This window comes from Autumnicola musiva, assembly GCF_031846585.1.
GTDB classification, from domain to species: Bacteria; Bacteroidota; Bacteroidia; order Flavobacteriales; family Flavobacteriaceae; genus Autumnicola; species Autumnicola musiva.
Genome location: NZ_JAVRHK010000002.1, coordinates 57,672 through 173,014 on the forward strand (window position 1 = coordinate 57,672; position 115,343 = coordinate 173,014).

General features: G+C 38.4%; 121 protein-coding genes and 1 tRNA gene (2 of these 122 cut by a window edge). 66 read left to right on the plus strand and 56 right to left on the minus strand.

What is annotated here, in order from left to right:
* The 3 genes from RM539_RS02595 to miaB all read right to left on the minus strand — a co-directional run.
* Positions 1-86: the 5' end (the start) of an LptE family protein gene (locus RM539_RS02595; RefSeq protein WP_311501940.1), read on the minus strand. Its footprint begins 418 nt before the window's first position; 86 of the gene's 504 nt are visible here — the first part of the coding sequence; its start codon is at positions 84-86; the stop codon falls past the left edge of the window.
* Positions 87-156: 70 nt separating this feature from the next.
* Entirely contained in the window at positions 157-1,422 is a 1,266-nt protein-coding gene (locus RM539_RS02600; RefSeq protein ID WP_311501941.1) for a sigma-54 interaction domain-containing protein, read from the minus strand.
* 60 nt (positions 1,423-1,482) lie between these two features.
* A complete protein-coding gene (gene miaB / locus RM539_RS02605) occupies positions 1,483-2,928 on the minus strand; it encodes a tRNA (N6-isopentenyl adenosine(37)-C2)-methylthiotransferase MiaB (protein WP_311501942.1) in 1,446 nt (481 codons plus the stop codon).
* Between the two features lie 136 nt (positions 2,929-3,064).
* Between miaB and RM539_RS02610 the strand changes: the two genes are divergently transcribed.
* The 8 genes from RM539_RS02610 to RM539_RS02645 all read left to right on the plus strand — a co-directional run bounded on the left by RM539_RS02610 (position 3,065) and on the right by RM539_RS02645 (position 14,010).
* A complete protein-coding gene (locus tag RM539_RS02610; protein ID WP_311501943.1) occupies positions 3,065-4,309 on the plus strand; it encodes an LVIVD repeat-containing protein in 1,245 nt (414 codons plus the stop codon).
* A 154-nt stretch (positions 4,310-4,463) separates the two neighbouring features.
* Positions 4,464-6,989 (plus strand): type I DNA topoisomerase, encoded by a 2,526-nt coding sequence (gene topA / locus RM539_RS02615; RefSeq protein WP_311501944.1) that lies wholly within the window; start codon positions 4,464-4,466, stop codon positions 6,987-6,989.
* A gap of 9 nt (positions 6,990-6,998) precedes the next feature.
* Positions 6,999-8,159: a formimidoylglutamase gene (locus RM539_RS02620; RefSeq protein ID WP_311501945.1), complete on the plus strand. Its 1,161-nt coding sequence runs from the start codon at positions 6,999-7,001 to the stop codon at positions 8,157-8,159.
* Positions 8,160-8,272: 113 nt separating this feature from the next.
* Complete coding sequence (gene porK / locus RM539_RS02625; RefSeq protein ID WP_311501946.1) at positions 8,273-9,637, plus strand: T9SS ring complex lipoprotein PorK/GldK; 1,365 nt, start codon at positions 8,273-8,275, stop codon at positions 9,635-9,637.
* Between the two features lie 61 nt (positions 9,638-9,698).
* Positions 9,699-10,361, plus strand: coding sequence for a type IX secretion system motor protein PorL/GldL (gene porL, locus RM539_RS02630; RefSeq protein WP_311501947.1), 663 nt, complete (start codon positions 9,699-9,701; stop codon positions 10,359-10,361).
* Between the two features lie 53 nt (positions 10,362-10,414).
* Positions 10,415-11,959 (plus strand): type IX secretion system motor protein PorM/GldM, encoded by a 1,545-nt coding sequence (gene porM, locus RM539_RS02635; RefSeq protein WP_311501948.1) that lies wholly within the window; start codon positions 10,415-10,417, stop codon positions 11,957-11,959.
* Positions 11,960-11,973: 14 nt separating this feature from the next.
* Complete coding sequence (porN, locus tag RM539_RS02640; RefSeq protein WP_311501949.1) at positions 11,974-12,867, plus strand: type IX secretion system ring subunit PorN/GldN; 894 nt, start codon at positions 11,974-11,976, stop codon at positions 12,865-12,867.
* 84 nt (positions 12,868-12,951) lie between these two features.
* Positions 12,952-14,010, plus strand: a complete 1,059-nt coding sequence (locus RM539_RS02645) for an NAD(P)/FAD-dependent oxidoreductase (RefSeq protein WP_311501950.1) — start codon at positions 12,952-12,954, stop codon at positions 14,008-14,010.
* Here RM539_RS02645 and RM539_RS02650 read toward each other — a convergent pair.
* Positions 14,007-14,393 (minus strand): DUF983 domain-containing protein, encoded by a 387-nt coding sequence (locus tag RM539_RS02650; protein WP_311501951.1) that lies wholly within the window; start codon positions 14,391-14,393, stop codon positions 14,007-14,009. The genes RM539_RS02645 and RM539_RS02650 overlap by 4 nt on opposite strands.
* Before the next feature lie 140 nt (positions 14,394-14,533).
* Between RM539_RS02650 and RM539_RS02655 the strand changes: the two genes are divergently transcribed.
* The 12 genes from RM539_RS02655 to RM539_RS02710 all read left to right on the plus strand — a co-directional run bounded on the left by RM539_RS02655 (position 14,534) and on the right by RM539_RS02710 (position 23,418).
* A complete protein-coding gene (locus RM539_RS02655; RefSeq protein WP_311501952.1) occupies positions 14,534-16,453 on the plus strand; it encodes an ABC-F family ATP-binding cassette domain-containing protein in 1,920 nt (639 codons plus the stop codon).
* A gap of 45 nt (positions 16,454-16,498) precedes the next feature.
* Positions 16,499-16,681 carry a CPXCG motif-containing cysteine-rich protein gene (locus RM539_RS02660; RefSeq protein ID WP_311501953.1) on the plus strand — a complete coding sequence of 61 codons (183 nt, stop codon included), beginning with the start codon at positions 16,499-16,501 and terminating at the stop codon, positions 16,679-16,681.
* A gap of 61 nt (positions 16,682-16,742) precedes the next feature.
* Entirely contained in the window at positions 16,743-17,096 is a 354-nt protein-coding gene (locus tag RM539_RS02665; protein WP_311501954.1) for a SpoIIAA family protein, read from the plus strand.
* A gap of 56 nt (positions 17,097-17,152) precedes the next feature.
* A tRNA-Met gene (locus tag RM539_RS02670) sits at positions 17,153-17,225 on the plus strand.
* Between the two features lie 369 nt (positions 17,226-17,594).
* Complete coding sequence (locus tag RM539_RS02675; RefSeq protein ID WP_311501955.1) at positions 17,595-18,431, plus strand: DUF932 domain-containing protein; 837 nt, start codon at positions 17,595-17,597, stop codon at positions 18,429-18,431.
* Positions 18,409-18,660: a hypothetical protein gene (locus RM539_RS02680; protein WP_311486040.1), complete on the plus strand. Its 252-nt coding sequence runs from the start codon at positions 18,409-18,411 to the stop codon at positions 18,658-18,660. The genes RM539_RS02675 and RM539_RS02680 overlap by 23 nt, the downstream gene beginning before the upstream one ends.
* Before the next feature lie 141 nt (positions 18,661-18,801).
* Positions 18,802-19,047 carry a hypothetical protein gene (locus tag RM539_RS02685; RefSeq protein WP_311501956.1) on the plus strand — a complete coding sequence of 82 codons (246 nt, stop codon included), beginning with the start codon at positions 18,802-18,804 and terminating at the stop codon, positions 19,045-19,047.
* A 43-nt stretch (positions 19,048-19,090) separates the two neighbouring features.
* Positions 19,091-19,441, plus strand: a complete 351-nt coding sequence (locus RM539_RS02690) for a single-stranded DNA-binding protein (RefSeq protein ID WP_026914619.1) — start codon at positions 19,091-19,093, stop codon at positions 19,439-19,441.
* A gap of 74 nt (positions 19,442-19,515) precedes the next feature.
* On the plus strand, positions 19,516-19,965 hold the full coding sequence (locus tag RM539_RS02695; RefSeq protein WP_026914618.1) for a JAB domain-containing protein: 450 nt from the start codon (positions 19,516-19,518) through the stop codon (positions 19,963-19,965).
* Between the two features lie 443 nt (positions 19,966-20,408).
* Positions 20,409-20,789: a BfmA/BtgA family mobilization protein gene (locus tag RM539_RS02700; protein ID WP_311501957.1), complete on the plus strand. Its 381-nt coding sequence runs from the start codon at positions 20,409-20,411 to the stop codon at positions 20,787-20,789.
* A gap of 11 nt (positions 20,790-20,800) precedes the next feature.
* Positions 20,801-21,832, plus strand: a complete 1,032-nt coding sequence (gene mobB, locus RM539_RS02705) for a MobB family relaxase (RefSeq protein WP_311501958.1) — start codon at positions 20,801-20,803, stop codon at positions 21,830-21,832.
* 5 nt (positions 21,833-21,837) lie between these two features.
* Positions 21,838-23,418: a type IV secretory system conjugative DNA transfer family protein gene (locus RM539_RS02710; RefSeq protein ID WP_311501959.1), complete on the plus strand. Its 1,581-nt coding sequence runs from the start codon at positions 21,838-21,840 to the stop codon at positions 23,416-23,418.
* Between the two features lies 1 nt (position 23,419).
* On the opposite strand, the gene RM539_RS02715 is transcribed toward RM539_RS02710, so the two are convergent.
* A complete protein-coding gene (locus RM539_RS02715; protein ID WP_176619459.1) occupies positions 23,420-26,275 on the minus strand; it encodes a TrlF family AAA-like ATPase in 2,856 nt (951 codons plus the stop codon).
* Positions 26,276-26,633: 358 nt separating this feature from the next.
* On the opposite strand from RM539_RS02715, the gene RM539_RS02720 reads away from it, so the two are divergent.
* Positions 26,634-26,777 (plus strand): hypothetical protein, encoded by a 144-nt coding sequence (locus RM539_RS02720; RefSeq protein ID WP_229418428.1) that lies wholly within the window; start codon positions 26,634-26,636, stop codon positions 26,775-26,777.
* Positions 26,778-26,786: 9 nt separating this feature from the next.
* On the opposite strand, the gene RM539_RS02725 is transcribed toward RM539_RS02720, so the two are convergent.
* Genes RM539_RS02725 through RM539_RS02755 form a run of 7 tightly spaced genes read right to left on the minus strand, consistent with a single transcriptional unit; the run spans position 26,787 to position 33,391 of the window.
* Positions 26,787-27,158, minus strand: a complete 372-nt coding sequence (locus RM539_RS02725; protein ID WP_176619458.1) for a hypothetical protein — start codon at positions 27,156-27,158, stop codon at positions 26,787-26,789.
* Positions 27,159-27,165: 7 nt separating this feature from the next.
* Entirely contained in the window at positions 27,166-28,023 is an 858-nt protein-coding gene (locus tag RM539_RS02730) for a DUF4138 domain-containing protein (protein WP_176619457.1), read from the minus strand.
* The gene (gene traM, locus RM539_RS02735) at positions 28,020-28,949 is read right to left on the minus strand and encodes a conjugative transposon protein TraM (RefSeq protein WP_311501961.1); all 930 of its coding nucleotides are present in this window, start codon (positions 28,947-28,949) and stop codon (positions 28,020-28,022) included. Before traM ends, RM539_RS02730 begins: the two co-directional genes overlap by 4 nt.
* A complete protein-coding gene (locus RM539_RS02740; RefSeq protein WP_176619455.1) occupies positions 28,930-29,553 on the minus strand; it encodes a conjugal transfer protein TraK in 624 nt (207 codons plus the stop codon). Before RM539_RS02740 ends, traM begins: the two co-directional genes overlap by 20 nt.
* Positions 29,554-29,564: 11 nt before the next feature.
* Positions 29,565-30,407 (minus strand): hypothetical protein, encoded by an 843-nt coding sequence (locus RM539_RS02745; RefSeq protein WP_311501962.1) that lies wholly within the window; start codon positions 30,405-30,407, stop codon positions 29,565-29,567.
* Between the two features lies 1 nt (position 30,408).
* Positions 30,409-30,984: a conjugal transfer protein gene (locus tag RM539_RS02750; protein ID WP_176619453.1), complete on the minus strand. Its 576-nt coding sequence runs from the start codon at positions 30,982-30,984 to the stop codon at positions 30,409-30,411.
* A 4-nt stretch (positions 30,985-30,988) separates the two neighbouring features.
* A complete protein-coding gene (locus tag RM539_RS02755; protein WP_311501963.1) occupies positions 30,989-33,391 on the minus strand; it encodes a TraG family conjugative transposon ATPase in 2,403 nt (800 codons plus the stop codon).
* A 131-nt stretch (positions 33,392-33,522) separates the two neighbouring features.
* On the opposite strand from RM539_RS02755, the gene RM539_RS02760 reads away from it, so the two are divergent.
* The gene (locus tag RM539_RS02760; RefSeq protein WP_311501964.1) at positions 33,523-33,645 is read left to right on the plus strand and encodes a hypothetical protein; all 123 of its coding nucleotides are present in this window, start codon (positions 33,523-33,525) and stop codon (positions 33,643-33,645) included.
* A 19-nt stretch (positions 33,646-33,664) separates the two neighbouring features.
* On the opposite strand, the gene RM539_RS02765 is transcribed toward RM539_RS02760, so the two are convergent.
* The gene (locus tag RM539_RS02765; protein WP_311501965.1) at positions 33,665-33,952 is read right to left on the minus strand and encodes a hypothetical protein; all 288 of its coding nucleotides are present in this window, start codon (positions 33,950-33,952) and stop codon (positions 33,665-33,667) included.
* A 189-nt stretch (positions 33,953-34,141) separates the two neighbouring features.
* Here RM539_RS02765 and RM539_RS02770 point away from each other — a divergent pair, with 189 nt between their 5' ends.
* From RM539_RS02770 to RM539_RS02825, 12 genes are all read left to right on the plus strand, one after another.
* Positions 34,142-34,783 (plus strand): N-acetylmuramoyl-L-alanine amidase family protein, encoded by a 642-nt coding sequence (locus tag RM539_RS02770; protein WP_311501966.1) that lies wholly within the window; start codon positions 34,142-34,144, stop codon positions 34,781-34,783.
* 211 nt (positions 34,784-34,994) lie between these two features.
* Positions 34,995-35,366 carry an ArsR/SmtB family transcription factor gene (locus tag RM539_RS02775; RefSeq protein WP_311501967.1) on the plus strand — a complete coding sequence of 124 codons (372 nt, stop codon included), beginning with the start codon at positions 34,995-34,997 and terminating at the stop codon, positions 35,364-35,366.
* Between the two features lie 12 nt (positions 35,367-35,378).
* Positions 35,379-36,002 (plus strand): mercuric transport protein MerTP, encoded by a 624-nt coding sequence (merTP, locus tag RM539_RS02780; protein WP_311501968.1) that lies wholly within the window; start codon positions 35,379-35,381, stop codon positions 36,000-36,002.
* Entirely contained in the window at positions 36,003-37,349 is a 1,347-nt protein-coding gene (locus RM539_RS02785; protein ID WP_034892196.1) for a dihydrolipoyl dehydrogenase family protein, read from the plus strand. It begins immediately after the preceding gene.
* Between the two features lie 13 nt (positions 37,350-37,362).
* Positions 37,363-37,569 carry a GDCCVxC domain-containing (seleno)protein gene (locus RM539_RS02790; protein ID WP_075325753.1) on the plus strand — a complete coding sequence of 69 codons (207 nt, stop codon included), beginning with the start codon at positions 37,363-37,365 and terminating at the stop codon, positions 37,567-37,569.
* A gap of 62 nt (positions 37,570-37,631) precedes the next feature.
* Complete coding sequence (locus tag RM539_RS02795) at positions 37,632-38,006, plus strand: metal-sensitive transcriptional regulator (protein ID WP_311501969.1); 375 nt, start codon at positions 37,632-37,634, stop codon at positions 38,004-38,006.
* Positions 38,007-38,163: 157 nt separating this feature from the next.
* A complete protein-coding gene (locus RM539_RS02800) occupies positions 38,164-38,436 on the plus strand; it encodes a thioredoxin family protein (RefSeq protein WP_311501970.1) in 273 nt (90 codons plus the stop codon).
* A gap of 232 nt (positions 38,437-38,668) precedes the next feature.
* A complete protein-coding gene (locus RM539_RS20205; RefSeq protein WP_465250183.1) occupies positions 38,669-38,974 on the plus strand; it encodes a four-helix bundle copper-binding protein in 306 nt (101 codons plus the stop codon).
* Positions 38,975-39,161: 187 nt separating this feature from the next.
* Positions 39,162-39,560: a hypothetical protein gene (locus tag RM539_RS02810; protein ID WP_037314326.1), complete on the plus strand. Its 399-nt coding sequence runs from the start codon at positions 39,162-39,164 to the stop codon at positions 39,558-39,560.
* A gap of 10 nt (positions 39,561-39,570) precedes the next feature.
* On the plus strand, positions 39,571-40,410 hold the full coding sequence (locus RM539_RS02815; RefSeq protein WP_311501972.1) for a hypothetical protein: 840 nt from the start codon (positions 39,571-39,573) through the stop codon (positions 40,408-40,410).
* Between the two features lie 125 nt (positions 40,411-40,535).
* Positions 40,536-41,021 (plus strand): heavy-metal-associated domain-containing protein, encoded by a 486-nt coding sequence (locus RM539_RS02820; protein WP_311501973.1) that lies wholly within the window; start codon positions 40,536-40,538, stop codon positions 41,019-41,021.
* Between the two features lie 32 nt (positions 41,022-41,053).
* Positions 41,054-41,863 (plus strand): NHL repeat-containing protein, encoded by an 810-nt coding sequence (locus RM539_RS02825; RefSeq protein ID WP_311485795.1) that lies wholly within the window; start codon positions 41,054-41,056, stop codon positions 41,861-41,863.
* A gap of 182 nt (positions 41,864-42,045) precedes the next feature.
* Here RM539_RS02825 and RM539_RS02830 read toward each other — a convergent pair whose 3' ends face one another.
* The 27 genes from RM539_RS02830 to RM539_RS02960 all read right to left on the minus strand — a co-directional run bounded on the left by RM539_RS02830 (position 42,046) and on the right by RM539_RS02960 (position 63,102).
* Positions 42,046-42,708, minus strand: a complete 663-nt coding sequence (locus RM539_RS02830; RefSeq protein WP_311501974.1) for an ATPase — start codon at positions 42,706-42,708, stop codon at positions 42,046-42,048.
* Entirely contained in the window at positions 42,692-43,444 is a 753-nt protein-coding gene (locus tag RM539_RS02835; RefSeq protein WP_311486021.1) for a hypothetical protein, read from the minus strand. The genes RM539_RS02830 and RM539_RS02835 overlap by 17 nt, the downstream gene beginning before the upstream one ends.
* Positions 43,445-43,447: 3 nt before the next feature.
* Positions 43,448-43,732, minus strand: coding sequence for a helix-turn-helix domain-containing protein (locus RM539_RS02840; protein WP_026914596.1), 285 nt, complete (start codon positions 43,730-43,732; stop codon positions 43,448-43,450).
* Between the two features lie 276 nt (positions 43,733-44,008).
* The gene (locus RM539_RS02845; RefSeq protein WP_311484443.1) at positions 44,009-45,004 is read right to left on the minus strand and encodes an ATP-binding protein; all 996 of its coding nucleotides are present in this window, start codon (positions 45,002-45,004) and stop codon (positions 44,009-44,011) included.
* Between the two features lie 50 nt (positions 45,005-45,054).
* Positions 45,055-46,293 carry an MFS transporter gene (locus tag RM539_RS02850; protein ID WP_311501975.1) on the minus strand — a complete coding sequence of 413 codons (1,239 nt, stop codon included), beginning with the start codon at positions 46,291-46,293 and terminating at the stop codon, positions 45,055-45,057.
* Positions 46,293-48,455, minus strand: a complete 2,163-nt coding sequence (locus RM539_RS02855; protein ID WP_414706143.1) for a copper-translocating P-type ATPase — start codon at positions 48,453-48,455, stop codon at positions 46,293-46,295. The genes RM539_RS02850 and RM539_RS02855 overlap by 1 nt, the downstream gene beginning before the upstream one ends.
* Positions 48,456-48,466: 11 nt before the next feature.
* Complete coding sequence (locus RM539_RS02860) at positions 48,467-49,198, minus strand: PPK2 family polyphosphate kinase (RefSeq protein WP_208225798.1); 732 nt, start codon at positions 49,196-49,198, stop codon at positions 48,467-48,469.
* A 10-nt stretch (positions 49,199-49,208) separates the two neighbouring features.
* On the minus strand, positions 49,209-49,502 hold the full coding sequence (locus RM539_RS02865; protein ID WP_208225797.1) for a phosphoribosylpyrophosphate synthetase: 294 nt from the start codon (positions 49,500-49,502) through the stop codon (positions 49,209-49,211).
* A gap of 6 nt (positions 49,503-49,508) precedes the next feature.
* On the minus strand, positions 49,509-50,087 hold the full coding sequence (locus RM539_RS02870) for a hypothetical protein (protein ID WP_432264607.1): 579 nt from the start codon (positions 50,085-50,087) through the stop codon (positions 49,509-49,511).
* A 153-nt stretch (positions 50,088-50,240) separates the two neighbouring features.
* Complete coding sequence (locus RM539_RS02875; protein ID WP_127844260.1) at positions 50,241-50,783, minus strand: AAA family ATPase; 543 nt, start codon at positions 50,781-50,783, stop codon at positions 50,241-50,243.
* Positions 50,784-50,801: 18 nt separating this feature from the next.
* Positions 50,802-52,175 (minus strand): MBL fold metallo-hydrolase RNA specificity domain-containing protein, encoded by a 1,374-nt coding sequence (locus RM539_RS02880; RefSeq protein ID WP_208225796.1) that lies wholly within the window; start codon positions 52,173-52,175, stop codon positions 50,802-50,804.
* A gap of 15 nt (positions 52,176-52,190) precedes the next feature.
* Positions 52,191-52,445: a hypothetical protein gene (locus RM539_RS02885; protein ID WP_286761826.1), complete on the minus strand. Its 255-nt coding sequence runs from the start codon at positions 52,443-52,445 to the stop codon at positions 52,191-52,193.
* A gap of 36 nt (positions 52,446-52,481) precedes the next feature.
* A complete protein-coding gene (locus RM539_RS02890) occupies positions 52,482-53,324 on the minus strand; it encodes an ATP cone domain-containing protein (protein WP_208225794.1) in 843 nt (280 codons plus the stop codon).
* Between the two features lie 2 nt (positions 53,325-53,326).
* Positions 53,327-54,157: a universal stress protein gene (locus RM539_RS02895; RefSeq protein WP_075327068.1), complete on the minus strand. Its 831-nt coding sequence runs from the start codon at positions 54,155-54,157 to the stop codon at positions 53,327-53,329.
* A 32-nt stretch (positions 54,158-54,189) separates the two neighbouring features.
* A complete protein-coding gene (locus RM539_RS02900) occupies positions 54,190-55,251 on the minus strand; it encodes a class I fructose-bisphosphate aldolase (protein ID WP_093302924.1) in 1,062 nt (353 codons plus the stop codon).
* 11 nt (positions 55,252-55,262) lie between these two features.
* Positions 55,263-56,276: a type II glyceraldehyde-3-phosphate dehydrogenase gene (locus tag RM539_RS02905; RefSeq protein ID WP_208225793.1), complete on the minus strand. Its 1,014-nt coding sequence runs from the start codon at positions 56,274-56,276 to the stop codon at positions 55,263-55,265.
* Positions 56,276-56,515, minus strand: a complete 240-nt coding sequence (locus tag RM539_RS02910) for a hypothetical protein (RefSeq protein ID WP_286761825.1) — start codon at positions 56,513-56,515, stop codon at positions 56,276-56,278. The genes RM539_RS02905 and RM539_RS02910 overlap by 1 nt, the downstream gene beginning before the upstream one ends.
* Before the next feature lie 22 nt (positions 56,516-56,537).
* Entirely contained in the window at positions 56,538-57,893 is a 1,356-nt protein-coding gene (locus tag RM539_RS02915; protein WP_286761824.1) for an APC family permease, read from the minus strand.
* 7 nt (positions 57,894-57,900) lie between these two features.
* Complete coding sequence (locus tag RM539_RS02920; protein WP_208225790.1) at positions 57,901-59,256, minus strand: NAD(P)/FAD-dependent oxidoreductase; 1,356 nt, start codon at positions 59,254-59,256, stop codon at positions 57,901-57,903.
* Complete coding sequence (locus RM539_RS02925) at positions 59,253-59,714, minus strand: universal stress protein (protein ID WP_075327984.1); 462 nt, start codon at positions 59,712-59,714, stop codon at positions 59,253-59,255. The genes RM539_RS02920 and RM539_RS02925 overlap by 4 nt, the downstream gene beginning before the upstream one ends.
* Positions 59,715-59,846: 132 nt before the next feature.
* The gene (locus tag RM539_RS02930) at positions 59,847-60,665 is read right to left on the minus strand and encodes an AlbA family DNA-binding domain-containing protein (RefSeq protein ID WP_037314446.1); all 819 of its coding nucleotides are present in this window, start codon (positions 60,663-60,665) and stop codon (positions 59,847-59,849) included.
* Between the two features lie 94 nt (positions 60,666-60,759).
* Positions 60,760-61,035: a DUF5676 family membrane protein gene (locus RM539_RS02935; protein ID WP_027884440.1), complete on the minus strand. Its 276-nt coding sequence runs from the start codon at positions 61,033-61,035 to the stop codon at positions 60,760-60,762.
* Positions 61,036-61,047: 12 nt separating this feature from the next.
* Positions 61,048-61,272, minus strand: coding sequence for an SHOCT domain-containing protein (locus tag RM539_RS02940; protein ID WP_027884439.1), 225 nt, complete (start codon positions 61,270-61,272; stop codon positions 61,048-61,050).
* 22 nt (positions 61,273-61,294) lie between these two features.
* Entirely contained in the window at positions 61,295-61,507 is a 213-nt protein-coding gene (locus RM539_RS02945; protein WP_027884438.1) for a heavy-metal-associated domain-containing protein, read from the minus strand.
* 10 nt (positions 61,508-61,517) lie between these two features.
* Entirely contained in the window at positions 61,518-61,745 is a 228-nt protein-coding gene (locus RM539_RS02950; protein WP_034892122.1) for a hypothetical protein, read from the minus strand.
* Positions 61,746-61,927: 182 nt separating this feature from the next.
* On the minus strand, positions 61,928-62,509 hold the full coding sequence (locus RM539_RS02955; protein WP_034892125.1) for a helix-turn-helix domain-containing protein: 582 nt from the start codon (positions 62,507-62,509) through the stop codon (positions 61,928-61,930).
* A gap of 176 nt (positions 62,510-62,685) precedes the next feature.
* Positions 62,686-63,102: an HYC_CC_PP family protein gene (locus RM539_RS02960; RefSeq protein ID WP_027884435.1), complete on the minus strand. Its 417-nt coding sequence runs from the start codon at positions 63,100-63,102 to the stop codon at positions 62,686-62,688.
* Positions 63,103-63,338: 236 nt separating this feature from the next.
* On the opposite strand from RM539_RS02960, the gene RM539_RS02965 reads away from it, so the two are divergent.
* The 29 genes from RM539_RS02965 to RM539_RS03105 all read left to right on the plus strand — a co-directional run bounded on the left by RM539_RS02965 (position 63,339) and on the right by RM539_RS03105 (position 92,198).
* Positions 63,339-63,755 (plus strand): HYC_CC_PP family protein, encoded by a 417-nt coding sequence (locus RM539_RS02965; protein WP_311501977.1) that lies wholly within the window; start codon positions 63,339-63,341, stop codon positions 63,753-63,755.
* A gap of 135 nt (positions 63,756-63,890) precedes the next feature.
* On the plus strand, positions 63,891-67,673 hold the full coding sequence (locus RM539_RS02970; protein ID WP_311501978.1) for an efflux RND transporter permease subunit: 3,783 nt from the start codon (positions 63,891-63,893) through the stop codon (positions 67,671-67,673).
* Positions 67,674-67,689: 16 nt separating this feature from the next.
* Positions 67,690-68,946, plus strand: a complete 1,257-nt coding sequence (locus RM539_RS02975) for a TolC family protein (RefSeq protein ID WP_083634238.1) — start codon at positions 67,690-67,692, stop codon at positions 68,944-68,946.
* A gap of 25 nt (positions 68,947-68,971) precedes the next feature.
* Positions 68,972-70,801: an efflux RND transporter periplasmic adaptor subunit gene (locus tag RM539_RS02980; RefSeq protein WP_311501979.1), complete on the plus strand. Its 1,830-nt coding sequence runs from the start codon at positions 68,972-68,974 to the stop codon at positions 70,799-70,801.
* A 43-nt stretch (positions 70,802-70,844) separates the two neighbouring features.
* Positions 70,845-71,357: a DUF3347 domain-containing protein gene (locus RM539_RS02985; protein WP_034892138.1), complete on the plus strand. Its 513-nt coding sequence runs from the start codon at positions 70,845-70,847 to the stop codon at positions 71,355-71,357.
* A 73-nt stretch (positions 71,358-71,430) separates the two neighbouring features.
* Positions 71,431-71,877, plus strand: coding sequence for a hypothetical protein (locus RM539_RS02990; RefSeq protein ID WP_037314436.1), 447 nt, complete (start codon positions 71,431-71,433; stop codon positions 71,875-71,877).
* Positions 71,878-71,914: 37 nt separating this feature from the next.
* Positions 71,915-72,247 carry a P-II family nitrogen regulator gene (locus tag RM539_RS02995; RefSeq protein WP_225572107.1) on the plus strand — a complete coding sequence of 111 codons (333 nt, stop codon included), beginning with the start codon at positions 71,915-71,917 and terminating at the stop codon, positions 72,245-72,247.
* Between the two features lie 124 nt (positions 72,248-72,371).
* Positions 72,372-72,959 (plus strand): DUF3347 domain-containing protein, encoded by a 588-nt coding sequence (locus tag RM539_RS03000; protein ID WP_034894378.1) that lies wholly within the window; start codon positions 72,372-72,374, stop codon positions 72,957-72,959.
* On the plus strand, positions 72,960-73,412 hold the full coding sequence (locus tag RM539_RS03005; RefSeq protein ID WP_311501980.1) for a heme-binding domain-containing protein: 453 nt from the start codon (positions 72,960-72,962) through the stop codon (positions 73,410-73,412).
* A gap of 307 nt (positions 73,413-73,719) precedes the next feature.
* Positions 73,720-74,262: a helix-turn-helix domain-containing protein gene (locus RM539_RS03010; protein WP_081891369.1), complete on the plus strand. Its 543-nt coding sequence runs from the start codon at positions 73,720-73,722 to the stop codon at positions 74,260-74,262.
* 77 nt (positions 74,263-74,339) lie between these two features.
* Positions 74,340-74,888: a DUF3347 domain-containing protein gene (locus RM539_RS03015; RefSeq protein WP_051931245.1), complete on the plus strand. Its 549-nt coding sequence runs from the start codon at positions 74,340-74,342 to the stop codon at positions 74,886-74,888.
* Between the two features lie 28 nt (positions 74,889-74,916).
* Complete coding sequence (locus RM539_RS03020; protein WP_075327061.1) at positions 74,917-75,408, plus strand: DUF305 domain-containing protein; 492 nt, start codon at positions 74,917-74,919, stop codon at positions 75,406-75,408.
* Positions 75,409-75,555: 147 nt separating this feature from the next.
* On the plus strand, positions 75,556-77,970 hold the full coding sequence (locus RM539_RS03025) for a multicopper oxidase domain-containing protein (RefSeq protein WP_075327060.1): 2,415 nt from the start codon (positions 75,556-75,558) through the stop codon (positions 77,968-77,970).
* Between the two features lie 5 nt (positions 77,971-77,975).
* Positions 77,976-79,292, plus strand: coding sequence for an APC family permease (locus RM539_RS03030; protein ID WP_057481171.1), 1,317 nt, complete (start codon positions 77,976-77,978; stop codon positions 79,290-79,292).
* A gap of 106 nt (positions 79,293-79,398) precedes the next feature.
* Positions 79,399-81,081, plus strand: a complete 1,683-nt coding sequence (locus RM539_RS03035; protein WP_093302944.1) for a multicopper oxidase family protein — start codon at positions 79,399-79,401, stop codon at positions 81,079-81,081.
* Positions 81,082-81,150: 69 nt separating this feature from the next.
* Positions 81,151-81,723 carry a serine acetyltransferase domain-containing protein gene (locus tag RM539_RS03040; protein ID WP_075327058.1) on the plus strand — a complete coding sequence of 191 codons (573 nt, stop codon included), beginning with the start codon at positions 81,151-81,153 and terminating at the stop codon, positions 81,721-81,723.
* A 48-nt stretch (positions 81,724-81,771) separates the two neighbouring features.
* A complete protein-coding gene (locus RM539_RS03045) occupies positions 81,772-82,158 on the plus strand; it encodes a DUF302 domain-containing protein (protein ID WP_037314420.1) in 387 nt (128 codons plus the stop codon).
* A gap of 15 nt (positions 82,159-82,173) precedes the next feature.
* Complete coding sequence (locus tag RM539_RS03050) at positions 82,174-82,347, plus strand: hypothetical protein (protein WP_156101175.1); 174 nt, start codon at positions 82,174-82,176, stop codon at positions 82,345-82,347.
* A gap of 401 nt (positions 82,348-82,748) precedes the next feature.
* Positions 82,749-83,435: a DUF2231 domain-containing protein gene (locus tag RM539_RS03055; RefSeq protein WP_075327981.1), complete on the plus strand. Its 687-nt coding sequence runs from the start codon at positions 82,749-82,751 to the stop codon at positions 83,433-83,435.
* A gap of 9 nt (positions 83,436-83,444) precedes the next feature.
* Positions 83,445-84,941 (plus strand): FMN-binding glutamate synthase family protein, encoded by a 1,497-nt coding sequence (locus RM539_RS03060; RefSeq protein ID WP_037314417.1) that lies wholly within the window; start codon positions 83,445-83,447, stop codon positions 84,939-84,941.
* Positions 84,942-85,043: 102 nt separating this feature from the next.
* Positions 85,044-85,751 (plus strand): PepSY domain-containing protein, encoded by a 708-nt coding sequence (locus tag RM539_RS03065; protein WP_057481174.1) that lies wholly within the window; start codon positions 85,044-85,046, stop codon positions 85,749-85,751.
* A 37-nt stretch (positions 85,752-85,788) separates the two neighbouring features.
* Positions 85,789-86,361: a DUF3347 domain-containing protein gene (locus tag RM539_RS03070; protein ID WP_051931246.1), complete on the plus strand. Its 573-nt coding sequence runs from the start codon at positions 85,789-85,791 to the stop codon at positions 86,359-86,361.
* Between the two features lie 340 nt (positions 86,362-86,701).
* On the plus strand, positions 86,702-86,980 hold the full coding sequence (locus RM539_RS03075) for a helix-turn-helix domain-containing protein (protein ID WP_051931248.1): 279 nt from the start codon (positions 86,702-86,704) through the stop codon (positions 86,978-86,980).
* Positions 86,981-87,058: 78 nt separating this feature from the next.
* Entirely contained in the window at positions 87,059-88,066 is a 1,008-nt protein-coding gene (locus RM539_RS03080; protein WP_051931249.1) for a potassium channel family protein, read from the plus strand.
* 113 nt (positions 88,067-88,179) lie between these two features.
* Positions 88,180-88,500: a four-helix bundle copper-binding protein gene (locus RM539_RS03085; RefSeq protein ID WP_034892172.1), complete on the plus strand. Its 321-nt coding sequence runs from the start codon at positions 88,180-88,182 to the stop codon at positions 88,498-88,500.
* Positions 88,501-88,835: 335 nt separating this feature from the next.
* Complete coding sequence (locus RM539_RS03090; RefSeq protein ID WP_197051650.1) at positions 88,836-89,000, plus strand: hypothetical protein; 165 nt, start codon at positions 88,836-88,838, stop codon at positions 88,998-89,000.
* Positions 89,001-89,024: 24 nt separating this feature from the next.
* Positions 89,025-89,591, plus strand: a complete 567-nt coding sequence (locus RM539_RS03095) for a helix-turn-helix domain-containing protein (RefSeq protein ID WP_311501981.1) — start codon at positions 89,025-89,027, stop codon at positions 89,589-89,591.
* 109 nt (positions 89,592-89,700) lie between these two features.
* Positions 89,701-91,962 carry a heavy metal translocating P-type ATPase gene (locus tag RM539_RS03100; protein ID WP_311501982.1) on the plus strand — a complete coding sequence of 754 codons (2,262 nt, stop codon included), beginning with the start codon at positions 89,701-89,703 and terminating at the stop codon, positions 91,960-91,962.
* 23 nt (positions 91,963-91,985) lie between these two features.
* The gene (locus tag RM539_RS03105) at positions 91,986-92,198 is read left to right on the plus strand and encodes a heavy-metal-associated domain-containing protein (protein WP_072875669.1); all 213 of its coding nucleotides are present in this window, start codon (positions 91,986-91,988) and stop codon (positions 92,196-92,198) included.
* 91 nt (positions 92,199-92,289) lie between these two features.
* Here the strand turns inward: RM539_RS03105 and RM539_RS03110 are convergent, their stop codons facing one another.
* From RM539_RS03110 to RM539_RS03180, 15 genes are all read right to left on the minus strand, one after another.
* The gene (locus tag RM539_RS03110; protein WP_245812524.1) at positions 92,290-92,616 is read right to left on the minus strand and encodes a hypothetical protein; all 327 of its coding nucleotides are present in this window, start codon (positions 92,614-92,616) and stop codon (positions 92,290-92,292) included.
* Between the two features lie 12 nt (positions 92,617-92,628).
* Positions 92,629-93,189: a hypothetical protein gene (locus tag RM539_RS03115; RefSeq protein ID WP_311501983.1), complete on the minus strand. Its 561-nt coding sequence runs from the start codon at positions 93,187-93,189 to the stop codon at positions 92,629-92,631.
* A gap of 161 nt (positions 93,190-93,350) precedes the next feature.
* Complete coding sequence (locus RM539_RS03120) at positions 93,351-94,187, minus strand: RteC domain-containing protein (protein ID WP_311501984.1); 837 nt, start codon at positions 94,185-94,187, stop codon at positions 93,351-93,353.
* Between the two features lie 209 nt (positions 94,188-94,396).
* Entirely contained in the window at positions 94,397-95,248 is an 852-nt protein-coding gene (locus RM539_RS03125) for a response regulator transcription factor (RefSeq protein ID WP_311485314.1), read from the minus strand.
* A gap of 65 nt (positions 95,249-95,313) precedes the next feature.
* The gene (locus RM539_RS03130; protein ID WP_176619446.1) at positions 95,314-95,799 is read right to left on the minus strand and encodes an asparaginase domain-containing protein; all 486 of its coding nucleotides are present in this window, start codon (positions 95,797-95,799) and stop codon (positions 95,314-95,316) included.
* Between the two features lie 81 nt (positions 95,800-95,880).
* Positions 95,881-97,848 carry a heavy metal translocating P-type ATPase gene (locus RM539_RS03135; RefSeq protein WP_311485321.1) on the minus strand — a complete coding sequence of 656 codons (1,968 nt, stop codon included), beginning with the start codon at positions 97,846-97,848 and terminating at the stop codon, positions 95,881-95,883.
* A 1-nt stretch (position 97,849) separates the two neighbouring features.
* Entirely contained in the window at positions 97,850-98,206 is a 357-nt protein-coding gene (locus RM539_RS03140) for a SpoIIAA family protein (protein WP_311485315.1), read from the minus strand.
* A 56-nt stretch (positions 98,207-98,262) separates the two neighbouring features.
* Positions 98,263-98,676 (minus strand): Fur family transcriptional regulator, encoded by a 414-nt coding sequence (locus RM539_RS03145; RefSeq protein WP_026914590.1) that lies wholly within the window; start codon positions 98,674-98,676, stop codon positions 98,263-98,265.
* A complete protein-coding gene (locus RM539_RS03150; RefSeq protein ID WP_311485316.1) occupies positions 98,669-99,310 on the minus strand; it encodes a cation efflux transmembrane domain-containing protein in 642 nt (213 codons plus the stop codon). Before RM539_RS03150 ends, RM539_RS03145 begins: the two co-directional genes overlap by 8 nt.
* A 6-nt stretch (positions 99,311-99,316) precedes the next feature.
* Positions 99,317-100,513, minus strand: a complete 1,197-nt coding sequence (locus tag RM539_RS03155; protein ID WP_311485317.1) for an efflux RND transporter periplasmic adaptor subunit — start codon at positions 100,511-100,513, stop codon at positions 99,317-99,319.
* Between the two features lie 5 nt (positions 100,514-100,518).
* Positions 100,519-104,940 (minus strand): CusA/CzcA family heavy metal efflux RND transporter, encoded by a 4,422-nt coding sequence (locus RM539_RS03160; RefSeq protein WP_311501985.1) that lies wholly within the window; start codon positions 104,938-104,940, stop codon positions 100,519-100,521.
* Between the two features lie 101 nt (positions 104,941-105,041).
* Positions 105,042-105,365, minus strand: coding sequence for a DUF6660 family protein (locus RM539_RS03165; protein ID WP_311485319.1), 324 nt, complete (start codon positions 105,363-105,365; stop codon positions 105,042-105,044).
* A 52-nt stretch (positions 105,366-105,417) separates the two neighbouring features.
* On the minus strand, positions 105,418-106,623 hold the full coding sequence (locus tag RM539_RS03170) for a phage integrase SAM-like domain-containing protein (protein WP_311485320.1): 1,206 nt from the start codon (positions 106,621-106,623) through the stop codon (positions 105,418-105,420).
* Between the two features lie 475 nt (positions 106,624-107,098).
* Entirely contained in the window at positions 107,099-107,866 is a 768-nt protein-coding gene (locus RM539_RS03175; RefSeq protein WP_311501986.1) for an XRE family transcriptional regulator, read from the minus strand.
* A 135-nt stretch (positions 107,867-108,001) separates the two neighbouring features.
* Positions 108,002-109,144 (minus strand): sensor histidine kinase, encoded by a 1,143-nt coding sequence (locus RM539_RS03180; RefSeq protein WP_311501987.1) that lies wholly within the window; start codon positions 109,142-109,144, stop codon positions 108,002-108,004.
* Positions 109,145-109,489: 345 nt separating this feature from the next.
* Here RM539_RS03180 and RM539_RS03185 point away from each other — a divergent pair, with 345 nt between their 5' ends.
* Positions 109,490-110,131: a DUF4403 family protein gene (locus RM539_RS03185; RefSeq protein WP_311501988.1), complete on the plus strand. Its 642-nt coding sequence runs from the start codon at positions 109,490-109,492 to the stop codon at positions 110,129-110,131.
* Between the two features lie 92 nt (positions 110,132-110,223).
* Here RM539_RS03185 and RM539_RS03190 read toward each other — a convergent pair whose 3' ends face one another.
* Complete coding sequence (locus RM539_RS03190; RefSeq protein WP_311501989.1) at positions 110,224-112,641, minus strand: glycoside hydrolase family 31 protein; 2,418 nt, start codon at positions 112,639-112,641, stop codon at positions 110,224-110,226.
* A gap of 296 nt (positions 112,642-112,937) precedes the next feature.
* On the opposite strand from RM539_RS03190, the gene RM539_RS03195 reads away from it, so the two are divergent.
* Positions 112,938-113,390, plus strand: coding sequence for an RNA methyltransferase (locus RM539_RS03195; RefSeq protein WP_311501990.1), 453 nt, complete (start codon positions 112,938-112,940; stop codon positions 113,388-113,390).
* Between the two features lie 72 nt (positions 113,391-113,462).
* Positions 113,463-115,343 carry the 5' portion of a M1 family metallopeptidase gene (locus RM539_RS03200; protein WP_311501991.1) on the plus strand. Its footprint extends 66 nt past the window's final position, so the window shows 1,881 of its 1,947 coding nt (coding positions 1-1,881); it begins with the start codon at positions 113,463-113,465; the stop codon falls past the right edge of the window.

The following is a 115,343-nucleotide window of genomic DNA, read 5'->3' on the forward strand; positions in this document are numbered from 1 at the left end:
ATATCGGCTCCTGTAAAGGAGTAAATTCCGCAGGATTGCAGTGTAAGCAAAAGAGTAGAGCAAAGAATTATGAGTGTTTTTTTCATAAGTTTTAAAGCCGTAAGCATTATTTTCAAAACATTTTTTAAGCAGAATCGTATGTGTTTAACTTTGAACTTATAAATTATATTGTTTGATTTTGCGGTAAAGGGTTCTTTCGCTTATTCCCAGTTCTTCTGCCGCGGCTTTGCGCTTGCCTCCATGGCGCTCAAGTGACTTTTTGATAAGTTCCAGTTCTTTATCCTGAAGGGAGAGTGTTTCTTCCTCTTCAATCTCTTCGGCAAAATAATATTTGTCTTTAGTCTCCTGAAGGTCGGATTGCGGACTTTTTTGCGGAATTTGTAAAACTTCCATTCTCTCTTCTTCCAACTCTTCAGCATCTACATCGGTACCATCATCACCGTAAATTTTTTGGATAAGGCATTCATTTTCATCCTGCACTTTCTGCGAATCACCATCTTCCATTAATTTAAGTGTGAGTTTTTTCAGGTCGTTCAGGTCATTTTTCATATCAAAAAGTACCTTGTAAAGAATTTCCCTTTCATTGCTGAAATCGCCTTCTTTTCTTTTTTCAGAAATAATCGCGGGCAGGTTGCTGCCAATATCGGGCAGGTATTGTTTTAAATTTTCAGCGGTAATGCTGCGCTCCTGTTCCAATACTGAAATTTGCTCTGCAACATTGCGTAGCTGACGTATGTTACCGCCCCAGCGATATTTTTGAAGCAATGCCACCGCGTCATCTTCAAGCCTAATGGTAGGCATTTTGTACTTCAGGGCGAAATCTGAAGCAAATTTTCTGAACAGCAAATGAATATCTCCTTTTCTTTCTCGCAGGGGAGGAAGATTGATCTCCACCGTACTCAGGCGGTAATAAAGATCTTCCCGGAATTTCTCCTTTTTAATAGATTCGAACATATTGATGTTGGTTGCAGCAACAATCCGAACATTCGTTTTTTGAACTTTGGAAGAACCTACCTTTATAAATTCACCGTTTTCCAGCACCCTTAAAAGTCTTACCTGGGTAGGTAACGGTAGCTCTCCAACTTCATCAAGAAAAATAGTGCCGCCATCGGCCACTTCAAAATAACCGCTGCGGGTTTGAGTGGCACCGGTAAAAGCACCTTTTTCATGTCCAAAAAGTTCACTGTCAATAGTACCTTCGGGAATCGCCCCGCAGTTCACCGCAATGTATTTATTGTGTTTTCTATGAGAAAGGGCGTGTATGATCTTTGGAACACTTTCTTTTCCCACCCCGCTCTCGCCCGTAACCAGTACCGAAATATCTGTTGGGGCAACCTGTATGGCCTTTTCTACGGAGCGGTTAAGTTTAGGGTCATCTCCAATGATGCCAAACCGTTGTTTAATTGCTTGTACTGATTCCATTTAAAGTTCGCAGTATTGAGTATTTAGTAATCAGTATCTATTAACTGAAACATCTAATTATTAATAATTATCACTGTATCCAACGGCTACACCAATTAAAGTTGCGCTGGTGCAGTCTTCAAATTTCACATTTACAAAATCCCCTATTTTATAATTCTCCTTCGGAAAAACAGCCACCGTATTTTGTGATGTCCTGCCGCTCCAATGTGCATCAGATTTTTTGGATTCTTTTTCAATTAAAACCTCTGCCGTTTTTCCCAGGTATTTTTTTGTATTATACCTGCTATGCTCCTGCTGAAGGTTTACAATTTGTGTGAGCCTTCTTTTCTTAATGTCTTCAGGAACGTCATCCTTAAATTTTCGTTCGGCCATTGTTCCGGGCCTTTCAGAATAAGCAAACATAAACCCAAAGCCATATTTTACATACTCCATAAGGGAAAGTGTATCCTGGTGGTCTTCTTCAGTTTCAGTAGGAAACCCGGTGATGATATCATGAGAAATTCCGCAATCGGGAATAAGCTTTTTAATGTTATCAATCATTTCAAAATATTCCTGGCGCGTATGCAGACGATTCATTTTTTTCAAAATACGATCACTGCCGCTCTGTACCGGCAGGTGAATATATTTGCAAATATTGCGGTGTTTAGCCATGGCTTCAATTACATCCATCGTCATGTCCTGAGGATTGGAAGTGGAGAAGCGGATTCTCATTTTAGGCTGAGCTTCAGCAACAAGTTTAAGTAAGCTGGCAAAATTCACTGCAGTGGCCTTTTGCATTTCCGAAGCGTTTTTATAATCTTTTTTGAGTCCGCCACCGTACCATAAATAACTATCTACATTCTGGCCCAGCAAAGTGATTTCTTTATAGCCTTTTGCAGCAAGATCATTCACCTCTTCCACAATACTCTGCGGATCCCGACTTCGCTCCCTGCCACGGGTGAAAGGCACCACGCAAAAAGTACACATATTATCACAACCCCGGGTTATGGAAACAAAAGCTGAAACACCATTACTTTGTAACCGCACGGGAGAGATATCACCATAGGTTTCTTCTTTGGAAAGAATAACATTCATAGCATTGCGGCCTTCTTCCACCTCATTGATGAGATTTGGTAAATCTTTATAAGCATCGGGGCCTACAACCAAATCCACAATTTTTTCCTCCTCAAGGAATTTGCTTTTCAGGCGCTCGGCCATACAACCCAGAACCCCCACCTTCATATTGGGATTTATCCTTTTTACAGCATTGTACTTTTCCAAACGTTTCCGTACAGTCTGTTCTGCTTTATCCCTGATAGAACAGGTGTTTACCAGCACTAAATCTGCTTCTTCAAGATTTTGAGTGGTGTTAAAACCTTCTTTATATAAAATGGAAGCTACAATTTCGCTGTCACTAAAATTCATCTGGCAACCGTAGCTTTCTATAAACAGCTTGCGGTTGTTGGATGCCTTTGGCTCCATAACCAGCGTATTTCCCTGTTGTTTTTCGTCTAATATCTTCTCCATAATTCAGTAATGCCTTTGCGGTATTTTGACGGGCAAAGATAAGGCTAAACAAATTTATGACAAAGTGACAGTGATTTTTTTCAGGAGTTTGCGCAACCTTTTTTAGTATTAAACATCTAATAAGAAATCGGTCATCATGAAAAAACGAACATTTATCCCTTTTCTACCCTTGTTCTTTCTTTTGTTCAATGCTTGCGAAAAACAGGAAACTACGGAAGAATCTTACGAAGTAGCTGTGCCCATCACTCAGCCCATTGCCAAATTTCGGGCTTCAGTAAAAATCCAGGAACCAAAAGCAATAGCCGAAGCAGGGAAAATTTATTCTTACGGGGATTATGTTTTTGTAAACGATAAATATGAGGGAATACATATAATTGACAACCGGGATCATTATGCGCCTGAGAAAATAGCCTATCTTAAAATCCCCAAGAATGTGGATATTGCTGTGAAAGATGATATGCTGTATGCTGATAGTGGGATGGATCTGGTAGTGTTTGATATATCAGATATCAATAGTATTACCCAAATTGAAAGGCTTGAAAATGTTTTTCCCAATACCAATTATATAGTTCCTGCAGGGGCAGCATTTGTAGATAATGAGAAATTTGATCCTGAAAAAGAAGTGATTGTAGGTTACATTATGGAAAGCAGAAAAATTGAAATGACTGATAATAATGATGATCTTGTTTGGTTTGATTCTGTAGCGGAAGCAAATTACTCCGGTGGAGGTTCGGGAACCGGTGGTTCCCTGGCCAGGTTTAAAATTGTTTCAGACTATCTGTATGCCGTGGACCAGCAGAACATTATGGTCTTTGATATATCGTCACTTAACGATCCTCAAAAGATTACCGAAGAATATGTTGGCTGGGATATTGAAACCATCTTCAATGAAAATGATCATTTGTTCCTTGGCAGTACCACGGGCATGTACATATATAGTATAGAAAATCCGGAAAAACCTGCTCTTGTTTCCAGGGTTCAGCATGTAATGGGGTGTGATCCTGTGGTGGTGAAGGATGATATTGCCTATGTTACCATAAGAGGCGGGAATTTTTGCGGACAGCAGGATAGCCAGCTGGTCTTAATAGATGTATCAGATAAAGCCAATCCTGAGACGCTGAGTACCTATTTTATGGAGAATCCATACGGGCTGGGAGCAAAAGGCGATAAATTATTTGTGTGCGACGGTAGCGCCGGACTTAAAATTTATGATCTAACCAATACCCCCGATCTGATTTTGGCAGATCATTTCCAGGACATCAACACCTATGACGTAATCCCCCTGGATGATGTTCTGCTGATGGTCGGGGATAACATTCTTCACCAGTATAATTACAAAAACAACAAGGTGAACCTGATAAGTTCCTTTAGTTTAAATTAAATTTTTTCCTTGTTTGGTTTTTTGAAGGCCCGCTGTTAAAGCGGGCTTTTTAATATTTATCCTTTGGTCAGGAACATTTTAAAAGGGAATATCAATTAGAATTATCAGGTTAAAAAAAAATTGATATACTTTTGTACCATTAAAGTAAAGATTTATGGCAAAGAATTTAGTGATTGTGGAGTCTCCTGCGAAGGCCAAAACCATAGAGAAATTTCTTGGAAAAGAATATAAGGTAGCTTCCAGTTTTGGACATATCGCAGATTTACCTACAAAAGAACTTGGGGTGGATACCAGCGGGGATTTTACGCCTAAATATATAGTTTCAAAGGATAAAAAGGATGTTGTGCGAAAGCTGAAAGGGCTGGCCAAAGGTGCTAACACTGTATGGCTTGCCAGTGATGAGGACCGGGAAGGAGAGGCGATTGCGTGGCACCTGGCTGAAGAGCTTAAACTTGAAAAAGAAAAGACAAAACGAATTGTATTTCACGAAATCACCAAATCGGCGATTTTAAGAGCGATTGAAAATCCGCGTGGAATAAATTATAATCTTGTAAATGCCCAACAGGCCCGGAGGGTGCTGGACCGGCTTGTAGGATATGAATTATCTCCTGTTCTATGGAGAAAGGTTAAAGGCGGACTTTCTGCCGGAAGGGTGCAAAGTGTTGCTGTTAGGTTAATAGTGGAACGGGAACGGGAGATCCAGAGTTTCAATGCTGAAGCCTCCTATAGAATAGATGCTGAATTTGCAACGGAAGAGGGAAAAACATTTAAAGCAAGAATTCCAAAGAATTTTGGAACAAAAGAAGAAGCACAGGAATTCCTGCAGCAAAATTTAGGTGCTAATTTTAAAGTAGCCGGGTTATCCACAAAACCGGCTAAAAAATCCCCTGCACCACCTTTTACAACGTCAACACTTCAACAGGAAGCCTCCAGGAAATTGTACTTTTCGGTTAGCAAAACTATGACTATGGCCCAGCGGCTTTATGAAGCTGGTCATATAACTTATATGAGGACTGATAGTGTGAACCTTTCTGATGATGCACGAAAAGGGGCGAAGCAGGAAATCCTAAAGGCGTATGGTGAAAAATATGCCAAAACCCGGCAGTTTAAAGGAAAGAGTAAAGGAGCACAGGAAGCTCACGAGGCGATTCGTCCCACCAGTTTTGAAAATCATAGTGTTAATGCCGACAGGGATCAGCAAAGGTTATATGAATTAATTTGGAAACGTGCCATTGCTTCTCAAATGAGTGAAGCTCAACTGGAGCGCACTAACGTTAAGATTGAAGCTGATAAGCACGATAAACAATTTACCGCAAATGGGGAAGTATTGAAGTTTGATGGTTTCCTGAAAGTCTATCTGGAGGGATCAGATGAGGAAGATGAAGAGCAAAGCGGAATGTTACCTGCTTTAAAAGAAAATGAAGCGCTGCAGAATTTATTTATTTCAGCAACAGAAAGATTTACACGCCCACCTTACAGATATACTGAAGCATCACTGGTTAAAAAACTGGAAGAACTGGGCATAGGAAGACCATCAACTTATGCACCTACTATTTCTACCGTTCAAAACAGGAAATATATCGAGAAAGGTTCCGTAGACGGTAGCGAGCGGGAGTATGCGCAGCTTGTCCTGGAAAAAGATAAAGTTTCAGAGAAAACTTTAAGCGAAACCGTTGGTAGCGATAAGGGTAAACTGGTGCCTACTGCAACGGGAATGGTAGTGAATGATTTCCTGGTAAATCATTTCTCAAATATTCTGGACTATAATTTTACCGCTAAAGTAGAGCAGAATTTTGATGATATTGCCGAAGGAAATGAGGAATGGACGCATATGATGAAGGATTTCTATAAAGATTTTCATCCACATGTGCAGGACGTGGCTAAAAATGCCGATCGTGAAGTAGGAGAACGTATTCTGGGAGAAGATCCGGAAACCGGCAAACCGGTAAGTGTAAGATTGGGGAAATTCGGGCCTATGGTGCAGATTGGCTCTGTGGAAGATGATGAGAAGCCGAAATTTGCCAGTCTCAGTCCTGATCAAACTCTGGATTCTATTACTTATGAAGAGGCGATGGACCTTTTTCAGCTTCCGAAGAAATTAGGAGAATATAAAGGAGAGAATGTTGAAGTGAATAACGGGCGGTATGGTCCCTATGTACGATTCGGAAAAAAATATGTCTCACTGGAAAAAGGAGAAGACCCTTTAAATGTGGAATTTGACAGGGCGATGGAACTTATAAAAGCAAAAGAAAAAGCCGATGCTCCCATATATGAATATGAAGGGCTTCCGGTACAGAAAGGGGTCGGAAGATTTGGGCCATATCTTAAGTGGAACAATATTTTTATAAATGTAAACAAGAAGTACGATTTTGATAATCTTTCCGTAGATGATATTGAAACCCTTATTGAAGACAAGAAGAAGAAAGAGCGGGAAAAGGTAATTCACAATTGGGAAGATGAAGGAATTCGTGTGGAGAAAGCCCGCTGGGGAAGATCTAACGTGATTAAAGGGAAAACTAAAGTAGAGTTGCCTAAAACGGTAGATGCACAAAAACTTACCTTGGAAGAGGTGAAGGATATTCTGGAGAAAAATACCAAAAAGAAGAAACCTGCCAAGAAAAAAGCACCGGCTAAAAAGAAGAAGGCCACATCAAAGAAAAAAACCACCAAAAAGAAATAAGGATAGCCTATGGATTTTGATTTTTTAAATCCTGTAAATGAAAATTTACTGGATGAAATTTCAAATTTAGATAAACAATCATTCGGAGCTAATATTAAAATACATACAGCAGAAGCCGGGCTGCCGGAAATGGATAATATTCAGGTGGCAATTATTGGAGTAAAGGAAAACAGAAGATCGGTTAAAAGAGGCGAGCTGCTTAATTTTGATAAATTACGTTCTGCTTTGTATAGCCTTTTCCCGGGAAACTGGCACATAAATATTGCAGATCTTGGGGATATTGAAAAAGGTGCAGAAGTAGAAGATACTTACTTTGCTCTTCAAAGCCTTGTAGCCCAGCTGGTGAAAAAGGATGTTATTCCGGTTATTCTGGGGGGAAGCCAGGATCTTATCTATGCCCAGTATCGTGCATATGATACTCTCGATCAAATGGTGAATTTGGTCAATATTGATAGCAAATTTGATCTTGGAGATGCCGATAATCCGATTTCTAACGAATCTTTTGTAGGAAAAATCGTAATAAATCAACCATATAATCTTTTTAATTATTCCTGTGTGGGGTATCAAACCTATTTCAATTCGCAGGATGAAATAGAGCTTATGGAACGGCTTTTTTTTGATGCTTACCGCCTGGGGGAAATCAGTTCAGATATTGCACAAATTGAGCCTGTTATGCGTGATGCCAATCTGGTTGGCATAGATCTTGGTGCACTCAATGCCGCTGCATTTGGAGAAGGATTGCACGCTTCTCCAAATGGCTTTGACGGGAAAGAAATTTGTGCCCTGGCAAGATATTCGGGTATTAGTGATAAGGTGTCATCTTTTGGAATTTTTGAATACGATTCCCGAAGTGGGGCTGCAGGAAATATGCTTATTGCCCAGGTGATCTGGTATTTTATTGAAGGTGTAAATTACAGAACCAATGAAAATACTCTTTCTGCCAAAAAAGAATTTATCAGGTACCAGGTTCCTGTAGATGATGATATACTGGTGTTCTTTAAGAGCCCGGTAAGTGGCCGCTGGTGGATAGAAATACCTTATTTGGCAAATGTAGATACTAAATTAAAAAGACACACGTTATTACCTTGCAGTGAAGAAGATTACCTGGAAGCATGTAACCAGGTTATTCCCGAAAGATGGTATAAAGCCAAGAGAAAAAACGAAGTTTAAAAAATTTTCAGACAAAATTCTATTTACTGTATTTTTATCGAAAATATTGTTTTTTATAAAATATTTAGATAGGTTTACCGCCGTAAATCGAATGTCTTAACCTAGGAAAAATTATGAAAAAATTTATTGCGCTAATTGCTGTTCTGGCCTTAATTGTTGGGTGTGGTCGTAGTGATCGGGGACAGTTAGTAGGTGCGACAGGTAAAAAGTGGAATCCGGAAAAGCCGTATGGTATGACATTGATTCCGGGAGGGGCTTTTGTTATGGGTAAAGCTGATGATGATATTGCTGACCAAAGGAATGCTCCACCAAAGACTGTTACTGTTCGTTCTTTTTATATGGATGAAACTGAAATTAACAATGCTGAATATAGGCAGTTTGTGGAGTATGTGAAAGATTCTATAATCAGGGTTCGGTTGGCTATAATGGCAGAAATGGAAGGTGCCGTGCCTGGTGATGGGGGTATAGGTGAATTTGCCTTTGCAGATGCCGATCCTGAAAACATGACGCCATATGAAGAATACATGCTGAATGCATACGGCCAGGGTGGTCCCAGTGATACTTATGAAAACAGAAGACTTAATAAAGATGTTGAGCTTTATACAGAACCTGAAGATTATCCCGATATCTATTATGCTGAAGTGATGGACTCTATGTATATACCTTTAGAAGAAGTGTACAATGGCCAGCGTACCATAGATGTAAAGAAATTGAAATTTAAGTATTCCTGGATGGACATTCAGGCTGCTGCCCGCTCCAATGAAAACCGCAGTAATTTTGTTAATACCGAGGAAATATCAATCTATCCGGATACTACCGTATGGATTAAAGATTTTAATTATTCCTATAATGAGCCAATGCATAATGACTATTTCTGGCATAGTGCATTTGATGATTATCCGGTAGTGGGAGTTTCCTGGAAACAGGCGCGTGCATTTGCACAATGGCGTACCATGTATCATAATCAGTTCCGGCAGTCAAAAGATCTTGAAAATGTTTCTACATACCGTCTTCCCACAGAAGCTGAATGGGAATACGCTGCCCGGGGTGGCCTTGAAGGAGCTACCTACCCATGGGGTGGTCCCTATGCAAAAAATGACCGTGGATGTTTTATGGCTAATTTCAAACCACTTCGGGGAGATTATGCAGCAGATCAGGCACTTTATACAGTAGAAGCAAAATCTTACGAACCCAATGATTACGGCTTGTACAATATGGCTGGAAACGTGGCAGAATGGGTATTTTCTTCTTATGATCCTGTTTCTTATGAATATATGTCTACCATGAACCCTACGGTAAACAATCCTGAAGATATGCGTAAAGTTGTTCGGGGAGGATCCTGGAAGGATGTGGCATACTTCCTTCAGGTAAGTTCCAGGGATTATGAATATGCAGATTCTGCAAGAAGTTACATCGGTTTCAGAACTGTACAGGATTATTTAGGTACAGACGTAACTTTGAACCAGTCCAATAGATAGAACCTTAAATTTACTTAACAATAAACCCCTATTTCTAGAAATCTAATCTTATTAAATAATTATGGCAAAATCAAGATCTACAAAGAAATTAACTAACATGGTGTACGGTTTGGGTGCATCTGTAGTAATATTAGGTGCGCTTTTTAAAATTATGCACTGGCCATTCGCAAATCCCATGCTAATCGCCGGCCTTGTGGTAGAGGCTTTCGTATTTGCATTTTCTGCTTTTGAATCTGTTGATGATGAACTGGATTGGTCTCTGGTTTATCCGGAATTGGCCGGTGGTCCTGCTTCCAACAGGCACAACGCAACTGTTATTGAAGAAAATAAGGAAACAGAAGGACAATTGTCTAAAAAGCTGGACAACATGCTTAAAGAGGCTAAAATTGATGCAAATCTTATGAGCAGCCTTGGAGAAAGCATTCGCAATTTTGAAGGAGCAGCCAAAGGTATTGCGCCAACTGTAGATGCTATGGCTTCACAGAAAAAATATAGTGAAGAACTTGGTGTTGCGGCTTCCCAAATGGAAACGCTTAATAATATTTATAAAGCACAGGTTGAATCTGCCTCGCGCCAGGCCGAAATTAATGAAGCAGTGGCTGAGAATGCCGGCAGGTTAAAAGACCAAATGGATGCTTTAACCTCTAACCTTTCCTCTTTAAACAATGTTTATGGTGGAATGTTGACTGCTATGAACGGAAAAACCGCCAGGGTTACAAGCTAGTGAAAGGAATTAGCTCATAACCAAATCTATATACTAAACAAACTACTTAAATAATGGCGTCCGGAAAACAATCACCAAGGCAAAAGATGATCAACCTGATGTATCTGGTTTTCATCGCGATGATGGCCTTGAATATGTCAAAAGAGGTGTTAACCGCTTTTGGTTTGATGAATGAAAAATTAAATGAAACACAGGCTTCTTATTCACAGCGTAATGAAGCCTTAATGGCAGGACTTTCTAATAAAGTTGAAGAACAGCCTGCTAAATATACTTCTATTAAGGAAGATGCTGAAAGAATAAGTGAACTATCAGGCAACCTTAACTCCTATATAGCAGATCTGAAATCTCAGTTAAACACTTCGGTAGATGATGCTACAGATTATGAAACAATGGACAAATCCAACACTCTGGATGAAATGTTCTTTCAAAGTGGTGTGGTTTCCCCTAAGGGCGAAGAATTTCTAAATCAAATTGAAGCCTATAGGGACGGTGTTGCTGAAATTCTGCAGGGTGAATATCCTCAGATAGCGAATGAAGTAAATATTCAGCAGGAATTTGCCACTGGAGAGGTGACTACAAGAGAGAATGTTACAATGCCTTGGTTATATTACCATTATCAGGGATATCCTCTAATTGCCTCTATTACCAAATTAACCCAAATGCAAGCTGATGTTGAGAGTACCGAAAGTGCAATACTTTCTTCCATGCTTTCAGGTCAGTTGGAAAGTGAAGTATCGCTTACCAACTATCAGGCAATTGTAATTCCGGATAAAACTGCGTTTTTCAGTGGTGAGAACTTTACGGGAAGGGTGGTTCTTGGAAGGGTGGACAATACTCTTCAGTTTGAGAACGTTATAATTAACGGAAACGAAGTGGAAAGTACCGATGCAGGACAGGTAATGCTTGATTTTCCTGCAGGAAATGTAGGAGAAAAAGAAATTACCGGTGAACTTCAGTTTCAGGAGGGGGATTCTTTGGTAAGGATTCCTGTTACCAGTTCTTATGCTGTAATCCCCAAACCAAATTCTGCGGTTATTTCAGCAGACAAAATGAATGTGGTTTACCGCGGTGTGCAGAACCCAATGACAATTTCAATCCCCGGAGTGTCTAATGTTACTGCCAATGCCCCCGGACTTAGATCTACAAGCGGTACAGGAAATTACGTAATGGATGTAACTACGCTTCAGGCGAGGGAGGTTACCATTAATGTAAGTGGAGAACTGCCGGGTGGAGAAAGGGTCTCTGATAGTAAAACTTTCAGGGTAAAAGATATTCCTAGACCTGTGGGAACTATTCGTGGAGAGGACGGTTCAGTTTCTATGCAACGTAACAGTCTTGAAATTGCAAATATAGGTGCTAATTTGCCCGATTTTGATTTTGACCTTGACCTGAATGTTACAGGTTTTAGTTTCAAAGTTCCGGGACAGCCAACTATAAGGATTAATGGTAATAAATTAGATGATAGGGCTAAATCTGCTTTACGAAGGGCAGGAAGAGGAGAATCTGTTCAAATTTTTGATATTCAGGCACAATTAGCCGGTAATTCAGGTTATAAGCTTAAGCAGGTAGCTCCTGTATTTATTGAGCTTACTAATTAAAAAATAATACAACAATGAGCTGGAGAAGATTTTTGGTTTTTAGTTTCGCAATAGGTCTAACTGGTGCAACTTACGGGCAGGCAAACATTTTGAATGCAGACAGCCCGGAGGAAATTGGCATGAAGAGCGAAGCTAAAAAATTGGTGGAGATGAATGATAAGCCGTTGGAATATGGATATGTTGGGGACCGTGATGTTCTTTGGTCTAAGAATGTTTGGGAAATTATAGATCTTGATGAGAGAGTGAATTTCCCTTATTATTACCCGATAGATACTAACAATATCGGTAACAACAGGAGATCTTTATATGATGTTCTGGTAAGCAGTATCAAAAACGGGAAAATTAAAAATATCTATGCCGATTCATATTTTAATGAGAAGAGAACTCTTAATGATATCCGGGCCACACTATCTAAAATTGATACTACAGATTTAGGTATTGAACAGTATAATGCCGGAGAAGAGGTAGACCAGCAGTTTATAGATAGGCGTGACCTTGGTTCTGCCGATATTGCTGAATATCATATCCGCGGAATGTGGTACTTTGATAAAATGCAGGGAGAATTGAGATATCGCCTGTTGGGAATTGCTCCCGTAGCTCCCGATGTGAATTTTATCGATTCAGGTCAGACAGATTTGGTGGAGCTGTTTTGGGTATTCTATCCCGACGCCAGGGAAGTCCTTCATGAAGCGAAAGCTTTTAACGGGGCTAATACAGCTATGAGTTTATCTTTTGATCATCTTTTAAATTCCAGGCGTTTTGACGGGTTGATTTACAAGGAAGATAACGTGCAGGGTGATCGTGAAGTGGATGAGTATATCTCTGAAAATGCTTTTATGCAGTTATTGGAATCTCAGCGAATCGAAGAACAAATTCGCAATTTTGAACAGGATATGTGGAATTATTAAAACTAATTCTTCAGTAAAATTTTTAAGCGTCCTTCGGGGCGCTTTTCTTTTTTTCTGCAGGAGCGGTTTCCTTAAATTTGTTTTATGGTAGATTATATTGTTGTTGGACTGGGATTAAGTGGCCTTGCAGTCACCTCTCATCTTGCTGGGAGGGGAAAGAGCTTTCTTGTTTATGAAGATTCCTCTCAAAATTCTTCTCTGGTTGCTGGTGGAATATTTAACCCGGTGATTCTTAAACGTTTTACCCTGGCCTGGAACGCAGGTGAGCAGTTAAAAAAGGCTATTCCCTTCTATCAGCAATTTGAAAAAAAATATAATCGTCAATTTGTCAATTTTTGGGATATATATCGCAGGTTCCATTCTGCCGAAGAACAAAACAACTGGTTTGCTGCAGCTGATAAGCCCGGGCTGGAAAAATTTTTGGATACAAATCTCATTAAGCAGCTCAACTCTAATATTTCCGCAGATTTTTCCTTCGGAAGAGTCAGGTATACAGGAAATATAGAAACGGAAGCCTTGCTGGAAAATTACCGTAGGGATCTCGGGAATGCAGGCCATCTAAAAAGCGAACGCTTTACTTATAACCAACTGGAAATTTCAGAAGATTACTTCAGCTATAAAGGCTTAAAAGCTAAACGCATAATTTTTTGCGAAGGTTATGGAATTAAGAAAAATCCTTTCTTCAGTTATCTTCCGTTAAGAGGAAATAAAGGGGAATATATAATTATTAGGGCAGAAGGGCTTCAGCTGGATAAAGCGGTAAAATCTTCAGTTTTTCTTATGCCACTTGGAAACGATCTTTATAAAGTTGGTGCGACTTATAACAATATGGATAAAACCCAATCTCCTACTAGAGAAGCAAGGGAGAAACTTACGGCAGAAGTAGAGAAGTTTATCAATTGCAAATATAAAATTATAGAACAGGTAGCCGGAATACGTCCAGCCACGGCAGATAGGAAACCATTGGTGGGTAAGCATCCTGAAATAAATAATATGTTTTGCTGCAATGGTTTTGGAAGCCGCGGCGTCCTAATTGCTCCAACAGCTTCAGGAGAGTTAATTGATTATATAGAAGGGAATGCTGAAATTTCACCTGAAATGGACCTGCAACGGTTTAACAGAAAACATTATAAAAAGAATTAAGATTTTCCTGCTTCTTTTTTATAGCTGAAGAAAAAGTTAATCCAGATATTTCTGGACAACCTCATGATCACAGGCATAAATAAAATCAGCGTGCCTACAATGGCAAAAAATGAAGTTAACGGGGTTGAATTCAGAAACACATAAGAAACAACAAAAGCGGCAACCGAAAAGGCCACGCCCACGGCGTAGCTCACATACATGGCACCATAAAAAAAGGAAGGTTCAATTTTATATTTTGTCCTGCAGTTAGAGCAGCGCTCATGCATTTCGAAAATTTTTCCCATTTTATAGGGATTAGGTTCCTTATACATACTCTCCTCATGGCATACCGGGCAGGTTCCTGTTAAAATGCTGTAAAGCTTGGTTCCTTTTAAAAATTTCATCTTGGGAATTTAGTAGTGAATCAGCCAGCATTAAATTTTGCTCCGGCCTTATGTTATTGAAAAAAGGCATTTTAGTGCCACTGTATCATTTTTTTTGCATGACAAATTTAAGCATCTTTGCAAAAATTTAATCAAATTTCATGCTTAACATACACAATCTTTCTGTCTCCTTTAATGGAGAATATCTTTTTGAAGAAATCACTTTTAGGCTTGGTGCCGGAGACCGGGTTGGGCTCATTGGAAAAAACGGAGCCGGGAAGTCTACTATGTTGCGGATAATTTCAGGGGAACAGGAATATGATACCGGAAGTATTGCCAAAGACAAGGAGCTGAAGATTGGCTTCTTAAAACAAGACATAGATTTTGTAAAAGGTCGTACTGTAATCCAGGAGGCACAACAGGCTTTTGAAGAAATCAAAAAAATGGAGAAGCAGATAGATGGTATTAATGAACAACTTGCCACCCGTACCGATTATGAAAGTGAAAGTTATACGCAGCTTATTCAGGATTTAAGCGAACTTACGCATCAGTATGAAATAATTGGTGGCTATAACTATGAAGGAGAGACTGAAAAAGTTTTGCTGGGACTTGGTTTTAAGAGGGAGGATTTTAGTAAACTTACCGATACATTTTCTGGAGGCTGGAGAATGAGGATAGAACTTGCCAAACTATTGCTTCAGAGCAATGATATTCTGCTTCTGGATGAGCCCACCAACCACCTGGATATTGAAAGTATTATTTGGCTGGAATCTTTTCTGAACAATTATCCCGGCTGTGTAATTCTTGTTTCACACGATAAAATGTTCCTGGATAACGTATCTAACAGGACTATAGAAATAAGCCTTGGTAAAATTTATGATTTCAAGAAGCCGTATTCTGAATTCATGGAATTACGGGAGGAGCTTAGGGAGCAACAACTGGCTGCGCAAAAAAATCAGCAGAAGGAAATTGAGCAAACAGAAAAGCTAATCGATAAATTCCGTGCAAAAGCTTCAAAGGCTTCTATGGCACAATCTCTTATAAAAAAATTAGATAAAATTAACCGGATTGAAGTTGATGAGGATGATAATGCGGTAATGAATATAAGTTTTCCAATTTCAATACAACCCGGGAAAGTAGTGGTAGAGGCGGGGCATGTTGGAAAATCTTATGGCGATAAACAGGTGCTGGAAGATATAAACCTGCTCATAGAGCGCGGTAGCAAAATTGCTTTTGTAGGGCAGAACGGTCAGGGCAAAACCACCTTAGCCAAAATTATTATAGATGAAATTCCACACAAAGGGGAGCTGAAGTTGGGACATAATGTGCAGGTAGGTTATTTTGCTCAAAATCAGGCAGATTATCTAGATGGAGAGAAGACTGTTCATGATATTATGGTAGACTCGGCTAACGAGAAAAACCGTAGTAAAGTCAGGGATATGCTGGGTTCGTTTTTATTCCGTGGAGATGAAGTGGATAAAAAAGTTAAAGTGTTATCCGGGGGAGAGCGTAACCGTCTTGCCCTTTGCAAACTTATGTTACAGCCTTTTAATGTGCTGGTAATGGATGAGCCTACGAACCACCTGGATATTAAATCTAAAAACGTCCTGAAAGAGGCATTGAGGAAATTTGAAGGTACTTTGATTTTGGTTTCTCACGACAGGGATTTTCTGCAGGGTTTAACTTCCAGAGTTTATGAGTTTAAGAACCACAATGTAAAGGAGTATCTTGGGGATATAGATTATTATCTGGAACAAAGGCAGTTTGAAGACATGCGTGCAGTAGAAAAACGGGAAAAACAAAAGACCCATGCTGAGGAGAGGAAGGAAGAGCCTGCAAAGCAGTCTTATGAAGATCAGAAAAAAATGAAATCACTTAACAACAGGTTGAGTAAGGCCGAAGCGAAAATCACGAAGCTGGAGAAGGATTTAAAGGAGAAAGACATTGAGTTGGCTACGAATTATGAAGATACCATGGCAAAACCCGATTTTCTGAAAAAATACAATCAGAAGAAAACTGAATTGGAAAAGTCAATGAAAGAATGGGAATCTATCCAGCAGGATTTAGATAAAATGAGTTGACCTTCTGAAGTAAAAATTAAGCACCTCTCCCATTAAATTATAGTTATGGAGGAAAAATTTTTTCAATGTCCTTATTGTTGGATGGAAATTTCTGTACTTCTGGATCCTTCCGTAGGAAATCAGAAATATATTGAAGATTGTGAAAACTGTTGTAATCCTATTGAATTCAGTGTTGCTTTCGAAAATGGGATTTTAACGAACTTTAATGTATCTAATATAGAACAGTAGACCTCTTTTATCTTCTTCAAGCATATAAAATGCTTAAATTTGAAAGGAAAACACATAAATAATGCTGGACACCTTTAGTTTTGCCGATCATATCGTTGGAGTTATTATTGATTCCCACCTGGATAAAGATACTACCGAGTCTTTGCAGCAAAAATTGCTGGAAAAATTAAAAAAGCATCAAAGGGTAAATCTTTTTGTTGAAGTACAAAAAGAAAGCGAGATCTCCGCAGATGCCTTTATAAAGAACATGCAATTTAACTTCAAGCATATTGGGGAATTTCACAAAATTGCCATTGTAAGTGATATAAACTGGTTGAAAGGAGCAATGTCTTTAAAAGATATAGTTGTAGAAGCCAATATTGAAACTTTTCCACATAAGGACAGGCTAAAAGCGTTGAATTGGATTTCGGAATAAATTTCTTAAAAAGTTTTTGCAAACTCAAATTCTATTGTATATTTGCCATCCAATATCGCGGGATAGAGCAGTAGGTAGCTCGTCGGGCTCATAACCCGAAGGTCACTGGTTCGAGTCCAGTTCCCGCTACTAGAAAAGACAAGGCTTCACAGAAATGTGAAGCCTTTTTTTATGGTGTGGGTACAACATAGGTACAACATTTTAGTGTTTTGATAGTCACATTCTTATTGAAGTTAATTACCTCTTTTTGTGTTTAAATCCTATGAATTCTTAGGTAAAATAATATATTTCAATAAGCAGCAAACTTATTCTTCGTTAGAGGGTTTTATTATAATACAATATCCACGCAAGGTAAACTCGTAAAATACACCCATCAAAAGACTACAGCATAAAGCCATCGCGCCATCCTACACTTATTTATTCCGTTTCCTTTTGAGCTGAGATTTTAGCTTCCGTTTGGGTTATGCTCAAATATTGTTTAATCTAAATTCAAAAGCTATGTATTTACAAAATTTGCAACAGGATGAAATCTTTGTTCCATCAGAAATGAAATCCTTAAAAAGTCTGACCCAGATGGAATCCCGACGAGGGCTTGAAAATGCCATTATATCAAACGGCAAAATCGTCAATGTGGTATCGAATAGCTACGGACACATTCCGAATCAACTATTCTTCAAGAAAGCTGAAGAAATGCTGACCGATGCACAACTGAATTTCCACAAACGCACCATCAATAAAAACGACAGGTCGTTTATTACTGACTTTATTATCGATGACAAAAGCCAGTTTACAGTCAAAAATGATGAGGACTTGATACTACCGATGCTTCGGTTTAAAAATTCTTATGATGGAAGTGAGAAGACCTCTGGCCACTTCGGGTTTTATAGAGAGGTTTGTTCAAATGGTCTGCACGTTTCACAAGTGGAAATTGAGTTTTCCATCAAGCACAGTAAGAACAATACTCACCTAATTATGCCGAGGCTAAAAAATCTGTTCGATAAATTTCTGACTAATGAATTCTATACCATTACCAAGAATTTCGACAAGATGAAGGAATTTAAAATCATCGACATACAGGAATTTGTGAAGGCGATTCTCCACAGAACAAAATTGTTTAGATACGAATGTAGCGACAAGAATAGCGGCCCATCAAAAAAGTCTCGTGAAGTCATCGAAATCTTAAACTACGAAGCATTGTTGCTCAATGAAGAACCAAATCTTTGGTTGGGCTACAATGCATTCAATTCAGTACTACACAACGTCCTAAAGAAAAGCTTTGGCCAACAAGAACGGTTGGATAAAAAGCTGTTTGATGAAGTCTATGCTATGGCATAAAATAAATAAAGGTTTATCCAGTACCTCAAACTGGATGGCTAAGTATATAACAGACGGTTACACCCAAACCCACTCAGCACATTCCCCTGCATTTCGCGAAAAGCTTCATTACGGGCAAAGAGCTTCACTAGAAAGGTCTTGGACACAATCCCCAATTTCAGCTTTCCATTCCGTTAACCCTTCCCGCTATGCAGGGAAGGAACACTACATTCCCGAGCCGAAATCGTGAAGTAAGTCCGCTAAATAGAATTCCATTTATTCATTTGATGCTACTTCCTATGTTTTAATATTTCACAAACGCCTTTAGAATTACTCCCGCACCCTCACTGTCCCTCCCTTTTTTTAATAGCAAAATACCAACATTCGGAAGTTGAACGCACTGCATAAGCCAGTCGTACCTCCTTTTTATAAGTCCTTATCAATTCCAAATATTGAAAATGTATCAGCAACAAAAAAAGGAAACAGCGAGGGCGCTATAGGAAGTAAATCTAAAATGAATCTTATGAAATCTTATAAAAACATTCAAAAGGAAGTCGCACCAAAAAAAACAAAAAAGGAAAACGCTCCAGATATAATAAGTAAATTATTTAAGAAAATAATAAAGCAAACTATCTGAAAGGTTCAGGTGGCATAATTAGTAATCTTTAAATCTTTTAATCATGAGTACTTTAAAAAATCACGTACAGTTAATTGGAAATGTTGGACAGGATCCACAAATCACGAACCTCGAAAGCGGTAAAAAAGTTGCCCGTTTTTCACTCGCCACTAATGAGTTTTATAAAAATGAAAAAGGCGAAAAAATACAGAATACCGAATGGCACACTATCGTGGCCTGGGGAAAAACTGCAGAAATTATTGAAAAATATGCCGGAAAGGGTAAAGAGATTGGAGTAGCTGGAAAACTTAAATCCCGTAGCTATGAGGATAAAGATGGAGTAAAACGGTATGTAACCGAAGTAGAAGCCAACGAAATTCTTTTACTAGGTGTAAAAAATGGCGATAGCCAGTAATAATAAAATAAGAGGGCGGGTACTTGTTCACGGTAACGCCCTCTTTTAATTATCAACCCTTTAAAAAGTCAATAATGAAAACTAAAGTTAATGAAATCTCAATAAAATATCAGGGAAATTTTAAAATCTCTCAGGCTCCTAAAATTACTTCTTCGTTAAGTGCATCCGAACTATTATTTAGTGAGTGGAATAAAGATCAGATAGGACTGCAAGAATGCTTTAAAGTTATGCTTCTTAATAATGCCAATAAGGTTAAAGGAATCTATGAAGTTTCTACGGGTGGAATTACCGGCACATTAGTAGATTTGAGAATTCTTTTTGCGGTAGTTCTAAAGAGTTTGACTACCTCTGTTATTTTAGCACATAATCATCCCAGCGGAACTTTAAGACCGAGTGAAGCAGATAAAAGGCTTACGGAGAAAATTAAAAATGCTGCTGTGTTATTTGATATCAAAGTCCTAGATCATTTAATTATTACTCCAGACGGTAATTACTTCTCTTTTGCAGATGAGGGACTGTTATAATAGAACTTCCTTATAAATTCTAAAAAGATCTGATTTTTCAGGTCTTTTTTATGGAATCTATTTTTCACTGAAATTCCAAAAAATTGTATCTTTAAAAAGCTGAAATTCAGCAGATATAATTTTTATAGCTATCCTAATTTTGACTTTCGCTGATAGCTGTATCCATCTATAATTTACAATTTGGAATTATTCGAATTCCGAAAAAAACAATTTGTGTATAAGCAAATTGTATGAAATTTTGTCCGCTGTGCGGACGAAAATGGAATAGCAAGAGGGTAACACGCTGAGCGATGTTACGGATTCCATTTACGCTTTAATCATCTGATTATTAGTATTTTATAATCAGTCGATATTTTAAAGTTTCTACAATTTGCGTCAAACAGCTTGAAATAGCCTGTAAACAGGGGTGGATTTACGTCAAATCTTTAAAAAAGCGAAAGAAAATGGATTCATTCATTACAATTAGGTTTAAACGGAAAACTGCCAAACGTTTTCAAGAATTTTCGAAAACACACTTCAAGTCACATACTGAAGCAATGTCAACTATTCTCGATTTTTTCTTCTATAACGAAATATCGCCAAAAGAAAAATTAGGTCCAACGGGACGAACAATTGAAGCAAAACTTTCAAAAAGAATTAATGCAGTTATCGCCATAATGCGAGACGTGGAAAAGACACAAACAAAACCCACGGTAGCGATGATTCAATCCCTTTTTGAAACAGAAGAACCTACAAAAAAACCGCTGATTGTAGAGAAGAAATATGTCGAAGAAAAAAAGGAAGTACGCTTTCGCGAAAAGCAAAACCCAAGTAACCAACTTTAATTTTTTGAACCATGTACATCACAATAACACCTCAAAAGTTGGGTACTAATTATTCACAAAGTTCAGCTGATTTTGTGGGCTATTTAGAGAAAGAAAACGAGGGTTTAGAACAGCAAGATATGGAACACTTTTTCAATCAATATGGCGATGAAATTTCCGCTGAAGAAGTGGTAAAAGAAATCGATGGCAACACCGCAAAATTGAAAAATAAGGAACCCAAGTTTTATTCGATTACGGTCAGTCCGTCAAAGTACGAATTGCGAAAACTTCAGAACAATAGCCAAGATTTAAAAACCTACACGCGTGAGTTGATGAAGGATTATGTTGCCAGTTTCAATCGAGAAATTCACGGAAGACCGATAACCATAGATGATATAAAATACTTCGCTAAAATTGAACATCAACGAACCTTTAAAGGAACAGATTTTCAGATTAAAGAGAATCAACCTTACGCTTCAAAAATTCTTCAGCTAAAAACTGAAATCCGAAATGTTCAAGAAGGAAGAGTTGAAGGAAATTTTAAAAGTATGAAAAGGGAAGTAGCAAAATTGGAACGCCAAGCACCGCATCAACAAAACGGAAAACGGATTATCCAGGGAATGCGAAAAGATGGATACCAAAGTCATATCCATATCATCGTTAGCAGAAAGGATGCTTCAAATTCGGTTAGTCTTTCTCCAGGAAGCAAACACAAAGCTTCGGAAGTGGAAATGCACGGTAAAAAGGTAAAGCGCGGTTTTGATAGAGATACCTTTTTCGCTAAAGCGGAAAAAACGTTTGACAAGACTTTTGACTATAAACGCAACTTTGCAGAAACCTATAAAGCCCGAAAGGATTTTGTAAAGAATCCTAATCTATACTTCGCCGCCTTGATGAAGTTGCCAGCCAATGAAAAAGCATTGGCTTTCAAAATGATCACAAAAACGGGATTGCCCATAGTGCCAAGTATTCCAATTAGTCAAGCACAAATTGCACTTCGGGTTTTTAAGCAATTAAGACGTGGTGTAGAAGTGGCCATTAAATCAAGTTCAATAGGGATCTAATTGATATGGAGATAGACAATCTTATATCGGTACTTTCAATTATTGGTTTATCCAGTATGGTTTTCTATGCGATGTTTCGGGTTAGCAAGTATGCGTTTCTTTTGAATATCGCAATACTTTTATTTCTCATTTTCTTTATTTCTGAAGTGAATGAATTAGTATCAATATTGCTGTATCTAGCGTGTCCTCTAATGCTAATTAATATAGGGTTCTATGTCTTTCTACACAAAACTGAAACCGTGCAGAATAGCGATAGAAAATATCAAGTCAATTTTGCTACGACCAAAGGAAATTTCAAACTGGATAATATCAAGAGGGGCGCGTCCATAATAGGTTCTGCCGGAAGTGGAAAGACAGAAAGCGTGGTATACGGATTTTTAAAACATTTCCGGAATGAGGGCTTTTGCGGAATCATTCATGATTACAAGGATTTTGAACTGACTGAAATGGCGTACCCACTTTTTAAAGATAACGATATCCCGTTCAAGATCATTTCCTTCGATAAAATCATCCACCGGGTAAATCCTATTGCGCCATGCTATTTAGAGAACGAGGAAAGCGTAAATGAGGTGTCAAGGGTATTAATTGAAAATCTTCTGGAACAAAGGGAAAGCGGAACTACCGGAACAACAAAATTCTTTAACGATGCTGCCGAAGGTTTGATTGGTGGTTTGATTTGGAAGCTGAAAACCGACTATTCCAACTACTGTACGCTACCACATTTGATAGCGATTTATCAATTATTGGACACGGATAGCCTTATTCAGTTTTTGGAGACCAACACCATATCGAGGGCAATGGCAGATGCATTTATTAGTGGTAAGGATTCTGATAGGCAGACCGCTGGTGTAAAAAGCACCTTGGCCAATGCGCTGAAACGAATTAGTACACAGCGCATATTTATGGCATTATCCGCAGACGAAGTGCCACTAAATATTAATAGCGAGGATAATCCAGCAATCATTTCAGTAGTAAATAATCCAAAATATGAAACATCCTATTCGCCTGTTGTTGCAACCATTATTCACACCATTACCAAGCAAATGAGCGTACGCGCTCAGAGACCGTCTTTTTTATTGATGGAAGAAGCACCTACCATCCGATTACTGAATATGCACCGCATTCCGGCAACACTTAGAAGTTATGATATTGCTACTGTTTATGTAATGCAGGACAAAATTCAGAATGATATGATGTATGGCGATAAGGCAAGCAAAGCGATTTTGAGCAACCTATCCTACCAGTTCTTCGGAAAGGTCAATGACCCAGATACGGCTAAATATTACGAGCGTTTTTTTGAAATCATTAAAGACCCGACGAAAAGTATCAGTCGTGGCCATAATCTCGATTTTGATACTCGTATTACGACTGGCGAAAAAGAAATCCCAAAGATTAGAGCAGATGTGTTCTTTAGATTGAAACAAGGCGAGTTTATTACCTATGCCGATGGTAAGGATAAGAAAGTGCAGTTTAAATTAGCCCGAATTCAACGGCAGCTTCCTAAAGAATCCAAGCAATTTTCTCAGGCGGATTTAGCGGCTAATTTTGAACGGATTTATGATGAGGCGAGGTCAATATTTGGATAAATCAAAAGCCATACTTATCCTTTCTTAGCCTAAATGCCTTTTCACCACCTTCCATAACTGACGTAATTTCGTTCTTTATTTCTTTCGCATCAATAGCACCTTCTGCTTTAATAACACCCCTTGTTTGTGAGCTGGCATCCTTATAATCACAGCAGATAACTAATTCAGCATCACCATTAACTACTAAATTGGCATTATGGCTTGTGAAGACTAATTGTCTTTTCTTTTTTGCGTTCCAAATATTTCGGATTATCGAATCGATAGCTCGATTATCAATGTCGTCTTCTGGCTGGTCAAGTAACAAGGGCATTCCCGGTTGATTAAGTAGAACTGTAAGAAGTGCAGTAGCTTGTTGTCCAGCAGAAGCATCTCGAAAAGGAATTTCATCGCCGAGCTCATTATTGGTTGTATAAAAAAATTCCGGATTGAATTCCAATTCGGTTGCTGTTAATTGCAACCAATCATCGGTTGAAATTTTAGAATGAATTTTTAGTTTATGGTCTTCGGTAAAACCTGTTGAATCTAAAATTGGCGTTAAAGGTAAATCTTCTGGATTATCTTCGTCCAGCTTAAATTCAGCTAATAGTCTTAGTTCTTCGGAAACGGATATGAATTCAGAAATGGGGTCTGCTTTACTGCGAACATTTTCCAATAGTGCATCTATTCGTTCTTCTCTAATCCTAGTCCCTTCAAGTATTGAACGCAATTTTTCCTTGAAATTCGCAAGATTAATGTTCTTCGTAACTACTGCTTTTATAAGGTTGTTTGACAAATCCGTAAAATTTGTTGCTTGATCATTCAAGACACCAACTTTTTCTATATGCAGGTTTTTCCATTCTTCCTTATAGGTGTTATAATCATTCTCAGGATTTCCAAGCTCTTTAATCACAGATTTTCTTTCAGCAACTAAACTATTTATCTCGGCCAGACGGTTTTCAAGTTTTTTTATGTTCGATAATTGCTCTTGACTAGATTGGGACTTACCCTTGGCTGTTTCATATTCAGAATTAAACAAGGTTTCCTTATTTTCCCATTCTTCTACAATTTCATTGTAAGCCTTCAGTCCACTTTCGCTAAAAACATCCTTCAATATTTGAACAGCATCGTTGATGTTCTTAAATTTTGTTTTGATTTCGGTATCGAGCTTACTTATTAAATCCTTATTTTCAACATCATCAAGGAAAGGTTCTATAGGCTCTGGGTACAACTTCAAAAGTTTAATAAGTTCGTCTGTTTTGGAATCAAAAAGAGTCAGTTCAGATTCAGTATTCTCTATTATTGTTTTTTCTAACTCAAATCTTGATTTCTTATCAATCGTTTTTTGATCAACTTCTGAAATACCTTTCAACGATTCCCGAATACCCTTTACCTGTCCTTTTATAGAACTTCCTTCAATATTAAAATTGGCTATCTCGTTCTGTACTTTTTTCTTGCGAACCAATTGGTTATAGGAATTTTTTAGTTTTAGATTCGTTTCATCTAAATTGTATGAGATCCGCTCTAAGCTACTTTTTATAGGTTGCTCAATGAATCGCTTAAGCTCTTCTGTTTTTACACCTACATCGCTTAGCTGTTTCTGACTGTATGATTGGATAGGCAGCACCTTACGGATATCCTCTTCACTAACTTTTTGAAATTCGTTATCCCCGATTTTCAAAAGTATTTCTCTGCTTGCAGAATTTCTTTTAACGATATGGCGTACATCGTTTTTGACCATCGTTATTCGCACCTCACCACTAACAGCGGTCAATGTTTTCCTGATCAGGGTGTCTCTTCGATTCTGAATAATATCCAGCTCTTCGTAATTACCAATTTTTACTGTTTGGTCGCACAGTCCCCATCTGATGTATTCTAATATGGTTGATTTACCCGTTCCTCTTCCACCGATTAATGCGTTATACTGCTGGTTAAATTTGATATTAAAACTTCCTAAAAATTTTGAGTTTGTAACATCGATTGCTTCAATAAATATTTGTGGCATTTCTGGTTCGGCCTGGGATATTCTGGATTCTTTGGCCAAACACGCTTGCCTAATCGCCTCTGCGGTAGGTTCAGCCCATTTTACCCAAGTAGAATATTTTCCAAATTCACGTCCGTCTTCATACCTATTATCGGATGTAGAGACAAGGCCTATACTTTTATTACCGTAATTAACATCGCCACCATTAATTTTATTCTGATATCCCGATTCTTGCGAAATTTCTTTATCAACATAACCACCAACACAGGGCATTTTAATGTAATGCTCTTGGAAGCCTTGGCGTATTATTGAATGTTGACCACCTTTACCAACATTAGGTAGAACAATATATCTACCCTTGCAATAGTTTACTTCATCTAAAACTTTGTGAAGCTGAGATAGGTTATTGATTACCTCTTGGGAAATTCTTTGGGTTTGAACTGTCTGCCTATCGAATTTATCTGTAGGTTGTATACCGATAAAATTAAGAACAGAATTAAGATGTGTATCTTCGAAATCAGCGTCAAAAATAATTATAACTTGACTGGCTGGATTGGAAAGGCTGAGTTCAATACCTGGAAAGACTGTAACCATTTTTTCTGGTTCGCCCATCAATTCGTGTATTTCGTTCTGCTCTTTGGCAACTTTTCTTAAATGCTGGACAAAGACCACGTCGTGATGGTCAGTCATTGCGATGGCATTGATTCCAGAGTTACTTATTTTATCCAAGTATTCTTTACAAAATTGTTCTCGATTGTCTTCGATTTCCTGTTTTTCGATTTGTGATAAATTTGCTATTTGCTCAGCGTTTACACCAAAACGAGCACCTGTCCAATTAATGTCTCTTGGGCTGTGTACTTGAAAATCACATCTATAAAATTTTGCGCCTTTGTCCATAAAGTGTTTGATTTTTACAACCGCCAAAGTTAATTAACATTTTGAGTATTTTAACATTTCAATCCAGTTTAGTTTTTACAATCATGTTCTTATATTCGGAATAACTGTAGTCTTTTTGCAACCGTATGCATCTATCCTCACAATTTAATATCATTATCTTTACTGTCCGATTTTATTAAAACAATGACCGAAACAAACCGCATAGAATACAAACGAGAACTATCCGATGGACTTGAAAAGAGGTAATTGCATTTCTGAATTATCGTGAAGGTGGCATTATCTAGATCGGTATTGATAAGGAAGAGAACACTTTCGGTTTGGCTGATGCGACGGTGACCAGTTAAAAATTAAAGACAGGTTGAAGAACAATATTTGTCCTTCAGCTTTGGCTATTAATGAATTTGCCGTTGGTAAGCACATTACAGCTATCAAAAATAAAGGTTTTTTAGTCCGTCACGGTGATACAAGAGGCTCTTGGGAAATCAACCTCGATGAAAAATAGAAAACTCTATTAAAAAGGCGCTTTATCCTTTGAACCTCTTGCGGTAGCCAGCCATTTGCCTTCCTGTTTAACCAGTTTAAAAACACCAGGCGTTTTATCATAAGCTGTGGTATATTTTACCCAAGCCACGTTCCCCATAATCGTATCCTGCAAAACAGTAAAGTTGGAATCATCCTTTACCGTAGCATTAAACATATTTATAGTATTCATATAGTTAGAATATGCCTGTGGTGTTGAGTTAGCCTTTAAAGTTTCTTCATCTTTTTCATAAAAGCTTTCAATAACAATTTGGGCTGTGGCACTTGGCCCCGAGATTTTAGTTTCAGAATCAGCACAAGAAAGTAACAGCGCTATGAGCGAGAAAACAACAAATTTTTTCATATCAGTATTAATTTGGGTTATTAATATACCTATGCGATAGTTTCATTTTTATATTTCGTTCGCCATTCTTTTCATTCAATTCCAAAATTGCCCTCCGGTCATCAGATAATGAAAATTTGGATAATACATAAACAAAGCGAGCCGTTTCATTTTCCATAATCTTGGACGGCAGATTATGTTTATATATCGGTTCTTGATAGAGCCGTTGCAATGATTTTCTTTTTCCTTTTTGTCGAGTTTCAACTGATAGGTTCAAGAAATTCAAATCGTAATCCATTGTAGAAGTATTTTCAATCTCGATAACGAAATAGAGTTCATCCTTATCAAAAACAATGTTCTCTACGGTCAAGATAATACCTTCATTTCGTTTCTTGATACGTCCTATACGCTGTTTTCTATTGAGAAGATATGAGCAGAATTTTTGGTAATAATAGGTGCTGTTATCTACAAATTCTTCAGATGATTTTACAAGAATCGAATCCTTTAAAATCGGCCTTTCATTACCGATACTTTTGGATAACGGAATGAAATAATTGAGCTTAGAAAGCTGTTTTTTATACCTTACAATATACGAAAAAATCGAACCATTTCTATTGACTACCAGTAGATTACTTTCCTTCCCCGGCTTCGCTTGAAGAAGGCCAAAATACTGTTCTTCTTCACGATTGTAAGTAAATACAAAATTGTCAGAACCGGTTATGCCTTGGCGGATAGGTTCTGGGAAGAATAGCGCAACATTCTTGGTGTCGTTGGCATAAATAGTGTCAAGAGGTATGGGTTGCTGTTGTGCTGTAGCCTGTGCCAAGCAAAGTCGAGGTGCGAAAGTGTAAACAAATCCAATTAATATTAAGATAAAAGTTTTCATAGTTTAGGCTTTAGAATTAATCTATAGTTATTTAATACGGTTACTTTAACATTGCGATTGTTTCGTCTTAGGACTTTTGAGACACCGCCTACTTGCGGAATGGCAGGTATGTTAATGTCACCAATAATATCGTCCAAAACTTCGGTGGTGGCTTCTGCCCTGAAATTGTTCTGTACGTAGATGCCCTCGCTACCATCTGATAAATCAAAAGCCTTGAGTTTAGTAGGGTGGTGCTGTATGTTTTCAATTTCAATGAGCGCTCGGTTGGGTTGAAAGCTGATAAATCCAAAAACAGGTGTGTTCTTAGGCATTTCTTTACCACTTATGGTAGCAACTTTGGTAAGGCGCATTCGTAATCTGGTATTCGCTTTTACTACTTGATCGCCATCTACAACCACATAAATAGTTTCATCTGTATTGCCGATGATTGAAACTTCATTGAGTTTGGGCGCAGCAGCAAAGAACAATTGATGTTCCAATCCCAGTTCTTTCGCTTGGATTTTTTGTTCTCGTTTTACTTCTACAGAATCTATCTTTGAAACCGCTTTGCGAACAGTTCTTTTGTGTCCCAAGTTTTGGTATCGCTTTTCTGAATATTGGATCTTACCAGCTTCATATATGCTATCTACGATACGCTCTTTTTCGCGATCTGGAAGATCTGGGTCGTAAAATCCCAAGGAATCAATCAGTTTTTCATCATAAATGCTGGGCGCATTATTTTCACGTACTTTCTTCAAGTCGTTAATCGCATCCAGTTTGGAATCATACTCTTTTTGATCTTCTTCTAAATCTGGAACTAATGTTTGCTTAAGGTTTTCAGTTTCACTTTCATCATCGCCCATTACCATTACGGAATAAGAAATGATGAATATGACAATCACGGCCAATACTGCTGCAAATACTATTTTATTCTTTTCTACTTTCATCGTTTAGTTTTTTTAAGGTGTTCTCGAAATAGTTGGTAATTAATAATCCGTGCGGATTGTTGGGGAAGTTTCTGTCAACCGTAATCAAGTTTCCGGTGGAAATCAACTCATAGGTGTCGATGATTGAACCTCTATTGATTTCAAAAATGGTGGTTGTTATAAAACTATACGAGCCATTATTTTCAGATAGTCGTGAATCGATGCTCAGTACTTTTTGAACCAAGGAATACTGAAGCAACCTGTTGTAAACACCATCCGCTTTTTTCTGGCGGTAGAGATTGTCCACGGAACTATTGCCCAACCACAATGCCTTTTCCAAATTGCGTTCATAATTACTCGCATCTATGTTATAGAAGTAGTTATGGAACAGATCCAAATGTGCTAAAGCTTCAACCCGAAAATTTTCCTTTTGGGTTACGAGCTTCAGCGGAATTATACTGCCATCGGTATTGATAGCAAAGGCACTATTAAGGGCTTTTTGATTGGTGTTGAATACCATCCAAACCGAAAATGTGCTGGATAGTAAGGCGCAGACAACTACTGCCAAAACGATAAACCGATTCAATTTTAGGACGCTGTAAATGTTCTTGTAAGGTGTTTTCATTCTGAAAATATTTAGTTGGTAAATAGTCTTAGCGTAAATGACGTGGCACGTTTATATAGGGTGAATTTCAAGAAAACAATAAAACCTACTGATCCCAACTGAACCACAGGTGCAAAAAAGCCCTGGCCAACCTCTGTTCCAAAAAGGTTGACCCAAAAATTGGTGTTGATTTCCGTATATATGGCATTGATAAATATATTGACCAGAAAGAAAGCTGGCACCAGCATAAACACCGCTGCATATAGTTTGAAGAACGTATAGGCGAGCGAACGAAACTTTTCAAAAACTGCAAGACTAATGACCAAAGGAAAAAATGCTTGCATTATTCCTAAAAGGAAGAAGCGCTCTGCTAAGAATAGCGGGTAGATGAACAAATCCAATATCCAAAGTAGGGTAGTTAAGATAAATGCCAATATTTTAAAACCGTATAAAGGTGTAACCAGGGCTTCATATAAAAGTGTCATCGCTGAACTTGCGGCATCAAACAAACTTACTTCTTCCTCTAATGGAATATCCTGCATTTGCAAAGGCAATAATGCTGGTGCTGTTCCTCGATATTGTTCTTCAATGGCGACTAAAATGCCATCAAAAAATCCCAATACCTGAGTTGAGAATATGACCAAGATGACAATGGTAAAATTCTTGACCAATTCACCAGGACTCAATCCCCAAGTGTAACCGTCCTTCTCTGCAATTCCTTCGTTATATTTTTTAAGGATGTTGACCAAAAAGAACAAGACAGCGAGCGTTTTCATTCCCGCAATTGTGTATTGCGAAAAATTGCTGGCTTGTATGGTCTGGAAAATGGTATCGATATATTCCAAACCAATTCCTAAGAGAATGGTCGCGTTCATTTTAATAGAATGTTTCTCGGTTATTGACTTTATCTTGCATCTTTCTGAAAGAAATAATGTCTCGATAGCGTTTTGTTTTTGTAGTTATGTTGGAAACCATCTGCTTTGATTCCAGCTCCTTTGCTTTTAAAATTTCAGCACGTTCTGCATCGCTCATTTTGAGATAATCGCTGGACAGGACTTCATCAATAAAATCTACCGTCTCCAATGAGTTTTGAACAATAGCATCAAAAGATTTTACAACCCTTGAAACTTCCTCTGGTTTGATGTAGGGCGAGTTGAGTATGTCCAGTACATCGTTCTGCATTACGGTGATAAGGCGCTGATTGTTCTGTCCAATTTCCTCAACTGCTCTAAGCTGTTGTACCACACTTGATACTTTCTCAATGCTCTCCTTTGCATCTTTTAAGAACTTTACAGACTTAATCATTTGAGCTGTCTGTTTACCTGATTCTACAAGTTGTTTTACCAAGCTGATAAAATTGGTATTGTCATAAGTGGGCATTCCCTGACACGCAGCGCGTGCGGGTAATAAAAAGATGAATACCGTTGCGATAATTAAGATTTTTGTCTTCATAATATTATGTTTTAGATGCGAATTGAATTATTGCCTTTTGCATATCCTGATGCTCTTTGTAGAGCTTCATTATTTCCTCATTTTCTTGTCCATCGGTCAAGTAAGCTGCATATACTTCCTTCGGAACTTCCAGACGGAAGATGTTACTTTCCCTGCCAATTTTGATAAACATTTCGGTGTACTTCCGTGGACCGGAAAGATTGTTCTTAATTGATTTTAATTGGTTCAAATCGTGGCTGGATAGATTGAGCCGTTTGACCAATTCGTCATAGCCTTTTTCATTGTTCAGGCTATAAATGACCTGCGTGTTTTCAAGAATACTCGCTGAAGTTGAATTTTTCGGAAGCTGATTAATGGATTGAAGAATGATACCGATAGCTCCGTTCTGTTTTCGTATTGCTTGGTAGTAGAATTCGACACTTTCCAGTACATTCTCAAACTTTAATTGTTTCGCAAACTCATCAAAGAGGATAATGCCTTTTTCCGCTCTATTCTTCCAGATGGTTCTTTGGATAGCTGACTTAATCAGTTTCAACATTACGGACAGTATTTCCTTATTGTCCTTGACTTCATCCAGTTCAAAAACAATCAAACGCTTGTCCTCAATTTTATAGGTCTGGTCTTCGCTCACTTCAAAAAGGAAGCTATATAGACCATCGCCGACATATTCTGACATTACGTGCAAGAAGCTCGTCACATTAAAATAATCGGGATGGATTTTTAGGGTGCTCAGAAGATCTTCCTGATTTCTTTCTATAAAGCTGTAAAAACCATCCAGTGAATGATTTTCTGAAGTACTATCGTAATAATAACGCAGTATTTTTTTGACCGATACTGATTGTGCCTTTGTAACCTTTAAGTCTGAAGCAAACAGTTCAAAGAGGAAGACGGACAAATCTTCCAAACGTTCTGGTGTAAGGTCATTAGTGTGGCTAATGTAAAATGGATTGATACCAAGGTTCTTTCCACTTTCGTAGCGAAGCACCGTATATTTATCAGGATAGAGCTTTGCAAACTTGGTATAAGAGCCACCCAAGTCGATAATGACCAGGCGAACGCCACTTTCAAAATATTGGCGTAGAATGTTATTTGCCAGAAAAGATTTGCCCTCACCAGTTGGTGCAAAAATGGCAAAGTTTCGTGCCTTTATTCTTTTCTTCTTTTCGTCCCAAACATCCTTTAAAACAGGAATGTTATACTCACGGTCATTGAAAATGATTCCGGTGTTATCACTTTTGTAATTAGTGTTATTGATAAAAAGACAAAGCGCGTGTTTTAAGTCAGTTACATATAAATCGTTATTTGAAAAATTCGACGAAAAACAACAGTAACTATTTAGAATATAGTTTTTACGTTCTTCGCCTCTTGGGTAATACGGGATGATATCCAGTTCCTTAAATTCAGTCTTGATTTTTGAAGTTATCTTGTCGAGCTCTTTGGCTTCTTTTGCCCAATAGACAATATTGAGATGACCACGAATAATTCGGGCATTATCATCAGCATTGATTTGGTCAAGGATGTGTTGGATTTTACCAAGCACCACTTTATTTTGTGAACCAAAGTTTGAACTTTTATTTAGTTCCTCAACCTTCTTATCGAGCAGCTTGCGCCATTTTTGTTTGTCATCCAAATAAATAATTTGATTGACAATGTGATTCTCGTTAAGCGTAAGCCCTAAGCCATCAATAAACCCTTGATGAAATACAAAATCGTCAGAAGTGAATTTCTCATTGGTTTTGCTACTCTGTACACTTTCGCCAAAGCACAGTTCGCTGTTGATGGCCAGGGCATCAAAATGGTTTTCGCCAATATTGACGCTTTTCTTATCAAGTAAAATATCGGTGTCGTAGCCTTCATTGAAGCCATTAAAGTATGCACTTGTTAGTTGCCGAATATCTTCCGCTTTAAGCGAAACAAAATCCATCTTTCGGCTGTTATTGATAAAAGAAACTGAATCACTTACCGAGTTCGTGAAGCTCTTGATATTATCATCCAGTTCCTGTACGATTCCTTTTGAAACTTTCCTGAAGGGATTGACATATTTCGGATTATTGAGTGCCTTGTTTTTGGTCAAGATGAAGAACAAATAACAGTTGTGCTCAATATGCCCACGACCTTTAAAATGCTCGTGAGTAGCCTTTTCCAGAAAGGTTGAATTCGGAAGTTGTTCTGAAGTATATGATTTCTTGAGGTAGATATCCTGCTTGTGAACCACAGTACCAACTGGCAATGATTTCAAAGCCTGAAACCAAGCACCGTGCATATCCTCAAAATCCTTTTCAGAAAGAGAGTATATTTCCGGTAGATTCCCTTTATAGCATAGGACAACGTTACCATTGTTGGCAAATACGATATTGTCTTGAATATCTGCGATGGGTTGATATGCTGAAATGTTAATCTTGTTCATAATCAAAGCCTGAGGTTTTTTTGTTACTCAATATTTTTGGGAAAGCATTTGTCATTTGAAAAATTTGTGGATTGTGTGTAATCCATGTCAGCACCACAAATAAGGAAGTATTGAGTACCAATACTCCTATTATGATCGCAAAGCTGAAAGAGAAAATGATGATGAGCAACGAAGCCAAAATGGAAACCATCATCAAGGCAAACAGGGAAATGGACAGTCCAAAAATGACAGCCCGTTTCCGAATGTTTTTATAGACTTCGAACCGCTTCATCTTTAAACTACGATTCCTATTAAGTATGTGAAGATGCCGACTACTGCACCTGCAATTAGTACAAAGACCAGTATTCTTGTTATCCCTTTTTTGAGGTCCGCATTTTCGCCGAAGAAATGTCCAGCATTAAATAGGAAGCCAACCAAGAAGATAACACCCAATAAAATCGGAAAGATAGTCCTGATGGTATCGCCAACATCGTTAACGGAATTTTCTATGCCACCAATTTGAGCAAAAAGGGAAGTGGTTAAGAGCGAAAGAATGGACGCTAAATAGTGTGATTTTTTCATAACGGAAAAATTTAGATTTTAAGTTCATTTTTCATTATTAGAATTTACATATATTTGATTGTAAATAACTGAAAATCAAATAATTGTGAATAAAATATTCTTTGGTATTGTTTGAATTTCATTGTTATTATTTGACATCAAATTCTATGAAGTTTGATATGGAAGTTGTTGATAACCCGAAAATTGGAAATGAAAAATCTGCTCAAAAACGTCAGTTTTACAATTTTACTCATGAAAATGTGCTTCATTTTTGGACAGGAAATCGATGTTCAAAAGAGAATTGTAATTGATGTTGGACACGGTGGAAAAGATGCTGGGGCAATGGGCATAAATGGCATCCAAGAAAAGTATGTGGTTTTGTCGATTGCTAAAGAGATTTTAAGGTTGAATAATGATTTGGATCAACCTTTAGATATTTATTTAACCAGGTATAGTGATACGCTTATTTCGTTATCGGATAGAACCAAACTGACTAAAGCCTTAAATGCTGATTTATTTCTGTCCTTGCATTGCAATCACTCTAATAATCCAGCTGCGAGAGGAATAGAGGTTTATGTGGCTAAGGCTGTGTCTAAATACTCAGATGATGCTATTTGGTTTGCTTTTCAACTGCAAGATGATCTAAATAAGAGTTTGGGGTTGGAGAGTAGAGGTGTGAAGTTTGCGAATTTTCAGGTGTTGCGGGGAACTATAGATTATTGTCCTGCTGTTTTGATCGAATTGGGTTTCTTGTCCAATCACGATGAGGGCAACTTTATTTCAGAGAACAACAACATTGAACGCATCGCACTATCGATATTATCATCCATTCAAAAATCAATAAAATTATGAAAGATATTTTTTTAGAGTTAACGAAGAGCTTGAAGGAGATTGTACTACAGTTTGTTTCAGAAGTGATTTTATTGTACAAATCCTTTAGAAGTTAGATTACCTAAGTTTATTATTTACACATTATAAAAAACAATTTATCTAATAGTATATTTAAGTATTTGCTTAAATAATATAATAGTGATATATTTGTTGCTACTTTAAATCAAAAAAGATGAGCTTGGAAATTACTTGTACACGGAACGAAGCAGACAAGAAGCAAATATCGAGATGTAAGGAAACCATAGAGAATTCTTCGGACAGCTTTAAAGTAATAAGCAAAATTCTGGCTCTCGCTGGAAGCGAGGTAAGACTTAAAGTACTATTCCTTTTGAACATAGAAAATGAACTGTGCCCTTGTGATATTGCGGACATTCTTGAAATGAGTGTTCCCGCCGTGTCCCAGCATATCCGAAAAATGAAGGATGCAGGAATTATTACATCGAGACGTGAAGGGCAAACATTGTATTATTCGCTGGTAAAGAGTGAAGACAATGTTTTGAATGGAATTTTCAATTTAATTTCGACAAGAAAGAAAACAGCTTAGAAAGTTTATATTATGGCACCGAATAAGACTTCAAACACCGCGGCCTATACCGGCATTTTTACCGCAGTTGCAGCATCAATATGTTGTATAACCCCTGTTTTGGCATTAATTGCCGGAACAAGTGGAATTGCATCGACCTTTTCATGGGTCGAGCCATTTAGGCCCTATCTTATCGGCTTGACCATTATTGTTTTGGTCTTTGCATGGTATCCGAAACTTCAATCGAAAACCCAGGAAGAAAAGGATTGTGCCTGCGACGAGGAAGCAAAACCATCTTTTTGGCAGTCCAAAAATTTTCTGTTCATAGTTACAGTATTTGCCGGATTGATGCTGGCTTTCCCTTATTATTCCAATATATTTTATGCACAGCCCAGCAAGGATATAGTGTATGTTTCTCAATCAAACATAATAAAGCACACCTTTGAAGTTGAGGGAATGACCTGCGCAGGATGTGAAGCCCACGTAGAAAGTGAGGTAAATAATCTGGATGGTATTTTATCAGTCAAGGCGAGTTACGCAAATACTAATACCGTAGTGGAATATGATAAAACTAAAGTTGATTTGGTCGCAATTCGAGAAGCAATAAATAAAACTGGTTATAAAGCAATCGATACAGAAAATAAAGAAGAGAAGTAGATGAAAAAATATGATGTATTTGTAATAGGTTCCGGGATGTCAGGTATGACCGTTGCTAATAAATGTGCCTCCAAAGGCCTTAAGGTTGGCATTACCGATGAACTTCCCTACGGTGGAACCTGTGCCCTAAGAGGCTGTGATCCTAAAAAGGTGATTATAGGAGCAACTGAAGTACGTGATTTTGCCCAAAGACTTAAAGGAAATGGAATAGATACCGTGCCTGAAGTCAATTGGGAAGATATTATGGCTTTTAAGCAATCTTTTGTGGATGCCATGCCTCCTAAAATTGAAAAAGGATATAAGAATAAAGACATAGATACCTATCACACTTCAGCTAAATTTTTATCTGATAACACCTTGCAGGTAGGAGATGAAGTTATTGAAGCTGATAAATTCCTGATCGCAACCGGAGCAAAACCACGGGTATTGGATTTTGAAGGTGGAAATTTGGCACTTTCAAGTACAGATTTCCTTAATTTGGAGGAATTGCCCAGCTCACTGCTCTTTATCGGTGGTGGCTACATTGCCTTTGAATTTGCCCATATCGCTGCGCGGGCCGGTGCCGATGTAACCATATTACATCGTGGTGATCATCCATTGGAAAACTTTGATCGTGACATTGTTAAACATCTTGTGCATGCAACCCGAAAGCTAGGAATTAAACTGGTTTTGGAAACCGAAGTTTCTAAAATTGAAAAGAAAGAAGACCATTACGTAGTAACAGGAAAATCAAATGGAAAAGAGGTCAATTATAGGACTGACTCTGTCTTTAACTCAGCCGGTCGTCCTCCCGCTATCTTTGATTTAGATTTGGAAAAAGCTGGCATCTCTTTTTCAAAAAAAGGAATTACGGTAAACGAATACCTTCAAAGTACCTCTAACCCTAATATTTATGCAGCGGGAGATTCGGCAGATTCAAGAGGATTACCCCTTACACCTGTTGCAGTAATGGAAGGGCATATTGTGGCATCAAATATCATCAACGGGAACAAGAAAAAAGTCAATTATCCCCCAATGCCTTCTGTAGTTTTTACTTTGCCTACCCTGGCATCAGTAGGATTAACCGAAGCAGAAGCCAAATCAAAACAGATAGAATATCAGGTCAATTATAACCATGCGGAAAGCTGGTTCAATGCAAAAAGACTGAATGTTAAGGAATATGCCTATAAAACCATCATTAATAAAGAAAATCAGACTATTCTTGGCGCACATCTAATAGGCCCTAACGCGGAAGAAACCATCAATTTATTCGCCATGGCGATAAAGACCAAAATGAAAATTAATGAGTTAAGGACGATGATATTTACGTATCCAACTCTGTCATCAGATATCCCTCATATGCTTTAAAAATAAATAGATTATGGAAATAGAACTAGTTTCTACCATTACATGTCCTGGTTGCGGACACACAAAAGAAGAGGAAATGCCCACAACAGCCTGTCAGTTTTTTTACCAATGTGATAATTGCAAGCATTTATTAAAACCAAAAGAAGGTGATTGCTGTGTTTATTGTTCTTATGGTAATGTTGCCTGTCCACCCATTCAGGAAGGAACAAATTGCTGCTAAAAATTTAAAATACTTTTGGTGACCTCCCCCACTCCAGATGTATCTTGCTGAAAATTAAAAGTATGATTCCTAGAGATCTAAGTAAAGATATAAAAACTCGCTTGCAGAGCATCAGCGGCCAGCTTAACGGACTTATAAAAATGCTGGATGAAAATAAAGATCCAGAAAAGATTCTGATCCAGTTCAAAGCGGCGCAAAAAGGGCTTGATAAGGCGCATTTTCTTCTTTTAGATGAAGTGTACCGCAAAGCGCTGGCGATCACAATTTCAGAAACTGTGGAAGCCTGTCCCGGTAATTGCGGTAATGAAGAGCGAATTGAATTTATTCGCAAACAATTTCCCGACCTTGAGCTTAACAGCCTTACCGATAAAATGAAGGAGATTGATGAACTTAAACGAAGGCTGGAATCTTACATTTCCGAAAATAAATCAGAGTAAAACATTCAAAAATTTTCCATTTAATTTTAATACTAATAAAAATCTGTCGTAAAAAAGCAGGTTTTTTTATTTGGAGACCACCCCGGTTCCGCTCTTATCTTTGGATTGTTCTTTAATAAGAAGGATAAAACTGATTGTTAATTTAAATTCAAAAAAAATGAAAAGACAAATAGAAATATTTACGGCAAATTGTCCGGTTTGTGATCCGGTTGTAAAAATGGTGAAAGAGTTGTCCTGCGATAGTTGCGAGATTACCACCTATAACCTGGTGGAACAATGTGAGGATAAGACCTGTATAGACAAAGTGCAGGAGTACGGTGTAAAGAGAATTCCCTCGGTGGCGGTTGATGGAAAATTGCTTGAGTGCTGTACAAACAATGGTATAAGCAAAGAAAAACTTATCGAAGCAGGAATAGGAAAAGCCAGTTAGCAAAACCATCGTACTGAAATTAAAATCTGAAACTTTTTATGGCAGCCAAAAATGGCTGCCTTTCTTTTTAATCAAATTAAAATGTTAAATCTTTATTAATCGGCTTGCCTACCCCCCGGGCTATGAGTTGATATTTGAAAAGAGGTTCGGCTCTTAATCTTTTATTTCTGATTTCCGAGCAAATCAGGAAGTAACTAAAACCATTTAAATTATGAAACCATTAAGTTCAGAAATGCAAAAATGTATCGATGATTGCAACGCCTGCATTACTGCGGCGAGAATTTGCCTTGACCAACATTTGGGGGAACCCGACATGAAACAATGCCACAAATTTTGTCTGGATTGTATTGCTTTATGCAGTGCGTGCGTCCAGCTATTAGCCAGCCAGTCTGATTACTCAAAACGTGTTTGCGGAATTTGTGCCGACTTATGTAAAGCCTGTGCTGATGAATGTGCAAAGTTTGACAGTGAAGTTTGCCAGCAATGCGCAGAAAAATGTCGAACCTGTGCCGAAAGCTGTAAAGAAATGGCAGCTTAAAAAAAATGTTAAATTTTTTTTTAAAGGAGCGGCTAAAAAGTTGCTCCTTTTTTATAAATGGGATTATAAAGTAGGGAAAAATACCATCCAGTCTCTCATCCACAACCACCTATAAAAAAGCCTCTAGAAGTTTGGATACCACCCGGGCTTCCGGTGTACATTTAATCCCTTGTTTAAAAAAATAAAGATGTTTGCCAAAATAAAAGAAGATTTTGTAAGTATAGGATCGCTATTCACCTCCGTTTCCACACTCTTATGTTGCGCGTTACCATCATTATTGGTAGCTCTGGGAATGGGAGCTGTGGTGGCCGGCCTGGCTTCAGATATTCCCTGGTTGTTTAGCCTGAGCCGCTATAAAAGCTGGACTTTTTTGATTGCCGGGGTAATGATTGGCTTTAACTTTTGGCTTTTCTACGGAAGAAAACGGCAGCAGAGTTGTGAAATAGACGAAGACGGAAATGAAACGGCCTGTGATACAGCAGCTAAATGGAGCAAAGGGATCTTGTGGTTTTCCTTTGTGTTATATCTCTTTGGACTTTTTGCAGCCTATTTACTTTTTCCCATTCAAAAATTTTTAGAATTATAATATAATTAAAATGAAGACATATTTTTTGATTCTGGGTATAGGATTATTGACGTTGTATCAAGTAGAAGCCCAAGGACATGGCCCTATTTTTGGTTTGCAGACGCCCACTCTGGCGAAAGGCGGTATAAACATGAACGCTGCCGGAATGAGTATAGCGACCGAAGACGATGCCTCTTATATGCTTCGGTATACATTTTTCTATGGCATTACGGAAGATTTACAGGTTACCCTTACCACTCCTACTGTGATTGAGCGTTTGGAAAATGCTCCACGAACCCGTGGAAATAGTATGATGCCTTCCAATGGAGATATCGAGGCTGCTTTGTGGTATCGTTTTTTTTCAAATGCTTTTGGGGTAGGAAAGAGGTTTGAATCCACAGCTATTTTAGGTGTATCTGCCCCTACTGAGGATGTTCGCGGACAGGTGAATGTAGGGAACTCTATCCATGGGGCCATTTCTACGGGATATGCCTCACGTACCTGGTACGCCTGGTTAGGTGGCGGTTACCAATATTATTTTGAAAAGGACAACCAGCAATTAGGCGATTTACCCTATGCAAGCATGGTGATAGGTTATCGTCCCGATGTTTTTATGGGGGATTATCCTAAACCCGATTGGCGGGTTTTTCTTGAATCATTAGCCGAGTTTCCGGGAGACAATAAATATACCGGTCAACAAAATTTTACAGACGAACGTAGCAAAAAAGTATTAGTGGGACCTTCCTTCTTAGGACTTTACGGGGCTTGGGGTATTTCTTTTGGAGCGCTGTTTCCAGTGGTACAGGATTTAAGCCCGGAGGCTGTCAAAGAAAACTATCGGGTATCCCTTAATCTAAGTTATTGGTTATAATAAATAAATTTAAAAAATAAAGAATGAAACCAGCATGATGCTGGACACGAAAAATAGGGAACACACAGAGGAATGATTAAAACCTGTAGTCGTTTGCCCAATTTAAAATCTAAAAATATAAACAGATGAAAAGCATAGCATTAATAATTGTAGTTATGGTAGTTGGAAGTTTTAGTTCCAATGCCCAGATTCAGAAAGTAGATCAGGAAGTGTTTGGGATGGACTGCGCCCCATGTGCCTATGGGTTGGAACGTGGTCTAAAAAAAATGGATGGCCTGGAGAGTGTAAAAGTGAGTCTTAATGATGGAAAAGCTTACCTGAATTTGGCAAATAATAACAATTTGAGCCTTAAGCAGATTCAGGAAGAAGTAAAAAAGAACGGGTTTTCAGCGAAAAATGCCGAAATTGTTATAAAAGGTACTCTCGTTGAGCAGGATGGCAATTATGCAATTCGAACCGGGAAAGAAACTTTTACGATAGCTGAAGCAACTTCTACTAACTTATATTCCGAATTAAAGCCCGGGGTGGTAAAAGTGAAAGGGATTGTAAAGGATGAAGAAGACGGGGAGCTTAGCACTAAATGGGAAATTAAGCTTACTGAAATCCTTTAAGCTTTATGCAGTAATCTTTAAAGCGGGAAAAGATGAATAGGTTTATATTGATTTTAGTTTTCACCTTATTGCTCATAAGCTGTAAGCAGGAAAATGTAAAATGGACCTTTGAAGAGAAAATAAAACTTCCCGAAAAAGTACGTCCACTTTCGTTAGCGAAAACTGGCGACGACATCTGGTTTTCGGATCCTGAACAGTTCAGGTTATTGAAAATAGACCCCAGCGGAAATAAAATAAATTCGATTGTGGGCATTAAACGCCCTATGAATATTGATTTCGACAAGGGAAAGCTGTATGTACCCGAATTTTTAACAGATACAATTTGGGTTTTCGAGGACGGGAAAAAGTCCGCACTGTTCCTAAATGCCGAACCGCAAGCACCCGCCGGACTCAATGCAAAGGGCGACACAATCGCGATTGCTGACTTTTATAACCATAGGATTATTTTACAAATAAAAGAACAGGTGAGTTATATAGGAAAGGAGGGGCACAACAAAGGAGAACTGTATTATCCGATAGATGTAAAAATCAAGGGTGATAAAGTCTTTGTTGCCGATGCCTATAATAATAGGGTACAGGTATTCAACATTGACGGAAAAATATTGGAAATTATCGGAGAAGAAGATGGATTCAACGTAGCTTCTGGTATAGCTTTAAGTGAAAATGGCTTTGCTGTGACTGACCAAGAAAACAGCAGGGTATTGATTTATGATTTCAATGGAGAATTAGAGCAAATTCTTACCGATGATATCAATTATCCTACGGATGCACTATTCGATAAAAATAAATTATACATCACAAATTTTAAGGAGAATTCCATAGCGGTTTACAAAATGAGGTGATTTGATAAAAATAGTGGGGGTATAAAGTATGGTTTGAAAGCTTTAAACTTTTAGAGCCAGTTGAATTTCAAATAATTCCTCAACCAGATATTGATTATTGCTGTGCCTTTTGCACTTACGGTACAGTGAGCAGTCCACCAATTCAAGAGAGTACAAATGTTGTTTGAAATTATAGTTAAAGTTCATTTCCTCTTATCCCCAGCCCCTTTATCAAAAGCAATCAAATTAAACAATTCGCGCATTCTACTACGGACACGATTGCCATAACGTTCTTCCAGTTCCTCGGCATTTAGGTTGGTAGTGCTGTGAGTTTTGATTTTATGCTTTGTTTGGAGGTAAAGTTCATACCGCGATAAAAGTACTTCGCCCATCACATTCAGATCCTTACCGTAAAACCTTCCTAACGGTTCTACACCAAGATCGTCAAAACAGAAGAATTTCGTGTTTCCATAATCCTCGATAGTCTTAAAACCAAGATGGTTAAAACTGAACGTCACATTTCGGCAAGGGATCATTTCGTAAGGACGTTGCAAGGGCACTAAATGCCGTAAAAGTTTCATTAAGCTGGTTTTACCACAACCTACAGGACCAGAAAGTAGAATACCTTTGTCAATATCAATCTCAAATTTTTCACAGTTGTCTTTGTCCTTGATGAAGTAGGAACAGAGCTTCAACAAAATATCTTTATCCTCATCGTAAATCCTGAACTTGTCGCCAAAGAGCAATTTGCCCTTGGCATTCAAGTAAATCAAGATTTTTGGGAAATCGTAGAGAACACTTTTACCATCAAATTTTCCGAGCGAATATTGCACGCCGCCTTCGGTTATTTTAGAGGGGTTGTCCATAATCTTTGGTTTTACTGGTTTTGAGATTGTCTCGATTTTGGGACGCTCCCGCTTTGTTTGGTGTGTTTTTTTTGTCAAACAATTCGGTCCTATCCATCCAGTTTTTGGCTAAGGCATGCCAATCCCTGATTGTTTTTCCATCGCTTGTTTTCCAATGGGTTGCTTCATAATGCGCAAAGAATTTTTTTCCTTCATCAGCATTAAAATATTTTTCAACAAAAAAATCTAAAACGGCCTGCCTGCCCTTTGGCTTTTTATTAATATTTACCTGTTTGTTATTGTTTATATTAGATACCAGTGCTTGTCCACTCACGGGACGGTGCGGGTACACAGCTTGTTCGTTGTTGGGATGGTGCTGGTACACTACTGGTTCTCGTGTGGGATGGTACCGTTCCGCAAGTTGTTCCAATTCGGGATCATACTGTCCCATATTCGGTTCATCAGTTGTCCCTATAATGGACATCTTGATTTTACTTCCTTTGTAAGGATTGTTGGACGGAAAATAGGAAAGATAATCCCACAAATCGAGGTCGGTCACGCACCGATGGTACGTCGATTTTGAACCGATCTTGGCCACCCGCATCAAATCGCGACGGTTTACATAAAATTCATTGGCAAAGCGGCTGCTATTCCATTCTTGGAACAACGCCATATAAAGGCTGATATGGGTAGGGTTTAGGCGGTCATCAAAATAGAACTTCTCAAAAGCCGCATTAAGTTGCTTTATATAGTTCATAGCTTAAGAATTTAGACCGTGATGCACTCGGTTCCCATCCATCACTTTTTGAATTTCCTCGGTATCGTAATAGATAATTCCACCTACTTTTGTGTACGGCAATGTACCATTGATACGAAGGTTTTGCAAAGTGCCAGGGCTTACCTGAAGCAAATCCATAACCTCGGAAGATTTGAGGTATTTTTTGAGTTTCCCTTTGGATTGGCGGGTAAGTAATTCTCTAATGTCCTCGAGCAATTCCATTTTGAATTCTCGAAGGTCGTCTGTGGTAATAATACTTGTCGGCATAATAGAACGGTTTTAATGGAAAGGGACTATCTGGATTTATGCTTTTAATTGATAGTCCCTGACCTGATTTGACTTTCGTTCTACAAATTTGAATAGGTTTATTGGATATTATTCCCCAGTATGACCGTAGTACGGTCAAAATTTAACTTCTTGAAATTTGATGGATGTTGTGGTGTTTTAATGGTGTAATCGGTAAGTAACAATGCGCAGAAAATGGTAAATAAGAGTGCACAGTTTTTGGCAACAAGAGTGCACAGGTTTTGTAAATATAATCGGTTATTTTTTATGTTCAAAAAAAGTTTTTCTATTCTCCATTCTGTAGCTTTTTCCAGATAGGTTCATTACGTCGCATCGGTAGAGTAATCTGTCAAGTAAAGCCGTAGCTAGAACTTCATCATCCAGCATTTTAGCCCAGTCCGCAGCCATTTTATTGGTGGTAATAATAAAGCAGGTGTTTTCATATAATTGATTGATAAAATTAAATAAAGCTACTGCCTGGCTTTTTTCCACCGGGAAGAGCATAATATCATCTATAACAATGAGATCGGCCTTTGAGAGTCGCTTGTAATCAGCTGTAGCGGTTCGGGTCATATCTCTCATTTTCAGCATATTTACTATATCTTCCATCGTTCTAAAATAAGCCTTGTATCCTTTGTCAATGGCATCGCTGCAAAGACCGGAAGCAAGTAAAGTTTTGCCCACACCCGATGGCCCCATCAGCATAATATTATAACCCTGGTCCAGCCAGTTTAGTTCCCTTAGCTGATTCAAGCGGGTCTCTGAGATGCCATTGTTGAAGGTATGATTGTACAGGTTTTTAGTAACATTTTTCCAATGAAAAACTTTACCATTCATTGCGATATAAACATCAGGCTTGATTAGTTGTAAAGCGCTAATAGCAAACCCTAAATTGAATGGAGCATCTGTCTTGGGTTTAGTTCCTAAAATGAAAGACCCTACTAAAACTATGGTTTTGCTTAGATTATGCTTTCCTAAAAATGCTGCGGTATCTTCCATAGTAAAAGTCCCATGGGTAATTAAAATGTTTTGCGCATTGGAGGTTTTTATTCTTTCAAGCAAAAACTTTCTGTCTTCATCTGTTATGAACCGGCTATCTTTTGCAAATACCTTTTCGATAATATAGGGAAAGGAAATATTGGCTGACTGAAGAAATTCTCTAATCAATACTTTGTCTTTCTCGAGTTCAGCATTTTCTTTTTCCGTATAATCAAAGCCTTCAATGGTTCCTCCTGTTGTAATAATATGTATCATAATTTAATAAATTTAGTGGGCTGTATAAGTTCTTGGAATTCTCTTAATTATCAATAAGTGATTTTTGAGTATTTGTCATTGGAAGATTTATAAAAATAAAGTAATCCAATAAAGGTAATTATAATGATGCCGGCTATAATGAAGGGATAATAAAACCCACCGGCAATGAGCCAGGTTCCGATGATCGGGCCTAAAATCTGTCCGACACTGTTTGCCGAGGTCTGTACAGAAATATTACTGCCCGCCTTTTCTTTTGAAAGTAAGGAAACGGCTGAAAGTAGGTTAGGGGTTACAATTGCTCCACCAGTGGCGAATGTTACAATCAGTACATAGACATAAATTTCATTGCCGAAAAAAGGAAATGCGATTAGTGAAATGCCTGAAATCAACAATCCGGCTCCAATTTGTTGTTTTGCTGTCAATATTTTCTCTCCATAGGTCGCAAATACAGGTTGTAATACCGCCATTACTATCCCACAGACCATAAAACCAATTCCTATCTGATTACTTGAAAATAGCAACTGATTTTTTCCATAAATTGAAAAAACCGTTTCAAAGAGGGTCACTACAAACTGCATAACAAAAGAGAGCAGTAATAGGACAATAAAGAACCTACTAAAACTAAAATTTAATTTTTGTTTTCCTGAAACAAACCTGCTAACCGGTTTTGTATTCCTAAACGATTTAATCAAAATAACCAATACAGTAAAACCTAAAAGTGCAACCAAAATAAAAGGAACTGAGAACCGGTCCAGATGTAATATCCAAAACGAATATTTAAAGTGTAGGTTAGTTTGGGATAGAAAACTGCCTAAAACAGGTCCAAAAATAACCCCTGAACTTATCGCTACCCCAGACCAAGCCATAATTTTAGTCCTATGTTTTTTAGAAGTGATATCACTGAGAAATGCGTTACTGACAGGAATAACAGCCGAAGTGAATATACCTCCGAGAATACGCGCTATATAGAGCATTGTAAGGGAGGTTGCCAATCCAGTAAGCAGTTGCATTACTATAAACCCAATTAATCCAACAACGATAATGGGCTTACGCCCGTATTTATCGGATAACCTCCCCCAAAGTATAACGAAAAGAAGCTGAAAGAAGGGGTAGATACTCGTTAATAAACCAATATGAAAATTGATCGAATTAGTATCGAGGTTAGCTCCTAAAGCAAGCCTTTCGGTATAGTATGGAAGGATTGGCAATAAAATACCATAACCAAGCATTACCATAAATAAACTCAGCAGGACCAAAAAGATCCTGCCGAGCTTGCTTTTTTTAATCATTATTTTTTTCCGATTTTCTTTTTCAATAATTGAGCATTAATGGCCACTATGATGGTACTCAAACTCATAAGTACAGCTCCAACGGCTGGACCTAAAACAAAACCGGTAGAATAAAGCACTCCGGCAGCCAACGGAATGGCAATAACGTTATACCCCGTCGCCCAAATAAGGTTCTGGATCATTTTATTGTATGTAGCCTTACCGAACAAAATCAAGTTAGCAATATCTTGTGGGTTGCTGTTTACCAAAATAATATCCGCAGTTTCAGCGGCTACGTCTGTGCCAGAACCTACTGCAATACCTACATTGGCTTGAGCCAGAGCCGGTGCATCGTTCACGCCGTCTCCTGTCATTGCCACAAACTCTCCCTTACTTTCCAATTCTTTTACTATTTCCACTTTTTGATGTGGCAAAACTTCGGCGTAGTATCCATCCAAGCCGAGTTTATCGCTAACAGCTTTGGCAGTTCTTTCATTATCACCGGTAGCCATTAAAACTTTTATATTATTCTTTTTAAAGACTTTTATAGCCTCGGCAGATTCTGGTCTTATTTCATCGGCAAGTGCAATATATCCTGCCAGTTTTCCATCAATCAAGACAAAGACGACAGTTTCAGCGGCGTCACTATAGGCATCTTCGGGAATAGTTATTTTTTCATCCCTTAAATAACCAGGACTAACCACTTTTATTTGCTTTCCTTCTACATTTGCTTCCACACCTTTACCCGTAATCGCATTAAAGTTTTCTGGATTTGGGATAGCAACTTTATCTTCTTTTATCTTTTTAATTATTCCAACGGCAATAGGGTGTTCCGAGCTTTGCTCCAAAGCACTCGCCAACCGTAATATTTCCTCTTTCGAAAATTTTTCATTTACAGATTCAATTCTTGTAACCCCAAAATCTCCCTTAGTAAGCGTTCCCGTCTTATCAAATAATAAGGCCGATATTTTTCGGGACTCTTCAAAAGCGGTCCTGTTGCGAATCAACAACCCGTTCTGAGCAGATACAGCTGTTGAAATAGCAACTACTAACGGAATCGCAAGACCTAAAGCGTGCGGACATGCAATAATCATTACGGTTACCATTCTTTCCAATGCATAAACAAATGGAAAGCCCAATATGAGCCAAACCGCTAATGTTCCAAATCCAATTCCCAATGCAACGTAAGTCAACCATTTTGCAGCCCTGTCAGAGAGGTTTTGCATTTTTGATTTAGACTTTTGTGCTTCCTCGACCATAGTGATGACCTTGTTGAGATAGCTGTCCTTTCCGGTATGCTCTACTTTTACTTTTAAACTGCCATTACCGTTTACCGAACCTCCAATTACTTTATCTTTTTTATCTTTTTTTACCGGTTTAGATTCTCCGGTAAGCATGGATTCATTTAGATAACTAGAACCTTCTACTATAATACCATCAGCGGGAACTTTTTCCCCTGGTTTTACAAGTATTACGTCATCTTTCAGTAAATCTTCCAGAGGAATATCTTCAATAGTGTCTCCTTTAACACGATGTGCCTCGGCAGGCATCATGCTTACTAACAGCTGCAAGGCCTTAGAGGCGCCTAGAACGCTTTTCATCTCTATCCAATGACCTACAAGCATAATAGCAATAAGCGTAGCCAGTTCCCAGAAAAAATCGACACCTTCTAAACCAAACACCGTTGCCGAACTATAAAAGTACGCCACGGTAATGGCCATAGAAATAAGGGTCATCATTCCCGGTGCACCTTTTTTAACCTCGGACCAGAATCCGGTAATAAATGGCCAGCCGCCATAGAAATATACTACCGAAGAAAGAGCGAATAAAATGTACTGGTTTCCAGGAAGCAAAAACTCATACCCAATAAAATCTTGTATCATAGGGGAGATGATCAGGATGGGAATGGTCAAGATTAAAGTTACCCAAAACCGTTTTCTAAAATCGGCAATCATCATTTTATGATGGTCGTGCCCGTGTTCTCCGTGCCCTGGATTGTGGCCAGAATGGTCTCCACTGCCGTGGTTCATCTTACTATGATCCATAGCCTTTTCGTGGCCGTGCTTTGTTTTTTCGATATGATGGTCTTTTATCTCTTCTTCTTTTTTTTCTGCTTCTATCTTTGTGGAATCTTTCCCTTTGCTTTTATGGCCGTGATTTTTATGGTCTTTGTGATTTTCCATGATTTCTATTTTTAAGTATTAGGATATTTTAGGTTTAGTTTTTTTAAATGCTCCGTAATTATATTGGCAACGCTAAAGTTGCGGTGCCAACGTTTATCTGCGGGTATAATATGCCAGGAAGGTTCATCGCAGTCATTTAATAACATATTGTAGCCAGCTCTATAAGCCTCCCATTTTTTAGCTGCTTTTTTATCATTGGCACTATATTTCCAACGTTTATGAGGTTTTAAAAGTCGTTCTTTTATACGCTGTTTTTGTTCTTCTTTCGAGATATGGAGAAAAAATTTTAGTACATGAATGTTACTCAGTTTAAAATGCTGTTCAAGATGCTTTATGAGTTTACAACGGTGTGCGAGAATCTCTTCTGGAAGGGAATTGTTGAGCCTTGGCATCATTATATCTTCGTAATACGAACGGTTAAAAATTTGAATCATACCCTTTGGTGGAATATGGGGGTAAACACGCCATAAAAAGTCGTGCTTCAACTCTTCCTCGGTCGGTTTTTTAAACGATTTAACCTGAACGCCCTGCGGATTCATACTGCTAAGGGCATGACGAATGGTGCCGTCTTTGCCGGAAGTATCCATGCCCTGTAGGATAATAAGCAAACCAAAACGCCCATCGGCATAAAACATATTCTGAAGTTCAAAAAATTCTTTGCGAAGCTGTGCCAGATTTTTCTTTGCCTCGCCTTTTGAAATCGTTTGGGGTGGTTTGGTTGAAATTTTATCTAAATTTATCATTTTCAAGATTTTATCTTAATTTTTTTCGCATTGCTTCCGTTAGGTTTTCAGCATAGACACCGTAAGCATCTACCAAAAGACCCTTAATGCCGTTTTTAGAAGATATAGCATATAAAATACTATTATCATCGGTACTGCTCATTCCTTCAAAGCGATAGGTTTTATCTACTTTAAAATCTTCTGGCCGGATCTCAATTTTCAGGGAAGGACATTCTAAGCACTCTGGTTTTAAATTGAAATCATAAGGATAGTCGTTTGCTTGTAAGTCATTTATGGCTTCTGAAAGTGTATCGTAATTTGTCATCTGTCTTTATTTATAGTTCATTGTAAAATAGCTCTTATCCTCTTCTGTAAATTCCTGAAAGGTCAATAAACCTTTTTCATTTAATTTTTCGATAACGGTATAATTGAGTTGCTTAATGCGAATTCCCCAGGCATAGGCTTTAATATTAATTTTTGATTTTATAGTGTTTTTCCCATCCTCTAATTTTCGGTCATAAATTTTTATGATGCTTTTGGAACCAAAAAAGTTTAACAAGCCCGAGTCAAAACTCATTTCCAATTTAATATCTTTCAAGTTTTGTAAATCGTAGAGCTTTTTAAAATTTTCAGAAATGGTATTAATTTCGGTTTCTTTTGATTTTGGCTTGGAAAACGGAAAAGCCATTATCATTACATTGGCGTCATCTGGCTCACAACGGTAGGTAGTAGTGTATTTATCGGTTGATTGTTTGTTTTTGTCAAACAATTCTGTAACTACCTTTATTTCATAATATCCATTTTCCTTTATTGTTTCTCCAGCTTCAAAAGTTTGTTTATTGAGAAAATCACCTTCTTTATCAAAATTTTTTCGCACTACATCCCTGCCTGAAATCTGCCCGATAAGCATTTCGTTTTGAGCATTTATACCTGTACAGCCCAAAATAAAATAGAACAATGCTGCCGTGAACATCATAGCTGTGCTATATGTTGTAGGATATTTTCTATTGAATTTTCTAAACATTTTCTTTATAAATTACATTTAGATACTTGATCGTGTATGCTATTCTATGTTTTTTAAAATAAATTCTACCCGTTCAGTTGGTGGCAAAACTGGAACAGAAACAATTGGAAATCCCAAGGAAGTGTAAACATCTATTATTAATTGGTGTATTTTCTTTTGAGCCTCTTCATCCTCAGTACGGGCATAATCTTTGGTGAATGGTAATCGGTCTAAAATGAATATTTTTTTATAGGAAGTGTTTTTAACTGCGGTGAGCAGCTTCTCATCATAATCAAGCTTTAAAAATTGATAGTATGCCATAGCATCTGGAATGGCCCTATCTAAGAAAACCAAGTCTTGGGGCAATATGGAAGCTTCTTGTTCTATTTGCATATCCAAGACCCCTATTTGAAATTTCTTACGATTACTTCTTAATTCTTCAACCGTTTGACCTTCAGTACGCATGGTGTCTATATAGTGCCTTGCATGCTCAATGGTTGTTTTATAACCTCTCTCAGCCAGCATATTAATTACAGTGGTTTTTCCAGTACTAGGTCCGCCGGTAATCACTTGCCAGTTCGTGCTTGCTTTTTTGGTTTGCATTTTTATATGATTAACAAATTATACATTTTCTATACTATATAGCTGTGGGATTTCCGAATCCCATTGATAAGTTTCTTTAATTCCTTTCTGCAATGCTTCCGCACTTTCTTTTTCACCGTGTACTATGAAAATGCGCTCTGGCGTATTTTTTATTTTGCCCATCCATTCTATAAGTTCTTTATGGTCTGCGTGTGCCGAAAGCCCTTCAATTTCTGCAACTTCCATATGAAACGGCACCCATTTTCCGTACACTTTCAATTCCTTATCACCTTCCAATAATTTTCTTCCCCGAGTACCTTCGGCCTGATAACCCACAAAGAGCAAAGTGTTGTTTGAATTTTGTGCTTGGGTTTCGAGATAGTTGAGCATTCTTCCGCCAGTAAGCATTCCGCTTCCTGCAATCACAATTTTTGGTTTGTTATCGGTTCGTAATTCCATAGTTTCCCGATAACTGCTTACGACCGTAAAATGTGAACACATTTCATCACATTCATTCTCATCTAGTCTGTGCCAGTCCCTTGTGCGATGAAACAATTCCAATACACTAGCGCCCATTGGGCTGTCCATTATCATTCGTACTTTTGGGATTTTCTTCTCTTTCAATAATTTCCAAAAAATCACCATCATCAGTTGGGCGCGTTCTACCGAAAAACTTGGAATAAAAAGACTTCCACCTCTATTGATAGTGTCATTGACCAATTTTTCAATCTGCGGAAGTGCTTCTACTTCATCTGGATGAAACCTTCCACCATAGGTTGATTCTATAAATAGTACATTGGCTTTTTTCGGTTTTAACGGTGGATATAATAGTAAATCGTTAGTTCTACCAATATCTCCTGAAAACACAAAACGTTTCCCGTATACATCCAACTCAATGTAAGTGGCACCCAGAATGTGCCCGTTGTATTGGAAACGAACTCTGATACCGTCAAACAATGGAATCCATTGTGCTTGTGGAATACCTTTAAAATGCGGAATGGTTTTTTCTACATCCTTCAAATCGTAAAGTGGTTCGGCAGGACTGTGTTTGGAATAGCCTTCTTTGTTGGCACGTTCTGCTTCCTGTTCCTGAATTTTAGCGCTATCGTTCAAGATGATCGTGGCGATGTCTAATGTGGGATTGGTACCATAGATAGGCCCATTGAATCCTTGCTTGACTAATCGAGGCAGATAGCCCGTGTGGTCTAAATGACCGTGGGTAAGCAAGACCATATCAATTTCCGAAACTTTCACTGGTGGATAGTCCCAGTTTTTAAGGCGTAATTCCTTTAGCCCTTGAAAAAGTCCGCAGTCTATGAGTATTTTTATATCTCCTGTATCCACTAAATATTTTGAGCCGGTTACGGTTCCTGCTGCTCCCAAAAAGTGGATGTTTATTTTATTGGTTTTCATCTTTATAGTATTTTTTTAGTGTCCACCACAGCAGGAAGATGTGTTTCCTTTACCTTGGTTAGATTTGCTCAATTCCACTATTTCTTTATATAGATTACGGGAATCCTTTTTGATAAAAAGAGCCAATTTCTTTATGGATTTAGGTTCAAAGTGTACCATTTCCAGTAATATCTCAAGGGCTTCTTCAAGTAGTTTAGAATCATCTTCCAATGCTTGGTAAAATGGCTCTAAATCGATACTGTCCTTTTCTTTCAGTTCATCTGTTTTCATTTCTTCTATTTTTAAATTAAAAATTTAAATAGTGCTTTAATGAATTCTACATAGTTCTCTTGAATCCTCAAGAATCTTTTTGTGTCTTGATTTTGGCACTCCTACTTGTTCTAAAATTTTTGGTGTTTCGTGAAGCTCTTTGCAGAGCACGATTCCTTTCTCCAATAATTTCATTTTCTCGGCTTTGGTCAGCGTTGTTAAAGCAGTTAAGGGGTGCAAGCCGGACTTGTCTATCCTGTTTTTTAAACCATCGCCCCTTGGGTAATCCCAGCTTGTCAATAATAGCCCAACGCATTTACCATATTGTATAGCATCACTTGTAAATCGGGTGTTGGTATATAAACCTCCTTTGTGAATTTTAGCTTCGTGACCTTTTTGGCGCTCCCATTGTTTTTCTACGTCCAAAAATCTTGAATGGATATAAAGGGGCACTTTAACATTGCAAACCCGCCCTTGATCACTATGGTATTTACATTCAATCATATAATGTTCGTTATCCTGTTGGGCTATCACATCTGTTTCGTGCTGCACGCAATTGCCCTGCACAATCACACCCACCTGTGTTACAAACCCCTCGTGCGTTAATAGTTTGCTCACAAACCTTTCAAATGGAAAGCCCGTTGGGCCCAGCTCCATCAAAGCTTTTTTGAGTTTGTACTTTGAAGCACTTACCCTCGATCTTAATTTTAGCATCTTGAAAGCCAATTGATAGATTTTCTTAGTGGTCATTCCTTCTTCAATCTGCTCTTGCACCTCCTGTGCTATATCTTGAATAAGATCCTCATCTGCCTGTGAACGTCGCAGAGAATTGATGAGTTTGTTTATATCAAAAGCTTCGTACTCGCCGGAATATTTTTTTATTAGGACTGGTTTATTCATTGTTATACCTTAATGGTCATTACCGGCAATTCGGAATGATTGGTTACGCCCTCGGCGATACTTTTGGAGAACAGGCTTAAAAAACCTGTACGGCCACTAGTACACATTGCTATTAAATCGGCATCTTTATATTTCAAAAAATTGTTTATACCTGTTTCTACATCAGGTTCATTATATACATTCATTGAAAAGTTATCCAAATCGGGGAATTTCTTCAAGAATTCCTTGATGGGGTCCAAACCCTGTTCTATACTGTTAAAATCAGTTTGGGTATTAACCCTCAATAAATGAAGATGTGCACCGCACTTTTCCGCAATAGAAATAACCTGCTTAAATGCTTCGCTCACATCTTCCAGAAAATCTGAAACAAAAACAATATTATTAAAAGGAAAAGTTACTTTTTCATCCTTAACCACAATTACAGGGACATCGGCTTTTCTTACAATTTTCTCTACATTGCTTCCCAGTAATTCGCGCACTCCACCTCGGGTGCCGCTGCTTCCTGTAACAATAAAGTCGTGGTGAAAATGACCGGAGTGTTTAAGTATATTTGCCTGTCCGCCATCAAACTCAAGGAACGTCCTGCATTCAAGCTCTTGTTGTTCTGCTTTTTTTTCCAGTGCTCTCAAGGAGGCTTTTGCACTTCCTATTTCTTTTACTGTTTCTGGATATCTTTTTTCTTTTTCCTTATCTAGCTCAACCCAGTTTACGGGGGTGTTAATTAAGTGAAAAAAATGAATTTCTGAATTGTAAAGCTTTGCCATTTCAATTCCGAGTTCCTCTGCTTTCTTGCAGTTTTCTGAAAAGTTTGTAGGTACGAGTATGTTTTTCATGATTTATTGGTTTTAAATTGTTTTCGTTATAATTAAGCTATGGTTATACTATCTTCCAGATATACCTGTTGGACGGAGTGCAGTAACTCAATCCCTCTAATAAAAGGCTTTTGAAATGCTTTTCGACCCATAATCAATCCAGAGCCGCCAGCTCTTTTATTGATTAATGCTGTTGTTACCGCTTCGGTCAAATCTGATTCACCTTTAGAGCCACCGCCGGAATTGATCAATCCTATTTTGCCCATATAGCAATTGGCGACTTGTAATCGACAAAGGTCAATGGGATGTTCTGTGGTAAGGGTTTTATACATTTCATCATCATATTTTCCAAACCCAATTTCCTTAAATCCAAAATTGTTTGTAGGTAATTTTTGTTTGATGATATCTGCCTGTATCGTTACGCCGATATGATTAGCTTGTCCGGTAACGTCGGCGGCAGCGTGATAATCTTTCTTTTCGGTTTTAAAATTTTCATTGCGGGTATAGCACCATAAAATGGTAGCCATTCCTAAACTATGGGCTTCTTCAAAAGCTTCGGCTATTTCCTTTAGCTGTCTATTACTTTCTTCAGAACCAAAATAAATGGTGGCACCCACAGCAACGGCTCCCATATTCCAAGCTGATTTTACTTTTCCGAATAGTGTTTGGTCATATTTGTTTGGGTAGGTAAGCAGTTCATTGTGGTTAATCTTCACGATAAACGGAATTTTATGGGCATATTTTCGTGCGTTTAATCCTAAAACCCCAAAGGTGGAAGCCACTCCATTACATCCTGCTTCTATTGCCAATTTTATAATATTCTCCGGGTCAAAATAATCCGGGTTTTTATAGAATGAAAAAGCAGCACTGTGCTCAATACCCTGGTCTACGGGAAGGATGCTCAAATAGCCTGTACCGCCAAGGTTTCCGTGGTTATACAATTGCGAAAGACTTCGCAGTACCTGTGGATTTCTGTTACTTTGAACAAATACCTTATCTATGTTTGCTTTACTGGGGGTTTGCAGTTCATCCTTTGTTATTTTTTCACAAACGTGTTCCAAATAGAAGTCTGCCTTTTCTCCTAAAAGTCCTATTATGTTTTTGCTTATTTTCATCTCGATAGTGTTTAATGGATTCCTAAACTTTCATTTGTTTTGGCGATGGATTTAGCCCCATCTGTTTCAATTCCGGTTAATGCCCTAATAGCATCAATTGTTTCCGGAATTACAATAGCTTGATTATCGACTACATAAGCATAGAAAAGTTCATCGCCATGTACTTTTAGCATATCTTCCCATAGGGCTACTTCGTACATATCGCCCCAAGGCCTTCCCATATCCAAGAACATTTCTTTTATGGTATTGTTGGAAACCAAACCTTGGTCATATTGAATCAATTTGATACGGCTGGACGTTTTAAAAGCATTAAGCACTTCTTCTTTAGAGGCTTGTTTTTTTAACTTCACGTTCCAGTAGTGTAAATGGCTTAAGGTTTGGGGTACCTTTATTGCGGTAGTAATAACATCCAAATCAGGATCTACACTTTTGGCGTCTGGTCCTTGATGGCTCGGAATATCCTTTTCGGGAACCATTGTGTTCATAATCCCGCCTAAATGACTTTCCCAAGGATCTGTAGCTCTTCTCAAGAGTGTCCCTCTGGCATAATCCAATAGATCAGCTTTTTTTAATGCTGTTAAGGTTCTTAAAATAGAGGTGGTGTTGCAGGAAACAACCCTCGTGGCATCTATATTTATAGCCGATTTGTAATTATTTTCGGCACTAAAGGAATGGCCTGTGGTTTCGTGTTTTTCGCCTCCCTGTAAAATAAATTTGATATTTTGTTCTTTATAAATCGCAACATTTTGAACCGCAATTTTTTTAGGGGTACAGTCCACTACAAGGTCTGATTTTTCTAAAAGCTCCTGCATATTGCCTTTTACTGAAATTCCTTCGGACTTCATTTTATCGGCCGCTTCTTGAGTGGCTGCATAAATATCATATTCTTTTCTTACCGCGTTTTGAATGCGCCAGTCGCTAATAACATCACACACGCCTAAAAGTTTCATATCGTCTTGTAGATTGATGGCATCTGCCACTCTTTTTCCAATGACTCCGTATCCTATAACCGCTATACTTTTCATTATTTCTTAACTTTAAGGGTTATCGTTTTTTGGTTATTCTGTAATAGGATTGTCGTTACTATAATCCCTATACTCACTAAGGTCCATAGGATCGCCAGCTTTAGGGTAAAGAGGAAGCCACCGCTTTGAAACAAAGCTTCATCAATGCTCAAAAAGACAAGTACTGGTAGCGGTACCATTGCTATCCCGCTTATCAACTTTTTGTTTTTCATTTTTGTTGTTCTTTTTGTCTGTTCCATAATTTTTAGTATTAAATAGTAATTACATTTTTTCTTTTGCAGGTTTGTTGTCGTCCATCCCCATAGGCATATTTCCTTCACTATCAGTATGGGAAATCATAAAAAGTCGTTCGGCAAGAAGGATGAGTATTATACCGATGGCCGCCACAATTAGCACCAACGGATCGTTCAGGTATTTTATATAGATAAAGGCAGTAAGCACCCCAATATCCAGTATGATAGCGATCAAGGGGATGATTGGTTGAAATTCAACTTCTTTTCTAAGATGTCTGAAAAGCCCCCAATGAATCGCGATATCCATTATGAGGTAAAAAATGGCTCCAATAGAAGCAATTCTTGTTAAATTGAACAGGGCAGTCAGTAAAATGGCAAGTGAAACTGTAAATATGAGCGCCGGATTTTTAAAATTCCCCATCCCTTTTAAGGAAGGCACCTGTTTCATATTACTCAACATCGCCAACAGGCGTGATGATGAAAACACACTGGCAATAACGCCAGATACTGTGGCAATTATAGCAATACCAATAGTAAACCAGGAGCCCCATTCGCCAAAAACAGGTCTTGCTGCGGCCGCAAGGGCATAATCTTTTGCCGCAATAACTTCAGGAATGCTTAAACCTCCGGCAACAGCCAAAGCCAGTGCTACATAGATGAGCGTACAGATAAGAATAGAAATAATAATAGATCGTCCCAGGTTTTTATGTGGGTTTTTAATATCCCCGCCCTGGTTGGTGATAGTAGTAAAGCCTTTGTAAGCGAGGATAGATAAGGCCAAAGCAGCCACAAAGGCGAATCCTTGCGGTAATGTCTCGGTATTTTCGGGAATATAGTTTCCGGTGATATCGGCAAAACCTGAAATTGCTAAGCCGGCAATGGCCAATATTGCTATTCCCACTACCTTTATAATAGCGGTAAATGTTGCGGTGACCCCAATAACCTTATTGCCCAGGATGTTCACTATATAGGCAACAACAATTAGCCCAACACCCAGGGTAGAGGCATAACCTGCATAAGACTCGGGAAATAGCCTAAGTGTATAAGCTCCAAAAGTGCCGGCCACCAGACTTTCGGAAACTACCATAGAGACATACATCAACAATGAAAAAACACCGGTTGTAGTTCCTGGCCCGTAGGATTTACTTAAAAATTTTACGACACCTCCAGAGGAAGGAAAAGCGTTTGAAAACTTTACATAAGAATACGAACTAAAACCTACCACAATAGCTCCCGCAATAAATGCTATTGGAAATAGATCTCCCACTAATTCAGCTATTTGACCCATTAGGACAAATATGCCAGCACCAATCATTACGCCTGTACCAAGGGATATGGAACCTATTAGGGAAAGCTTATCTTTATTCTCTCTGTTATTCTTCATTTTTAAATTATTTTCCCCTGTTTTTAATCGAAGATTTCGGATTAAAATTTCTAATAATCAGTCGGTTGCTCTTTTCATAAGTGAAATAACTAACCGCCCAATTAAAACCAACCATCAATCTATTTCTAAATCCGCTTATGGACATCAAGTGTACTATGGACCATAGTAACCAGGCGAAATAGCCAGCAAACTTCATTTTTCCCAAGTCGGCTACTGCTTTACGTTTTCCTACGGTTGCCAAAGAACCCTTGTCTTTATATTCGAAAGGTTTTGGTGCCTCGTTCTTAATGATTTTTAATAGTGAATCACCCAACCATTTACCTTGCTGAATAGCTGTCTGTGCTACTTGTGGATGCCCTTTTGGTGTATCTTTAGTAATTATAGCCGCTATATCGCCTATGGCAAAAAAGTTTTCGTAACCTTCTACCATTAAAAATGAGCCAGTTTTTATACGGTTGCCCTTGACCACGTGTTTTTCATCAATACCTTTTGGGAATTGTCCTTTTACGCCAGCCGTCCAGATAAGATTTTTAGCCAAAATGGTCTTACCACTTTTGGTAGTGACTTCGTTGCCGTCATAATTGCTTACAGCTTCATTTAATAATACCTTTACATTCAAATCCTCTAAATATTTGAGGGTTTTCGATGATGCCTTGTCTGACATTGTGCCTAACAACTCATCAATGGCTTCTATTAGATAAATATTCATAATGGAAGAAGGGTACTCTGGGTAATCTTTGGGAAGGATGTATTTGCAAAACTCTGCCAAAGCTCCTGCCATTTCTACGCCTGCTGGACCACCACCTACTATTACAAAATTTGTCAGCGCGTCGCGTTCTTTATCATCACAAGTAATAGCTGCCTGTTCCAAATTTTGCAACATCATATGACGGATGTTGAGGGAATCGCGAATATCCTTCATCCCCAAACTATTTTCGGCCACAGAATCCATCCCAAAGAAATTGGTGGTCGTGCCAGTAGCCAACACTAAATAGTCATAAGAAACACTTCCCTTATTGGTCAATATAGTATTTGAATCAGGTTGAATTTCCTCAACTTCAGCCAAACGAAAGAAAACATTTTTATAGCCATTGATTTGTTTTCTGAATGGAAATACAATACTGTCAGGCTCCAGGGCACTCGTTGCCACTTGATATAATAAAGGCTGAAACTGATGGAAGTTATTTTTATCGAGTAAAACCACTTGAACTTCTTTGTGTTTCAGTTTCTCAACCAATGCCAAACCTGCAAATCCTCCACCAACGATAACCACACGAGGTAATTTAGTATCGGGAAGACATATCTCATCTGTTATCTTACAGGTGGATTCCAACGTAATGCTATGTGTTTGCTTTTCTTTCATTTTTTATTTCTATCTCTTGCAATCAGTACTGAACATTTGGCATTTGTGGTTAAATATTGGGATACTGAGCCCAATACTAAGCGAGAAAAAGCACCGTGACCCTGAGAGCCTACTACAATTAAATCTGCACCCCAATTTTCTGCTTTTTCATTAATAGTACTTTTGGGCAGTCCGCTAACAACACTTGTGGTTATGGTAAGTGCCTTGTTTTCGGCCTTGATTTTATCGGAAGCTTCTGAAACGATTTTGTTTCCCAATTTTTGAGCGTTACTTTTAATTTCTTCTATGTAATTTCCTATCTTGCCGCCCATAGTATGCAATCCCAGACCGGTTGTTTTAGGAAGTTCATAAACATTTATAATATGAATTTCACTATTTGAGGATAAAGTCATTTTCTTAAGCTCGTTAATGGCTACTTCACTAAAATCTGAACCATCTATGGCCAATACAATTTTCATTTTTTTCGTCTTTTTAATCTCTGATTTCGGGTTTAATTCCACTAATTCTGTCCGAATTAGATTTACATGTCAAGCCAAAGAATTTAGTAATCGAATCATTTTGGATATTTCATTTCCAACCTCTCTTATAAACTAGTTGTATTGCATAAGCTTAAGCTTTTTGGTTTTTAAATAATCCACTGTTTCTTTTACCGATAGTGGATACGTAGCATTTCCTGTGCGTACATAAAAAGTGGTGTTTCCTTCATCACTCACATAAACCGGTTCGTTGGAAGGTTCGATATCCACCACGCACACATCTTTCTCATCAATACTGTAGAACGAAATATGGTTGCTGAAACAAGCCTCGTGACCCAATTGTGTAGAGATAATCCTGAACACCGCACGTTCATACCCATCCATGTTTTTATGCTTTAGGGTTTTATAATCTTTTTCCAATCCCAGAACATTTCCGTCGTCATCAACACCAATTATAAGTTTTCCACCCTTGGCATTCATAAAGCCCACAATGGTTTTGGCAATGACCAACTCCAGTTCCCGATTGGTTGTTTTACGGTAATAATCATAGCGTATGGAAGATTTGAATTCCACCCGTTCATTTTCACCGGCCTGGATTAATTCTTCAATATCACGAACAAGCAGCCGCTGTTGTGTGCCAATAATTTCATTTTTCTTTTTCAGGTTTATCCAGAATAAACCTGAAACTATCCCCAAGAATCCTCCCAATAAAGTTAAGAGTCCGCCCATGCCCCGCATATTGAAACTGAAAGATTCCAAAAAACGTTCTTCTAAGACTTGCTGAAACAAGGGGAAAGAGAAGGGCGTATCACTGAACTCAAACCAGTAGATTACCATTGTAAAAGGGTGTACCAGGAAATAAAAAATACCTGCCCCAATAAATAAATGAGTCAAAATGATCTTAATATTTTTATAAGTATTACTGTTTATCATTTTTAGCGGTTTATGAATCTTTGATATAATTATGTTCTAAATTCAAGAGGGCCTTATCTAAACTTTCGATTAAACAATCCTATTTAATGCAAAATCATCTGTTTTTTATTTGGGCATTATAAAATGCCGCAATACACGCTCCAATCAACCAGCCTAAAATGAAGCTTTGCACAATACCAAAAAATGCTTCTAATAGTGGCACGTCCATTCTTATAATATTACTGGTGTCCAGACCGTGTAAAAGGCTGTTGAAAAATATAATCGTTCCTTCCTGTCCTGCTGTAGCCATCACGATCATACAGCCCAAATAAATTAAGGATACTGTTAGACCGAGGGCAAAACCGAATTTTTTTACATTTAATCGATACATAATTTATATGTTTTAAGATTGGTTATCTGATTTTAATAATTTTTTGGATTCTTCAAATTCCTCCTTTGAAATTTCGCCCTTGGCAAACCTGTTTTTTAGGATGTCCAATGGCTTTTCTTTTTTTGGTTTTTGGTATGGGATATCAGTTGGGATAAAGAAAATCCAAATGATAAACGCCATCCAAATAATCCACCATATCAGGTGCATACCTCCGAAACTTCCGTCGTGAAAAAACATAATTTTTGATTTTAAGTTACTTTTATAGTTTTTCAATTGTGTAACCCTCAAGGTTGCTGAGTTGTTTTTGTAATTCATCTACTGAAAGCGTTTCCTTCATAGTGATGATTGTAGCTCCTTTTGGTGCCAGAAAAATTTCTGCCTTTTCAATCTTTGGATGTTCTTCCAATGTCTTTTTGACCCTGCTAATGCAGCCGCCGCAACTAATACCATTAATTTGAAATTTTCGTTTCATAACATAAATTTTAGTGATGTTGTCCTTCTTTTTTTTTATCCTTCTTTTTTAAGTTCTCATTGGACAATCCGTGCGTATGGCTCCCGTGCCGCATGGGCATTAACAAGTGTACTGCGAACATTATTATAATAAATGCAAAAAGCCAGGTGCCACCACCAATTCCAATAGATGGTGCTAAAAAGATGAGTAAAAGCGGCAGTCCACAACCGAGGACCATCCATAACCAGTGATTTTTCATTGTTTTTTATTTTAATTAATGTTTATTCCTCGCCTTTTTAAGACCTGAACTGGCTTATGTTGTAATTGGGGGATTATCAACACAAGCCTTAGGGAGTTCAGGCTTTAGGGTTTTTAATATTATAATTAACACGAAAGCTATCTGTTTTTATGCTACTTCATCTGCATAACTTTCGTTGTTATTTATATAATTTCATCATAGAAATTTCGTTTCCATTTTTCTGTGTTTTTATAGTCGCTCATACTCATTCCCACAATCTCTTTAAACTGTCTTGATAAATGGTTAATGCTACTATAATCCAGCATATATGCCACATCTGAAAAAGAATATTGTTTTAATTGAATAAGTTCTTTTACTTTTTCAATTTTCAGTTTTATAAAGTATTTTTCAATGGTGGTGTTTTCATTTTTAGAAAACAGCCTGCTCAGTATTTTATAATCCCTGTTGAGCGTAGAAGACAAATGTTCTGAAGTATTTGTTTTCAAATGAAGTGGTAACTGAGTAAGCAGTTGGATTAGAATGATTTTTACTTTTTCAACCAGCATTTCCCCTTCACTTTGTACTATTTCAAAATCATTGGAATGAAGTACTTTGGTAACTTTATACGTAACCTCCGTGTTGGTGTTTTTTGAAGATTCAACCAATAGTTTACCTAATTCCAAAGAGAGTACGGTTATTCCCATCTCTTCCAGTTCTTGCGTTATTACTTTTAGACAACGGCTACATACCATATTCTTTATCCAGAATTCTTTCTGTAAATCCATAGTATTAATTATTTATTCTTAGAATGGTATTTATTCTAATAGATTATAAATTTCTGTTTTTCAAATAGTTGAAAGTGTGGTATGCTCAGGATAGAGCGCACCAGTTGTTAGCCTTTGCGTAGTACAGGCCAACATATAAGGTAGGTTGTTTGAAAAAGAACCTACCTAGGATGAAATCAAATTAAATATACCTCGTGGAGTACTTGAAAATCTTTCGGTATGAGGGGTGGGTCATAATCCCTAAAAGGGATTATATTTTGTTCCAACCCTTCGAATAGATTTACGTAAGTGTAAAAAAATGTGTGTAGGAAAATCAGTTTATGATTTTCCATCTCAAATGAAGCTTTTTGAAAGTTATCGCCACTTTCTTTAACTATAGATTTATTAGCACAGCAACCTTTTTTTTCGAACGAACATTTTTTTGAAGGATTGGTCTGAGCCTTCACCGCATTATCACAAACCTGAGCTTTATTTAAAACCGCCATATCCACGAGTTTATCACAGCAGAAATGCATATTCACAGTAAAAGACGATGAAGCAAACATTACTGCAAGTACCAATGAAACAGCTATTATTTTATTAAAGCTTTGCATAATACGAATATAAAAAAAATTAACAAATGTTAACTAATTTTTAATAATGAATTTTTTAGAACTTATTTTTGCCGAACATACTGCAAAAAAGAAAATAAAATATGATATTTATCATATTTTTAGAAGTTTGATTCTTTTATTTTTGTCGAAAATAGTATAGGAAGTAAAAGTTTAACATAACGAAAAGAATTATTAATGTTTTTATATTTCGTTGTTTTATATATATTTGCAATCTTATGAAATCGTTTTTCCATAAAATATTATCTGTAGCCTTGGCGAGTTTGGTATTTGTTACCACTATGTCGTTTACTGTAGATATGCATTATTGTGGAGATTCATTGGTTGATTTTGCTTTATTTCATAATGCTCAAACCTGTGGTATGGAAAATCAATCATCCCAAAAAAGTTGTGAAGCAGGTTTTTCGGAAAAATCTTGCTGTTCAGATTCACAAATAGTGAATGACGGTCAAGATGATTTAAAAACATCTTACACCAATTTAAGCTTTGAGCATCAAGCCTTTGTTGCTACTTTCTTTTATACTTATATTAATCTTTTTGATGGACTGGATAAGAACATTGTTCCATTTAGAGATTATACACCTCCTTATCTTGTAAGGAACGTACAAAAACTACACGAAACTTATTTAATTTGATTTTAAACAGTTTCCGATAATTATCGGAAAGATTTGCTCTATGGTTACTTCCATCTTGGGCTTACTTTGTTGTGTTTAATTTTCTGATATTATCAGAAAGTTATTCAATGTATAACTGTTTAATTATCAATAAAGATGCTAAATAAAGGCATAAAATTTCTTATAGAAAACAAACTAGTAGCAATTATCCTCCTAGTCCTTTTTGTAGGCTGGGGCGTGGTAAATGCCCCTTTTAATTGGGAAACCGGTTTAATTCCGCGCGATCCCGTGGCGGTAGATGCCATCCCCGATATTGGCGAGAATCAACAAATTGTCTTTACCAAATGGGAGGGGAAATCCCCCCAGGATATAGAAGACCAGATTACCTATCCCCTTACTACTTCGCTCCTGGGAATTCCCGGTGTGAAAACCATCCGGAGTTCCTCTATGTTTGGGTTTTCCAGTATTTATATCATTTTTGAAGAGGATATTGAGTTCTACTGGAGCCGTAGCCGGATTTTGGAAAAACTCAATTCCCTGCCGGCAAACCTGCTTCCCGAAGGTGTAAACCCTGCCCTGGGTCCCGATGCTACCGGGCTGGGCCAGGTTTTTTGGTACACCTTAGAAGGACGTGACAAAGATGGCAATGTTACCGGGGGCTGGGATTTGCACGAACTGCGAAGCATTCAGGATTATTATGTGAAATATGGACTTTCCGGTGCCAGCGGGGTTTCCGAAGTTGCATCCATAGGTGGCTATGTGCAGGAATATCAGGTAGATGTGGATCCCGAACTGATGCGTCAATACGATATTTCCCTGGCACAGGTGGTAAAGGCCGTAAAGGAAACCAACCGTGATATTGGTGCACAAACCTTGGAAATAAATCAGGCCGAATATTTGGTACGTGGGCTGGGCTACGTTCAGGAAATAGAAGATATTGAAAATGCCGTGGTAACTTCAGAAGAATTTACCAGTATCAAAATAAGCGACATTGCCAAAGTAAACCTGGGTCCGGAAACCCGCCGTGGTATCCTGGACAAAGAAGGTGCCGAGGTGGTTGGCGGAGTGGTTGTGGCTCGTTATGGCGCAAATCCGCTGGAAGTAATCAATAATGTAAAGGATAAAATAAATGAACTTAGCCCCGGCCTGCCCACCAAGGTGCTGGAAGATGGTCGCGAGTCGCAGGTAACTATTGTTCCATTTTACGATCGTACGCAACTGATTCAGGAAACCCTGGGCACGCTTAATGAAGCCCTTACATTGGAAATCCTGATTACGGTACTCGTAATTATCGTTATGGTTTTTAACCTACGGGCCTCCATCCTCATTTCCGGTTTATTGCCAGTAGCGGTTTTAATGGTCTTTATCTCGATGAAGTTCTTTAATGTCGATGCCAATATCGTGGCCCTTTCCGGTATTGCCATTGCTATTGGGACCATGGTGGATGTGGGCGTGATCTTATCTGAAAATATCATCCGGCATCTCGATCAGGACAAAGAACGGAAATATTTGACCACGAATGAAATCGTGTACAATGCTACTGCCGAGGTTTCCGGGGCAATTATGACGGCCGTGCTTACCACCATTATCAGTTTCCTTCCCGTCTTTACTATGGTGGGGGCAGAGGGGAAACTGTTCCGCCCACTGGCATTTACCAAGACCATGGCACTGGTGGCTTCCCTAGTGGTTGCGCTTTTCCTTATTCCGCCATTTGCCGCATCTTTCTTTAAGAAACGGACCCGGCGTACTTCCGCGGGCTGGGTAATACAGGGGATTCTGATAATTGCAGGGCTTACCGCTATTGTTTTTGGATATTTCATCGGTATTGTCCTAATTGCTTTTGGCGTAACCGGAATACTGCTTCTTAAAAAGAAAATTAGTTCCAAAAGATCAAATGTTATCAATATAGCTATTTCGGCTTTCGCCATAGTGCTACTTTTAGCCGAGTATTGGCGTCCGTTGGGTCTGGAAAAAAGTGTTTTCTGGAATTTTATTGTGGTAGGGATTATATCCTTTGGTTTGCTGGGTGTTTTTGCCCTGTTCCAAAAATTTTATACCCGCATCCTCAATTGGGCCTTGCGCAATAAGTTGTTGTTCTTGTCGGTGCCCACCGTTTTGGTTATTCTCGGTTTTATGATTATGCGCAACATTGGGCAGGAATTTATGCCCTCACTCAATGAAGGCTCCTTCTTGTTGATGCCCACTTCGCTGCCCCATGCAGGTGTAGAGGAGAACAAGCGGGTCTTGCAGCAGCTGGATATGGCCGTGGCCGCTATCCCGGAAATTAAGACGGTAGTGGGCAAGGCAGGTCGTACAGAGTCGGCCCTGGACCCTGCACCTATATCCATGTATGAAAATACAATCCAATACAAACCTGAATATATGCTGAATGAACACGGCGAACGCCAGCGCTACCAGGTAAATGAAGACGGTTTATTTATGTTAAAAAATGGCAAATTGGCAATAAACCCAAGTTTAGAGGTGGACGAAGATGCAGCTGGCAGTTATAATGACAGCGAAATCGTGGAATTCCACCGCGTAAAAAACAAACAGCTCATTCCAGATGATGACGGGGAATATTACCGTAACTGGCGCCCCGAAATAGAGTCGCCAGATGATATCTGGAACGAGATCACCGCCGCCACCAAGCTGCCGGGGGTAACCTCGGCGCCCAAGCTCCAGCCCATCGAGACACGGCTGGTAATGCTTCAAACGGGGATGCGCGCACCTATGGGAATCAAAGTGCAGGGGCAAAACCTTCGACAAATAGAAGATTTTGGACTCCAACTGGAAGACCTGTTAAAGCAAGTGGAAGGTGTAAAAGACGAAGCCGTTTTTGCCGACCGTATTGTTGGAAAACCTTACCTGCTTCTTGATATCAAGCGTGAACGTTTGGCTCGTTATGGTATTAGCATAGAAGAAGTTCAGCAACTTTTGGAGGTTGCTGTGGGAGGAAAACGCCTAAGTCAAACGGTTGAAGGACGCGAACGCTACGGTGTACGCGTGCGCTACCCAAGGGAATTGCGGGACAGCCCGGAAGATATGGGCAATATCTATGTTCCGGTTGAGGGCGGCTCGCCGGTGCCGTTAGATGAGTTGGTAGATATCCGTTACGAGCAGGGGCCGCAGATAATAAAAAGTGAAGATACCTTCCTTATTGGCTATGTGCTTTTTGATAAACAGGATGGTTTTGCTGAAGTGGATGTAGTAGAAAATGCCCAGGCCCTTATTCAGGATAAAATCGATAACGGGGAGCTCAGGGTGCCCAAAGGTCTCAGCTATAAATTCACGGGGACTTACGAAAACCAGATTCGCGCTGAAAAAACGCTGAGTGTTGTGGTGCCACTGGCACTGATGATTATCTTTTTGATCCTGTACTTTCAGTTTCAAAAAGTTTCTACCTCGCTTATGATCTTTAGTGGGATCCTCGTGGCTTTTTCTGGCGGGTTTATCCTTATTTGGCTCTATGGCCAGGGTTGGTTCCTGAATTTCGACTTTTTTGGCGAAAACCTTCGGCATATGTTTCAGATAAAAACCATAAACCTGAGTGTGGCGGTATGGGTAGGCTTTATCGCCCTCTTTGGTATCGCTACTGATGATGGCGTGGTAATGGGTACCTACCTTACCCAAACTTTTGACCGGAACGAGCCCAAGAGCCGAAAGGAAATCCGTAAATCGGTGGTGGAAGCAGGGTCCAAGCGTGTTCGCCCCGCCTTGATGACCACGGCTACAACAATCCTGGCACTCCTGCCCGTACTGACGTCTTCGGGGCGTGGCAGCGATATTATGATCCCTATGGCCATCCCCGCGGTTGGAGGTATGTCTATAGCATTAATCACATTGTTTGTAGTGCCGGTGTTATTTAGTTGGAGAAAAGAAGCCGGCATAAAAACCCTGGAGACGGCGAATAATGACAAGAGAATTGAAAATAGAAAATAGAAGAAAGCCTTTTACTATGAAATCAAAAGATATTTTAATAATAAAATTGAATAGAAGAAGCGGAATGCTAGCGGTGATTGTCTCTCTTTTCTTTTTTCTTACAGGAACAGCCCAGCAGCTCCAGCCTTACCTTACCCAGGCTTTGGAAAATAACCCGAAGATACAGGCGTTTGAACTGCGTTATGAAACGGCCCGGGAGAGGATTGAAGAAGTTGGGGTACTCCCGGAAACCCAGTTCAGCGTAGGCTATTTTGCCAGCGAACCAGAGACCCGAACGGGCCCACAGCAGTACAAACTATCGGTGCAACAAATGATTCCGTGGTTTGGGACTATCACGGCAAGGGAGAATTATGCATCAAGCCTTGCCGATGCCCAATATGTGGAAATCGCCACGGCCCAGAGGCAACTGCTGCTAAATGTGGCCGAAAATTATTACAGGCTTTATGCCATTAGGGCAAAGCAACGCGTATTGGAACAAAACATAGACCTGCTGGAAGCCTATGAGGAGCTTGCGCTTACTTCCCTGGAGGTAAACCAAGCCTCGTCCGTAGATGTGCTTCGCCTGCAAATGCGGCAAAACCAGCTACGGGAACGTTTGGAAAACTTCGATGAAGAATTTAAAGCCGAACAAGCCGCTTTCAATACCCTACTCAATGCCGAACGTGGTGCTACGGTAAAGGTGTACGATTCGCTGGCAGTGCCACAGGAAGACCCGGTGCAGTTGCCAGAAGTGCCTCAAGTGCACCCAGAGTTGTTGCGTTTTGACAAGCTATATGAATCGGTAGGAGAAGCAGAAAAAATGAATCGAAAGGAAGCGTTGCCAGACCTGGGTTTTGGTCTGGATTACGTTTCGGTAGGCGAAGCCACTGCGATGGAAGCCCCGGATAGTGGGAAAGATATCCTGATGCCGATGGTCTCGATCACGATTCCAATTTTCGGCAATAAATATAAATCGGTTACCCGACAAAATGAACTGAAGCAACGTGAGCTAAATGCACAGCGGGAGAACCGGCATAACGAATTGGTGTCGCGCCTGGAAACGGCTCTTAGCAATAGGGCAGAGGCACGCATAAGCTACCGTACCCAGCTGCTCAACATCGAGCAAGCCAATGATGCCGAAGAGATACTCATGCGGAATTACGAAACCGGCACCATAGATTTTAACGATGTGCTGGACGTTCAGGAGTTACAGCTAAATTTTCAGTTGAACCTGATAGAAGCGGTAAAAAACTATTACCAGGCCAGTGCAAACATCAATTATTTAAGTGAATAATTCAGAATAAATTAAAACAAAAACGATGAAAAAATATATCATTTACACCGGGTTACTGTTAGGAGGACTGCTTCTGGGCTATCTGTTTTTTGGTGGCAATTCGTCTGAAAATAACGTCGAAACAGCCACTACAGAAGAACATAATCACGAGGAGGAAAACCAGCTGTGGACCTGCTCTATGCACCCGCAAATTATGCAGCCCGAGCCGGGTGATTGCCCCATTTGCGGGATGGACCTTATCCCTGCCGAGAGTGGCGGCGGCGAGGTTGGGCCGCAACAAATAGAAATGTCTGAAACCGCCCTGGCTCTGGCCAATATCCACACCGTGGAGATCGGCGATAGCCTCTTAGGGGATCACGACCTGGTGCTCTCCGGGAAGATCGTGGAGAACGAAGAGGTGAAAAGTGTGCAGGCTTCTTATTTTGGCGGCAGGATAGAAAAACTTTATATAAATTACACCGGGGAGGAAGTACGCCGCGGGCAGGTGTTGGCCACTATTTATTCCCCAGAGCTGGTCTCTGCCCAGCAGGAATTGCTTACCGCTGCGGGGATGAAGGACTCTCAGTCCCGGTTATACGAATCTGTACGCCGAAAATTGAAATTATGGAAACTCAGCGATAAGCAAATTCAGGAAATTGAAGTTTCGGGGGAGGTAAAAGAATATTTTCCTATTTACGCCACGGTTTCAGGTACGGTGACTGAAAAACTGGTGGAAGAAGGCGATTACGTTAAACAAGGGCAACCCCTTTTCGAGATAGCCAATTTAAGTAGCGTATGGGCGCAATTTGATGCTTACGAAAACCAGATCGCCCAACTAGAGGAAGGTCAACAACTAAAGATTACAGTAAATGCACGTCCCGGCAAAGAGTATGAAGTGCCCATTACTTTCATTGAACCACTGCTTAATACCGCAACACGTACGATAACTGTGCGTGCAGTCCTGCCAAATAATGAAGGCCGCTTAAAGCCCGGGATGTTCGTACGTGGGAGAGTGGCACCGGCTCATAAAGAAAATACAGATAATACAGAACCCCAGCTTATTACAGTGCCAAAATCGGCAGTGATGTGGACCGGGGAACGTTCGCTGGTTTACGTACAACCCAATCCGGACAGGCCTGTCTTTGAAATGAGGGAAGTGAGCCTGGGGGCCGCCGCGGGTGGTAATTATGCGGTTACAGATGGCTTGAGTACCGGAGAGCGCATTGTGGTAAACGGTGCCTTTACCGTAGATGCTGCCGCACAACTCCAGGGCAAAAAGTCTATGATGAACAAGGACGGAGGCAAGACATCTACCGGTCACGAGGGCCACGCCGGTATGGACATGGCAGGTAGCGAGGGTAATGCCAATATGGAAACGGCAGGAACCGGCAACGTTGACCATACCGAAATGCAGGAACGCATCGTGGTACCTGAAGAGTTCACCAACCAGCTAAATGGCGTTTTTGATCAATATTTGAAGTTGAAAAACGCCCTGGTGGAAGATGAGGCCAAAACCGCCCAAGCAACTGCAAATAAAGTACTGGAAGCAATGAACAAGATAGATATGAGTCTTTTAGAGGATCGTGAAGCTCACGACCACTGGATGCTGATTTCAAAAGAAGTAATTGGTGCTGCGGAAAAAATAACGGAGAGTGAAGATATTTCTACTCAGCGGGATCATTTTAAACACCTGTCTGCCCATTTGAGCAAAGCGATGCAACTTTTTGGAGTGGGACAGACCGTTTATAAGCAATTTTGCCCTATGGCAGATGACAATGCGGGAGCCTACTGGCTCAGCCGTTCAGAAGAGATCAAAAACCCTTATTACGGTAGCGCAATGTTAACCTGCGGCGAAATTGTGGAAACTATAAACTAAAGCAGGGAAGAACAAATTTTTATAACCTTTAAAACCTATTAAGATGAAAAGAACAATGATGATGCTCCTTCTAACTTTGTTAAGCATGGGAGTTTATGCACAACACGACCACGACAATATGGCTGGTCATGGTGAAGAAATGCAAATGTCGCCTAAGTTCAAAGACAAAGATCTGGGCGCTGCTTATGAACATTACCTATTGGTAAAGGACGCTTTAGTGGCTTCCAATGATGCAAAGGCCGCCAAGCATTCGATGAAACTCGAGAAAACTTTGGCAAAAGTGGAAAATGCTGAGACGGCTCGCAAAGAAGCTTCGCAAATGGCCGGTGCCACTTCTCTGGAAGACCAACGTGACAATTTTAATGCTCTTAGCGATGCAATGTTGAAACTGGTTAAAAATGGGAAGCTTGCCAAAGGTGAAATTTACCTGGAATATTGCCCTATGGCAAACTCTAATAAAGGCGGCTATTGGCTTTCCAATGAAAAGGCGATCAAGAACCCATATATGGGCCAAAAAATGCTGAAATGTGGTAGTGTAAAAGAAACTATCAATTAATAAAGTCCTGCAAGGTATGGATAGACTCTTTTTTATAGGTCTATCCATTTTGCAGGCACAAAATTAGATTGAAATGAAAAATACATTCAAAGTTCTAACAGCGGTATTTCTTCTGGCCGTGGTTTTTGGTGCTTGTAACTCCTCTGGGGAGCAGCAAAAACAAAAAAAGCAAGACAAACTGGCTACAGAAATTAGTACAAGTACCGCCAATAAACAAACCTTTTCTTTAGATTTTCAGATAGGAGACAAGTTGCCTAATGACCTGGTATGTATGGTAAACGATGCCTATATGGCCAAACCGCAAATCCCGGTTCCGGTAAACGGGAAAACCTATTATGGTTGCTGCGAGATGTGCGTGGGCACCTTGAACAACGAAGAATCTGCAAGGATGGCCACCGATCCCCAAACAGGGGAAAGAGTGGATAAAACCGAAGCCTTTATTGTACTGCTTGACGCGAATGGCCGGGTTGGCTATTTTAATTCAGAAGCGAATTACACAGCTTACACAAAAAAGAGCTAAGCATAACAAAACTTATTTCAACTTAAATTTAGAAGATATGAATGAGATCAAAGCCTTTATCAGACCCGAAAGACTTAGTGAAGTGACCATGAATCTGCGGGAAGAAAACTTTTGTTGTTTTACCGTATTTCAAGGCGAGGGGGTTGGAGATTACACTGATTCCAAAACCGCTTCCCCCAGTTTGAATTTTCAATTTATGCACAGCAAAGTCATTAAAATGGAGATAGTGTGCGAAAAAGAGGATGTAGATAAAATTGTAAATATTATAAAAGTAAGTGCCCGTACTGGCAAAAGCGGGGACGGGCTCATCTATGTAAGCGACGTGGAACAGCGTATAAAAATAAGGACTGGGGAAAAGGAAAGCCGGTAAGTGCTTTTTTTGTTTCCGGTCGAACAACCAAGTAAAATACTAAGTTCCGGGCTGTGTTTTATGGCATCCGGAAAATTTAATTAATTGCAGTAACAGAAATATCAACCTTTTAAAAACAAGAAAAATGAAAACAGTAAAAGTAAGTTTGGGAGTGATGGCTATGGCATTTGCCGTAATAAGCACTTCTTGCAAGAACAACGAGAAAAACAGCAATACAACTATTGAAGACGCGGCGACCGAGCGCGCTGTCCCGATGGAAGAAAACAGGATGGAAAGCAGCAATGCTGCCCAAACCGATGCCAGCCTGACCACATACTTGGAGCTTAAAAATGCCTTGGTAAATGACGATCAGGAGGCCGCGGCCAAAGCCGGGGAAAAAATGGTGGGACAGTTAAAGACCTTTAAAACGGAAAACTACGAACAGAACGACCAACAAGAACTGCAAGATATCATAGAAGACGCCACTGAGCATGCCGAACACATTGCGGAAAGCCCCATAGGCCACCAGCGAGAGCATTTCGACATTTTGAGCAAGGACATGATAGACCTGATTGACATTGTCGGAACCAGCCAAAAGTTGTACCAAGCTTATTGCCCGATGTACAATAATAACAAAGGTGCACAGTGGTTGAGTGTAACCAAAGAAATCAAAAATCCCTATTATGGAAGTAAAATGATGGATTGCGGAGAGGTGCAAAGAGAAATTAACTAAATGAAGACAATCAAAATCATTGCACTGGTTTTTTTAGTTGTGTTGGTGGGCATCCAGTTTGTGCCCACCAATCGCAACCAAAGTGAAGTGGTGCCAAAATCAGATTTTATGCTGGTGAACAATGTCCCGAAAGACGTACAGGATAAATTAAAGGTTTCCTGTTATGATTGCCATAGCAACAATACTGAATATCCCTGGTATAACAGGATACAACCAGTGGCCTGGTTTCTGGAAAATCACATCAGGGAAGGAAAATCTGAACTAAATTTTAATGAATGGGGCGAGCTTTCTGATAGAAGAAAAAACAGTAAGTTAAGGTCTATTATAAGCCAGATTGAGGATGATGAAATGCCGCTGGATTCCTACACTTTTATCCATTGGGATGCTAAATTTTCAGAATTGGAGAAAAAGGAAATCATAAAATATATGACCCAGCTTAAAAATAGTTTATAGGGGATTTTTAAAATAAACAATATCATATCCCAAAAAAGGAAAGGAATTTTTTCATTGATTGGTTAGTTAATCTTTTTCTTTTGAGAGTATGATGTTAAAGTCCTGTGAGGGAAGGGTATTCTTAAATTTAATTAGTTTATAAAGCCTCTTCCCTTGACAGGCACAAAAACCAAAAAATGAAATATTGTTAGACTACTGGGAAAAACATGGGCGTGGTAGCTTAAATAAATGCTTAGGGTATGATAAAAAATAAATTTTTAAAAAACATTACCAAAAAATTATCGTGGTAGAGGTCTTTGTTAAAAATATGGTCTGTAACCGGTGTATAAAAGTAATTAAAAACGAGTTACTTGAAGCCGGGGTGGAAGTAACAAAAGTAGAACTAGGCCGGGTAGTTTATAAAAGCAAAAATATAGCTCGTGATTCTAAAAAGTTAGAAAAGGTCCTCGATGAAAATGGTTTTGAAATATTGGAGGGATCCGATAAAATTTTAGTCGAGAAGGTAAAACAAAGTCTTATACGGCTTTTGGAAAACCTTCCCCTGCAAAAATCAGGGACTTTATCCCGCTACTTATCCAAAGAAACCAAAATTGATTATTCGAGGTTGAGTCGGATTTTTTCCTATACCGAAAACATAACGGTAGAAAAGTATTTTATAAAGCTGAAAATTGAAAAAGTAAAAGAGCTCATTCAGTCCAAACAATATAATTTTACCCAGATTAGTCAGCTATTGGATTATACTAATGTAAATTATCTTTCCCGGCAATTTAAAGCAGAAACAGGGATGAATTTATCTGAATATAAGGAACTTAATAAAAATTTTAGAAATTCTTTAGACCAAATTTTATAGATGTTTAACCAAATTATGACAATAAATCCTTTTTCTTACCATTAATTTTAAAAATCAAATTTAAAACCAGTCAAGATATGAAAAATAGATTTTTAAGTTTTAGTGTGTTTTTATTTAGTGTAATTGTATTTACTTCCTGCCTTGATAACAAAGCAAAACAATCGGTAGGAATAGACACCCCTGAAGAGGTTAAAAAAGCCGAAGGGAAAACAGCAGATATCGCCGATCAGGATTTTATAGATGGAATGACGGGAAAAATATGGCATAACTACCTGGAAATAAAAATAGCATTGACCAATGCTGATGCAGGCCAGGTACAGGATGCGTCTCAAAGTATGGTAGCCTCTTTTTCAGAAGAAAGAGCAGAACTGAAAGCTATTGCACAACAATTATCTGAAACCAGCGAGCTGGAAAAACAAAGGGAATTATTCGCAGCATTCACAGAAAAAGCAGGGCCTATGTTTGAAGATGCACTTTCTGGCGGTACGATCTATAAAAAGTTCTGTCCTATGGCTTTCAATAACGAGGGCGCATACTGGTATGCCGATATCGAAGAAATAAACAATCCATATTTTGGCGATAAGATGCCCAATTGTGGTTCCGTAAAAAAGACAATTAAAAAGTAAAAACCAACCTAACCAAAACCAAAAAATAATGAATTCAGAAGCAAAAAACCACCATAAAACTGGTGGTAGCAATTACGGTAGATTTTTTCTAATGCTCGGGTTATCTTTTATAGCCATGTACATTACCATGTACCTGAATACCTACGAATTTGATCATGTTTATTTCAGCTTGACCCGTTTTTATATGACCTGTTTGGGGATAGCGGCAATGGCGGTAATTATGTTGTCGTTGATGTTGAAAATGTATAAAAATAAGAAGAAGAATATAGCAATTTACGTGGGTAGCCTGGTGCTGTTTGTCTCTGCTTTAGGTTTAGTACGAGCACAACGACCTATTATTGGCGACGTTTTATATATGAAGGCAATGATTCCCCACCATTCGATTGCGATTTTAACTAGTAAGCGGGCAGATATTAAAGATCCTGAAACCAAGAAACTGGCCGAAGAAATAATTGAGGCCCAGAAACGCGAAATTGCCCAGATGAAGAAGATCATTTATCGTTTGGAGAACGAGGAATAATATTAAGCGAGACCCCACAGGTTTTGAAAACCTGTGGGGTCTTCTTTAAATAATCAATGTAGAATATTTTCAACAGGATCGATCTTTTTAGCCTTGTTAAAGCCTTACTAATGAAACCTAAAATATTTAGGCATTAAAATATCAAGAATGAAAAATAATTTTTTTTTAATATTAACTTTGTGTTCAATGATGATTTCCTATGGCCAACGGCACATGGAAAAATCTGTTGAAGGAAATATAAATAATTTACCGGTACACGAATATAACCTGACCATAGACCAGGAAAAGGTTACTAAAGCCGAAGGCAAAGAGGTCATGGGGATGACCATTAACGGGGGAATCCCCGGCCCGACCCTGGAATTTACCGAAGGCGAATATGCGGTGATCTATGTTGAAAATAAAATGGATGTGGAAACTTCCATTCACTGGCATGGGATGATTTTGCCAAATTTCTTTGATGGTGTCCCTTATTTAACCACGCCACCCATTAAACCGGGCGAAACCTTTAAATATGAATTTGAGATCAAACAACATGGTACATACTGGTACCATTCCCATACCATGTTACAGGAACAAAGTGGGGTATATGGCTCTCTGCTAATCAATCCAAGAGAAAAAACATTGGAGTATGACAAAGACCTGGTGCTGGTACTTTCAGACTGGACCAATGAAAAGCCAAAAGATGTGCTTAGGTTTTTAAAAAGGGGCACAGAATGGTACAATATTAAAAAAGGAACAGCTACTCCCCTAAATCAGGTGATCAAGCGTGGAGCTTTGGGCGCACAAATTGATTTTTGGAGACAACGGATGGAAGGTGCCGATATTGCTGATATTTACTATCCTGCATTTTTAATAAATGGTGAGGAGAAAATAGAATATCCCGAATTCAAGCCTGGGGAAAAAGTTAGAATGAGAATTATTAATGGAGCTGCCTCTACTTCTTTCTGGATGACCTTTGGAGGTAATATGCCTACGCTGGTTTCTGCTGATGGTGTAGATGTAGTGCCGGTGGAGAAAAATAAAACCTTTATTGCAGTAGCAGAAACCTATGATTTTATTGTCACCATACCCGATGATGGCAAAATGGAATTTAAAATTACTGCACAGGATGGTTCTGGGACAGCTTCAGCTTTTCTAGGCACCGGTAGGATACTTCCCGCCCCTAATGTGCCCAGGCCCGATAAAATTGGGATGATGCAAAAAATGGCAAAAATGGATATGAAAATGGGGGCACCAGCCCTTAAATTCAATCCAAAAAATGTTGATCCCTATGAAATGATGGATAAGTGGGGAATGCAAATGGATGAGATGGACATGGAAGCGATGAACCATGGCGATATGAATATGAAAAAAGAGGGAGATATGCAGGCCATGGACCACTCTAAAATGGATCATTCCAAAATGGACATGAAGAAGGACTCCACAATGGCCAATAAGGACCATAGTGTGAAGATGAAAAAGGACTCTATGAAAATGGCCGGTGGCGGGAAAAAAACCATGCAGATGGATAAGATGAAAGGAATGGAGCAAGGAAAAATGCCGGGTATGGATATGTTTTCAGAATATAACTATGATTACCTGGAATCTAAAAATCCTACAACACATCCCGAAGATGCGCCTGTAAAGGAAATCCTGCTGAATTTAACCGGAAATATGGCCCGCTATGTTTGGAGCTTAAACGGGGTGCCCCTGGCCGAAACCGATAAAATAAAAATTGAAGGTGATGGGGTTACCAGGATCACCTTTAACAACCTTACCATGATGCACCACCCTATGCATCTACATGGGCATTTTTTCAGGGTAATTAATAAAAACGGAGAACATTCCCCTTTGAAACATACCGTCAATGTCCCGCCCATGCAAAAAGTGACTATCGAGTTTTATGGGAATGAATATGGCGATTGGTTCCTGCATTGCCACATCCTTTATCATTTGGATTCCGGAATGGCGAGAGTGGTAAGTTATGACACTAAAAGGGACGAACGTATGAAGCCTTTCCCATTGAGTAACCTAGTAAGGGAAACCAATAAATTTTATACCTGGGGAATGTTGGATGCCGCCTCACACATGACAACATTAAATGTGGTAAGTTCCAATATAAGGAATCAATTTAACGTTTTGGCAGAATACGGCTGGAACGAAAATATTGAAGCAGAATTCACCTATGAATATTACCTCTATGACTGGGTACGTTTGTTTGCCGGTGTGAATATGGAGAATGAAATGAAGGATAGTATGGAAGAACTCAGTACCACCGCCATTGGAGGTATTAGGTATTTTACTCCCTATATGTTTGCTTTAGACCTTCGTGTAGATAATAAATTGAGGCCCCAAATTAGCCTTGCCCGGGAAGTTATGATCTTCCCTCGACTTGTTTTATTCGGGGAATATGAATTCCAGGCAGATTTTGGCTGGGTCAATGATCTTGAACCAGGAAAAGATTTTGAAGATGAGCAAGTATGGAGCGCCGGGCTGGAATATTTTCTTGGTAAGAACTTTTCATTAATGGGAAGTTACGACAATAGATTTGGCGCCGGAGGTGGATTATCATTACGATTCTAAACAATATGGGAAATTATAAAGAAAACAGTCTAAGCCTGGTGGGTGCAATATCAATGGGAACCAATGTTATGATTGGTGCAGGGATCTTTGCGCTTCTTGGTCAAGTGGCAGAACTTTCTGGTGAGTATTTTCCAATAGCTTTTATTGTGGGTGGAATTATATCAGGATTTAGTGCTTATTCCTATAACAAGATGTCTAATGCGTATCCATCTGCAGGAGGTATCGCCATGTATTTGGAGAAAGCTTATGGAAAGGGACTTGTAACTGCTTTTGCAGCTTTACTGATGACGTTCTCTATGATTATTAATGAAAGTCTGGTGGCCAGGACCTTTGGTAGTTATACGTTGCAATTGTTCGATGCGCCAAAAGACAGTTATCTCATTCCCGTTTTAGGGGTGGGCCTACTCATTTTTGCCTTTGTAATTAATATTGCAGGCAATAAGGTAATAGGGAAATCCTCCCTTGCCATGGCGATCCTCAAAACCGGTGGGTTATTGATCTTTGCCGGAGGAGCTATCTATGCCTCGGGTTTTGTAGTATCAGATTTAGTACCTTCAGGAGGTACCGGCGGGGAAAGGGGAGTAATGGAGTACCTTGGAGCACTGGCTTTATCTATCCTTGCCTATAAGGGTTTTACTACTATAACCAATAGTGGTGGTGAAATTGTGAAACCACACAAAAACGTGAGCAGGACCATTATCATTTCATTGCTCATTTGCGGGCTAACCTATTTACTCGTTTCGTGGGGGGTGATTTCCAACTTGAGTATTCCTGAAATCATTGAGGCCAAAGATTATAGTCTAGCTGAAGCTTCCAGGCCATTATTTGGTCAATTTGGTTTATGGTTTACCGTGGCTATTGCTATTATCGCCACTATTTCTGGAGTAATTGCCAGTGTTTTTGCAGTTTCAAGAATGACTGCTATGTTAACTGACATGAAGTTGATACCTCACAGTCACTTTGGTATGAAAGGGAGTATACAAAAGCATATGCTGGTGTATATTATAGTAATTGCCATTGTGCTTACTATCTTTTTCGACCTTTCCAGGATAGCCTCCCTTGGCGCAATATATTATTTGGTGATGGATATTATTATTCATTGGGGAGTGCTTACCAAAATGAGAAAGGACATAGAGGCCAAAGCGGGGATCGTAATAAGCGCAATAATTCTGGATGTGGTAGTTCTGGGTTCCTTCGTTTATATTAAAATAGAACGTGATCCCACCCTAATTTGGATAGCATTTGGTTCTATGTTGCTCATATTTTTAGGTGAAAAATGGTTTCTAAATCGAAAACCTCCAGAAAAAGGGGCGGTAGATTAGCTGTTAAGCAGCCTACGACTTTTAAGTTGTCTAAGTATCTAAAATTTAAGCGGGGCTTTAACCTTCCTTGTGCTGAAATTTTACGAATGCAATTCAAAATAATATAATGATGAAAAAAAACGTAAACAGAAGAAATTTTATACAAACTGCAAGCCTGGCAGCAGCAGGTTTCTATGTAATGCCTTTTTTTGCCTCCTGTAAATCGGATACCTCCACCCGGCATCCTGAGACCGTAAATAAAATGAACAAGGATTTTATTGCCGATTTAGATCTACAACTTACCGCATTACCTTCCCAGACCAACATCTATCCAGACAGTAGTACCAAAACATATTCCTATAGAGCATCTATTATAAAAGGTAGTGAAGATAATTTACAAAATATAGAGGGTAGCTATTTAGGACCTGTTATTCGGGTAAAGAAAGGGGATAAGGTTAGGGTGAGGTATGAAAACCAGATTCCGGCCGAATCTATTGTACACTGGCATGGCCTGCACGTGTCTCACGAGAATGATGGCCACCCAGAGCATGTAATAAGTGAAGGAGAAACCTATTATTATGAATTTGAAGTGATGAACAGGGCTGGAACGTATTGGTTCCACCCACATCCGCATAAACATACAGGGGAACAGGTATATAAGGGACTGGCAGGATTGTTTATCGTATCTGATAAAGAAGAAGAAAAATTAAATTTACCCCAGGGTGAATATGATATTCCTGTGGTAATCCAGGACAGGACTTTTAATGATAATAAGCAGCTCCAATACCTAGGCGATGGTCAGATGGATCGAATGCAGGGTTTTTTAGGTGAGCAAATATTGATCAATGGTAAAATTGATAATACCCTGAACCTGGGCGCAAACGGGAAATATCGTTTAAGGCTCTTAAACGGTTCCAATTCCCGTGCCTATAAATTGGCATGGGATAACGGCGAAGCGATAACCGTATTGGGTGTAGATGGAGGTCTGCTTAAAGCGCCAAAAAGAATGTCTTATTTAATGCTAGGGCCGGCTCAGCGGGTAGATGTATGGTTGGATTTATCTCAACAGTCAGAAAATAGTCGTATTAAACTGGTCCATTTACCTATCCCACTGGACATGATGGGTGGTGGCATGATGAATGGCGGGATGATGGGAAATAGCAGTAGCAATCACTTGCCTTATGACACTCAGTTTGATATTCTGGAAATAAATGTGGGGGCTTTCGCAGAAAACAAAGATGCTCAATTACCTGGTGAGCTCAGTTCTTTCAATACATTGGCGGCCACAGATGCCATCAATAAAGACAATCCCAGGACTTTCACCTTCGCTATGGGCGGAATGATGGAATGGACCATTAACGGTCGCACCTATAATGGCACCGAAGTAGCCGAAGAAGAGACCGTGAAATTAGATACTACCGAAATTTGGCGTATCAATAATGGAAACCAGTTTTCTTCAGATCCTGATGATGACAGCGGAATGATGGGCGGCGGAATGCATGGCAACGGCGGAATGATGGGCGGTCAGGGAGGCATGGGAAATATGATGCAAATGCCACATCCTGTTCATATCCACCAATTACAATTCAACATCTTAAACCGAGACGCTGATAAGGTAGATGATAAGCTTTGGGAAGCAACCAAAGACGGTTTTATCAACGAAGGCTGGCAGGACAGTGTTTATCTTTTACCAGGAATGCAAATGGATTTGATCATGCGATTTGAAGACTATAAAGGATTGTTTCTATACCATTGCCATAATCTGGAGCATGAGGATATGGGCATGATGAGAAACTTTAAAATAGTGTAGAAAGAACAGGATAAGAGAATTAAAAAAAACTGAACGATGAAATTTTTATTAACTCTAAAACAAAGTAAAATGAAAACAATTGTAAAAACCTTAATGATTATAGTAGCAGTAGGAACATTGATAAGTTGTAAATCAACATTTAACGCTTCTGAAGCAATGGATGTTCCAGACAATCGAAACGCTGTTTACCAGGAAATTATTTCGAACCCAAACCAATTCAATGAATTTATTGATCTGGCACAACAAGACGAAGGGGCAAGAAAACTCATGATGCAAAGCCATATGCAAATGATGGAATCTGGCAAGATGAAAGCCATGATGCAAAAGAACCCGGGGATGAAAGAAAAGATGAAATCCCACATGGAGAAAATGATGGATGATCCTGAAATGAAAGAAAAAATGCATAAGATGATGCAGGAGAGACTGGACAGGAATCCAGAAATGAAGAAAAAGATGAAAGAGAAAATGATGAAAGATCCGGCTATGAAAGAAGCAATGATGGAAGAGATGCATTCCAAGATGAAATCTAATCCCGAAATGGCCGAGAAGATGATGGATAAAATGATCCAGTTTTTGCATGAGAATCCTGAGCTTATGGAAAAGATGAAAGCCAAAATGAAGGCACATCAGGAAAAGATGTAAATTTTAAATGCAGTCAAAAAAATTGTAAAACGCATTAAATAAAAAATCATGGACTATTATTTTAACAAAAGCCTTAAAGGAAATTTCGAAGAGGTAATCGTTAAAGTTACCGAGGAATTGGAAAAAGAAGGTTTTGGGGTATTAACAGAGATCAACGTTACTGAAACTTTGAAGAAAAAGCTGGATGTGGATTTTAGAAACTATCGCATTCTTGGAGCCTGTAACGCGCCTTACGCTTATAAAGCTCTAAAAACGGAAGACAAGATTGGGGCTATGCTGCCCTGCAATGTGATTGTACAGGAAAAAGAGGCAGGAGAGATAGAAGTAGCGGTGGTAAATCCCATTGCTTCCATGCAGGCGGTGGAAGATGATGCGCTAGGCAAAGTGGCTAAAGAGATCAAGGTAAAACTTCAAAAAGTTATTTCGAACCTTTAATTAAATAATTGAACAATGAAAAAATTCAGAATTTTACTGTTAGTCTTATTTGTGGGAACTTTTAACCTTACCATGATTTCCTGTAGGGAAACCACCGAAGATGACCACGGCGATATGGAAATGGAACAGGGAGGGATGGAAGGTGACGATATGGAAATGGACCATAATGAGTCTATGGATCATGATTAGAATCTGGGATTAAAGTTTAAAGGAAATGGAGGGATCGTTGTTTATGATAATTAGTTGAAGTCTTAATTTCCCTCCTTTTTCTTTTTTCATTGTAGAATTCCAAACCATATAGCGATATGGCAGATATTTAAGATACCCGGTATGGATTTTAAATTTATTTTTCGAGTTATCAATTTAAGTTCCATTTTAAATCACCAGAATAATGCGGGTACTTCTAAATAATTTAAGATGTTTGGGCCTAATGAATTTACCATTAAGACATATTTACATTATACTCTGCCACCAATCCACGAATATTTTCTACAATTTATTGGTGGATTCGTGGCTCCTTTGCGCATTTTTGGGCAGATTAAGAATATTCTATGCTTCCGGTAATTAACTTTATAACTCCATTTATTTTTATGAAAAATTTTGTCTTTATATTCTTTTTAATGATGTTGCCATTATTACTCCCGGCGCAAGACGATCATAATCATTCTCCATTAGGTCAGGAACAGGGATTAGACCCCGATACTATAACCACAAATATAGCTACAGAAAATACCAGGCAGGATCCGGCTTTAGGATCAGAAGATAGTTTCAGGGAAGTTAAGGCGGCGCTTGATGATTTTCCAAATCTTCATCCTTTGGTGGTTCATTTTCCCATTGTTTTGCTTTTACTGGGGGCATTTTTGCAGCTAATTCAGATTTTTACTCTGAAAAGGAATCTGGATTGGATAATCCTTTTAACCGTAGGCGGAGGGTTTATCGGTGCCTATATAGCCGGGGTGTATGCCCATCCCCATACCCAGGATTTAACTGAAATGGCCAAAAAAGTATTAGAACAGCATGATAAATTTGCCGAATGGACCATTTATTCCAGCGCAGTTGCTGCTACCTTAAAATTGATCAGCTTATTTTTATTGAAGAAGAACCGGGTTTTTGAAATTTTTGTATTCCTAATTCTTGCTTTTTCAGCATATTCTGTTGCAGAAGCAGGACATTATGGTTCCCAGCTGGTATATATAGAAGGAGTGGGCCCTCAGGGCGAATATCTTGAAACTGAAAAAACAGATGGAAATAGCAAAGGCGAAGGACACTCGCATTAAATTGGATTTATGAGAATTTTTTTTTTAATAGGTTCTTCAGTATCCGCGGTAGGACTTATATTAATTATATTGTGGCGGCCGCATCTATGGTGGATAGCGATTTTATTGCTTCCTATTTATATATTGGGCTTTAAAGATTATTTTCAAAAAGCAGACAATATTCAGCGTAATTATCCTTTATTTGGTAGGCTTACCAATTTATTAGAAGAACAACGTCACGTTTTGCAAGAAGCTTTGTTTCTCAACCGCGCCGAAGGTATGCCCTTCAATTGGATCCAAAAGGAAATTGTATATAAGCGGGCCGCAAATGCAAACATGAATCAGCCATTTGGCACCCAGTTATCTTATGAGAGTACTGGCCGTGAATGGTTTTTGCATTCTACATTTCCCTCAAAGGAATTTCGCGATAATTTTCGTATTAATATTGGAGGTCCAAATTGTACTAAGCCCTACAGTTCAAGTATTTTGAATTTAGGGGCAATGAGTTATGGCTCTATTAGTAAAAATGCTACCCTGGCTTTTAATGGAGGGGCTAAAATAGCGGGATTTGCACAAAACACTGGTGAAGGGGGGCTTACACCTTATCATCAAAAATACGGGGCAGATCTAATCTTTCAATTTGGCACCGGATATTTTGGATGCCGAAATGCTGAAGGGAATTTTGATGCTGAAAAGTTCACTGAAATAGCCCAGAATGATCTCGTAAAAATGATCGAGATTAAAATCTCACAAGGAGCTAAGCCAGGTTTTGGTGCTATACTTCCTGCCAGTAAAAATACCAGGGAGATTTCAGAATATAGGGATATTGAAGCACATACAGAGATTCATTCCCCGGCGCACCACAGTGCTTTCAGTAACCCTAACGAGTTGCTTAAATTTATCAAAGAATTACGTGATCTTTCCTCTGCAAAACCTATAGGGATTAAACTCTGTATTGGTTTAAAACTCGAATTTGATGAGATGATTGAAATATTTTCGAAAAATAAAGAAAATAATTTTCCAGATTTTATTGCGGTAGATGGAGCAGAAGGTGGTTCTGGGGCTGCAAGCATGGATGGATTACATTGGGGCGGAACACCTTTAATTGAGGCGCTCCACTTTGTGGATATAACTTTAAAAAAATATAATCTGCGCAAACATATTAAGGTTATAGCTGCGGGAAAAATAATTTCTTCTTTCGATATTTATAAAGCATTAGCCGTTGGGGCCGATGCTTGTTACAGTGCCAGGGGTATGATGTTTGCCCTGGGGTGTGTCCAATCTTTAAAATGCAATTTAAATACCTGCCCTACCGGAATAACCACTATGGATTCAAAGCGGGTAAAGGCTTTGGTAGTTGAGGATAAGAAACACAAAGTGGCTAATTATCATAAAAACACCATTCAGGGTTTAAAGGAATTGTTACTATCAATGGGTATCTCAGATAGAAATGGAATAAACAAAACCAGTATTGTAAGAAAAATTAGTGAGTCGGATAGTAAATCCTATAGTGAACTTTATAAGTGATCTTTAATGACTAAAAGTAAATTTGTAATGGATTACGTAGGTAAACGTAAACATAATTGCAAACGTAAAAAGAATAATCTAATATATGGAAGTTAATTAGAAATGGTGAAGAGAAAAACAGCGATGAAAATTCGTAAAGCCCATCGATATCTGGGAATCTTTATAGGCATTCAGTTCTTGATGTGGACTATTAGCGGGATGTATTTTAGCTGGACCGATATCGATGAAATTCACGGAGATCACTTTAAAAAATTGCCTCCTGAAACTTCAAATTTTGAAAATCTTGCCGGTATTTCCACGCTCATTCCAGAAATGAAAATTCATAGTATTAGTTTAAAAGAAGTTTCGGGAATGCCTTACTATTTTGTAAACAACGAAAAACTGGTACACGCACAAGATGGCAAAGTTATCGATGAAATTTCAGAAGAAGATGCCAAGAATATTGCGCAACGATATGTAAAAGATGATTTTAAAATAATTTCAGTAGAAAAAATCAACAAAGTCGGGGATCATCATGAATACCGTAGTGGATCTTTTCCGGCTTATGTTATTAATTATGCCCAACCTAAAAACCTAAAAGCCTATGTGGGTGCTACCGATGCAAGTTTTAAAACGGTACGTTATCGCGACTGGCGTTGGTTCGATTTTCTTTGGATGACCCATACCATGGATTACGAAGGAAGGGACGATTTTAATAACCTTATACTACGTATTTTTTCTCTTATGGGCCTTATAACGGTCTTGAGCGGTTTTTTACTCTGGTATATTTCATCACCATCAATAAGAAAATTTCAAAAAAAATTCAAATAAACCTAATTTTGAACATTAATAGCGATAAAATCGGAAAATGAAAAAAATAATTAGAAGCATAACAGTTTTAAGTCTCATTGCTGGAAGTTTAGCGATATTCTCCTGTAAAAATGACCAAAACACAAAGGATGCCCCAAAGCCTATGCAAAATGAAATGCACCAGCCAAACATTGATGAAAATGCTGAAGCAAAAGGCTATGAGGATGAAGGATTGCAAGCAGAATTTAAGGATGAAAAAACTGCTGATCTCTATGACCTGTATGTAGCTATTAAAGACGCATTTGTAAATACCAATTCCCAAGCCGCTAGTGCAAAAGCAGCAGAACTTGCGGAAACGGCAACCAATAAGAAGGGTATAGTGGCTATTGCAAATGAAATTGCAGAAAGCGGTAATATAAATAAGCAGCGGGAAGCTTTTTCTAAACTTACAGAAGCTATGGAACCTGTTTTAAGGAATGCATTAGCCTCTGGAGAAATCTATAAGCAATACTGCCCCATGGCTTTTGAAGGAAAAGGAGACTATTGGTATTCAAATTCAAAAGATATTTTTAATCCATATTACGGAAATAAAATGTTGAAATGTGGTAGAGTTCAAGAAACAATCAAATAAGCGTAAGAATAACTTGCTTGGTTTTCGCACCTTGTAGGTTGTTCAAAAGTTTTTGGGTCAAAGTAAATAAAGGGTGCATAAATAAACGTGGTGTGCTAGAGGTGCTTATAGTGGTAAAAGAAATTTTTAATAATTTGAATATTCCTTTTTCCGTGGTAAACCTTTGTGAGGCCATTATAGAAAGGAAGCTCTCTGCTGTTGAGAAAGAGCAACTATAAACAGAATTTGAAAAATTAGGGTTCGAGATCATTGAAAGCCGTAATGAAAAATTAATTAGATAAAATCCTTAATTACTAAAAAGGTTTATTCAAAAGACACCGCAAACGATAAATTTTCAACTATGCCTAGCTCGCACCTGCACTTCGATTATAGACATATAACCCACATCTTTACAGATAGGGAGGGACAGAGTATTCAGCAGCTTTACATCTCGGTTCGAATTGAACGCGTAAAAGAACTTTTAAATTACGATGATTGGAGTATCGCGATGATTGCAGATAACCTTGGATATTCCACAGCCGCCTATCTTTCAACTTCATTTAAAAAGGCAACTGGGCTTTCCCCTTCAGGTTATAGGAAGTTACAAGTAAAAGACCGGAAAAGTATAAATATGGTCTAAGTTTCCCTTGGTATGGAAGTTTAACAGGGTTAGCTTGTTCAAGGGGCTACTTAGGTCAAATAAAATAAAGCATAAAATATGAACATTCTTTCAATCTTAGGCATAATTATTTATCTATTAATTGTGTTAGATGTTATTCAAACAACTCTTTCCTTGCAGGGTGGGGGGTGGTTAACCAGCCGGTTTTCCCATTTTTTCTGGAAAGGATTTTTAAATATTTCTGGCAAAGACGGAAGCTCAAAATTTTTAAGTCATGCAGGTTATATCCTGCTTATTGCAATTGTAATAATTTGGGTCTTTGCCCTGTGGAGTAGTATGGTGTTGATTTTATATTCCAATCCTGGATCAATAATTCAAAGTTCCACCAAGACCACCGCAGGATTATGGGAGGTAATATATTATAGCGGTTTTACCCTCTCCACTCTGGGCGTTGGTGATTTTATAGCGGCAGGAAATTATTGGAGGCTACTAACCACTATTTATTCCTTTACAGGTCTTATTCTTCTTACTATGTCGGTAACTTATTTTATTCCCGTTCTTTCAGCAGTTATAGACCAACAAAAATTGGGGATAAAACTTAGTACCTTAGGAAGCACACCGCAAGAAATTGTACTTAATTCCTGGAATAAAAAAGACTTTTCAAGACTGACGAATAAAATTGATGATATATCCGACTCTATTATTAAATACAGCCAGCATCATAGAACATATCCGGTTATTCATTATTTCCACAACCCAAATCAAAGTAACAATGTAGTTTTGCAACTGGCGCGCCTATACGAGGCATTAGTTATCCTTACCCATAAAATAAAAAAGGAAAAACAGCCCCCCTTAGAAGATATTCGGCCTTTGATTGTAGCTTTTGAAAATTATTTTAAAATTATATCTGAAGTTACCCATATCAATATTAAAGAAAAAAATACTGCAAAAATTTCGGTTGCAATTTTGCAGGAACACGGCTTGGTGTCTACCACTATAGAACAAAAAGATATAGAAGAAAAATTTATGAAAAAACGTAGATTTTTCAAGACCTTATTATTGCAGGATGGCTGGAAATGGACACAATTAGAAGAAAAAAAGCCTTAAAATTTTAAGGACTTTGTTAAATACCTTTAAAATTGAAAGATCTTAGCATAATTTTAAAACCCACTTTGGTTTTTAGTTTATAATTTCGACATAAACCATTAAAAATCAATATTATGAGAAATGAAAAATTAATTAATGCACTTGGAAATTGTATTAACCATTGCAATTATTGTGCTGATGCCTGTCTTGATGAAGACAATGTAAAGATGATGAAAGATTGCATTAGAATTGACAGGGTATGTGCTGAAGCCTGTGCTGCTTTAAATCAAATTTTAGCCACGAGTTATAGCGATGTGAATGCCCTGGTTGAATATTGTAAAAAGGTATGTCAGGATTGTGCAGATGAATGCGATAAGCATGATCATCAACACTGCAAGGATTGTGCGCAGGCTTGTAGAGAATGTGTAGAAGCTTGTGAAGCTTATCTGGCTTAATTGTAACTGGGACCCGGTTTAGGCCGGGTTTTTATTTACGATTTAGCAGGCTATGTTAGTTTTTGAACCTATTTGAAAACTACCTCAATGTTTTTGAGGTCGCAACTGGTCAATTGCCAGTTTGATGCTCTTAATCTATAATATTTTGTGCTTTCGCAGTCCTTAAAAACTACTCTTTCCTTTCACTTTCATATATGCGTTTAAAGTAATTTCAGGGCGGTTTTTTGCCTGAGGTTACTTAATAAAATTAGGACGATCATATCTTTTGATTCTTAGCTAATTATAAGAAATAACTCTTAACTGGACAATTTTACCAATCATATAAATATAATATAATGAGTGCAAATAGAAGAGATAGAAGAAAAAATAAAAACCGGAAAAAGACAAAATACAAGAAAGATACTATTTCTAAAAAAGATAAAATTTATGGTATTCTTGCTTTGGTTATTTTATTTTTCGCAGCCTTATTTGCTGCTATTTCTGTTGCTTTTATGGCTTAAAAGTATATATTTAAAACCTAAATTATGACCAATATTCTTTATATTAAAAATATGGTATGTCCACGCTGTATAAGTTCAGTCGCGTTTATCTTAGATAAGTTGAAACTATCTTATGGTGTCATCACACTGGGTGAAGTATATTTGGAAGAAGAATTAGAGGAATATACAAAAAAACTTTTGAAAGAAGAACTTCGGAATTCTGGTTTTAGTCTAATAAACGATCGAAAAAGTCAACTTATCGAAAAGATGAAAACATTGGTTGTAGATAAAATCCATCATTCCAATGAGGTGCTCGATATAAAATGGCCAGAATTTATAAGTGAAAAATTACATCTTGACTATAAGTACCTTAGTTCTTTATTTTCTGCTGTAGAGAGTATTACTTTTGAGCAGTATATCATCAATCAAAAAATAGAACGCATTAAAGGACTTGTGATTTATAATGAATTAAATTTAAGCGAAATTGCATTTCAAATGAACTATAGCAGTGTTGCCTATTTAAGTAACCAATTCAAAAAGGTTACTGGAATGACACCTACACAATTCAAGAACTCCACTATCATAAATCGAAGGAATTTAGATGATATATAGGATTATTTCACGAATCTGAAAATTTTACAAATCATTCGGCTCATTATACAATACTTCTAGCTTGTTATATGACTAAATTTGTTTTGAACAAAACCAAACAGTCTTTACTATGGAAGCCTTAAATGTATTCGAACCCAAGAAAGAAAAGAAAACAGACAAGGGAACAAAAAAATCATTTCCGGTTACTGGAATGACCTGTGCCGCCTGTGCCGGGAGTGTAGAATCCATACTTTCCCATACCGACGGTGTGAACAATGCCACCGTGAATTTTGCAAGCAATTCGGTGTTGGTCGATTACGATGAAAATATTTCCGAAGAAAAATTACAGCAAGCACTAGAAGAGGTGGGTTATGACCTTATTATCGATACGGAAGACCCAGCGGAAGCACAACAGAAACTTCAGCAAAAGCACTATCTGGATATTAAAAACCGCACCATTTGGTCGGCCATTTTAACGCTGCCCATTTTTATTCTGGGAATGTTCTTTATGGATTGGGAACCCGGAAAATGGATATCGTTGGTGTTGACCGTTCCTGTTTTATTTTGGTTCGGGCGTAGCTTCTTTATCAATGCCTTCAAACAGGCCAAGTACGGAAAGGCCAATATGGACACGTTGGTAGCGTTAAGTACGGGAATCGCCTTTCTATTTAGTGTGTTCAACACGCTATTTCCTCAATTCTGGCTGAGTCGTGGTATCGAACCTCACGTCTATTACGAAGCAGCAACTGTTATCATTACCTTTATTTCCCTTGGGAAATTATTGGAGGAAAAAGCAAAATCGAACACTTCTTCAGCGATTAAAAAACTGATGGGGTTGCAGCCCAAAACGCTTAAAATAATTGAAAATGGGGAAGAAAAGGAAATTCCGATTTCCGAAGTCCAAGTGGGTCAGACCATCTTGGTACGTCCCGGAGAAAAAATACCGGTAGATGGCGAAGTATCAAAAGGCAGTTCGTATGTAGATGAAAGTATGATTACGGGCGAACCTGTCCCTGTCCAAAAATCCAAAGCGGAAAAAGTATTTGCCGGTACCGTCAATCAAAAAGGAAGTTTTCAATTCACGGCAGAAAAAGTAGGCGGCGAAACCCTGCTTGCCCATATTATAAAAATGGTTCAGGAAGCACAGGGAAGCAAAGCACCCGTGCAAAAATTGGTCGATAAGATTGCGGGAATTTTTGTTCCCATCGTATTGGGGATATCCATTATTACCTTCATCGTTTGGATGTTTGTTGGTGGCGATACTGCATTTTCACAAGCTTTATTGACTTCCGTAGCAGTATTGGTCATTGCCTGCCCTTGTGCGTTGGGGTTGGCGACACCAACAGCGATTATGGTGGGAATAGGAAAAGGCGCAGAGAACAATATTCTCATAAAAGATGCCGAAAGTCTGGAGCTTGGGCATAAAGTGAATGCCGTCATTCTTGATAAAACAGGTACGATTACCGAAGGTAAACCCTTGGTAACGGATATTATTTGGAATGATAAAAGTAATGATGAAACGAAATACAAACAAATTATTTCAGCGATTGAGGCACAGTCCGAACATCCATTGGCCGAAGCCGTGGTCAATCATTTTAAGGAACAAGGTGTTCGACCCACCGAAATCACTTCTTTTGAAAGTATAACGGGAATGGGTGTTGAAGCAGAATCGGAAAAGGGTATTAAATACTTTGTAGGTAACCATAAACTAATGGTCAAGAATGATATTCAAATCGATGCTGCCTTAATCAATGCATCCGAAAATCTTGAAGAACAAGCAAAAACGGTCATATTTTTTAGTAATGATGAACAAGTACTTGCAATCCTTGCCATTGCAGATAAGATTAAGGAAACATCCAAAAAGGCCATTGCCACGCTGCAAAATAAAGGAATTGAAGTTTATATGTTGACAGGCGATAATAATAAAACCGCATCTGCTGTTGGAAAACAAGTGGGAATAACCCATTATCAAGGGGAAGTAATGCCTTCCGATAAAGCAGCCTTTGTAGAGAAATTACAAGCCGATGGAAAAACAGTGGCTATGGTGGGCGATGGCATCAACGATTCCCACGCCTTGGCACAGGCCAATGTGAGTATTGCTATGGGCAAAGGTTCCGATATTGCGATGGATGTTGCAAAAATGACCCTTATAACCTCAGATTTGCAATCTATTCCCAAAGCGTTGGAACTATCAAAAAGAACCGTATTGGGTATCCGTCAAAATCTGTTTTGGGCGTTCATTTACAATATTATTGGTATTCCTATTGCAGCAGGCGTGCTATATCCTGTAAACGGATTTTTACTAGATCCGATGATTGCAGGAGCAGCAATGGCTTTCAGTAGCGTATCGGTTGTTGCCAATAGTTTAAGACTTAAACGAGTAAAACTTTAATATTAATTATAAATTCAAAAATTATGAAAACTTTAAAATTCAAAACAAATATCAATTGTGGTGGTTGCGTATCTAAAGTTACCCCCTTTTTAAACAAGCAGGAAGGTGTTGAAAGCTGGGAAGTGGATACGAACAATCCCGATAAGATACTGACCGTCGAAACTAATAGTGCTACCGAAGAGGAAGTGAAGGCTACTTTGCAAAAAGTAGGGTTCAAAGCGGAGTCCATAGATTAACACTTCTGAATAAGGATGGTTTACGTAATCCTCTTAGGTGTCGTCATTTTTTTTGCCGTTCATTTTTATAGAAAAGCGAGGCGACGGAAGGTCAAGCCTTTTCTAGAACATTGGCACGGGTCGTTGTTAGAAAATGTGCTCTATTATCGCAATCTTTCAGAAGAAAAGCAAAAGGTTTTTCAGCAGCGAATAACATCTTTTTGAAATCTCGATTTTCTATAAGCCAATTAACAGCTTGGTTTTCACTATCAAAAGTTCTGGTAACACTTACATCTGGCTTGGGATTGTTTACGAAAAATGAAATGTTGGAAGAATCATCAAGAGGTTGTCTGTCCGAAAATACATATTCTGTAACCTCATATTCCAGTGGTGGTTCATTTCGGAAAAATTGAACTATTCTATTTTTAATGTCTGCCATTATTCCCATATGTTAAAATGGAAACATTTGGTCAGTAAATTGTTTAAATATGTCGCTGGCCAAAGTCTTGTCAAAGGCTTTGGCTGCGACCAAATCACCAAGTTTTGACTTCAATAATTGGCCAAACGATTTTTTGCTTAGATGTGGAATGTCATTTCGTAACTCTTCAAACTCGTCAAAAATGATTTGTTGACCATATCCTGATTTTTTAATCTCGGATAATATCTCTTTCAAAAGTTCTTTTAATTCTTCATCAGAATCGCTGATTTTTGAGTAGTCAGGTACTTGGGCTTTTCTGGCTTGTTCAATGGCATACTTTCCCTCAAGTTTTAGTTTGGCATTTACCTCGCGACCATTCATAGTCTCAATGATGCCTCGTTCTTCAAGCATTCTACTATAGTCCCAATCCTCGCTACGACCATTTAACTTTACGCCGTTACCTTCAAGAATCCATTTAATAGAATGATATCTCCCATCATTATACAGTTCATATAGTTTAGAAAGTATAAGGTCAAGAATGCCTTCGGTATCAAGGTTTTTACGCTCTTCTAAATCAATGTCATCAGCTCGCACAATAGCATCTGAAATAAATAATATTTTTAAATAGTAATCAAGCTGTTCTAGATTGGAAATATTGTATTAAACTACATTAGATTATATAAAGAATTCTTCCAAAAACATAGAACCGTAGGTCAACCGTACTACTGTCTTTTTAAAGAGAAATAAGGTGCCTCTTATTCCTCGCGCTTATCCATTTCTATGAGTAGCGAGGCAGAAAGATCATCAAGAAAAAGTGTCCTGCTATTCTTGCGGTTTTTTATGTCCTGAAAGGTTTTGTAGATGTCTTTTGGTTCTATATCGAACAGCTGTTGCAATTTTTTGGAAACCTGCATTATGCTTTGATTATCCTGTTTACCCAATCCTTTTGAGCATAGCGCATATACCATTTCTACATAATCTGTATTTGAAAATGGCCAATGTATCTTTTCCAATGGTTTAACACCATTTAATTTGTCATTCAATCCTTTCCGAATGCGATGTTTTTTTTCATCCAAGTAAATCACTAATAAATCATAAGCTTTGTATTTGCCAAGCAGCATATCCCTTGGCGTGCAAAACTCTGGGTCTTGAAAATAGAATTTGGAAGTTGTGATATGGAATGTTTCGAGGTAATCTCTGGTATAGTATTCCTTGTCGAAAAGGGTAGCACCGGAATTTACATACCGCCCAAAATCGATATTGTACGAAAAGAAGCGATTGAGCTTGTTGATTTTTTTCTTAATCGATTTTAGCTGGGCATCTTTATCGCCCTTTGGCAATTGAATCTCAAACGAATGTATTTCTGAATAATATATCAATTGAACTAAAGGTATTTGCTTAATAATCTTAAAAAAATTGATTTCAGATTCCATTGAATCAAAACCTTTAGAAATAATTTTCTTTTTAAACTTGTAAAGGGTTGTACGACATAATTGAATAGAGTGATAGGCTTGCTTCAAAATTTCTTCATTTTGAAGCTGTATATTTTTCAAGTCTTTTGAGAATAATTCTGATTCTAATTGTAAGTCCATCACCCATCAATTTACTTTTTAAAAACAAAATCTTTGAACCGTTAACCTTGAAAACAATCTTTCAATGGTTAGTAATAAATATAAGTGTGTTCTATAAAAACTGCTAAATTACATACCGTATTTCAATATATGAATTCCGTATTTTTGTACGGATCGAATGATAAAGGGTATTTTTACTATAGACAGTTACTTATAAGAAATTTTCTCATTTAATTTTTTAGAAATCGATCTAGAAATTCTTTTCTATTATTTGTACCTGTTTTTCTAAAAATGTTAGAAGCATGTTTGGAGACGGTGTTTTCTGCAATAAAAAGTTGTTTTGCGATTTTTTTGTATGAACTTTTTGATAAAATAAAAAGTGCAATTTCGAATTCTCTTCTGGTTAAATTCTGAAATATTATCTTATTCTTAACCAAATTTTGATCAGATTCCTCATTAAAATTCAATACTTTATAAAGTTTGCCTTGATTTTTGATTAAATAGATGTATCTGTATATTTCTAAGGCTGTTATTGTGTAAAAGGCAAGATTCATTACGGTAAAAGTTAACCATTGATAATCTCCAATTACCGTTAGAATGGGTAAGAGTACTATACAACCAATACTGGTAGTAGATAATTTTTTTCTTTTGGAAAAGAAAGAGTTTTGATTTTTTATTTCAGAGATCCTTCTATAAAACAATCCCAAAAATATAAAACCTAGAACTGAAGTAGGAAGGGTAAAAAGTATTCTGGCTGAATCTAAAGAACCCGTTATCAAATAGGGAATTAAAAATAATATGATAAACCCCACAATTAACGTGATTCCAATATTTTTAATGCTGAAATACCGCTTTAAAAATATAATGTCATAATCTTTGTAGAGATAATATATGAGGTAAACACATAACGCGATTGCTACCCCATAAGTTATTATGTATTGAAGTATCAAGGGTTTGAGAAAACTATGGTCTGGTAGAAAACCGCCGGTTAGATTATAAAGAACAAATAAACATCCAAGAATTATATATCTTCTAAGACTAAGTTGCTTTATTTTCGGATTTTGAATTAATGCAAGAATCACTATTATCGTATCGATTAATAGATAGAAAAATGTTGTCCAGTGTATTGAGGTGCCAAACATCCTGCTTATTCATTAGACTCGAATTTATTTGTATCTAAATTTTTAGTAACATCACTCCAATGGAACAGTTTTCCGTTCATGGCGATATAAACATCAGGCTTCAGAAATTGTAAAGCACAAATTGCATAACCTAAATTAAAAGGTGCGTCTGTATCTTTTGATGTACCCAAAATGAATGCTCCCACCAGAATTATAGTTTTATTAAGACTACGGTTTCCAATATATTTTGCGGTGTCTTCCATAGTATAAGTACCGTGAGTTACTAAAATTTTATTTGTATTAGTAGCTTTTATCTTTTCCACCAAGAGCTTTCTGTCATTCTCTGTAATGGCACGGCTGTCTTTCTTGAAAACACCTTCGATAGTGTATTCAAAATCGATATTTGCTTTGTCCAAAAAATCCATAATCCCTACATCAGAGGAAGTAATACCACCATCATCCGTATAATCCAATCCTTCGATTGTACCGCCAGTTGTGAATATTTGAATCATAAATTAAGGACTTTCTCTACTTATAAAGATAGCGTTAATTTATTTGAAACTACTTTAATTTGCTCAGTCAAAATTGGGGGTCTAAGAATCCTGCCACTTCATTTTCTGCAATCTAACGGCATTAAGAATAGCAAGCAAAGCAACACCTACATCGGCAAAAACAGCTTCCCACATAGTTGCAAGCCCACCTGCACCGAGAATGAGGACTATAACCTTGACTCCAAATGCAAGCCCGATATTCTGCCATACAATACGTCGCGTTGAACGACCAATTTTAATCGCTCTTGCAATCTTGCTCGGTTGGTCTGTCTGGATGATAACATCGGCCGTTTCGATGGCTACATCGCTACCCAAACCTCCCATAGCAATACCCACACCACTAGCTGCCAATACGGGTGCATCGTTAATGCCATCGCCTATAAAAGCTACTCTTATATCGGATTGCTCTTTAAGCTTTTCAACCTCATTCAACTTATCTTCGGGTAACAACCCGCCTTTTGCCCAATTAATATTTAACTCTTTTGCCACTTGTTGTGTAATAGAGTCCTTGTCGCCTGATAGCATTATAATTTTTGAAATTCCTGAATCCCGAATTTGCTTAATGGCCTGGTGCGCATCATCCTTCAGTTCATCTGCAATGGTTACATAACCTGCAAATGTTCCGTCTATTGACAACATAACGATTGATTCTACAATGCCATCTGTTTCTGTGGGAACCTTTATGCGGTTCGAGGTCATCAAAGCTTTATTGCCTACCAGCACGGTTTTCCCATTGACCGTTCCTTTTAAACCTTTTCCGGCAACCTCTGAAACATTAGTCGCTTCATAATCTGAACCATCCTCTTTATATTCAAGAATCGCCTTAGCAATGGGATGAGTGGATTGTTCTTCCATCGCCATCAGGTACTTCATAAACTCGGTTTCCTCAAATGTGATGGAATTGATTTCCTTGATTTTGAAAACACCTTTGGTAACAGTTCCTGTTTTGTCCATTACTACCGTGTTTACTTGCGTCATTGCATCGAGAAAGGATGCACCCTTGAATAGAATACCGTTTCGTGATGCCGCACCTAAACCTCCAAAATAGCCGAGAGGAATAGAAATGACCAAGGCGCAGGGGCACGAAATCACTAGGAATATCAATGCTCGATACAGCCAATCCCTAAAAACATAGTCCTCCACAAAAAAGTAGGGTAGGAGCGTAAGTCCAATAGCGAGGAATACAACTATGGGAGTATAAATTCGTGCAAATTTTCTAATAAATAATTCCGTCTTTGATTTTCTGGCAGTTGCATTCTGTACCATATCCAGAATTCTTGCAATGGAACTATCCTTAAATTCCTTTGTGGTTTCAACCTCAATTACCCCATCGAGGTTGATGCTTCCTGCAAAAACAGTATCGCCTTTAGCAATAGTATCAGGTTTGCTTTCACCTGTCAAGGCAGCAGTATTAAAAGAACCTTTTTCAGAAAGCAAAATACCATCAAGCGGAACTTTTTCGCCTACACGTACCTGTATTTTTTCACCAATCTCAACAGACTCGGGATTTACTGAAATAAAATCGCCGTCACGATAAACCAAAGCTTCATTCGGCCTTACGTCGAGTAAAGCTTTAATATTTCCTTTTGCACGGTTAACGGCTGCATTTTGGAACAGTTCACCTACGGCATAAAATAGCATTACGGCTACACCTTCAGGATATTCGCCAATGGCAAATGCACCAATAGTAGCAATAGACATCAAGAAAAATTCTGTGAATACATCGCCACGTAATATGCTTTTCCAACCTTCCTTAATAACTGGAAAACCAACAGGTAAGTAAGCTATGGTATACCATAGAATGCGAATCCATCCTTGAAATTGGGGAATGGCATCAAAATAATCTACCGCTATCCCAACGATAAGCATAACAAAGCTTACGAGAGCAGGAATATATGTTTTAAATGAACTTCCATCTCCGTGATCGTGGTTATGGCCATCGTCATGACTGTGCTCGCCCTGGGCTTCTTTTGGTTCTAAATCACGCAAGTTTACTTTTTTCTTTTTCATATTATGCATTGATCCATTGTTTAGCATCTTCTTTGTTATCCATTTCAAAAAATTTAATTTCCGATTTTGTAAAGAAATCGGTTGCTTTTGCAGCCCATTCCTGCCATTTCCTTTCACCCACAAACACCATTTTACCATAGTCTGAAATATGTGCCGTGTCCAATTTAATATCTTCCCAAAATCCTTTTAAGGTATATCCTTCAAAATCTTCCATTTCAAAAAAGAAATCGACCTTTTTTCCTTTTTTAATTATATCGTGAATGAGCGGATGCAACTTTTCAACTTCATCTCGTGAAATTTTACCGCTGATTTTCGCGGAAATCAAATTGTCTTTTTCTGAATTTAGTAGATATATCATTTTTTCTTTTTAGTCATCACAATTTACTGAAATGTTTGCGCAACTGCTGTGCAAAGTCAGTTACTGCATTTTTCACAGATACCTGTCACGACCAGGTTTACATCTTCAGCGACATAGCCATCCGGCAAGTTAATGTGTGGTATTTTATGCTCTGTCAGACATACGGTTTCGTTACAATTGTTACAGCGAAAATGCAGGTGCAAATCTTGTTCAATCTCACAATTGCAACCTGGCTCACAGAGCGCATATTTTGTGATTCCGGTACCATCTTCTATTTGGTGCACAATACCTTTTTCCTCAAAGGTTTTAAGAGTTCGGTATAGGGTGGTTCTATCCGCTTTAGTGAACGCAGTTTCAATATCAAGCAATGCCAGAGCAATCTTTTGTTCAGCAAGATATTTATAGATCAATATGCGCATAGCAGTGGGACGCACGCTGTGATCGTTTAATTTTTTTTCTATTTCAGTCATTTTGTGCGATGTTATAGTTGATACTCTTAGCCTTATTATAGGCTTCCCAGCCTTCTTTGGCAGCATACGGGACGATTAGTAATGCCGCTACAGGGTCCGCCCACCACCAGCCCAGCCAGTTGACCAAGAGTAATCCTATAAGTACTACAACGGTCTGGTACAGACAAATAAAGGTGTCCTTAGCATCGGCAAGTAAGGCAGGACTGTCAAGCTTCTTTCCATATTTTCTTTTGAAATAAATCAAGATAGGGTTCACGACTAGCGAGACTAATAATATGACTAGTCCCATAGTGCTCCAGTTTGCGGTTTCTTGGTTGATTAGCTTTGATATAGAATCATAAGAAATGAAAATACAGATGAGCGTAAAGGAAATTGCAATCACATATAGCGTTATTTTTTGTCTTCTTTTCACCTTTTCTTCATCTATGCCCTTGATCTCGCCGTGTAATCGCCAGCCCAACGTTCCCGCACTTATAACTTCTATGGTACTGTCCAGTCCCCAGCCAATTAGTGCCGAACTGTTTGCCGTAAATCCCGCAATGAGAGATACCACTACCTCAATAACATCATATATCACGTTCCAAATCTGTAAGATTCTGGCTTCTTTTAAATTTTTCTTTCTTGTCTCTTTCATATCATTTTAATGTGAGTGTTCTGCATCGCCTTTATTCATCTCTCCCATAAGATAATAAGCATTATTGTAGGCAAAACGCGAATTATGATCTGGGGTTTCAAAAAAACGTATGGCTATCCAGTCACCATCTTTCTCGCCTGTTGTAACTTCTACTGGCGTAAAACTCCATGCGTTGTCATCCCTTTTCGCTTTAAACACATAATCCTTACCAGCTTCTGTAACAATAGCGCTTTCAGGTAGTGCAGTAGTCTGCTTGTTATCAACTTCAATCTTACCTCGAATATACATTCCTGGGATTAGGCCATTACCTTTGTTCTCAATTTCAGCGTGTACGTGAACCGCCTTGGGATCTTGCTCGAAAGTCTGGCTAACCGAATAAATTTCGGCTTCTAGCTCTTTACCTGGTTTCGATTCAACGCTAAATCGTACTTGTTGACCTTTCTTTACCCTATCAACATCTTTTTCAAAAACCATCAAATCTGCGTGTACGTGGTCAGTATCTACTATCTCCATTAAGTTTGTTTGAGGCTCTACATATTGTCCAGTTTTTATAAATACTTTTTCTACAATACCTGCAATGGGACTGTGCAATGCAACACGCTGGTAAATAGTACCGTTTCGCACCCTATTTACATTGATGTTATATTGTCGCAATTGAGCTTCCAACCCATTTACCATTGCGGTAGATGACTGATAATCTGCCGTGGCTTTTTGATAATTCATACCGGATGCCACGCCAGCTTCATAAAGCCTTTTTTGACGTTCATACTCTTGTTTTAAAAACCGACTGTTGCTGTACGCATTTAGGTAATCACTCTGTATCTGTATAACACTGGGATGAGACATATAGGCAACCGTTTGATTTTTTTTGACTTCGTCGCCTTCAATTACTTCTATGGATGCAACATTTGCTCCCGCTAGCGCGGTAATAATTGCTTCGTTTTGTGGTGGTACTTCCAGCGTACCGTTTGCTTCTACATAACCACTCATATTGCGTTGCGCAAGTGTGTCTATTTGCATTTGCAAAGCTTCAAACTGCTGTGCCGTGAGCATTACTTCTTTAGCCTCCCCCTCAGAATGGTTATCTTCTAATTGAGAATTGGTCGCTTCAACCTGGCTATCTTCCGTTTTTGAGTCACCACAACTGGTCAATGTAAATGCTATTAGTATTGCAGCAATCGGCATATATTTTATCGTATTCATCTTTTTTAGTTTTGGAAATATTGTAGTTCAAACAAGGCGTCTAAATAATTATTGAGTGCGTCGAGTGCATCCATTTCGGTTTGTATGGCGTCACGTATAATTTGTGTGAATGCTGCATAATCCAGCGCACCTTCCTTGTATGCGAGCAATGCGCCCTTGCGCTGGTCTATGGCAAGTGGCAGGGCTTCGGTTTTATAAAAAAACCATGTATCCCGCCATCGTACATACTCTTGTTGAGCCTGCACAAATTGTGATTGCAACTCACGTTCTTTAAAGGCTGCATTGGTTTCTGCAATCTGTGCATCCAGTTTTGCAGCTTTTGCACGACTGCGGTCTGGAACCGATAGCAGCGGTATGGAAATCCCTGCTTGATAAGTGTAGAAACCGCTATCACCATTTACACGCTGCAAGCCACCTTGTAGGTTGAACTTGGGCAGCAAGTTTGCTCTTGCCGCATCATAGCTTGCCTGTGCTTCGTCTATACGCTTTCTTGAAATTGATAACTCGGGATGTTCATTCAATGTATCATCGGTCTCTAAAATCGAAATTTCGGCAGCTTCCAATTCATCAGTTACGGTGTACATCGTATCTGGCGTCAACCAAAGATTGAGTTTTTGTAATGCAATGAAATAATCTGTCTCTGCTTGCTGAAATTTATTATTGATTTGTAAAGCCTGATTACGTGCGGCGCCATATTCCAGTCTTGAAATGGCTTCGACTTCATAATTGAGTTCTACAGATTGTGCAAACTGACCGTAAATACTGTCCAATTCTCGGTATAAAACAAACTTCTTTTTTGACTGAAAAGTTTCTGACCATGCTTTTTTTACTTCCAGTTCTATCTGAATTTCAGAAAGATTTAAAGCGGTTTGTGCTAACTCGATGCGTTGTTGTTGCAAATGTTTTTTGGCACCTATTCCCAGAAGATCGATATTCTGTTGGCCGATGCCGATTAAGGTATAAATGCCCTGACCATCTGCCAATTCTTCACCACCTGTAAATACCTGTGTATTACCAAAGTCATAAGCATTGCCCGTTAGGGTGTTCTGTCTTTCGATTTCGAGCTGGCTCGCTTTAAGTGCAGGATAATTCTCTTTGGCAATTTCTACGGCTTGTGATAACGTGATGGGTGTGATACTGTCCTGAACAATGTTATGTTGCACAGGTGCTTGAATTTGTTGAGCTTTCGCAAAAGCGGTACCACCTAACATAAAACCAAGTATCAAAATCGTAGTCAAGGCTTGCGGATTAAAAGCACCGATCTTATTCTGCTCTTTGCGCTCGCGTCTCTTTTCTATGAGCGTATAGAGTACAGGAAGAACGACCAGCGTAAGCAGCGTGGCAGTAAGCATCCCACCAATAACCACTGTAGCAAGCGGTTGTTGTACCTCTGCACCGGCTGATGTAGAAAATGCCATAGGTAAAAAACCGAAAATATCGGTAGTGGCTGTGAGCATTATGGGGCGAATACGTTCTTTAGTCCCTTGAAATATTCTATCCTTTATGCTTGTAACACCTTCTTCCTTTAAAGAATTAAATCGGTTAATAAGTACCAGCCCATTAAGAACTGCGACACCAAATAGCACAATAAATCCTACACCTGCGGAAATACTAAATGGCATATCGCGAAGCCATAAGGCAAATACACCACCGATGGCTGCCAAGGGTATTGCGATGTAAATCATTATGGATTGTGAAAAGGATTTTAATGCAAAGTATAACAGTATAAATATCAAGAACAGGGCGATGGGCACAACTATTATCAAACGATCCTTTGCGCTTTGCAAGTTTTCAAACTCTCCACCATAGGTAATATAATACCCTGATGGTAAGTCCAGTTCTTTATCTAATTTTTGTTGTATATCCTTTACGACAGATTCTACATCTCTGCCTCGTGCATTTACACCTACATACGTTCTTCTATATGTATTGTCACGTGAGATTTGCATAGGTCCAGGCACGTATTCAATCTCAGCTATTTCAATAATGGGGACCTGACTTCCATCCTTGAGATCAATGTACATATTGCGCAGGTCATCAATACTTTTTCTATGACTTTCATCAAATCGCACCACGAGATCAAATCGCTTCTCGCCTTCAAAGATAACGCCTGCGGTACCACCAGCAAAAGCAGTACTTATATAGTCATTAACTTTTTGAATATCCAGTCCATATTGCGCCATTTTATCGCGTTTAAATTTTACAGTCATCTGTGGTAATCCAGCTGTACGTTCTGCACTCACATCACCCGCACCAGGAACGGTCTGTATAATAGCTGCCATTTCTTGAACCTTATTTGATAAAACCTCTAAATCTTCGCCATAAAGCTTCACGGCAATATCTTCTCTTACACCTTCTAAAAGTTCGTTGAATCTCAACTCGACCGGTTGGGTAAATGATAAATTAACACCTAATAGTTCATCATCCAGTTTGTCCCTAATGGCATCAATCAAGCCTTCTTTAGTAGTGGCTGTCGTCCAGTCATCCATATCTTTATTAAGGATGATGTACATATCTGCAATGTCCATAGGCATAGGGTCTGTAGGGATATCTGCAACTCCTATGCGGCCTGTGACCGTTTTTATTTCTGGGAAATTTTCTAATAGAATAGTTTCAATTTTCTTTGAAACTTCAATGGATTCTGTTAGCGAACTTCCAGGCCTTATAAACGCCTGCATTGCTATATCTCCTTCATCGAGCTGCGGTACAAATTCTCCTCCCATATTAGAAAAGATAAAACCTGCGATTAAAAGTAGAAAAGCGGCAGATGATAAAACGATAAGCTTCAGCTTAAGAGCTCCTTTTAATAAAGGCATATAAGCACTGTGTATAGCACCTATGATTTTATCACTTACCTTTTCAAGCCAGCGCTCAAATCTGCCAAACCAATTTTTGGTATTCTGTACTGGTTTCATAAAGAGTGCAGACATCATTGGGACATATGTAAGGCACAAAATGATAGCACCTATCATTGCAAACCCAAAGGTGTATGCCATAGGTTTAAACATTTTACCTTCAACACCTGTAAGAAAAAGTATAGGCGTGAAAACAATGAGAATAATGATTTGCCCAAAAAAAGCAGAACTCATCATCGTGCTTCCGGCATCATAGGCAACTTTATCCATCACGGCTTGATTGAATTTTAGCTTGCCAGACCTGATTCTTTTTTGGATCTCATACACCGTTCCTTCTATAATAATTACCGCACCATCTATAATAATCCCAAAGTCGATAGCGCCTAAACTCATTAAGTTTGCCCATACATTAAATTGCTTCATTAGGATAAAGGCAAAAAGCAAGGACAACGGTATAGTAGTGGCCGTTATGATTCCACCTCTTAAACTACCCAATAGTAAGACAAGGGCAAAAATCACAATTAAGGCACCTTCCAGTAAATTGGTTTTAACGGTATCGGTAGTTCTCGCAATTAGCTCACTACGATCAATTATCGGGGCGATTGTCAGACCTTCTGGCAGGGATTTTTCAATTTCTGCCATACGATCCTTGACATTCTGAATAACAGCATTTGGATTAGAACCCTTAAGCATCATTATCATACCGCCCACAGCTTCCTTACCGTCTTGTGTAAAAGCACCATAACGCACTTGATTCCCGAAATGGACACGTGTTGCTACATCTCCAATAGTTACAGGAACGTTGTTCTCGTTAATAATTGAAATATCCTTAATGTCTTCCAAAGAGCGAATAAGCCCTTCGCCTCTTATAAAATTTGACATTTTATTTTTCTCTATATAAGCGCCACCAGTATTCACGTTGTTTCGAGCGAGAGCCTCATAAACTTGTGAAATACTGATACCCATACTGTTCAACTTCTCTGGATTGACAGCAACCTCGTACTGTTTAATACTGCCTCCAAAAGAGTTGACCTCTACCACGCCTTCCAGTAAGGTGAGTTGTCGTTTGATAATCCAATCCTGCACTGTGCGCAGTTCCATAGGTGAATACTTGTTTTCAAAACCTTCCTGTGGTTTTATAGTATATTCATAGATCTGACCTAAACCAGTGGAAATAGGCCCCATAGATGGACTTCCAAATTTTTCAGGTATGGATTCGTCCAATTCATTGAGTTTTTCCTGTACCAACTGTCGAGGAAGATAGGTGCCCATATTGTCTTCAAAAACAATCGTTACTACAGAAAGTCCAAAGCGTGAGATAGATCTTATTTCGGTAACGCCTGGCAAATTACCCATAGACAATTCTACCGGATAGGTTACGAACTGTTCAATATCTTCCGTTCCTAGATTAGGTGATTGCGTAATGACCTGTACCTGATTATTAGTAATATCTGGCACCGACCCAAGGTTTACGGTTGCCATTGACCAGATACCAACTCCTATAAGAGTCAACGTAAACAAGCCAATAATAAATTTATTATTGATTGAAAAATCAATGATTTTGTTAATCATAGATTAGAGAATTAATTCAGTTAAAAATTAGGTGTACGCTTTCGCGAAAGCGAAAACATCATAAAGTTTTTCAATTAGAAAAACTTCAAAACAGGATAGAGCTATCCTATGAAAACTGAATTATGCCGTGGCGGCTGAAAAAGCGAAGTGTGGAAATCCTTGCCGTGGTGTTGAAAAGAAGTAAGGATCATATTTGAGATTGGATCTTGAAATGGCTCAAAGGTCATTAGCTCAAAGTCAATAGTATGTACGTGACAGCAATGACATTGACAGAACGGTGAACATAGATCGCTATCGTTATGGTCTGCATCTGTTGTTTGTGAAAATTCAAGTTGTGTATCATCGCTATCAGGAACGGTATCGCTACAAGGCGCAAAATTGAGCGCCAAAAAGTATAAGGATAGTATGATTGTAAATATTTTCACGAACCAAAGGTAAAAAGATTTAGATGCAACTGTGTTGCAAAATTAGGATGGTTTAGAAATTGACCACGCTATCCAATGCGTCATCAGCATCTTTATGTATGAAATTGGCTTGGTACCGAATAGTTGTTGTCACCGAAGAATGGCGATATAATTTTTGCAACATTTGAATCGGTATTTTATCCCCAGAGATATTTCCAAAGCTATGTCTAGCAATGTGCATGCTTATATTCTTTTTTATACCTAATTGCTTGGCAGCAATCTTTAATCTTCTGTTCAGATTTCTCGTTATCGATTGTGTACGCCTTGTTACTTCTTCAGAATCCCTAAAATCTATACTTTTTAATTGCGGAAATATAAGATCATCATAAGATGAGCTTTCTCTATATAGATTAAAAATATCTATAGCCTTATCTGGAACTTTTAGAGAAACTAACTTGCTGTTTTTGTTCATTCGATAGAGTAATCGCCCGTCATTAAAATCTGACCATTTTAGTTTAAGAACATCACCTACTCTTATTCCTGCAAAGTAAAAACTCACAAGCCAAATATGAATTGCTTTTTGCTGAGCTTCGGTTATTCCTCTAGCATTTTCCAGTTTTTGAATTTCTGCTTCGGAAAAACCTATTTTTTGAGATTCAGGTATTCTGATGGTCATTTTGCCTTTCCCAAAAGGGTATAAACCTCTGTCGGTAATGGATTCTGAAATAGCTAAATTAAAGACCGTTCTAATAAGTATAAGATAATTAACTACCGTTCTGGGCGAAAGGCTTTTTTGATGTAAGAGATAGGTTTCAAATTTTTTAAGAACAGTAACATTAAGTTTATTGAACGAAAGTGAATCCTTACCGAGAAATTCCTTGAATTTTTTAAGTCTGCCTAATTCAGTGTCATATTGATGGTGTTTGTTTCTATTCTTAAGATTTTGAAGATGCATTTCTGCTACAGCAAAAAAATCAAGACCATTAGTAACTATAATTTTATTTTTTATTTCTGAAACCGTCTGATATTCAGGGTTCATTTCAGACTTTATGACCTTATCGTTTGCTTCTGCAACTTTAGTCGCAATATAATTGTTCAGTACACTGGAATTAGGATGTGATTTCCTAATATTACGATTTTTTTCATCCCAATATTTTTCTTCGATGTATTGACCTGTGTTTAGATAAGAGCTTTTGCGGTCTTTTGTAATCCTAATTGCAATTGGAAGTAATCCAGATTTGTTTTTCTTCTTTCTTAATACTACTCGAACTGTTGCCATCACAAAATATTTTGATTATAAATATACTCATTTTAGGTACAACATAGGTACAACATTTATTGATTTTGTTTGATATTAAATGATATGAAATTTAAATATCTATCTTATAAATCATTGATATACAAAGGTATTGTGCTAGTTTATTATATTAGTATCAAAAACTCATAACCCGAAGGTCACTGGTTCGAGTCCAGTTCCCGCTACTAGCAATGACAAGGCTTCACAGAAATGTGAGGCCTTTTTTTATTTGAGATAGTACAGAATAGGTACAGAATAACGGATCAAGCGGATCAAGGATGGATCAGGATCAAGCCTAATTGTTGTGTTTAAGCAAAAATTGTGGTCAATCTGTATAGAAAGTATTCTACATTTTTTTACTCCTCTGAACTGACTTCCAAAAATTTTATTTTGGAGCTAAAGATTATGGATTGCATTATTCCTTATCTTCTGAATTTTATATATAATAGGCTAAGTTTTAATTCTTATGGCTCGGCTTAAGCTTGTTCAGCTTCTTGTTTAGCTGATAAACTTCTTTGCTCAATGCACCTAAAGATTCTTCAAAAAATTGCATCTTTCCCTTAAAAGCCATTTCACGATGAGGAATCAATACATTACTCACTTTGCCCATTACCATTAAAAGCTGATCAATATCGCGCTTTTTAATTTCTTTTTTTCGTTCTTCATTGGGATTATCGCTCTCTGTCCAAAAGTATTCATCATCATCATGTTTATAAATACGCTTGGTTAAAATAGCATCTTTAGTTACCAGAATAACAATAGATCCGTCTAAAACACGCTCCAGTTTATGCTGGGTTTGGCAAATAAGAATGTCGCCAGACATAACCGTAGGCTCCATGCTACTTCCTTCATTTTCTATTAAATAACTGTCTTTCGTAGGGTTAAATCCAGGGACTCTGTAATATTCAAAATCATCCATTACATCCTCCTTATGCATGTTCTTTAGAAATCCGGCATGAGTTCGGGCATTGATCAGGGGAATAAAGCCATTTTTGTAATTCATCTCTATTAATTTGTTATTTCCGGATAAAAGAAAGTCGGCTGTCACACTAAATAATTTAGATAACCTCAAAAGGTGCTCTGAGTTAATACCATTTTGTGCATTTTCCATAAGTGAGTAGGCAGACTGGGAGACAAAAAGCTTTTGCGCTACAAAAGATTGAGGGAAATCCATCTTAGCACGTAAATCTTTTATTCTCCTTGCAATCTCAATCCGGTCCGTCATTTAGGGTTGTTTAAATCATATGAGTAGAAGTTATAAGGTAGGTCTAATTTTACCTGACATAGTTAAACATGTGTTAAAATGCTAAACTTCATTTTGGAGGTTTTAGATTAGATAGAAGATATTTGCCATTCTCTTCTAATTCTCACTGAAGTTTAACCTGGAGCGTATTTTGCCCGGCCTGTTCTTATTTTTATCCAGGATTATTGTGAAAGTAGTTCCTTCCGCCTTATTACTTTCAAGCTCAACATTTCCACCATGCGCCTCAGCCACTGTTTTTATTAAAGTTAATCCCATTCCCCAGCTTTTTAATCTTCCTGATTTTTCTTGCTTGCTGGTATTGAGAAATCTAAAAATTCCTTCCTGCTTATCAAGTGGAATTGGATTTCCCAGGTTGTGAACATTTATTCTTACCTTTTCTGTAGAATCCTTTACATTTATGGTAACAGGTGAATTTCTTCGGCCGTGCTTAACGGCATTGGAAACGAGATTTTCTAAAATTCTTCTTACTGCCGTTCCGTCAAATACGCCATGGATCTCATGGCTACTAGTATTCAGCTGGATTTCATTGGAATAAATTTCAGAGGCTTCTGAATATACCCATTCAACATCCTGCATAAGGTTGGTTTCGGTAAAATCCAATGTTATTCCTTCTCCTGCTTTTACAGACATGGCATCAAGCAAGCCCTCCATAAGATCAAGGGATTTCTTTAAACTTCTCAGGCTTAGTTTTTGAAGTTTTTTTAGTTTTTCCTCTCCGTCCTCATGATTCATCATTTCTGTGGCCAAATAAGCAGCCATCATAGGATTTCGTACATCATGAGCCAGGGTTCCTACCAGTTTATTCCTCATTTCCTGTAGTGAATCTGTAAAGGAAGCCGCTGAGCTTAACATTGCTGTTTCCAAAGTGTATTTTAGCAGAATACCTACTTCAGTTGTATATGCATCATGTTTTTGCAGAAAGTGAGTAAGTGTCCTGTGAAATATTATATATTCCTGGAGTATTCTTTTTACGGTATATTTTGGAGTAGATGCCCGGTGCCGACCATGGGCTATGCTATTGTTAATTATTTCCTCATAATTTTCATTCTTTTTTACCTGTTCAAAATCATCATACCTGTTCATGATTTTGGCAACATCTTCCAGTACATGAGGTAATTGATTCCGTAAGGCAAGTTTGCTGCTAATGGGGGATTCTTCAATTTCTGCATTAACAGCTTCCTCCCAGGAATTCATGATTTCCTGTTGACTTTTATGAATAACACCTGCGGCCTTTTTCATTTTTATTAACAAATTTTTGGCTGCAAAAATATTTATTAATATTGAAATTATTATATAGCTGAAGAGTTTATTTATAACATTATAATTCGTTTAACCATGCTAAAAATCACATAGATGGTAATATTTACACTTCCAGATTTTGAAAAATTAGTTTGAAGGATTTACTTATAGTTCACAATACTTAATTTAAGTTGAAGAGAAAAATTAAAACTATTTTAAGATTTTCAGAAATTTCCTCCAATAGATCAATTTCCTTCGATAAAAACAAAACAGTAATGACTTTTAAAATTGCTTTAGGAATAAAGAGGATGAAAATGGCTAATTTAGTCCAAGAACAAGAAGGCAATGAAAGAAGCAGAAAACATAGTTCCTGGAAATATTATTATTCAACTTCCTCTTAAGGTGCAATATGATGTGCTGGAAGATATTCTCAGGGAGAGGGCTATAGGGGAAAAAATTGGTACCATAAATGAAAATGGAGAAACCACGAATTATGCTGAAATACTGGATATAAGTTTTGGTGAAAGCCTGAAGGAAGAATTTAATTTTGCAGTAAATCTAAAATTTAGAACCCTTACCACCTTATTCAAAAATAAAGTAGGAAGATTAGAAATGGATCTTGCTCTGGAATTTTTAGAAGAAACGCAGGAGATCGGAATCCGGAATTATCATTTGGAAGGAGATACCGAGAACTGGCTTATGAACAATTTTATTGAAAAAATGGTAAACAATGTACTTTATGGAAAACTTAAAAAGAAAATGAAATTTGATTTACGCCCGCTCGTTAAAGAACAGCTGGAAAAAATAAATAAGAAGATTAGTTCCGGAGTGGAGCCACGAAAGGGTATTTTTATTAATGGTGCTCTTGAAGATTTTAGAATAGAAAGTGTATTTCCCGGCAGCGGATTTCTTCTTGTTCGTGTTGACCTTAAAGCAGAAGCCCTTGTGTCTATTGACGAACTGGATCTTAAGGAATTTTCCTCTTAGATCATTTCAAATGCGGAAACCTCAAAGTATAATATCTGATATCTAAAGCTGAAAATTCTACTTTCTATGTCTTACCTGCCCTACGGTATTGCTCACCGTCTGGCGTCTACTTGAGAGATCAGGTGAAGTAAATCAAATTTTTTAGGGATCTTAAGCGTGGAATAATCTGGGTCATATTCCAGCTCGGTTAAGTTCACTTCTTCATTGTCTATAAAGGCCTGAACTATTTTAAAAGGTAAACCGTGAAATCTTAGCTGCAGGTGCTCATAAGTAGTGAGGTATTTTCCGTCTTTGTGCTGTTGGATAATAACTTCATTGGACCTACCTCTAAATTTAAAAGTTTTCAGGCTATATCTGCCTTTTTTGTGATCGTATCCGTCATGGGCATCTTCATATAGCACTGAAGTCTCGGTCCCTGTTTTAAAATAAATATCCAGATATAATTCTTTCAGCTCAATTTCATCCACATATTGCTGTACAGGAAATTTTGGGATAATAGCACCTTCTTTTACAAAAATGGGGGATTTTTCCAGGGGAGCATCCACCCACCATTCCTTACCGCCTGGCATAACCTCATCGTTCCAGAAATTATACCAGCGGCCTTTTGGAAAATATACCCGCCTACCTAAAGCATTTGCATCCTGAACAGGACATGCCAGAATTTGATTTCCAAAGATAAACTCATCAGAGCGGTAATGTGTTTGTACATCTTCCTGGTCAAAGTAGACCAATGGTTTCAAAATGGGAATTCCTTCCTCTACATATTGATAAAATGCTGTATAAAGGTAGGGCAAAAGCTGGTATCTCAATTTTACAAATTCCCGGGTAATATTTAAAACTTCCTCTCCAAAAGACCATGGTTCCTGGTTTCCATGATCTCCTGAAGAATGCACACGGCAGAAGGGATGAAAAATTCCCAACTGGATCCAACGGGTAAACAACTCTCCTGAAGGTTGTTCAGCAAAACCACCAATATCGCTACCGGTAAAGCTCATGCCGCTAATGCACAGGCGCTGTACCTGCGTATTTGCGAGCCACAAATGTTCCCAGGTAGCTACATTATCTCCTGTCCAGGTAGATGTATATCGCTGTCCGCCGGCATAATTGGCCCGCGTCATTATAAAAGGTCGTTTTGGGAAAGCATATTTTCGTACCCCATCATAGGTTGCTCTGGCCATTTGCATCCCGTAAACATTATGGGCTTTTCTATGGCTGCAGGCATTTCCATCGTAATCGTGCCGCACATCCATGGGAAAAGTTCTTCCCGGTACTTCCATAACTGCCGGCTCATTCATATCGTTCCATATACCTTTTATCCCCATTTCGCCCACCAGTTCCTTAAATAAATCTGCCCACCATGCCCGTACTTCCGGATTTGTAAATTCGGGGAAATAGCATTGCCCGGGCCATACCTTTCCCCGCATATAAGGGCCATCGGCACGTTTGCAGAAATAGTCGTTATCCAGGGCTTCCCTATAAACCCCGTAATCTGTATCTATCCTGATGCCCGGGTCTATTATAGCCACTGTTTTAAAACCGTTTGCTTCCAGTGCCCGGATCATTTCCTTCGGATTTGGAAAATGCTCCCTGTTCCAGGTAAAGCATCTAAATTCATCCATATAATCTATGTCTAGATAAATAGCATCACAGGGAAAGCCAAGTTTTCTAAAAGTTCCAGTGATTTCTTTTACCCTTTCTTCCGGAAAATAACTCCATTTGCTTTGATGGTAACCAAGTGCCCACATTGGGGGCATATCCGGGGTGCCGGTAAGATGGGTGTAGGAGGAAACCACATCGGCTATCTGGGGTCCATAGATAAAATAATAATTCATTTCTCCACCTTCAGCCCAGAATTTTACTTCATTCCTTTTTTCATTACAAAAGTCAAAATGTGTGCGAAAACTGTTGTCAAAAAAAATTCCGTAGGCAGTATTATTGTGAAGGCCTACATAAAAAGGAACCGCCTTATATAATTCGTCCAGATCTTTAGTGTATGCAAATTGATCAGTATTCCACAAACTGAGTTTTCGCCCTTTTAAATTGAAACTGGTGGGTTTGTCACCAAGCCCGTAAAAATTCTCGCCGTCTATGGAGTTTTTAGACATTTTCACGTAATTTCCGCCAAATTCGAAATTTTCTTCCCAGTGGAAACCAGCTTCATCATCAAGAATTAATTTATTCTGAAGGTCATAAATGCCAATTTTTAAATCTGCAGTAGAGATCCTGCACTTGATCTTGCTGGTGATAATAGTAATATGTGAAGTATTCTCCTGAATTTCAAATTTGTTGAAACCATGTATGGTTTCTTTATCTATGGCGTAGGAGAAATCATTTTCAAAAATCCCGTCGGTTCCGTACCTGAAGCGCAGGATGCTGTCTCTTAGCACATCAATTTTAAGAAGTACATTATTTTTAGTAGTAAAGGTGACTGAATTGCCATCAAACCTAAAGGTTTCTATGTGGCCGGGGAAAAAATTTCCTTTGGTTTCCGGTTCGGTACTTGTGATCATAAAATGAAATATTAGGTACTAAATCATTGAATTAGTTGCCGTGGACTCTAATTCTTCCAAATGAAGTTAAGCGTCAAAGATAATGTTTGAATGCATATGATTTACAGCAGACTATAATATTAGCTGATTGTTGATGATGTTTAAATTTATTAGAGGTTTGTGCTTTTTACTGTTGCACATCTTCTTCTGATGTTCTTTGGCTATATAATTTTTAGGTGGAGATATATTTTGTGGAGACATAAATTTCCAATTTTCATGTATTTTTTATTCTTCTGAAGGTAGCATATTTTTGCAGTATGAAAACAGATAATCTTGAGCAGGGATTTTTTGGGATTGGTATTCAGAATGGAAAAACTCCTGAAAATTTGGGAGTTTTATGGCGATCTGCCCAAAACATGGGTGCAAGCTTCATCTTTACCATTGGCAACCGCTATGCAAAACAAGCCTGTGATACCCATAAAGCTGTGGGTGCAATGCCTTATTTTCATTATAAAACCTTTGAAGATTTTTACGCTCACCTTCCCAAAGCTGCGATGCTGGTAGGCGTAGAACTTAATGAAGAAGCTGAGCCTCTTGAAAAATTTATCCATCCGCGCCGTTGCGTGTACTTGCTGGGTGCTGAAGACCACGGATTATCAAAAAAGGCTATTCAGAAAGCACATTATCTGGTAAAATTCAAATCTACCCTTAGCCTTAATGTATCTGTAGCCGGAAGTATTATTATGTATGACAGAGGCGTGAAAATGTAATTCCTGTCGTTGCTCCTGCTTTTTTTCTCTTCTATTCCGTAATTTAGCCGGACTTAAACTAAAATTTTTATAATGAAGCTATTTTCACGAACTGCCGTGGTACTAATGCTAATATGTACTTTTGGCTACAGCAGCTATGGACAGGAAGTTAAAGAAAACAACCAGTCCAATTTCGACGAATTTATGGACCGCAGCGGCAACCGATTCCGTTCTGCTTCCGGAGAACCGGGAGAAAAATATTGGCAAAATGAAACCGATTATGAGATTAAAGTCACTCTGGATGATGAAACTCACAATATTTCGGGAAATGTGGTATTAACGTATACCAATAACAGTCCGCAAGACCTGGATTTCATCTGGATGCACCTTGAACAGAACAGGTTTACTCCAGATTCCCGTGGAACCCTAACTACTCCAATTAGTGGAAATCGCTACAATGGAGATGTGGATGGAGGATACAAAATCAGCAATTTGGAAGCAAAGGTAAAACGCAGCACTTCTTCCCATTATATAGTTAATGATACCCGCATGCAGGTGTTTTTTGAGAAACCAATACGCGCAAATGGTGGAACGGCTACAATTTCAATGGATTTTGAATATAACATTCCTGTAAAAGGAATGGACCGCATGGGACGTCTGGATGTGAAAGATGGAACAATTTACGCCATGGCTCAATGGTACCCTCGTGCTGCGGTTTATGATGATGTTGATGGCTGGAACATTGAACCCTATTTGGGAGCGGGAGAATTTTACCTGGACTACGGCAATTATGACTATGAGATAACTGCTCCTTACGATCATATTGTAGTGGGATCGGGAGAATTGCAGAATCCGCGGCAGGTGCTTTCTTCAACTATGCGGGACAGGATGGAAAGGGCTTCCAAAAGTGATTCTACTGTCTTTATTGTTAAACCGAATGAAGTTAATGATTTGTCAATAAGGGCCAAAAAAGAAGGGATGCTTACCTGGCACTTTAAAATGGAAAATACACGGGATATTGCCTTCGCCTCTTCAAAAGCATTTATCTGGGATGCTGCCAAAATTAATCTTCCCGGTGGAAATACGGCCATGGCTCAATCTGTTTATCCGGAAGAGAGTGCAGGCAATGATGCCTGGGGGCGTTCAACCGAATATACCAAGGCGTCAATAGAGCATTATTCCAATATGTGGTATGAATATCCTTATCCTGTGGCGGTAAACGTGGCCGCGGCCGTAGGCGGAATGGAATATCCAGGCGTAAGTTTCTGCGGATGGCAGGCTGAGGGCGAATCTTTATGGGGCGTAACCGATCACGAATTTGGCCATAACTGGTTCCCGATGATTGTTGGCAGTAATGAAAGGAGGTATGCCTGGATGGATGAAGGTTTTAACACCTTTATCAACCATTACAGTACAAAAAACTTCAATAACGGTGAGTATGCTTCAAGCCTTGATCAAACGAGACGAATGGTTGGATGGTTTACCAGTTCCACCCGCGAAGGGATAAATACATACCCAGATGCTACCAACTTGAAAAATCTTGGAATGACGGCATATTACAAACCAGCCATAGGATTACTGTTACTTCGGGAATATATTCTGGGCCATGAGCGTTTTGATAATGCTTTCCGGTCTTATATTGAAACCTGGGCCTATAAACATCCGCAACCGGCAGATTTCTTTAATCATATGGAAAATGTAGCCGGAGAAAACCTGTCGTGGTTTTGGAAAGGCTGGTTTTACGGAACCGGGAATATTGACATTGCCCTGGAAGATGTACAGGAAGAGGATGGGAATTACATCATTGAACTTTCCAATAAAGGAGACATACCAATGCCGGTGGAATTGAAGCTGACTTTTGAAAACGGCAGCACTGAAAATTTAAGATTGCCGGTTGAGATCTGGCAGCGTGGCGATACCTGGAGCCATCTTTTAGAAACAGAAAAAACTTTAAATAAAGTGGAGCTGGATCCT

Excerpts from the sequence above, each read along its gene's own strand:
- RM539_RS02600 (WP_311501941.1), bottom strand. The coding sequence starts at position 1,422 with ATGGAATCAGTACAAGCAATTAAACAACGGTTTGGCATCATTGGAGAT.
- miaB (WP_311501942.1), bottom strand. The coding sequence starts at position 2,928 with ATGGAGAAGATATTAGACGAAAAACAACAGGGAAATACGCTGGTTATG.
- RM539_RS02610 (WP_311501943.1), top strand. The coding sequence starts at position 3,065 with ATGAAAAAACGAACATTTATCCCTTTTCTACCCTTGTTCTTTCTTTTG.
- topA (WP_311501944.1), top strand. The coding sequence starts at position 4,464 with ATGGCAAAGAATTTAGTGATTGTGGAGTCTCCTGCGAAGGCCAAAACC.
- RM539_RS02620 (WP_311501945.1), top strand. The coding sequence starts at position 6,999 with ATGGATTTTGATTTTTTAAATCCTGTAAATGAAAATTTACTGGATGAA.
- porK (WP_311501946.1), top strand. The coding sequence starts at position 8,273 with ATGAAAAAATTTATTGCGCTAATTGCTGTTCTGGCCTTAATTGTTGGG.
- porL (WP_311501947.1), top strand. The coding sequence starts at position 9,699 with ATGGCAAAATCAAGATCTACAAAGAAATTAACTAACATGGTGTACGGT.
- porM (WP_311501948.1), top strand. The coding sequence starts at position 10,415 with ATGGCGTCCGGAAAACAATCACCAAGGCAAAAGATGATCAACCTGATG.
- porN (WP_311501949.1), top strand. The coding sequence starts at position 11,974 with ATGAGCTGGAGAAGATTTTTGGTTTTTAGTTTCGCAATAGGTCTAACT.
- RM539_RS02645 (WP_311501950.1), top strand. The coding sequence starts at position 12,952 with ATGGTAGATTATATTGTTGTTGGACTGGGATTAAGTGGCCTTGCAGTC.
- RM539_RS02650 (WP_311501951.1), bottom strand. The coding sequence starts at position 14,393 with ATGAAATTTTTAAAAGGAACCAAGCTTTACAGCATTTTAACAGGAACC.
- RM539_RS02655 (WP_311501952.1), top strand. The coding sequence starts at position 14,534 with ATGCTTAACATACACAATCTTTCTGTCTCCTTTAATGGAGAATATCTT.
- RM539_RS02660 (WP_311501953.1), top strand. The coding sequence starts at position 16,499 with ATGGAGGAAAAATTTTTTCAATGTCCTTATTGTTGGATGGAAATTTCT.
- RM539_RS02665 (WP_311501954.1), top strand. The coding sequence starts at position 16,743 with ATGCTGGACACCTTTAGTTTTGCCGATCATATCGTTGGAGTTATTATT.
- RM539_RS02675 (WP_311501955.1), top strand. The coding sequence starts at position 17,595 with ATGTATTTACAAAATTTGCAACAGGATGAAATCTTTGTTCCATCAGAA.
- RM539_RS02680 (WP_311486040.1), top strand. The coding sequence starts at position 18,409 with ATGAAGTCTATGCTATGGCATAAAATAAATAAAGGTTTATCCAGTACC.
- RM539_RS02690 (WP_026914619.1), top strand. The coding sequence starts at position 19,091 with ATGAGTACTTTAAAAAATCACGTACAGTTAATTGGAAATGTTGGACAG.
- RM539_RS02695 (WP_026914618.1), top strand. The coding sequence starts at position 19,516 with ATGAAAACTAAAGTTAATGAAATCTCAATAAAATATCAGGGAAATTTT.
- RM539_RS02700 (WP_311501957.1), top strand. The coding sequence starts at position 20,409 with ATGGATTCATTCATTACAATTAGGTTTAAACGGAAAACTGCCAAACGT.
- mobB (WP_311501958.1), top strand. The coding sequence starts at position 20,801 with ATGTACATCACAATAACACCTCAAAAGTTGGGTACTAATTATTCACAA.
- RM539_RS02710 (WP_311501959.1), top strand. The coding sequence starts at position 21,838 with ATGGAGATAGACAATCTTATATCGGTACTTTCAATTATTGGTTTATCC.
- RM539_RS02715 (WP_176619459.1), bottom strand. The coding sequence starts at position 26,275 with ATGGACAAAGGCGCAAAATTTTATAGATGTGATTTTCAAGTACACAGC.
- RM539_RS02725 (WP_176619458.1), bottom strand. The coding sequence starts at position 27,158 with ATGAAAAAATTTGTTGTTTTCTCGCTCATAGCGCTGTTACTTTCTTGT.
- RM539_RS02730 (WP_176619457.1), bottom strand. The coding sequence starts at position 28,023 with ATGAAAACTTTTATCTTAATATTAATTGGATTTGTTTACACTTTCGCA.
- traM (WP_311501961.1), bottom strand. The coding sequence starts at position 28,949 with ATGAAAGTAGAAAAGAATAAAATAGTATTTGCAGCAGTATTGGCCGTG.
- RM539_RS02740 (WP_176619455.1), bottom strand. The coding sequence starts at position 29,553 with ATGAAAACACCTTACAAGAACATTTACAGCGTCCTAAAATTGAATCGG.
- RM539_RS02745 (WP_311501962.1), bottom strand. The coding sequence starts at position 30,407 with ATGAACGCGACCATTCTCTTAGGAATTGGTTTGGAATATATCGATACC.
- RM539_RS02750 (WP_176619453.1), bottom strand. The coding sequence starts at position 30,984 with ATGAAGACAAAAATCTTAATTATCGCAACGGTATTCATCTTTTTATTA.
- RM539_RS02755 (WP_311501963.1), bottom strand. The coding sequence starts at position 33,391 with ATGAACAAGATTAACATTTCAGCATATCAACCCATCGCAGATATTCAA.
- RM539_RS02760 (WP_311501964.1), top strand. The coding sequence starts at position 33,523 with ATGATCGCAAAGCTGAAAGAGAAAATGATGATGAGCAACGAAGCCAAA.
- RM539_RS02765 (WP_311501965.1), bottom strand. The coding sequence starts at position 33,952 with ATGAAAAAATCACACTATTTAGCGTCCATTCTTTCGCTCTTAACCACT.
- RM539_RS02770 (WP_311501966.1), top strand. The coding sequence starts at position 34,142 with ATGAAAAATCTGCTCAAAAACGTCAGTTTTACAATTTTACTCATGAAA.
- RM539_RS02775 (WP_311501967.1), top strand. The coding sequence starts at position 34,995 with ATGAGCTTGGAAATTACTTGTACACGGAACGAAGCAGACAAGAAGCAA.
- merTP (WP_311501968.1), top strand. The coding sequence starts at position 35,379 with ATGGCACCGAATAAGACTTCAAACACCGCGGCCTATACCGGCATTTTT.
- RM539_RS02785 (WP_034892196.1), top strand. The coding sequence starts at position 36,003 with ATGAAAAAATATGATGTATTTGTAATAGGTTCCGGGATGTCAGGTATG.
- RM539_RS02790 (WP_075325753.1), top strand. The coding sequence starts at position 37,363 with ATGGAAATAGAACTAGTTTCTACCATTACATGTCCTGGTTGCGGACAC.
- RM539_RS02795 (WP_311501969.1), top strand. The coding sequence starts at position 37,632 with ATGATTCCTAGAGATCTAAGTAAAGATATAAAAACTCGCTTGCAGAGC.
- RM539_RS02800 (WP_311501970.1), top strand. The coding sequence starts at position 38,164 with ATGAAAAGACAAATAGAAATATTTACGGCAAATTGTCCGGTTTGTGAT.
- RM539_RS20205 (WP_465250183.1), top strand. The coding sequence starts at position 38,669 with ATGCAAAAATGTATCGATGATTGCAACGCCTGCATTACTGCGGCGAGA.
- RM539_RS02810 (WP_037314326.1), top strand. The coding sequence starts at position 39,162 with ATGTTTGCCAAAATAAAAGAAGATTTTGTAAGTATAGGATCGCTATTC.
- RM539_RS02815 (WP_311501972.1), top strand. The coding sequence starts at position 39,571 with ATGAAGACATATTTTTTGATTCTGGGTATAGGATTATTGACGTTGTAT.
- RM539_RS02820 (WP_311501973.1), top strand. The coding sequence starts at position 40,536 with ATGAAAAGCATAGCATTAATAATTGTAGTTATGGTAGTTGGAAGTTTT.
- RM539_RS02825 (WP_311485795.1), top strand. The coding sequence starts at position 41,054 with ATGAATAGGTTTATATTGATTTTAGTTTTCACCTTATTGCTCATAAGC.
- RM539_RS02830 (WP_311501974.1), bottom strand. The coding sequence starts at position 42,708 with ATGGACAACCCCTCTAAAATAACCGAAGGCGGCGTGCAATATTCGCTC.
- RM539_RS02835 (WP_311486021.1), bottom strand. The coding sequence starts at position 43,444 with ATGAACTATATAAAGCAACTTAATGCGGCTTTTGAGAAGTTCTATTTT.
- RM539_RS02840 (WP_026914596.1), bottom strand. The coding sequence starts at position 43,732 with ATGCCGACAAGTATTATTACCACAGACGACCTTCGAGAATTCAAAATG.
- RM539_RS02845 (WP_311484443.1), bottom strand. The coding sequence starts at position 45,004 with ATGATACATATTATTACAACAGGAGGAACCATTGAAGGCTTTGATTAT.
- RM539_RS02850 (WP_311501975.1), bottom strand. The coding sequence starts at position 46,293 with ATGATTAAAAAAAGCAAGCTCGGCAGGATCTTTTTGGTCCTGCTGAGT.
- RM539_RS02855 (WP_414706143.1), bottom strand. The coding sequence starts at position 48,455 with ATGGAAAATCACAAAGACCATAAAAATCACGGCCATAAAAGCAAAGGG.
- RM539_RS02860 (WP_208225798.1), bottom strand. The coding sequence starts at position 49,198 with ATGATAAATTTAGATAAAATTTCAACCAAACCACCCCAAACGATTTCA.
- RM539_RS02865 (WP_208225797.1), bottom strand. The coding sequence starts at position 49,502 with ATGACAAATTACGATACACTTTCAGAAGCCATAAATGACTTACAAGCA.
- RM539_RS02870 (WP_432264607.1), bottom strand. The coding sequence starts at position 50,087 with ATGCTTATCGGGCAGATTTCAGGCAGGGATGTAGTGCGAAAAAATTTT.
- RM539_RS02875 (WP_127844260.1), bottom strand. The coding sequence starts at position 50,783 with ATGCAAACCAAAAAAGCAAGCACGAACTGGCAAGTGATTACCGGCGGA.
- RM539_RS02880 (WP_208225796.1), bottom strand. The coding sequence starts at position 52,175 with ATGAAAACCAATAAAATAAACATCCACTTTTTGGGAGCAGCAGGAACC.
- RM539_RS02885 (WP_286761826.1), bottom strand. The coding sequence starts at position 52,445 with ATGAAAACAGATGAACTGAAAGAAAAGGACAGTATCGATTTAGAGCCA.
- RM539_RS02890 (WP_208225794.1), bottom strand. The coding sequence starts at position 53,324 with ATGAATAAACCAGTCCTAATAAAAAAATATTCCGGCGAGTACGAAGCT.
- RM539_RS02895 (WP_075327068.1), bottom strand. The coding sequence starts at position 54,157 with ATGAAAAACATACTCGTACCTACAAACTTTTCAGAAAACTGCAAGAAA.
- RM539_RS02900 (WP_093302924.1), bottom strand. The coding sequence starts at position 55,251 with ATGAAAATAAGCAAAAACATAATAGGACTTTTAGGAGAAAAGGCAGAC.
- RM539_RS02905 (WP_208225793.1), bottom strand. The coding sequence starts at position 56,276 with ATGAAAAGTATAGCGGTTATAGGATACGGAGTCATTGGAAAAAGAGTG.
- RM539_RS02910 (WP_286761825.1), bottom strand. The coding sequence starts at position 56,515 with ATGGAACAGACAAAAAGAACAACAAAAATGAAAAACAAAAAGTTGATA.
- RM539_RS02915 (WP_286761824.1), bottom strand. The coding sequence starts at position 57,893 with ATGAAGAATAACAGAGAGAATAAAGATAAGCTTTCCCTAATAGGTTCC.
- RM539_RS02920 (WP_208225790.1), bottom strand. The coding sequence starts at position 59,256 with ATGAAAGAAAAGCAAACACATAGCATTACGTTGGAATCCACCTGTAAG.
- RM539_RS02925 (WP_075327984.1), bottom strand. The coding sequence starts at position 59,714 with ATGAAAATTGTATTGGCCATAGATGGTTCAGATTTTAGTGAAGTAGCC.
- RM539_RS02930 (WP_037314446.1), bottom strand. The coding sequence starts at position 60,665 with ATGATAAACAGTAATACTTATAAAAATATTAAGATCATTTTGACTCAT.
- RM539_RS02935 (WP_027884440.1), bottom strand. The coding sequence starts at position 61,035 with ATGTATCGATTAAATGTAAAAAAATTCGGTTTTGCCCTCGGTCTAACA.
- RM539_RS02940 (WP_027884439.1), bottom strand. The coding sequence starts at position 61,272 with ATGTTTTTTCACGACGGAAGTTTCGGAGGTATGCACCTGATATGGTGG.
- RM539_RS02945 (WP_027884438.1), bottom strand. The coding sequence starts at position 61,507 with ATGAAACGAAAATTTCAAATTAATGGTATTAGTTGCGGCGGCTGCATT.
- RM539_RS02950 (WP_034892122.1), bottom strand. The coding sequence starts at position 61,745 with ATGAAAAATCACTGGTTATGGATGGTCCTCGGTTGTGGACTGCCGCTT.
- RM539_RS02955 (WP_034892125.1), bottom strand. The coding sequence starts at position 62,509 with ATGGATTTACAGAAAGAATTCTGGATAAAGAATATGGTATGTAGCCGT.
- RM539_RS02960 (WP_027884435.1), bottom strand. The coding sequence starts at position 63,102 with ATGCAAAGCTTTAATAAAATAATAGCTGTTTCATTGGTACTTGCAGTA.
- RM539_RS02965 (WP_311501977.1), top strand. The coding sequence starts at position 63,339 with ATGAAATCGTTTTTCCATAAAATATTATCTGTAGCCTTGGCGAGTTTG.
- RM539_RS02970 (WP_311501978.1), top strand. The coding sequence starts at position 63,891 with ATGCTAAATAAAGGCATAAAATTTCTTATAGAAAACAAACTAGTAGCA.
- RM539_RS02975 (WP_083634238.1), top strand. The coding sequence starts at position 67,690 with ATGAAATCAAAAGATATTTTAATAATAAAATTGAATAGAAGAAGCGGA.
- RM539_RS02980 (WP_311501979.1), top strand. The coding sequence starts at position 68,972 with ATGAAAAAATATATCATTTACACCGGGTTACTGTTAGGAGGACTGCTT.
- RM539_RS02985 (WP_034892138.1), top strand. The coding sequence starts at position 70,845 with ATGAAAAGAACAATGATGATGCTCCTTCTAACTTTGTTAAGCATGGGA.
- RM539_RS02990 (WP_037314436.1), top strand. The coding sequence starts at position 71,431 with ATGAAAAATACATTCAAAGTTCTAACAGCGGTATTTCTTCTGGCCGTG.
- RM539_RS02995 (WP_225572107.1), top strand. The coding sequence starts at position 71,915 with ATGAATGAGATCAAAGCCTTTATCAGACCCGAAAGACTTAGTGAAGTG.
- RM539_RS03000 (WP_034894378.1), top strand. The coding sequence starts at position 72,372 with ATGAAAACAGTAAAAGTAAGTTTGGGAGTGATGGCTATGGCATTTGCC.
- RM539_RS03005 (WP_311501980.1), top strand. The coding sequence starts at position 72,960 with ATGAAGACAATCAAAATCATTGCACTGGTTTTTTTAGTTGTGTTGGTG.
- RM539_RS03010 (WP_081891369.1), top strand. The coding sequence starts at position 73,720 with ATGGTCTGTAACCGGTGTATAAAAGTAATTAAAAACGAGTTACTTGAA.
- RM539_RS03015 (WP_051931245.1), top strand. The coding sequence starts at position 74,340 with ATGAAAAATAGATTTTTAAGTTTTAGTGTGTTTTTATTTAGTGTAATT.
- RM539_RS03020 (WP_075327061.1), top strand. The coding sequence starts at position 74,917 with ATGAATTCAGAAGCAAAAAACCACCATAAAACTGGTGGTAGCAATTAC.
- RM539_RS03025 (WP_075327060.1), top strand. The coding sequence starts at position 75,556 with ATGAAAAATAATTTTTTTTTAATATTAACTTTGTGTTCAATGATGATT.
- RM539_RS03030 (WP_057481171.1), top strand. The coding sequence starts at position 77,976 with ATGGGAAATTATAAAGAAAACAGTCTAAGCCTGGTGGGTGCAATATCA.
- RM539_RS03035 (WP_093302944.1), top strand. The coding sequence starts at position 79,399 with ATGATGAAAAAAAACGTAAACAGAAGAAATTTTATACAAACTGCAAGC.
- RM539_RS03040 (WP_075327058.1), top strand. The coding sequence starts at position 81,151 with ATGAAAACAATTGTAAAAACCTTAATGATTATAGTAGCAGTAGGAACA.
- RM539_RS03045 (WP_037314420.1), top strand. The coding sequence starts at position 81,772 with ATGGACTATTATTTTAACAAAAGCCTTAAAGGAAATTTCGAAGAGGTA.
- RM539_RS03050 (WP_156101175.1), top strand. The coding sequence starts at position 82,174 with ATGAAAAAATTCAGAATTTTACTGTTAGTCTTATTTGTGGGAACTTTT.
- RM539_RS03055 (WP_075327981.1), top strand. The coding sequence starts at position 82,749 with ATGAAAAATTTTGTCTTTATATTCTTTTTAATGATGTTGCCATTATTA.
- RM539_RS03060 (WP_037314417.1), top strand. The coding sequence starts at position 83,445 with ATGAGAATTTTTTTTTTAATAGGTTCTTCAGTATCCGCGGTAGGACTT.
- RM539_RS03065 (WP_057481174.1), top strand. The coding sequence starts at position 85,044 with ATGGTGAAGAGAAAAACAGCGATGAAAATTCGTAAAGCCCATCGATAT.
- RM539_RS03070 (WP_051931246.1), top strand. The coding sequence starts at position 85,789 with ATGAAAAAAATAATTAGAAGCATAACAGTTTTAAGTCTCATTGCTGGA.
- RM539_RS03075 (WP_051931248.1), top strand. The coding sequence starts at position 86,702 with ATGCCTAGCTCGCACCTGCACTTCGATTATAGACATATAACCCACATC.
- RM539_RS03080 (WP_051931249.1), top strand. The coding sequence starts at position 87,059 with ATGAACATTCTTTCAATCTTAGGCATAATTATTTATCTATTAATTGTG.
- RM539_RS03085 (WP_034892172.1), top strand. The coding sequence starts at position 88,180 with ATGAGAAATGAAAAATTAATTAATGCACTTGGAAATTGTATTAACCAT.
- RM539_RS03090 (WP_197051650.1), top strand. The coding sequence starts at position 88,836 with ATGAGTGCAAATAGAAGAGATAGAAGAAAAAATAAAAACCGGAAAAAG.
- RM539_RS03095 (WP_311501981.1), top strand. The coding sequence starts at position 89,025 with ATGACCAATATTCTTTATATTAAAAATATGGTATGTCCACGCTGTATA.
- RM539_RS03100 (WP_311501982.1), top strand. The coding sequence starts at position 89,701 with ATGGAAGCCTTAAATGTATTCGAACCCAAGAAAGAAAAGAAAACAGAC.
- RM539_RS03105 (WP_072875669.1), top strand. The coding sequence starts at position 91,986 with ATGAAAACTTTAAAATTCAAAACAAATATCAATTGTGGTGGTTGCGTA.
- RM539_RS03110 (WP_245812524.1), bottom strand. The coding sequence starts at position 92,616 with ATGGCAGACATTAAAAATAGAATAGTTCAATTTTTCCGAAATGAACCA.
- RM539_RS03120 (WP_311501984.1), bottom strand. The coding sequence starts at position 94,187 with ATGGACTTACAATTAGAATCAGAATTATTCTCAAAAGACTTGAAAAAT.
- RM539_RS03130 (WP_176619446.1), bottom strand. The coding sequence starts at position 95,799 with ATGATTCAAATATTCACAACTGGCGGTACAATCGAAGGATTGGATTAT.
- RM539_RS03135 (WP_311485321.1), bottom strand. The coding sequence starts at position 97,848 with ATGAAAAAGAAAAAAGTAAACTTGCGTGATTTAGAACCAAAAGAAGCC.
- RM539_RS03140 (WP_311485315.1), bottom strand. The coding sequence starts at position 98,206 with ATGATATATCTACTAAATTCAGAAAAAGACAATTTGATTTCCGCGAAA.
- RM539_RS03145 (WP_026914590.1), bottom strand. The coding sequence starts at position 98,676 with ATGACTGAAATAGAAAAAAAATTAAACGATCACAGCGTGCGTCCCACT.
- RM539_RS03150 (WP_311485316.1), bottom strand. The coding sequence starts at position 99,310 with ATGAAAGAGACAAGAAAGAAAAATTTAAAAGAAGCCAGAATCTTACAG.
- RM539_RS03155 (WP_311485317.1), bottom strand. The coding sequence starts at position 100,513 with ATGAATACGATAAAATATATGCCGATTGCTGCAATACTAATAGCATTT.
- RM539_RS03160 (WP_311501985.1), bottom strand. The coding sequence starts at position 104,940 with ATGATTAACAAAATCATTGATTTTTCAATCAATAATAAATTTATTATT.
- RM539_RS03170 (WP_311485320.1), bottom strand. The coding sequence starts at position 106,623 with ATGGCAACAGTTCGAGTAGTATTAAGAAAGAAGAAAAACAAATCTGGA.
- RM539_RS03175 (WP_311501986.1), bottom strand. The coding sequence starts at position 107,866 with ATGACGGACCGGATTGAGATTGCAAGGAGAATAAAAGATTTACGTGCT.
- RM539_RS03180 (WP_311501987.1), bottom strand. The coding sequence starts at position 109,144 with ATGAAAAAGGCCGCAGGTGTTATTCATAAAAGTCAACAGGAAATCATG.
- RM539_RS03185 (WP_311501988.1), top strand. The coding sequence starts at position 109,490 with ATGAAAGAAGCAGAAAACATAGTTCCTGGAAATATTATTATTCAACTT.
- RM539_RS03190 (WP_311501989.1), bottom strand. The coding sequence starts at position 112,641 with ATGATCACAAGTACCGAACCGGAAACCAAAGGAAATTTTTTCCCCGGC.
- RM539_RS03195 (WP_311501990.1), top strand. The coding sequence starts at position 112,938 with ATGAAAACAGATAATCTTGAGCAGGGATTTTTTGGGATTGGTATTCAG.